The sequence below is a fragment of the Luteimonas sp. RIT-PG2_3 genome (assembly GCF_054902115.1).
Window position 1 is genome coordinate 1 of the sequence record NZ_JBUBPF010000006.1, and the last position, 115,343, is coordinate 115,343.

The window sequence follows — 115,343 nt, forward strand, 5'->3', positions numbered from 1 at the left end:
GTACGGCCACGCCCACGGACGGCTGTCCGCGCCCGACACCCTGCGTTTCGAACGCCAGTTGCCGGGACCGCTCGCGCGCGTCTGGTCGCACCTGCTGGAACCCGAGCTGCGCTGCCGCTGGCTGGCCGGCGGCGACATCGATCCATGCGAGGGCGGCCACGCCAGGCTGGTGTTCCGCAATGCCGACCTGTCCGCCGGGGACGACCACGCGCCCGACAAGTACCGCGAGCACGAGAACGCAGGCATCGTGCAGGGCCGGGTCATTGTCTGCGACCCACCGCGATTACTGGTGATGACCTGGACCGACCACGCCGACGCCCCGAGCGTGTTCGACTCCGAGGTCAGCTTCGAACTCTCCGCGCATGGCGATGCCAACGGCGATGGCGCCCGTGTCCGCCTGGTGTTGAGCCACGCCCGGCTGCATGCGGACGAACTCGGCGGTGTCGCTGCTGGCTGGCACACCCACCTGGGCCTGCTCGACGACCAGCTGCACGGACGTGCGCCACGCCCGTTCTGGCGCACGCATGCGCGGATGGAAGCCGAGTACCTCGCACTGGGAATCGGCGTGACCTGATCGCGCCAACCTCCTGCGCGCCGTGCCGCAGACAGGTGCCGGCAACGCCCCGGCGGATCGGGACATGACGAGGAATCAGGTGGCGGAGCCGGCCGATAAGCCGGGTTCTGTCGTGGACAGTCATTCCTCTAGGCGCATCGTCACCGATACGCTCAAGCAACCTACCCGGACCCGACGCGGGCCACGTCATGAGGTCCCTATTTGGTCTTGCTCCAGGTGGGGTTTGCCGTGCCGGTCTGTTGCCAGACTCGCGGTGCGCTCTTACCGCACCATTTCACCCTTGCCTGTGCCCTGCCACCCCTTTGCCGTCTCCGGAACCACTTGGCCGGCTCCGCCGGCAAGCGCTTGAAGAACGCCGCTGCGATCAGCGGCGGCAAAGGGGTGACAGGGCCATCGGCGGTATCTTTCTGTTGCACTTTCCGTCGGCTCGCGCCGCCCAGGCGTTACCTGGCACCTTGCCCTGTGGAGCCCGGACTTTCCTCGGCACCGGCTCCACGAATGGAACAGGTGACGCGACTGTCTGGCCGACTCCGCCGCGCGCATTGTCGCACGTCCCGACGACGGCCCTGAACGACAGCCGATGCCTGCCGCTGCCGCGGTGCAACAGGCATCGCGTCGCGATGCGTCGACGACGCTGCGGACGGCATGCCGCCGGTCAGTCGGCGTTCGCCTGCCCGCCATACAAGGCCTTGCGGGGCGCGCCGGTCAGTTCCGCCGCCACCTTCGCGGCGGTCGAGGGCGGCAGGTGCTCGGCCAGCTTGGCGTAGACGCGACGGCCCTCGATGACGCGGGCATCGGCATCCTCACCCGCCCCCTGTACCAGCACCACGAACTCGCCCTTGCGCTGGTTGGCATCGGCCAGCACCTGCGCATGCAGCGCGTCGAGGCGGCCGTCGAGCACAGTCTCGAACAGTTTGGTCAGCTCGCGCGCCAGCACCGCCGGGCGATCGCCACCGAACGCCTGCACGGCATCGGCCAGCATCTCGTCGATCCGGTGCGAGGATTCGTAGAAGATCAGCGTCCGTGGTTCGCCGGCCAGTGCCGACAGCCGCTCCCGCCGCGCCGAACCTTTCGCGGGCAGGAACCCTTCGAACACGAAACGGTCGCTGGGCAGCCCGGCCACGCTGAGCGCCGCGATCAGCGCGCTGGCGCCCGGCACCGGGCTGACCCGGATGCCGGCCGCGCGCGCAGCGCGGACCAGCCGGAACCCCGGATCGCTGACCAGCGGCGTGCCGGCATCGCTGACCAGGGCCAGCGAATCCCCCGCGAGCAGCCGGTCCACGACCTTGCGCGCGATCTCGTCCTCGTTATGTTCATGCAGCGCCAGCAGCGACTGTTCGACGCCAAAATGCGCCAGCAGCTGCCGCGTGTGCCGGGTGTCCTCTGCGCAGACGGCAGCGACCCCGCGCAGCACCTGCAGGGCGCGCGGCGTCAGGTCCTGCAGGTTGCCGATCGGGGTCGCGACCACGTGCAACACGCCGGCCGCGGCCGTGGCCGGCTGGGAGGGCGCACGGTCGCCGGCATGTCCGGAGACCTGACCGGGATAGGGGGTTGCCATCGTCACTCCATCTGCAGGGCGGTAGAATCCTAGCCGTTCTCATCTCCACGCACAGGATCGGCGCCATGCAGCGATTGTCGAAAAGGATGTTGGGCACCGCGGTCCTGGGTGCGCTGCTGGCGGGCTGTACCACGGTCCAGCTGTCCGGCCCGACCGAGCAGCCCGCGGTCGAGCAGGTTCAGGTCAACCCGCACTGGCGCTTCGATGACAGCCGCGCCGCCGCCGACCAGGACGGCTACCGCCCGCCCAGCCGCCTGGCCGTGCTGCTGCCGATGACCGGCGCGCTGGCCACCGCCGCCGCCCCGGTGCGCGACGGCCTGCTGGCCGGCTACTACGGCGAGCGCCGCACCCGCCCCGAAATCGTGTTCTACGACACCCTGGGCACCGCCGCCGGCGCCGTGGCCGCGCATGCGCGCGCGGTGTCCGAGGGCGCCGACCAGGTGCTGGGCCCGCTGGGCCGCGACGAAGTCTCGGCGGTGTTCCAGTCGCCGCAGGCGGTGCCGACGCTGGCCCTGAACCGCGGCGCGAGCGCGCCCGCCGAGAACGGCGCGAGCTATTCGCTCGCGCCGGAAGACGAAGGCGACGCCGCCGCGGCCTACCTGCTGTCGCGCAATGCCCGCCGCGTGCTGGTGCTCAGCAATGGCGACGACAACGCGCAGCGCAGCATCGAGGCGCTGCGTGCGCGCCTGCTGGTCGGCGGCGGCGCGATCGTCGGCACCGTGGCCGTGGTCGGCGACAAACCCGCCGACTCGACCCCGGCCTTCCGCAACGCGGCGTCCGGCGAGAATGCGGCAGACGCGGTGTTCCTGGCCATCCGCGGCAACCAGGCCCGCATCGTGGTCTCGCAACTGGCGGCAGCGGGCCTTGGCGGCAAGCTGCGGGTGGCGACCTCGCAGATCGGCCAGGGTATCGGCAAGCCGGAAGAAGACCTGGTGCTCGACGGCATCGCCTTCACCAGCGAACCCTGGGCCTCGGGCACGGCGCATGCGTCGCTGCCGGCCGCCGCGGCACTGGGCCGCGATCTGCCGACCGCACGCGGTCCTGCGACCCGCCTGTTCGCCTTCGGCCACGACGCCTGGCAACTGAGCGCCTACCTGCAGTACCTGGCGACGCATCCCGATGCGCAGCTCAAGGGCGCCACCGGGACGCTGCGGCTCGATGCCGACGGCACCGTGCGCCGCGCACCGGCGTGGGCCACGTTCAGCCGCGGCAACGTGGTCCCGCTGACCGGCGGCTGAGCCGGTCACACCCGGGCACAACGGAATGCGCCCACCCGGCCCGAAAACAGCGGGCAGCCGGACACCCCTCGCGCCTGCCGGCCACCAACGCGGCCGGCACTGCGAAACGCTCGCGCTGGCACTGCTGCGCGACGCCGGCCTTCAAGAGGTCGCCAGCAACGCGCGTTACCGGGGCGGCGAACTCGACCTGGTGATGCTGGACCGCGATGCATCGGGTCGTCGGTTGCTGGTCTTCGTTGAAGTGCGCTATCGCCGCGATCCATCCTTCGGTGGCGGCGCTGCATCGGTCGACGCGCGCAAACGCCGCAAGCTGATCACCGCCGCGCACCTCTATCTCGCAACGCATCCCGCCTGGCGTGACCTGCCTTGCCGCTTCGATGTCGTCGCGGCCAGTGGCGATCCCGACCACCCGACCCTCGACTGGATCCGCGACGCCTTCCGCGTCAGCGATTGACGCGACGCCGGCTCAAGTCAACGCCGGTTCCGATCTGACGCTGCAGGGCCTCACTCAGCCCGGGTCGAGTTCACCCGCCGCGCGTGCGCGTGCAACGTCGTCCTGCGTATCCAGGTCCTGCGCCAGCGCGGCATGCTCGACGACTTCGGTCGTGCGTTCGCGCAGCAACGCGCGCAGGCCATGGTCGCCATACAGATCGCGCGCCAACGCGAAGGTGCCCGGACGCAGCAGTGCGGGAATGCCGGCAATGCCGGCGTAACCACTGAGCACATCGACGCCGGGATGCAGGGCCGCCCGCTGCAGCAGGCGCTGCAGGTGCATGCGGTCCAGCGCTGGCTGGTCGATGCCGACCAGCACTCTGTCCGCATGCGGCCATGCCTCCGTCGCCGCGGCCGCCAGCCGCAACGACGAGGCCATGCCTTGCTGCCAGTCGGCATTGACGACGATCCGCACCGGCACCTGCGCCAGTTCAGCGCGCATGCGCTCGGCCTGCGCCCCCAGCACGACGATCAGCGCGTGCGGCGCGGTCTCCAGCAACTGCCGGACCGCACGCCGCAGCAGGCTCTCGCCGCCGATGCGCAACAGTTGCTTGGGTTCGCCGAGACGATGGCTTCCTCCTGCCGCAAGCACGATGCCGACATGCGCAGCCGTAGGCGTGGACACAAGCGTCGACGCCACCGTCAACGCCGCGACCAGTACTGTTGCAACTGCGCGCAGATCGACAGCGCGATCACTTCCGGCCCCTGCCCGCCGAGATCCAGGCCCACCGGGCCATGCACGCGCGGCAGCAGCGAGGCTTGCACCGGCTCGGGCAACAGACGCAGCAGTTCGTCGCGACGACGCATCGGTCCCAACAGGCCGATCCACGGCACGGGCGTCGCGGCAAGCGCCAGCAGCGCCTCGCGATCGAGTTCGAAATCATGGTGCTGGACGATCGCGATCGTGCCAGCGGCCAGCACGGACGCATCGATGGCGGGCCAGGCGACGGTTGCCGGCGTGACCTCATGCCAGGCATCGGCGAACACCCCGGCGTCCTTCCAGCGCGGACGGCGCTCGACCAGCGCGACATGGGCGCCCAGGGACCGCAGGCCCGGCAGCAGCCATGGCGATTCCGGACCGGCGCCGTAGATCCTGGCCCAACGCGCGGGCGGAATCGAAAGTGCCCATCCGCGGGACGGCTGGCCCGCAGGCCCGGTCATCCCGTCCACATCCGCCGTCGCCGACGACGCCCACGCCAACGGCCAGGCATGCGCATGTTCGCCGCAACGCATGCGCGCGCCGTCTGCCTCGATCGCGACCTCCAATGCCCCGGCCTGCGCGCGCCATGCCGACAACAATGTCTCCAGCGCCGGCATCGTCGCCACCGGTAGCAACGCCACATGCAGCAGGCCACGACAGCCGACGCGCGAACCGAACATCAGGTCACCGTCATCGCGGGTATCGAGCGCGACGATCCGGGCCCGTCGCGTCGCCGCGACCTCGGCCGCCTCCTGCTCAAGCACCGGTTCCAGGCAGCCGCCGCTGATCCAGCCCTGGCGCAGTTCGCCGGGACCGAAACCGAGCAGCGCGCCGGCCTTGGCATAGGTCGAGCCCTCGGTGCCCATGACGATCCCGAGCACCGCCCCATCGCGTTGCGCTGGCGTCGCCCGGCGCAGGGCATCGAACACCGCGCGCGCTCCGCCCGGCGGCAGTGCCGACACGACGCCCTGCGCTGGCGTCATGCCTTCGCCAGCTGATCGCCCACCGGCAATCGGCGGATGCGCTTGCCGGTCGCGGCAAAGATCGCATTGAGCAGCGCCGGCGCCACTGGTGGCACGCCGGGTTCGCCGACGCCACCGATCGGCGAATCGGCGTCATCGGCGCCAACCAGGTGCACGCGGATCTTCGGCGGCGCCTCGTTGATGCGCAGGAACAGGTAGTCATGGAAGTTGGACTGCTCGACACGCCCGGCGCGGAACGTGATCTCGCTCGACAGCGCGATGCTCAGGCCCTGGATCACCGAGCCTTCCAGTTGCGCGCGGATGCGCTCCGGATTGATCTGCGCACCGCAGTCGATCGCGATGTCGACGGCCGGGATGCGCAACTGGCCATCGCTGCCCATCACCACTTCGACGACCGCAGCGGTATAGCTGGCAAAGCTGCCGTGCCCGGCCACGCCGAGGCCATGCCCGGACGGCAACGCGCGTCCCCAGCCGGCGCCGGCGGCGACCGTCTCGACCACGCGGCGCAGGCGCCCGGTGTTGATCGGATAACGCGCCGGGTCTTCGCCATAGTTGGCCGCCTGGCGGGAGACCGGATCGATCTTGGCCGGCGGACCGATGAAGTCGAGCAGGAAGTCCTTCGGATCGCGCCCGGCCGCGTGCGCGAGTTCGGCGACGGCGCACTGGGTCGCGAACGCATGCGGGATGTTGAACACCGAGCGGAACCAGCCGATCCGCGTATGCGCCATCGCCTGCACGTTCTCGACGCGGTAGTTCGGCAACGCGGTACCGAGATCGGTCAAACCCATCGCGAGCTCGAACGCGCCCTGATAGCCGCTGTCGGGCGCGAACAGGCTGCCGATGCTGGGCGCGGCGCTGCGATGCAGCCAGGCCAGCGGCTTGCCGTCGCCGTCGGCCGCGGCCTCGATACGCTGCACGGCCACGGTATGGAAATAATCGTGGGCGATGTCGTCCTCGCGCGTCCAGGTCACCTTGACCGGCTTTCCGCCCAGCGCCTTCGACAGCAGGCCGGCCTCGACGATGAAGTCGGGCTTGGACTTGCGGCCAAAACCACCGCCGAGCAGGGTCTGATGCACGGTCACCTGTTCGGCCGGAACCTCCAGCGCCTGCGCCAGCAGGTCGCGTGCGGTCTGCGGATCCTGCGTGCAGGCCCAGGCCTCGACGCGGCCGTCGACAATGCGCACCGTCGCCACCGGCGGCTCCATGGTCGCGTGCGCGATGTGCGGCAATGCGTACTCCACCGCGATCCGCGTCGGCGCTCGCTGCAGCGCCTGCATGACGTTGCCGGTTTCGTGGATCAGCTTGCCGGGTGCGCGCACCGCGGTCTCGAGCTGGGCGCGATAGGTATCGGAGTCGTAACTGCCGTTGCCGCCATCGTCCCAGTCCAGCACCAGGCGCTTGCGTCCTTCGTTCGCCGCCCAGGTGGAGTCGGCGATCACCGCCACGCCGCCCAGCGGCAGGAAGGCCGACGGCACCGCGGTGCTGTCCAGCGTGCGCACGTCGAGGACGCCACCGAACGCGCGCGCAGCGCGATCGTCGACACTGCGCAGCTTGCCGCCATAGACCGGCGGGCGCGCGACGACCGCATGCACCGTGCCGTCGAGCACCACGTCGATGCCGTAGCCGGCACGACCGGTCACGATGTCGTGGTTGTCGACCAGGCCGATGCTGTCCTTGCCGATGTAGCGGAACTGCGCCGGCGATTTCAGGACCAGCGTCGCCGGATCCGGCACCGGCAACCGCGCCGCCGCCGCCGCGAAATCCCCGTAACCGGCGGAACGACCGGACGCCGGATGCGACAGCGTGTGCAGCTCGGCGCGGACCTCGGACACGGGCACCGCCCAGGCGGCCGCTGCCGCCGCCACCAGCATCTGCCGGGCGGCCGCGCCGGCGCGCCGCAACGGCGCATAGCCATGGCGGATCGAACGCGAGCCGTCGGTGTTCTGGTTGCCGTAACGCGCGTGGTCGCCGTCGGCCTGCTCCACGCGCACGCGCGCCCAGTCGGCGTCCAGCTCGTCGGCGATGATCATCGGCACGCTGGTGCGCACGCCCTGGCCCATTTCGGCGCGATGGTTGGTGATCGTCACCGTGCCGTCGGGCGCGATGCTGAGGAAGACCTGCGGCGTGTCCTTGAGCCCCCCGGGCATGCCGTCGCCGCCGTACTTGCGCGCGTCCTGCGCCATCGCGCGCGGCACACCGCCGACGGCCAGCGTCAGCGCCCCCGCGGCCGCACCGACCAGGAAGCCGCGCCGGCTGACGTTGAAGATCGGCAGGTCGCCAGGCGCGCGGCGTCCGCCGCCATCGCCGCCGCTCACGACTCGGCTCCCGACTGGCCGGCGGCCAGGTGGATCGCCGCACGGATGCGCGGATAGGTGCCACAGCGACACAGGTTGCCGGACATCGCCGCATCGATGTCGTCATCGCTGGGCGTCGGGTTCTCGCGCAGCAACGAGGCCGCCTGCATGATCTGTCCGCCCTGGCAGTAACCGCATTGCGCGACGTTGAGCGCCTGCCAGGCCTGCTGCACCGGATGCGTGCCGTCGGCCGACAGCCCCTCGATGGTGGTGATGCTGCGCCCGGCCAGCGCCGCCACCGGCAGCACGCAGGAGCGGGTGGCGACGTCGTCGACATGCACCGTGCAGGCACCGCACATCGCCATGCCGCAGCCGAACTTGCTGCCGGTCATGCCCAGCACGTCGCGCAGGTACCACAGCAGGGGCATGTCGGGATTGCCGTCGAACGCGTGTTCGCGGCCATTGATGGTCAGTGTCAGCATGCTGGGAGCTCCTTCGGGGCTTGCCTGGCGATGGACGGCGGCGGCATGGATCCCCGTGCCGCGCGTCCCGGTGGTTGCCGCTGACTTTACCTGATCGACCCGGCGCTGGATGCGGCCGGGGACTGCACTTTCGTATCAGGGTGGCGTCCACCGCCGAACCGCGGCTGCGGTCCGGGGACGTCGGCGGGTCGGAGACAATGCCGCTCCCTCCGCCCCGCCGGGAGATCGCGAGGGCAGGACCATGCTCGGAATGGTCGCAGGGGCCTCCTCGCGGTCCGAGATGCGCGGTTCGCCGCCGCCGGCCCGGCATCCCGACAGGCCCGGCGCGCCCATCGCATGCGTGGCCGCCATGGTCAACGCGCCAGTTCCAGCACGAACTCGGCCGGCGGCTGTCCACCCTGCAGATGCTCGACGAAGTAGTCCCACCGCCTGCGCAGGAAGTAGGGATCGACCCGCTTCAAGGCATCCTTGCCCTTGCCGGCATCGACGAAGCCATGGTCGCGATTGGGCAGGATCAGCAAGTCGAAGTCCTTGTTGGCTGCGATCAAGGCGTCCACCAGTTGCATGGTATTGGCGGGATGGACGTTGTCGTCCATGTCGCCATGGGCCAGCAACAGCTTGCCCCGCAGATTGCCCGCCAATGGAGCATTGGCCTGTTCGGCATAGCCCGTATCGTCGACCGGCCATGCATGGAACCGCTCGCCCCATTCGGCCCAGTAGCTGCGCTGGTCGTGGTTTCCCGCGGAGGACACCGCCACCTTGAAGAACGCCGGATACTTCAGCATGGCGCGCGCGGAGGCATAACCGCCGCCGGAGTGGCCGAAGATCCCGACCCGTTCCAGGTCGAGGAATGCGTGCCGCTCCGCCAGTTGGCGCAGCCCGGCGATGTGGTCGTCGAGGCCTCCGGCCGCGCCCATGTTGCGATAGGACAAATCACGGAATGCCTTCGAACGCAACGGCGTTCCACGGCCATCGATGGTCACCACTACGAAGCCGAGTTCGGCAAGCGCCATCTCATCTTCGAACATGCTGACGTCGAACGACTTCGGCGTCTTGATCTTCTGCGGCCCGGGATAGATCGAATCCAGCGCCGGATAGCGCTTGTGCGGGTCGAAATTCGATGGCAGGAACATCGCACCATACAGATCGGTGACGCCATCGCCGGCCTTGACGGTGAACGGCTGCGCCGGCTGCCAGCCGATGGCGCGCAGGGAGGCGACGTCGGCACGCCGCAGCTCGCGGACCAGCGTGCCATCGGCGCGCCGCAGGTTGCTGACCGGAGGCAGATCCAGTCGCGAGTAGGTGTCGACGAAATACCTGCCGCTCGGCGAGAACGCGACCTGATGGTCCGCCGGTTCTGGGCTCAGATGCCGCAGGCCGCGACCATCCAGCCCGATGCGATACAGATGCCGGGCATACGGGTCCTGGCCATGCTCACGGCCGCCGGCAACGAAGTAGACCTGGCGTTGCGCAGTATCGACATGGACGATGCCGCGCACGGCCCAGTCACCGCGTGTCAACTGACGGACCGCATCGCCGTTTCGCGCATCCATCCGATACAGGTGGTTCCAGCCATCGCGCTCCGACGACCACAGCAGGACATCGCCGACGATGCGCGCCTGGCTGCCGCGATTGACATAGGTCTCACTGCGCTCGACGACTGGCGTACGTACCTCGCCGGTGATCGCGTCGACGACATGCAGCGTGATCGACTTGTAGCCACGTTCGTCAACGCTGAAGCAGGCGCGCGAACTGTCTTCGCTCCAGCACGTCGTCATGTCGTAAGGCGCTGCCAGGCCGAAGGCAGGAACATCGGGGCGCAGCATCGTGCCTGCCTGCAGGTCGAACAACACGATCTCGGCCTGCGGAATCCCGGGATCCCCGGCAACAGGGTAGCGATAGCGGTGGGTCAGCGGCGCCCGCCCCTGCACCGTCTGGACCACCGACAGCTCCTGCAATCTGCGGACATCCGTGCGATATCCCAGCAGGAAGCGCGAGTCCGGCGAGAATTCGACTTCGGGCTCCGGCGCCGGCGCAGCGCGCAGCAGGCGTTGGGTCACCGAACCGAGCGTCTCCGCGCCGCCATATCCCCTGAGGGCATCGCCATCGGATGTCAGCGCGCGCGACTGTCCGCTGCTGGTATCGCGCAGCCACAGGTTGTACCCGACGATCGAAACCGCCCAGCGACCATCCGGTGACAGCACTTCGCCATCGCGCGCGCCGGCGGTCGTCGCATCGGCGACGCAACGGTAGTCCTGCAGATCACAACGCCAGTCGGCGGCGTCGACACGGACGCGAATGCCCGCCTCGCCCTCGGCGTAGGCAAACCATGTGAACGGCAGCGCATTGCCCAGATAGGCCTTGCCGGCAACGGCAGACAGTCCGGACGCCAATCTACCGTGGTCGAATGCCGGCTGCTGCAGGTTGCGTTCCGGATCGACAAGCACAAAGGAGCGATTTTTGTCCTCGTCACGCCCGTCGCCTTTGTGCCCGTGCTCGTCCACATACCAGAAGCGATCCCCTTGCGCGATCCAGTTCGGCTGCAGGCGCGTTCGCGACACCAACGTGCGCGCATTCTGCAGCAGCGCCGCGCGCCGGTAGTCTTCCAGCGTCGCGGTTGGCGGGTGCTGAGCGCATACGGGCGTCATCCACGCGCCCGCCACCAGGATCAAGGCCAGCAGGACATTGCGTTGTCGTGCACTGGGGATCATGCCGCGGGTCCGATTGCCATGGATAAACACGTCATGGAGGAGCATGCCAGCGGCCTACCAGCGCAAACCGGTCTTCGCATCGGTTTCCGGCTCGGGCGTGGGCACGTGCGCAGGCATGTGGATGCTGCCGTGCTCGACGATCACGTGGCCGTCCCGGATCACCAGCTCTACCTTGGCCAGGTCTTTCAGGTCGCGATCGGGCTGGCCATCCAGCACGATGACGTCCGCGAGTTTCCCGACCTCCAGCGTGCCCAGTTTGTCGGCCATGCCAAGAATCCGCGCATTGGTCCTGGTGGCGGCTTCGAGCGCTTGCGGGACACTGAAGCCCACCGCCACGAACTGCTCCAGTTCGGTGATGTAGGCCTGAGGCAGGTAGCGGAACCAGTCGCTGACCAGGTCGGTGCCGACACCGAGCTCGACGCCTGCGTGCTTGAGCCGGCGCAGCATCTGCAGGTTCTCCTGCTTGGAGAAACTGAAACGTCGCGACGTCGAGTCGAAGTATCCTCCCGACAGATCAAAGATGTAGATGTAGGGCACCAGCGTCGGCACCGAAGCCGTGCCATTACGTGCCATCAACCGGATCGTCCCGTCGCTGCGCGGCAACGGATGCTCGATGGTATCGGCGCCCGCTTCGACCGCCCATTGGATGTAGAACGTCTCGGCATCCACCGTCACCTTCAGCCCGAGCGTATGCGCCTCGTCGACCGCGGCACGCACTTCGTCCCGCGAATAGTGGCTGGCCAGCTTGATCAGGTCGGCGCCGCGCTTGAACTGCTCGCGCACCGCCTCGCGCCAGTCGTCCGGTCCGGACGCCTCGCGGATCGCGCCGAGCGACGCGTGCCTGCAGTTGGTGTGCAGGGGCTTCTCGGCGCCATGCCCGCCGGTGGCGGTGATCAGTTGCCCGGCGGCGAATACGCGCGGGCCGACGATGCGGTTGTCGGCCACCCAGCGCTTGAGCCGGAACGGCACCGTCCCCGCCGAAGCGACATCGCGGACACTGGTGATGCCCGACGCGGCGTAGTAGCGCAACCGCTCCACCCCGCGCAACGCCGCCGCCCCTTCTTCATCGGCCTCGATGCGCGGCGTGCTCGGCTCGGCATACGTCAGATGGGTATGCAGGTCGATCAGCCCTGGCATCACCGTGCGGCCGGACACGTCGATCACGCGCGCGCCCTCCGGCCAGGCACTGGACCCCGGCGGCAGTATCGCGACGATCCGGTTGCGCTCGATGACCACCGTGGCGTCGCGTGCCGGCTGGCCCGTGCTGTCGAAGACGCGGCCACCACGCAGCACGATCGATCCCTCCGGCCCCTTGGGGCCAGGCGCTACCGGCACCCGTCGCGGATCGTCGGAGACTTCCATCGCAGGCTGTATCCAGCCATCGCGAGGCCAGTGTTCGCGCGGCGCATCTGCGCGCTGCGCGCCCGCGACAACCGGCCACAGCAGCAGCACAACCAGACCGGGACCCAGCAACTTGATGGACATCGAAATACCTCGGTAGCGTAAGGGCGGAAGCGAACTGGCCGGACGGGTCTGATGGACAGGGGCGGCGCCGCGGAGGACCGGGATCAGAAGCTGATCCGGACGCCCGCATAGAGATTGCGCCCGATGCGCGGATACATCGGGTGGGTATAGGTGAACGGCGTCATCGGTGCATGCGCATCGAACAGGTTGTCGACGCCGGCATAGACCTGGTAACCATCGAAACGCAGCCCAACGCGCACGTCATGCTGGATGAAGCTTCCACTGTCCGGATGCGCCTCGGCCATCGAGTAGTCGCCGACGACATCGTTCCAGTTGCGGATGACGCCCCCGAGGTAGCGCACGTTCCAGTCAACGTTGACGTTGCCGCGTTCGTAGCGCGCGTTGACGTTGGAACGCCAGGTCGGATTGGGCGCGATCCTGTCCAGCCGCGTGCGCAACGCGGGATTGAGCGGGACCGGGTCGTAGACCAGCTCGCGCAGGTGCGTGGCATGGGCCTGCAGGGCAAGCCGCCCCAGGTTCGCGGGAAGATCGAACCGGTATGAAGCCCCGAAGTCCCAACCCCGGGCGCGGTAGCGCGCCAGGTTGAACACCTGGGCAACGACCACGTCGAGGTTGCCGCTGACGTCGCGGGTGATGCTGCGGCAGAAGTCGTTGTCCAGATTCGGCGAGTCAACGCAGTTCTCGGCGATCTGCGGAGCACTCAGACTGGTGATGACCCCGTCGATCTCATTGGCGTAGTAGTCCCCGGTCAACACGAGCCCCGGGATCCAGCGCGGCGCCAGCACGATCCCGGCAGTCACGGTGTCGGCCGTTTCCGCCGCCAGGTTAGGATTGCCCTGCAGCACCACGAATTTTCCGCTAGGCGTCTGCACGAAGTCGGCAGCTGCGGTGCCCAGCAACCTCCCGCAGTTGGCCTGGCGATTGCCCGGGGCTGGGCCGGTCGCCACCCGCGAGACGTCGCAGGGATCGGCGATGCTCTGGTTCGATACGTTGGTGCCCGAGAACAGCTCGCTGACATTTGGCGCGCGTACGGCGCGCGCATAGGCACCGCGGAACTTGATGTCGTCCACCGGCATCCAGCTCGCCGACAGGCCGTAACTGCCATCGGTGCCCGTGGTCGTATAGTCCTGGAACCGGTACGACGCGGTGACTTCGAGCGACCGGGCGAAGCGTACATCCCGCAACAGCGGCAGGTTGAGCTCCGCGAAAGCCTCCCAACTCGAATAGTGCCCGATCGTGGCGACCTTCGGTCCAAGATGGAACAGATCGCCCGACATGCCATCCGCGTCCGGAAGTGCTTGGCTCGATTCGCGTCGATACTCCAGCCCGGCGGCAAATGCGACCGGCAGTTCTGCTCCGGATCCCGGCGAATCCCAGCTGAAGAGCGTTCCATCCACGGTCGCCACGGCATTGGCCTGCGTAATGACATCGCGCTGCAACGGTCGCCGGTAGGAGTAGGCCAGCGCCTCGAAACTGGTCGTGCCTACCTGCAGGATGTTGATCGGCACGCAACCATTACCCGGATCGACAAGGGTCGAACGGCAGACGATCCCGCCGCTGAGCGGATCGCGCACCGCATCCACCTGCTGCCGGAACAGCGAATCCATGAAATCGCTGTTACTGAACCTTGAGCGCGTGCGCCCATAGTTGCCATAGACCTCGAAATTCCAGTCGTTGACGAAGACCCCGCGCACGCCGGCAACAGCGCGCTGCATGCGGAACTCCGAACTCAGATCCAGCAGCGCACCGGGCGAGCGAAAAGGTTGCCCGGCCGCATAGGCCGCGCGCATCGCGTCGACGTCCTGCGCCAGGTCGTTGTTGATGCGGGTGACGTCGACGTGGTCGATGCCGTTGGACTGCATCAGCGCCACCAGCGCGTCGGATACGAACGGATTGTCGATGCGCAGCGCGTAACCTCCAGCGCGCACGCTCGAAGGGCCAGCACCTGCGTAGTTCGCGAAGCCGAACTGGCTGCTGCTGTCGATGCCGTAACGCTTGGCCTCCAGAAAGCCCTCGAGTTCCCGCAACACGCCCTGCCCGTCGCGCAGGAACGAGAACGTCAACTGCAGTTCCGCACCGGTCCGCTCCAGGCCATTGCGCGCGGTGCCGAGCTGGTTGCCCAGGTAACAGTCCGGGCAATCGAGCGCGACGTTCTGCAGGCGCCCGCTTCCATCCGTCAGCCGCGTACCCACATCGTAGGGAATCAGTTGGCCGGCATCGTCGAAGCTCAGGCTGTAGGCGGGCATGCCGGCGAGTGGCGTGGTGAGCACTGGGTGCCCGTACTCGCGATAGGTAATGCCGCTGATGCCGTACATCGACACGAAACGCGGTTCTGATGTATCGCCTGGCGTCCGCAGCGGATTGGCGACATAGCTCAATGTGCCGCGCTTCCCGCCCGGCTCCCAGCCCCACTTTCGCTGCGCCCAATACACCGGACGCTCGCGATCATGGCTCAGCGACAGCATCACATTACCGCGATCGTCGGCGAAGCTGCGACCGAGCGTCATTGCCAGGCTGCGGGTCGCGCCGCCACCGTGTGACGTGCTGCCCACTTGCGCCTCGCCGAGAAAGCCGTCGAACCCCTGGCGCGTGATCAGGTTGACCACGCCGGCAATCGCGTCCGCACCATAGACCGCGGACGAGCCGCCGGTGACGATGTCCACGCGTTCGAGCGACGTCTTGGACACGGTGTTGAGATCGACCGCGCTGGTGCCCGACGTACCGGCCACCTGCCGCCGCCCATTGATCAGCACCAGCGTGCGGTTGTCACCCAGCCCCCGCAGGTTGGCGGTCGACACCCCGGAGTTCTTGAACCCCGCGGAAACGGTGGAGACCTGCAGGTCGCCGCCCAGGCTCAGCTGGGGTTGCCGGTTGAGCACATCGACCACATGCGTGGTCGACAGTGAATCGATCTGCCGCTTGTCGATGACCGCCAGCGGGTGATTGGACTCGACGTCGGCACGACGGATCCGAGACCCTGTGACGCTGACCCGCTCGGTCGTGACGACGCCCATCTCATCAACGGAGGAACGACGATCGTCTTCGCCCTCCTGCACCGCGTCGCGCTCGACCACGTAGACATCCGCACCGACCTGTCGGAAGCGCAGGCCGCTCCCGTGCAGCAGCCGCGCGAGTGCATCGGCCGGCGAGCATTCGCAGCGCACGTCGGGCGAGATCAACATCGACGCAGTGGCGAAGTCGTAAAGGATTTCCTTGCCGCTCTGTCGCCCGAATGCCTCCAGCGCCGCCGCCAGGTCCTGCCGGGCGATATCGAACGCGCGCGCCTGCGGCTGCTCCTGCGATTGCGCGGAGGCAGGCATTGCCGGCATGGCGGCGACCGCGACAGCCGCCACGAGAGCCAGCGCCGAGACATGCACCTTTGAAGTCTTGCCCACTGCCATCGCTCCCACCTCTCCGGCCGACCCGCCCGATCATGGGCAGTTGCAGAACAAGATGACGCTCGGCACGCACTCCTCACCCGCGGGCATGAAATCCAGTGGAAACACCTACTCCGGCGCGCGTGCCTGCTTGCGGTTGGAGGCATCCTCCGGTGGATCGCTGCGGACCAGGGCCAGCGTCCCATCCGCCAGTGGCCGCGCCACGACCGGATGATAGGTCGACAGGGCGAGTACGAAGTTGTCGGGACGCGCGGTACTGAACACACCGCTGATGCGCAGACCGGCCAGGCGAGGATCCTCGATGACCAGTTGCCGACGCGAATAGCGGTTGACCTCGGCTACGGCGCTTTCCAGCGGGTCGTTGCGGAAGATCAACCTGCCCTCGCGCCAGCTGATGGCGCGATCGACATCCGCCTGCGACACCCTGATGCCATTGACGGCATCGGCATGCAACTGCTCGCCGGCGCCCAGCGATATCCGCGGCTTCCTAGCCAGCAGGCGATCGAGGCCAATCCGGCGCACGGAGTCGACATCGACCCTGCCTTCGACCATCACAAGGTGCAGGCCGGCGGCGTCGACGCGGACATCGAATGCGGTCCCCACTGCGGTGATGCGTCGATCACCGGCAGTGACCACGAACGGCCGCGCGGCATCGGCCGCGACTTCGAACAAGGCCTGGCCGCGCAGCAGGCGGACGCTGCGTTGCGCTGCGCTGAAATCCACGACGATGGCACTGTCGGTGTTCAAGGCAACCACCGAACCATCGTCGAGTCCGATCTCACGCTGCTCGCCGATACCGGTGGCATGGCGCGATTGCGACACCGCACTGCCGGCCGCAGAAGGCGTCTGCGCCAGCGACGGTAAGCCGGATCGGTCGCCGGGCAGGCGCCCGATCCATGCCCCGATCGCCAGCAGGGCGACCATGGCCACCAACGCCCAACCGGCGCTGCGCCAACGCGGACGCAATGGGTACGCCGCCAGCGCGCTGTCGCGCATGCTTCGGATCTCGGCAGTGCCAGCGACCCGGCCCATGCCCTCGACAACACCCTCGGCAGCCGAGAACGCGGCCCGGTGCGCGGGCTGTTCGAGCCAGCGCGCCAAGTCGCGCTGATCCTTCGCGTCCAGCGTGCCCAGGCGGCGACGTGCCACCCAGCATGCGGCAGCATCATCGATGCCGCCGGGCGGATCGGCACGGGGGCCAGGCCAGACGTCGCGCAGGCTCATGTCGCACTTGCCTGCAATTGGGTGATCGCACGCATCATGTGTTTCTCGACCGCACTCACCGAGATCCCCAGGCGTCGGGCGATCTCGGTTCCGGACAGTCCTTCGTAGCGGTTCAGCAGGAACACCGTGCGCGAGCGCTCGGGCAGTGCCTGCAGCGCCTGGATCGCGCGTGCGAATGCCTCCTCGCCCAGCGCCACCCGTTCCGGCGAGCGTTCGTCACGACCGTGTTCGAACGCGTGATCGGAGGGATCGCGGGCGTCAGTCCGGTGGCGTGCCTCGCGGCGCGCGTGTTCCAGCATCATGTTCGCGGCAATCCGGAACAGATAGCCTTCGCCATTGCCGATTGCGGCGTGCTCCTCGCGCCGGAGCAGGCGCGTGAACAATTCCTGGGTGAAGTCGTCGACATCCGCGCTCGTCGGCAACCGCCTGGCGAAGTAGCGCCGGATCGCCGGCTCATAGCGCGCGACAATGCCCGCCGTGTCTTCCGGCGAACCGATCGGGTCAGGCCAGTCGTCACCTGCAATGCGATTCATGCTGTGCCCAACGCCACGTGCGTCATTGGGGAGGCACCATAAGCCAGGATATCAAGCCTGCGCAAATTCTGCGGGCCGCCGGCCTCGCGTGCCACTCAGCCCACCGGCGAGGTGAAATGCTCGAAGCCTTTGCCCGGAAGCCGCAGGACGCGACCGTCGGCATCGAGCAAGCGCACTTCGCTGCCGGCGACCACGCGGCCGATGCAGGTCGCGGCGACTCCGGCCGATGCCGAGGCGGCCGCGATGTCGGCGCCGCGCTGCGCTGGCGCGGTGAAGCACAGTTCGTAATCGTCGCCGCCGCTGGCCTGCAGGAGATGGCGCGCGGCCGCATCCGGATACGCGGCAATCAATGGTCCGGAGGCGGGCAAAGCCGCGGCATCGATGTCGGCACCGACGCCGCTCGCCCGGCAGACGTGGGCCAGGTCTGCCAGCAGCCCGTCCGACACATCGATCGCTGCATGCGCCTTGCCGCGCAAGGCAAGCCCTGCGCCGATGCGTGGCATCGGGCGATCCAGCCGCGCGCGCAGCCATGGATCCGCGATGGCAGAGGCGCGCCATTGCCACAGGGCCGCGGCAGCATCGCCGAGCGTACCGGTGACCCAGATGTCGTCGCCGACCTGGGCACCGTCACGGCGCAGCGCCTGACCGCGGTCGACCAGGCCATGCGCGGCCACGCTGATCGACAGCGGACCGCGCGTGGTGTCACCACCGACCAGGGCGACGCCATGCAGGGCCGCCAGACCGAGGAAGCCGTCGAGGAAGCCCTCCAGCCAGACCGCATCGGGCTCGGGCAACGACAGCGACAGGGTGCACCACGCCGGCGTGGCGGCCATCGCGGCCAGGTCGGACAGATTGACCGCCAGCGCCTTCCAGCCGATGTCGGCAGGCGCGGTGTCGGCCGGGAAGTGCACGCCGCTGTTGAGGGCGTCCATCGTGACGATCAACTGCTGGCCTTCCGGCACCTGCAGGATCGCGGCATCGTCGCCGATGCCGAACAGTACGTCGCCGCGCGTGGCGGCACGGGCGCGGATACGGGCGATCAGGTCGAATTCCATGTCCCCGCCTCCTCGTCGATGACGACGCCGCAGGCCGCGGCGCGCCGGCGCGCCGTTAGCCCCGGCCTGCCTGTACTTCGATCCCGCGCCACTCGACCGCGGCGCGGTCCAGCACGCCGTTGACGTAGGTGTGGCCATGTTCCGAGCCGAACCGCTTCACGGTCTTCAGCGCCTCGTCGATGATCACGCGGTACGGCACGTCGATCCGGTGCAGCAGTTCGTAGGTGGCGATGCGCAGCATCGCGCGCTCGATCTGGTCGACTTCGTCGATGCCACGGTCCAGGAACGGCTGCAGTGCGGCATCGAGTTCGCCGGAACGCTTGCCGACGCCGTGGACGAGGTCCTCGAAATAGGCGAGGTCGGCGACTTCATGCGCCTGCTCATGCGCGAACTGCGCGATTGCATTCTTCGCGTCGACGCCCGACATCTGCATCGCGTAGACGGCTTGCAGCGCGCGACGGCGCGCGCGCGACCGGCCGACCGGATCCAGGCCGTCCTTGCGCTGCGGGCCACGCGGATGGCCGGCGCTCATGCCAGTTTCTCCAGCAGGTTGGACAGTTCGATCACCACCAGCGCGCACTCCTCACCCTTGTTGCCATGACTGCCGCCGGCACGCTTCTCGGCGTCGACGTAGTCCTCCACCGCCAGCACGCCATTCGCGACCGGCAGCCCATGATCCAGCGATACCCGCATCAGCCCTTCGCTGCAGCCATCGGCGACCTGCTCGTAGTGGCGGGTATCGCCACGCACCACGCAGCCCAGCGCGACGATGCCCTGGTGCGCACCGGCCGCGGCCAGCCGCGCCGCCACCACCGGCAGTTCCCAGGCGCCGGGGACCCGCACCAGGTCCAGCGCGTCCTCGGCGACGCCGTGGTCGATGAACGCCTTGCGCGCGGCCGCGGCCAGCGCATCGGTGATCTTCGGGTTCCAGCGGCTGACGAGGATGGCGTAGCGCGCACCTGCGGGGGCGCGCAGGTCGCCTTCGTAATGGCTCATGGGGGCGGTCGATACCGGTAGGGGTCGGTCAGTTTACCGCGCACGGCCCCTGCCCGGGTCCGCCCCGGTCTGCCAGGGCCGGCGCGGACGCCTAGGCGTGGACGTACTCGACGACCTGCAGCCCGAACCCGGCCAGCCCGATCTGCTTGCGCGGGGTGCCGATGACCCGCAGCTGGCCCAGGCCCAGATCCGACAGGATCTGTGCCCCGGCGCCATTGCGACGCCATTGCCCCGCATCCTTGCCCTTGCCGGCAGCCGATGCGGTACCGGGGCCGGCGCGCAGGCGCTCCAGCAGGGCCTCGCCATCGCGCGGCATCGACAGCACGACCAGCACGCCCTCGCCGGCTTCGGCGATCAGCCGCAGCGCATCGGTGCTGGCAACGCCGAAGTCCTCGCGCCGGCAGTGCAGCAGGTCGGCCAGCGGATTCTCGACATGGACCCTGACCAGGGTCGGCGTCGAGGCATCCGGCGTGCCGCGCACCAGTGCGAAATGCAGGTCGTGGGCGATGCGGTCGCGGTAGGTGATCAACTGGAACGGGCCGAACTCGGTCTCGATATCGCGTTCGTCGACGCGCTCGACGGTGTGCTCATTGGCCAGCCGCCAAGCGATCAGGTCTTCGATCGAGCCCATCTTCAGGCCGTGCTCGCGCGCGAACACTTCCAGTTCGGGGCGCCGTGCCATCGAGCCGTCCGGATTCAGGATCTCGACCAGCACGCCGGCCGGTTCCAGTCCGGCCAGCATCGCCAGGTCGACACCTGCTTCGGTGTGTCCGGCCCGGCTCAGCACGCCGCCGGGGTGCGCCAGCAGCGGGAAGATGTGGCCAGGCTGCGCGAGATCGGACGGCTTGGCGTCCGGGCGCACCGCGGTGCGGATCGTATGCGCGCGGTCGTATGCGGAAATCCCCGTGGTGACGCCTTCCGCGGCCTCGATCGAGACCGTGAACGCGGTCTGGTACTGGGCGGTGTTGTCGCGGACCATCGGTGCCAGTCCCAACTGCCCGCAGCGCTCGCGCGTCAACGGCAGGCAGACCAGGCCACGCGCATGCGTGACCATGAAATTGATGTCCTTCGGCGTGACCAGCTCGGCGGCCATGATCAGGTCGCCCTCGTTCTCGCGGTCCTCGTCGTCGACGATAACGACCATGCGACCGGCGCGGATTTCCTCGAGCAGCTCGGGGACGGGTGCGAAATTCATGCGGCGGCTCCTGCGCCCAGCAGGCGCTCTACGTAACGGGCGACGAGGTCGATCTCCAGGTTCACGGCATCGTCAATGCCGGTCTGTGCGAACGCGGTGTGCGCGACGGTGTGCGGGATCAGCGCGACCTCGAAGCCATCGGCGTGCACGGCATTGACGGTCAGGCTGACGCCATCGACGCAGATCGATCCCTTCTGTGCGATGTATTTGAGCAGCGCCGCCGGCGCCTCGAAGCGCCAGCGCTGCGCGCGCGCATCGGGCTGGACATCGAGCACGCGCCCCATGCCGTCGACGTGCCCGCTGACCAGGTGGCCACCGAGGCGATCGCTTGGGCGCATCGCGCGCTCCAGGTTCAACGCCTGGCCCTCGCGCAGTTGCCCGAGCGTGGTCAGCGACAGCGTCTCGTTGGAGGCGTCGGCTTCGAAATGCGCATCGTCGAACGCGACCACGGTCAGGCAGACGCCGTTGATCGCGATGCTCTCGCCCAGCGCCACATCGGCGAACGGCAGGCTGCCCACGCCGATGTGCAGGCGCACGTCGCCGCCAACGGACTGTCGCGACACCAGGGCGCCGACGCCCTCAATCAGACCAGTGAACATGTCAGTGCCCCTCCTGCACGGAGGTGACGCGCCGTGGATTCCATTGGATATGCATGCAACGTTTCCCGCCTTGAACGCGAAAAACGCCCGCAGGGCGCAGGACGGCACGCGCCTCGCGGCACGCGGCGTCGTCTTCTTTCATCCGGACTATGACCGTCGGCTCCGGCATTGGACCGGATCTGCTGACCTTCCTGGCACGGGGCCGGGAAGCGCTCGCGGGCTCATGCGGCCAGCGGGCTTGCAGCCCTGGCGCGCATCTACCGCCGGTGGGGAATCGCACCCCGCCCCGAAGACGTTCTTGAATGGTGGTGATGCCGGCCGGACGGCCGACCGCGCCAGTTTACACCCCTGCCGGGATCCGGGCGGGCAACGTCCCCGCAAGGCACGCGGACACAGCGTTCCAGCATGGCGCCGGGCACCCCAGAATCAGGTCAGCCACATCAGGCCTGCCAAATCGGGCTCACCCAGTCAGCCCCACCAGATCAGCGGCCTTCAAGCCGATCGCTGTCAGCCCGGCGCTCCCTGGCGGTAGCGTGCCAGCACCTGGTCGATGACCCGCGACGTGCGCAACGCGCTGTCGCCGGTCGACGGGCAGCGTCCGCGCCCCTGCAGTTCGGCGACGATCGTCGCGATCAAGGGCTGCTGGATATGCGGCGGATTCTCGATCAGGTACTCCTGCACGCCCTCGGCGGTCTCAACGGTGATCGGGCCATCGCCGAACGTCGAGAACCGCAGGCGGCCACGGTCGCCGACGATCTCGACGCTGTCGCGATGGCCGTAGCTGCAGAAATTCCAGGCCCCCGTGCCCTGCAGGCCGTTGGCGAAGCGCATCGACATCGTCACCGTGTCCTCGGCGGGATAGGCGCGCGACTGCGATCCGGCATGACCGGAGACCTCGGCGATCTCGCCGAACAGGAAATCGAGCAGGTCCAGCGTATGGCTGCCGACATCGACGAACAGGCCACCGCCCGACAGCTCCGGCCGTACCCGCCACGGCAGCGCGGCCGGGTCCTGGTAGGCCGCCTGCAACGTGTAGTGCAACACCACGTCGACCAGCCGCGGCGTGCCGATCGCGCGCTCGCCGTGCAGCAACGACTGCACTTTCAGGAAACGCGGCAATGCGCGTCGGTAATACGCCACGAACAGCGGCACGCCGGCTTCGCGACTGCCACGCAGCATCGCCTCGCATTCCGCCGTGTCGCGCGCCATCGGCTTTTCGACGTAGACCGGCTTGCCTGCGCGCAGCGCCATCAGCGCGTAATCGGCATGCGATGCCGGCGGCGTGGCGACATAGACCGCGTCGACCTCCGGATCGTCGACCAGCGCCTGCGCGTCGGCATGCCAGCGCGGCACGCCATGCCGGCGCGCATAGTCCTCGGCCTTGGCGGCGTCGCGCCGCATCACCGCCACCAGCGCCGAACCCGGGACCTTCCGGAACGCAGGCCCGCTCTTGACCTCGGTGACGTTGCCGCAGCCGATGATGCCCCAGCGGATCGTGTGTTCAGTCATCGGCAACGCATCCCCGCAGCTTCCGGCCCCATCCGCCGGCACTGTAGCAAACGCATCCGACAACAAAATGACGCGAATGACGCGGCCGCGTCACGGCGACGATGCGCCGCCGGGTTTGCTGCGCGCATGCACGAACAACGGCCAGTGGAGCTCGCGAACGGTCTCCGCCGGTCCCCAGGCGGCGGCAATCGCCTCGGCATGGGCCGCGACCGCGTCGACGCCGGTGATCTCGCGACAGCGCTGGCTGGCAGAAAAACTGGACAGATACCCGAGCAGTCGTGCGAGCGGCCACTGCGCGCGCATCGTGAACTGCGGCACCGCGACCGCCGCGAACGGCCAGTCGAATCCGGCATAGGCGGCATCGATCCAGGCCCGCTGCTCCGGCCAGTACGGCGCGATCTGCGCACGGAAGGCGTCGAACGGTGCGTCGATCACGTCCGGCGGCACCAGGTCCTGGTAGCCGCAGGCGACCAGCAGTCCGCCGGGCCTGAGCACGCGTTCGCATTCGCCAAAGAAGGCGTCGCGGTCGAACCAGTGCAGCGCCTGGGCAACGAAGACCAGGTCCGCGCTGGCATCGCCCAGGCTGCAGGCTTCCGCGGTTTCAACTATGAAATGCACGTTGTCGGGTGCATGCGCCTGCGCGATCTGCGCCGCACTGGGATCGCTGGCATGCACCCGATCGACATGCACGGCCAGCCCGCGCGAGGCCTGCCCGCTACCGCAGCCGGCCTCCCAGGCAAGGTGGCGATGCTGCAGGCGGCTGCCGATCCACGCAAACAACGAGGGCGGGTACTCGGGGCGCGATTCCGCGTAGGCCGCGGCCACCGAGGAAAAATGATCGGGAAAGTTCTGGCCGGACATGCGCGACCGCCGCGATCAGCCCGCGACCGGCGGCGCCGGCTGCAGGCGCAGCCGGGTGTCGTCGCCGATGCGCACGCTGTCGACCACCCGCATCTGCAAGCGCTGCAGCATGTGGTCGATGCCCAGGCCCGCGAACAACGGCCGCGCGCGCTCACCGAGCAGAACTGGGGCGACGTAGAGCAGAATCTCGTCGGCCAGGCCCGCGCGCACGAAGGCACCGGCCAGCGTCGCGCCCGCTTCCACCTGGATATCATTGATGCCACGCGCGGCCAACAGCGACAACGTCGCCTGCAGGTCCAGCTCGCCATCGCGCATCGCGATCGGCGCGCGATCGAGCGTGAACTCGCGCGGTGGTTTGGCATCGCTGGCATGCACGTACAACGTCGGCGCATCGCCTTCGCGCACGCGACCGCGTGCGACTGTCGCCAGGCCGGGATCCAGCACCACCCGCAACGGCGGCACGAACGCCGGCACAGCCTCGCCTTCGGCGGCCTCGAAACGCACCGTCAACGATGGATCGTCGGCCAGCACCGTGCCCGAGCCGGTCAACAGCGCGCCGCTGCGCGCACGCCAGCGCATCACGTCCGCGCGCGAAGCGGCGCCACTGATCCATTTCGATTCGCCGTTGGCCATCGCGGTGCGGCCATCCAGGCTGCAGGCCAGCTTGATCCGGACCCACGGCCGGCCACGTTCGATCCGCGACAGGAAGCCCGCGTTCAAGGCGCGCGACTGCGCTTCCATCAAGCCATGCTCGACCGTGACGCCAGCGGCACGCAGACGCTCGAAGCCGGCGCCATCGACCTGCGGGAACGGATCGCGCATCGCCGCCACGACCCGCGACACACCGGCCGCGACCAGCGCATCCGCGCAGGGTCCGGTGGCGCCAGTGTGCGCGCAGGGCTCCAGCGTCACGTAGGCCGTCGCGCCCCGCGCGCGTTCGCCCGCCGCCTGCAATGCGAACACTTCCGCATGCGGCCCGCCCTTGCGCTGGTGGAAGCCCTCGCCGACGACCTCGCCGTCGACGGCCAGCACGCAGCCGACCATCGGATTGGGGCGCGTGGTGTACGCGCCGCGCTCGGCCAGCGCGAGCGCACGCGACATCATCAGGTGATCGTTCGCGGTGAAATTGTCCGTCATGATTCCACTTCCTTCAGTCCACCGGAAAAGCTGCCACGCATGCGCTTGAACGGCACGTTGCGGACCTGGCTGCGGAACTCCGAGGCGAACGCGTCCATGTCGTCGTAGCCGGCGTACACATCGCGCGCGCCGTCCTTGCGATCCACCAGCAGGCGCACGACGCGCCCCTTGGCCTCGATCGCTTCGACCGCTGCGACCTGGTCGAAGGACTGTTCAACGGACTGCCCGTGGCCATCGTCCACATGCAGCCGTCCGTCCGCGAACCAGACCCGGATGGGCTGCCTGAACGCCCAGAGCTCGCGTTCGACGCCCCGCTCTCGCCACCAGCTCCAGGCCAGCCAGGCGAGCCACGCCGCGCAAACGGTCCAGGCCAGCGGGCTGTGCTGCACGCCCATCAACCAGACCAGTGCCACGGCCGAGCCGGCCTGGAACAACGCGATCCACGGGCCGAAGTACCACCTGGCCCGGACCGCCTTCCTGTCGAAACGATAGACGCGATGCGTCGACGTCAACGCTTCTTGCCCTTCTCGGACGGCTTGCCGAACGGCACGACCTCGCCCGACAGCAGGGGCAACTGGCCTTCGCCCACGCCGGGCAGGTCGCGCTCCAGGCGATCGAGCTCATCGCGGAAATCGGCGACGTCCTCGAACGAGCGGTACACCGAGGCGAAACGCACGAAGCCGACGTGGTCGAGCTTGCGCAATTCGGTAATGACGAACTCGCCGACCCGGCGCGACGAGATTTCGCGCTCGGCGGTCATCCGCAGGTTGTGCACGACCGCGCGCACCGCGGTCTCGATCTGTTCTTCTGCGACCGGTCGCTTGTGCAGCGCCCGGTCCAGGCTGACGCGCAGCTTCTTGGCGTCGAACGGCTCGCGCCGGCCATCGCCCTTGATGATGACCGGCAGCTTGAGCTCGATGGTCTCGAGCGTGCTGAAACGCTCGCCGCAGGCCTCGCACTCGCGGCGACGACGGATCGTCGCGCCGTCTTCCGACGCGCGCGAATCGATGACCTTGGTATCCACGTGCTGGCAGAAGGGGCAATGCATCAGAGCGCCTGCAGGCGGGACTTGCAGCCGTCCGGCTTCCGACGGCCGGAAGCCGGGAATGACACCGGGAATCGCACGAACGGGAGCGCGGAACCGTCGCTGCCGACGATCCCCGCTGCCCGACGCTGGATGCCCGTCTCAGCCATAGACCGGGTACTTGCGGCACTGCGCGGTGACCTTGTCGCGCACGGTCGCCAGCACGGCCTCGTCGGCCGGCGCGTCGAGCACGTCGCAGATCCAGTTGGCCAGGTCCACGCAGTCCTGCTCGCCGTAGCCGCGCGTGGTCACTGCCGGTGTACCGATGCGCAGGCCCGACGTCACGAAGGGCTTCTGCGGATCGTTGGGCACCGCGTTCTTGTTGACGGTGATATGCGCCTTGCCGAGGGCTTCCTCGGCGGCCTTGCCGGTTACGCCCTTGCCGATCATGTCGACCAGCATCAGGTGGTTCTCGGTGCCGCCGGATACGATCTTGTAGCCGCGCGCGATGATCGTCTTCGCCATCGCCTGCGCGTTCTTGACGACCTGCTGCTGGTAGCGCTTGAACTCGGGCTCAAGTGCTTCCTTGAACGCCACCGCCTTGGCCGCGATCACGTGCATCAGCGGCCCCCCCTGGATGCCCGGGAACACGATGCTCTGCAGCTTCTTCTCGATCTCCGCGGCCTCGTCGCCGGCAGCGGCGCGGTTGAGCACGATGATGCCGCCACGCGGCCCGCGCAGCGTCTTGTGCGTCGTCGAGGTCACCACGTGCGCATGCGGCACCGGGCTCGGATAGACGCCGGCGGCGATCAGGCCGGCCACGTGCGCCATGTCCACGAACAGGTAGGCACCGACCTTGTCGGCAATCGCGCGGAAGCGCGCCCAGTCGATCTTCTGCGAATAGGCCGAGAAGCCGGCGACAACCATCTTCGGCTTGTGCTCGATGGCCAGGCGCTCGACCTCGTCATAGTCGATCAGGCCCTGGTCGTCCACACCATACTGGACCGCATTGAACAGCTTGCCCGAGGCATTGACCTTGGCGCCGTGGGTCAGGTGGCCGCCATGCGCCAGCGACATGCCCAGGATCGTGTCGCCCGGCTGCAGCAGCGCGAAGTAGACGGCCTGGTTGGCCTGCGAACCCGAATGCGGCTGCACGTTGGCGTAGTCGGCGCCGAACAGTGTCTTCAGGCGGTCGATGGCCAGTTGCTCGGCGACGTCCACGTACTCGCAACCGCCGTAATAACGCTTGCCCGGATAGCCCTCGGCGTACTTGTTGGTCAGCTGGCTGCCCTGGGCTTCCATGACCAGCGCGCTGGCATAGTTCTCACTGGCGATCAGCTCGACATGATCCTCCTGGCGTTGTTTCTCCGACGCAATCGCGGCGGCCAGTTCAGGGTCATAACCAGCGATACGCGCTTCAAGCGAGAACATGGGGGACTCCAGTTGGGCTGTGGGATGCAGATTGTACCCGTTCAGCGCCCTGGCCCTAGGGCCTGTCCGGCAGGTGTCGATGCCGACGTGGCGCAGACAGCAGGAAGGCGCGCCTGCGCGCGCCTTCCCGACCATTTCCGCGGCGCCCCGCCCCCGGCCGGGGGCATGGTTCGCCCCCGCCGTACCGGCGCCCGGATCACGCTCGCATCAGCGGAAGATGATGTCCGCGATGATGCCAGTCGCGATCGCCACCAGCAGGTAGTCGCCGACGTCGTCGCGCATCCAACGATACCCGCGTGGCGGGTGGCGCAGGCCGTAGTGGTTGTAGTCGTTGACCACGTAGACCGGGCGATGGCCCCGGTGCACGTAGCCCCCGCGTGCCCAACGCGGCGGCGGCGCGGCATAGCGCGGACCGTAGTCGCGGTAAACGACCCGCGGCGGCACATGCACGACCCGGACCGGCGGTGCGTAGTGGCGGTCGTAACGGCCGTAACGATCATGCCGGTCGCGCTGCTCGTAACGGTGCTGGCTGTAGCGGCGCTCGTCACGACGGTCATCGCGGCGGTCATGCCTGCGGTCGTCGCGACGATCGTCGCGGCGGTCGTGGCCTCGGCCCTCGTTGCCGCGGTGGCTGTAGCCATTGCGGTCGCGATCGCCGCGTCGATCATTGTCGGCGAACGCCGGCCCGGCCAGGGTGGCGACGGCCAGTACGACAACGGTTCCCAGGTTGATGGCGTGTCTCATGTGATCCTCCGGCGTTCGGGCTGCGGAACCAGCTTCCGTGGGAGCAATATCCCTCTGCCCGGCTGAACGAAAACGCCCTGCGGACGGCGTGTACAAAACGCGTTAAGACCGCACTCAGCCTGCGGGCCTCCGCGCCCTCCCGGGCACCGCGCCCGGCGAGGCGACAGGCTATAATCGCCTTCATCCCGACACCCAGATCGCCCGTGCAGCCTTGCACGGGCACGGCAGCGCTTACCGGAGCCCCCATGTCCTCGCAATACATCTACACCATGAACGGCGTCAGCAAGGTCGTGCCGCCGAAGCGCCAGATCATCAAGGATATCTCGATCTCGTTCTTCCCCGGCGCCAAGATCGGCCTGCTGGGCTTGAATGGCGCCGGCAAGTCGACGGTCCTGAAGATCATGGCCGGCGTGGACACCGATTACGTCGGCGAGGCCCGCGCGCAGCCCGGCACCAAGGTCGGCTACCTCGCACAGGAGCCGCAGCTCGACCCCGAAAAAACCGTGCGCGAGGCCGTCGAGGAAGGCGTCGGCGAGGTCCTGCAGGCGCAGGCCGCGCTCGACAAGGTCTATGAGGCCTATGCCGAGGAAGGCGCCGATTTCGACAAGCTGGCCGCCGAGCAGCAGCGCTTGGAGGCGATCCTGGCCTCGGGTGACGCGCATACGCTGGAACACCAGCTCGACGTCGCCGCCGACGCGCTGCGCCTGCCGCCGTGGGACGCGGTGATCGGCAAGCTGTCGGGCGGCGAGAAGCGCCGCGTCGCGCTGTGCCGCCTGCTGCTGCAGAAGCCCGACATGCTGCTGCTCGACGAGCCCACCAACCACCTGGACGCCGAGTCGGTGGAGTGGCTGGAGCAGTTCCTCGCGCGCTACACCGGCACCGTCGTCGCGGTCACCCATGACCGCTACTTCCTCGACAACGCCGCCGAGTGGATCCTCGAGCTCGATCGCGGCCGCGGCATTCCGTGGAAGGGCAACTACACCGAGTGGCTGATCCAGAAGGACGCCCGCCTCAAGCAGGAAGACAATCAGGAAAAGGCCCGCCAGAAGGCGATCCAGAAGGAACTGGAATGGTCGCGGCAGAACGCCAAGGGCGGCCGCTCGAAGGGCAAGGCCCGACTGGCGCGCATGGAAGAACTGCAGGCGGTCGATTACCAGAAGCGCCAGGAAACCAACGAGATCTTCATCCCGCCGGGCGAGCGCCTGGGTGCGCGCGTCATGGAGTTCAAGAACGTCTCCAAGAAGTTCGGCGACCGCCTGCTGATCGACGACCTCAGCTTCGTCGTGCCCAATGGCGCGATCGTCGGCATCATCGGTCCCAACGGCGCCGGCAAGTCGACGCTGTTCAAGATGATCACCGGCCACGAGAAGCCGGACTCGGGCGAGATCGAGATGGGGCCGACGGTCAACATCGCCTACGTCGACCAGAGCCGCGACAAGCTCGAAGGCAACCACAACGTGTTCCAGGAAGTGTCCGGCGGCGCCGACATCCTCAACATCAACGGAACCGAGATCCAGTCGCGCGCCTACATCGGCCGCTTCAACTTCAAGGGCCAGGACCAGCAGAAGATGGTCGGCTCGCTGTCGGGCGGTGAACGCGGCCGCCTGCATCTGGCCAAGACGCTGTTGCAGGGCGGCAACGTGCTGCTGCTCGACGAACCGTCGAACGACCTCGACATCGAGACCCTGCGTGCACTCGAAGACGCGCTGCTGGAGTTCCCCGGCAACACCTTCGTGATCTCGCATGACCGCTGGTTCCTGGATCGCATCGCGACCCACATCCTGGCGTTCGAAGGCGACAGCCACGTCGAGTTCTTCCAGGGCAACTACCGCGAGTACGAGGAAGACAAGCGTCGCCGCATGGGCGAGGACGCCGCGCCCAAGCGCCTGCGCTTCAAGGCCCTGAAGTAATGACGATCGAGCACGCCCAGGACCTGGATGGCCTGCGCCGGGCAGGCGCACTGGTCGCCCGGGTGCTGGGCACGATGCAGGGCTGTGCCGCCGATGGCATGACCCTGCGCGAGCTCGATGCGATCGGCGCCGAACTGCTGCGCGATGCCGGCGCACGCCCCGCGCCGGCGCTGACCTACGGCTTCCCGGGCACGACCTGCATCAGCGTCAACAATGTGGTCGCGCACGGTATTCCCGATGGCCGGTTGCTGCGCCGCGGCGACCTGATCAATGTCGATGTCTCGGCCGAACTCGACGGCTACTTCGCCGACACCGGCGCCAGCTTCGTCATCGGCGCGCCGACACCGGCACAGAAGGCCCTGCTCGACGCGACCCGCGAGGCCCGCGACAGCGCCATCGCCGGCCTGCGCGCAGGCGGACGATTGAACCAGATCGGCCGCACCATCGAACGCGTCGCCGCCCGGCGCAGCCTGCGGGTCATCCGCAACCTGGGCAGCCATGGCGTCGGCCGCGCCCTGCACGAAGCGCCCGAGCATATCCCCGGCCACTTCGATGCGCGCGACCTGCGGACGCTGCACGAGGGCATGGTCATCACAGTCGAGCCGTTCCTGGCGACCCATTGCAACCGTGCCGAGGAAGGCGACGACGGCTGGTCGCTATATTGCCGCAAGGGCATGGCCGCGCAGTTCGAACACACGATCGTCGTCACCCGCGACGCGCCGATCATCCTGACCTGAGCCCTGGGAGCCTTTGCGATGACGTTCATTCAGGCCCTGCGCGAGCGCTGGCAACGCGCGGATTCACTGGTATGCGTCGGCCTGGATCCCGAGCCGGCGAAGTTCCCGGCCAGGTTCCGGGAGAGCCCCGACGCGGTGTTCGCGTTCTGCCGCGACATCGCCGATGCCACCGCCGACTACGCCTGCGCGTTCAAGCCGCAGATCGCGCATTTCGCCGCACTCGGCGCCGAGGACGCGCTGCGCCGGCTGATCGCGCACCTGCATGCCCGTCATCCCGGCCTCCCGGTGATCCTGGACAGCAAGCGCGGCGACATCGGCAGCACCGCCCAGCATTACGCCAGCGAAGCCTTCCAGCGTTATGCCGCCGACGCGGTGACGGTCAACCCGTACATGGGGCGCGATTCGGTGCAGCCCTTCCTCGACCATGCCGACAAGGGCGTGGTGATCCTGTGCCGGACCTCGAACCCCGGCGCCAGCGATCTGCAGGACCTCGAGGTCGCGCATGCGACCGGCACGCGCCCGCTGTACCAGCACGTCGCCGAGACCATCGCGCGCGACTGGAACGCGCACGGCAACTGCGCGCTGGTGGTCGGCGCGACCTGGCCCCGGCAACTGCGCGAAGTCCGCGCGATCGTCGGCGACATGCCGTTCCTGGTCCCCGGTGTCGGTGCGCAGGGCGGCGATGTCGAAGCGGTGGTGACGCAGGCGCGGACCGCGGACGGCACCGGCCTAGTCGTCAGTTCGTCGCGCGCGATCCTCTATGCCTCGCAGGGCGACGACTACGCCGAAGCGGCCGCCGCGGCCGCACGCGACCTGCGCGACAGCATCAACCGCTGGCGCTAGGACCTGCGTGCCCTGTGGCGCGCGTGCGCTGCTCGGAATCCCCATGTCCCTGCACTGTGCGTTCTGCGCGCTGACACGCGCCACCTGCTGACCGCGCTCACGACCAAGATTGCGAGTCGGTCGCGCCACAACACGCGCGACGCAATCCTCAGGGCGCTTCGACCTCGAAGACCTGGCGCAGATAGCTCAGGTAACCGGGATCGTCGCACATGGTCTTGCCCGGCGAATCGCTGAGCTTGGCGACCGGCTGGCCGTTGCAGCGGACCATCTTCAGCACGATCTGCAGAGGCTCGGGCCCGAGGTCATTGGTCAGGTGTGTGCCGACGCCGAACGACATCCGGCAGCGGCCCTTGAAGTGCGCATAGAGCTGCATGACCTTGCCGATGTCGAGGCCATCGCTGAAGACGAAGTTCTTGCTGCGTGGATCGACACGATGGGCGGTCAGGTGCGCGATCAGCTTCTCGCCCCACTCCACCGGATCACCGGAGTCGTGGCGCATGCCGTCGAACAGCTTGCAGAAGTACAGGTCGAAGTCGCGCAGGAAGGCGTCGAGCCCGATGACGTCGGTCAGTGCGACGCCGAGGTCGCCGCGATACTCCTGCGCCCAGCTGTCGAAGGCCGCGACCTGGGAGTCGCGCAGGCGCGGGCCGAGTGCCTGGAAGGCCTGCAACCATTCGTGCGCCATCGTGCCCTGTGGCACCAGGCCGTACTTGCGTGCGAAATGCACATTGCTGGTGCCGAAGAACTTGTCGCCCAGTTCGTCGCGCAGATGCGGGATCAGTTCGTCGTGCCAGGCCCGCGAGTAGCGCCGCCGGGTGCCGAAGTCGGTGATGATGCAATCCTCGAACCCCACCGCATCGCGCAGCAGCGCGGCCTTTTCGCGCAGCCGGCGCAGGCCCTCGGCGCTGTCGGCCAGCCCCTGGGTCTCGCGGAAATAGACCTCGTTGACGATCGCCAGCAACGGCACTTCGAACAGGATCGTGTGCAGCCAGGGACCGGACAGCTCCAGCTCGATCTCGCCGGGCACCTGCGCCGACGCGCGCAGCGTCACATGCTTGCGCTGGAACTGGAACAGCGACAGGAACTCGACGAAATCGGGCTTGATGAAGCGCAGGCCGCGCATGTAATCCAGCTCACCGGGGGTCATCCGCAGCGTGCACAGATGATCGATCTCGGCCGAGATCGCATCGATATGGCGCGCCAGGTCGATGCCCGGAGACCGGCAGCGGAACCGGTACTGCGCATGCGCGGCCGGATGCTGGTGCAGCACGGCCTGCATCATCGTGAACTTGTACAGGTCGGTATCCAGCAGCGACTCGATCACCGGCATGGCATCACAATCCTCAGGTTTTCATGCACTGGCGCAATACCGCCAGCGGGAAACGCAGCCAGATCGCCAGCCAGACGCCGACGATGGTCATCCATCCCCGCCCCGGCGCCTCGAAGCGACTGAAATAACGCCACAGGCCACGGTGCTTGTGCCATTCGACGAACAACGGTCGCGACCGGCTCGATACGCCGCGCAGGTGCAGCACGCTGATGTCGTTGGCCACCGCGATCCGCGCACCGGCACCGCGCGCGCGGCGGCACAGGTCCAGGTCCTCGGCATGCAGGCGGTAGCCCTCGTCGAAGCCGCCGATGCGCTCGAACAACGTCCGTTGCATCAGCATCACGGCGCCCGAGATCGCCTGCACCGGCTGCAGGGCCTGCGCGGTGTCGACGGGGATCGACAGGTCGCGTGCCTGCGGCGAGCGCAGCATCCGCGCGAAGTCCGGATCGCGCCGGCGCGCCGCCGGATCGTGGACCCCGTGCTCGTCGACCAGGTCGGTCCCCAGCAGGATCTCGCCGCCAACGGCCTGGGCATGCGCCCGCAACCGCGCCAGTGCATCCGGCGCGGGCATGCAATCGGGATTGACGAACGCGAGCCAGTCGGCATTACTGTCGCGCGCGCCCTGGTTGCAGGCGACCGCGAAGCCGGGGTTGTCGGGATTGCCGATGAAGCGCACGCGCGGATCGGCGACCGCGTGCCGCTGCACGATCGCCAACGTGCCGTCGTCGGACCCGTTGTCGACCACCCGGATCTGCACCACGGCCTCGCTGGCGCGCAGGCATTGCAGGCAGTCGTCGATCGTGGAGACGCTCTGGTAGCTGACCACGACCACCGCGACGCCCACCGTCGTGGACTCAGGCAGGCCTGTCATCGCTGCCGGTCGTGTCGTGCATGCCATCCGTGCTGTCTCCATCGGTGTCCGTGTCCGCCTGCGCAGCATCCTGCGCCCTGGCGTCATGCCCGCCTGCCGCGTCGGTGTCTGCTGCCGCAGCGTCGGCCTGCTGGAACAATTCGCGCTGGCGATGCGGCGCATCGATATCGGCCAGCATCGACGTCAGCAGCGTGCGTGGGTTCTGCAGCGGATCCTGCATCAGGAACGTCGCCAGCCGGGCATGCCAGGTCGGCCAGCGCACCGCCAGCGCATCCATGTCTCCATCGAACGGCCCGCCTTCGCCACAGCGCGCGACGAACGCGGTCTCGCACAGCACGTTGCGCCAGCCCAGCCCCGCCATCCGCAGCGAGAGGTCGATCAGCGCGGCGTACCAGGACGCATAGCTCGACGCATCCAGCCCGCCCGCCTTGCGCCGGGCATTGCCGCGCAGCATCACCGCATGGGCCACCGCCGACGGCAGTTCCGGATGGCGCGGCGGCATCAGCGCACAGGCGCGCCCCAGGGCATCCAGGTCGGCAGGCATGTCGTTGACTTCGCCGATCCTCGGCCAGGCCACTGCTTCACCGGCATTGCACCACGTGGTCGCGGTGGCGATCGCCGCATCGCGCGAGAAGCACGCCGACAGCTGCATGGCCCAGCCCGGCGCGGGAATCGCATCGGGCGCCAGCACGATGACGTCGGCATCGCCGCAGGCGGTCAACATTTCGTCGAGATGCGCCACTTCGCCAATCCTGCGCTGCCGGCGTGTGTAATCGGCCTGCACTTCGGTCCGCGCCAGCCAGCGCTCGATGATCGCCAGCGCGCGCGGCCCGGCCTGCGCGTCGTCGGCCAGCCAGACCCGTGCACGCGCGGGCAGGCTGCCGTCGAGCGCGGCCAGGCAGGCGTCGAGGGCGTCGTCGTCGACCCCGACCGGAAGCAGCACCACGGGCAGCTCAGACATCGGTCGCCCCTGCGATCAACGCGGTCAAGTCAATGGGGCTTCTGTTGCAACGGCTCGAGGGCACGGAAACGACGGCCATATTCGTTGGTCAGGTTGCTGGCCTCGTCGGCATTGCGGACGATCGTCGCGGTGATCAGCACGATGGTTTCGCGACGTCCGGTCTTGGACAACTGCGAGCCGAACAGGCTGCCGAGAATCGGGATCCGGGAGAGGCCCGGAATGCCGGACGAGCCACGCTCGACGCTGTCGTCGATCAAGCCCGCGAGCATGATGGTGTCGCCATCCTGGGTCGCGGCCTCGGTCTTGAGCTTGCGCGTGCTGATGCGGAAGTTGCCGTTGCTGTCGGCGGTGCCGGTCGGCGAGCTGATCTCCTGAACGATGTCCAGGAACACCACGCCGTCGCGGGTCACGCGCGGCCGCACCTTCAGGATCGTGCCGGTTTCCAGGTATTGCACCTGGGTCAGGCTGGTATCGCTGCCGAGGATGGGATTAACGCTGGTCGACGACACCGGGATGCGGTCGCCGACGTTGAACGTGGCCTCGGCGTTGTTGCGCACGAACACCGACGGCGTCTGCAGCAGGCGCACGTCGGTCACACGGTCGAGCGCGCTGATGATCGCGGCGGCATCGTTCTTGACCAGGGTCCAGGCCAGGCCCGGGCCGGACACGCCACCGATGCTGCCGGCCAGCGAACTCCAGCGGCTCGGACCACCATCGCCAGGCGACGGGAACGGCCCCAGGCCGTTGTCGTTCATCGCGCGCTCGAGGAACCAGTTGACGCCGTATTCCAGGTCGCCGTTGAGCTGCACCTGCGCGACCTGCGCTTCGATATGCACCTGCAGCGGCATCACGTCCAGCCGCTCGACGACCTCGCGGATCGACTTCCACGCCGACGAGGTCGTGCGCACCAGCAGGGTATTGGTCTCGTCGACCGCGGAGACGCCGACACGGTCGCCGCCGACTTCAAGGCTGACCGCACCGGATCCGCCCTGCACCGGGTTCAGCGACAGCGAGCCGCTGCCGAGACCACCGGTATTGCCGGTGCCGCTCATGCCGGTGTCGGAGCTCGCACCGTCCGAACGGCTGCCGTCGCCGCCCAATGTGTTCGAGGTCAGCCCCGGCATCAGCGTATTGCTGCCGTCATTGCCGCCGCCGCTGCGGCTGGCGCTACCGAAGACTTCGGCCAGGCGCTGCGCGAGCTCCTTGGCCTTGATGTACTTGAGCTCGTACGAATACAGGCGCGCGTCCTGGCCGGCCCTGTCGATACGCTCCAGCCAGTCCTGGATGTCGTCGAGATAGGCCGGCTGCGAGGTGATGACCAGCACGGCGTTCGCCCCTTCCAGCGGCATGAAGCGGAACATGCCGGCGACCGGTGAATTGCTGCGCTCGCCGAACACCTTTTCCAGGTCCGCGACGACCTTGGTGGCCTTGCCCGATTCCAGCGGGAACACGCCGACCGACATGCCCGACAGCCAGTCGACGTCGAAGATCTGGATCGTGCGCAGGTAGTTTTCCAGCTCGGCGCGCGTTCCCGAAACCGTGATGACATTGCGGCCGCCATCGACGCTGACGATCGCGCCCGGCCGCGCGTACGGTTTCAGCAGCTTTTCCATTTCGGCGGCGGCGATGTACTGCAGCGGCACCACGCGCGACTCGAACCCGCGCGCATTGCTGGCAGACCCCGTGCGCGGCGCGATGGTGCCGGTCGCCAGCGCGGTTTCGGCCGGCACCACGCTGTAGCGGCCGTCGGAGTAGATCAGCCGTGCGTTGTTCCAGCCCAGCACCATCTCCAGCACGCTCAGTGCCTGCGCCGGAGTCACCGGACGCGAGGTCACGTAGGTGACGGTGCCCTGTACTTCCGGTGCGATGACATAGTTCTGCCCCAGCATGTCGCCGAGGATCGCCTTGACCACGGCATGCACCGACTCGCCTTCGAAATTGAACGTCGCCTCGCCACTGGTGCCGCCGATGTTCGACGGCGGCGCGGCGGCGGCCTCGCGATTGATCATGTTGCCGGTGCCGCGCCGGATCTGCACGCGCGGGCCTTCGTCGGTCTCCAGCGTTTCCGTCTTCACGCCATCGGCGCCCGCCGCATTCGAGGAGGCGTCCGTCCTGACCGGTGCCTGGCTGCCGCGATGCAGCTGCGGCACGGGGGCCGAGGCGCAGCCTGCCAGCAGGATGGCCAGCAGGGCCGGCACGGCGGATTGCGCGAACTGTCGATAGGTCATGGGCACGGAGTCTACGGTGTCTTGTTCTGCGGATTGGCCGAAGCGTCCTGGCGCAGCTTCGCCCGGCGTGCTTCGATGCGCTTGCGGATGGCTTCGACCTGCTCTTCGGTGCTGCGCGCCGGATCGACCGACATCGCGGCCTCGGCGTCCTGTCCCGGTGCCGGCACGACCGCGGCGGGCGGTCCGCCATCGGTGGCCGACGGCGGCGGCATCGCCTGTACGGGCATCGGCGTTGCGACCGACGGGGCCGGGCCGCCCTGGCCGGGCGGCATCCCCGCCATCGGTGCCGGACGGCTGATCGCGGTGGGCGCCTGCCCTCCGGTGCCGTCGAAGTTGCGCAACTCGAGCGTGCGCGGACCGTCGGGGCCGTTGAACACCGCGCTGCGCGCCGACACCGAGTCCAGCACCCAGCCCGGAGCCGAATCCGGCGCACCGCCGACCTTGACCCGCGCCGGCAGGCTGCCGTCGGCGGGGGTCAGGATCACCATGTCCAGGCCCGGCGTCTTCAACACGCTGGTCAACACGAAATCGAATCCACCGCCCTGCTCCATCGCCGCGTCGGCATTGATCAGGAAGGGCTGCGGGCGCCGGTCGTTGGTGAACATCGGGCGGGCGCCGATCTCGGCGTACTGCTGCAGTGGCCCCAGGCGCTCGGTCGCGGCGGCCGGCATGGCCGGCAGCGACTGGCGCTGCGAGGGATCGTCCTGCAGGCGGTTGATGCGCCCGCCCATGCCGAACAGCGACAGCGCCCAGACCAATACCGCCCAACCGGCGATGGCCGCGTACAGCCAGGTCTTGGCGGCGGACGCATCAACGCGCATTGGCGGCTCCCGGCCCTGCGGGCGCAGGCGCGGCATTGGGCGCAGCAGCAGACGCCGGCACGGGCCCGGCCTGCAGGTAACCATAGAGGTCGAAGCTCGCATCCAGCCCGCCACCGCTGCTGCCGGCGTTCATGCTGGTATAGCGCTGCGCGAGGATGTTGAGGTTGTCGACGAACAGGCGCGGACGCCCGCTCTCCAGCGAATGCAGGACCGCGGCGAGCTCAGGGTTTCCGCAATTCAGGCGCACTTGCACCGCCGCGCGCGGAAAACGCTCGGGCCGCGGATCGGTCAACGGCGAGCGGTTGGTGATCGCACAACTGCGATTGCCGGGGCTGGCCTCCAGCACCGCGGTCTCCAGCCGCTGCACCAGCGCGGCGGTCGCCAGCTGCACGTTCGATTCGATCATGAAGCCGGGCACGTCGGCGGTGGCCGCACGCGCGGCTTCAAGACGCTTGGCGACCTCGGGGGCCTGCTGCAGTTGCATGCGTGCGCGCAGATCGCGTTGCTGCAGGCCATCGATGCGCGCGTTCACCTCCAGCATCGGCGCGGTCCACCACGGATGCACCAGCACCAGGTAGGCCAGCGCCAGCACGCCGGCAAGGATCGCCAGCGCCAGCCAGCGGTCGCGCCGCAGGTCACGGCCGGCGGACTGCATTGGCGGCCTCCTGGGGAGCGGCCTGCGCGGCAGGCGGTTGCGCGACGGCCAGTTCGGCCACCAGCGTGAAGCGGTCCATCCGCGTCATCGGATCGGGCTGCAGCGCGCCGGCCAATGCCGGCGAACGCCACAACGGCGAGCCTTCCAGGCGGCTCACCAGCGACGAGGCTTCCGAACTGAGTCCGATCATCAGGATGCGATCGCCTTCGATCGAGAATTTTTCCAGGTAGGTCGAATCGGGCAGGCGCCGGGTGATCTCGTCCATGACCTCGACCACGGTCGGACGCGCCGCCCGTACCGACTGCAGGAAGGTGGTGCCTTCGACGAGGTCGATGACCTTGCGCTCCTCGCCGGCGACCACCCGTGCCTTGTCGACCTCGGCCGCGACCTGTCGTTCGAACAGATCCGCCGCCGCGTTGCGATTGGCGAGCATCTGCCACATGCCCGCGGCCAGCGCGAGCACGGCGACCAGCAGCAGCACCAGATGTTTGCGCCGCGCCGGATCGTCGCGGCGTCGCTGGCGCGCCACCGGCAACAGGTTGATGCCCAGGGGCAGGCCGTCATCGCCTGCGACATCGATGCCCGCCAGCGTCGCGGCCAGCGGACCGATCCCGGCCAGCGCCGCTTCCAGCGTCGTCTTCGGCACCACCACCAGTTCGACATCGACCTGGCCATCGCTGCGTCGCGCCAGCACGCGCGCATCGTGCGCGACGTCGGCTGCGGAGAAGGGTGTCTGCCGGTCGATCTCGAATGCGAGCACATCGCGCAGGCGTTCGACCGCCGCCTGCGGCAGCGTCAGCCGGCGGCGCAATCCTGCCTGCGTGGGCAGCACCAGCCAGCGCGGCACGTCGGCAAGCCGTGGCGGCAACTGCGCCGCCAGCAGGTCCTTGGCGATGGCCGGATCTTCGATGCGGACCTGGCCGAGTCCCGTGCGCACCTGGCCGCGCACCAGCGCCAGTTGCAGGGCCTCGTTGCCGGACTGCAGCAACAGGCGCTGCGGCAGCAGGCCGAAGGCATCGCGGGTGGCATCAGGCAGCCAACTGGCCAGCGCGCCAGTCCACCAGCGCCAGAACTCGCCCATGCGGGGACGCAGCGAGCGTTCGATCAGGCGCAGCCGGCGCGACGCCGCCTGCGATGCGGCGCCGGACTCTGCGGGTGATTGTTCGACCGAGGCGTTCATCGCGGCGACGCGCCTTCCTCCCATCTGAGTACCGTGAATGCCGATCCTGGCACTCCACTGGCGCCATTGCGGACCACCGCCCGCAAACGACCTTCCCGACCATCGGGCAGGCGCGCCAGGCACTCAATACTATACGTGCCGCTGCCGGCCCCCAACTGGGCGAACTCGTCCGGCTGCGGAGGACGTTCACGTGTCGACAGGACCTGCGCGGCATCGACGCCCATCGCGGTCAGCACGCCCGCGGTGGCAAAACGCAGGTCGGGAATCGCAAGCCCGGTATGCACGGTCAGGTCCGGTCGCAGGCGCTCGTACAGTTCCGGGGTCATGCCCAGCACCAGCTCCAGCTCGGCCACCGACTCGAAAGGCGCATCCTTGGCGCCGTACGGCAGGCCAGCCGCCGCATACTGCGGATCCTCGGCGCCGCCCTGGATCTGTCCGGCGTCATCGCTGTCGCGCCAGTCGGCGATCGCGGCCGCCAACGCATCAGCCTGCGCCTGCTCGGCGCCGGCGGCACGCAGCAAGGCGGTCAGCAGCGGGATGTCGGCGCCATTGAGGTCGATCTTCCCGGATTCGTCGAAGATCTTCACGCTGACATCGGCGTCGGCATAGCGCCATGAATAAGGGCGACCATCGGCCAGCCAGCGCACGGCCGGATCATCGTCGGACACGCGCGTCATCGCATATTCCAGGCCGGCGCGGGCCGCCTGCTCGGCGACCACGCCCTGGCTCAACACGCGCGCCTGCATGTATTCGATGCGTGCCGACACCGCGAACGCACCAATCAGCGCCGCCAGCAACGCGATCAGCCACAGCACCAGCATCAGCGCGGCGCCACGGCAGCGCTGCCGCGCAGACCCCGTGTGCCCACCACGACGCTGTCCGCGCGCGCGCATCACAGGACCGTCGCCGGCCCGCGCTGCGGCAGGTTCACCAGCATCGGTGGCCAGCGGCCACCCGACGCACTGATGATCTCGATCGACACCTGCAGCGGCAAGGTATCGACGGCTTCCCAGCGATCGCTCCATTCGCCGATCGCGTTCTGCGGGTCCAGGCCGCGATAACGGATGCGCAATTCCAGCAGGTCGCGCACCAGCGGCTCCGGCGGACGCGGCGCGGCTTCCGCGACCACCATGCCCGCGAGCACGGTCGAGAACGAGACCACCAGCCGCGACTGCCCGTCGACGGCCTGCACGCCGATGTCGTGCAGGCTTGGGCCACCACGACCGAGATAGTTCGGCAGGTCGGCGACGAAACGGATGCGATCGGGCTCGCCGACGAAACGCAGGCTGCGACCGGTCTCGGGATCCTTGGCGAAGGTGATCGGCAGCGCCGACGACAACCGGCGACGCAGGAAGCCCTCGACCGCGCGCATGCGCTCACTGCGTTGTGCGATGTCTTCCGCGCGCTGCGCGCTGACGGTCGCGGCACGCAGCGTCGCGAACGCAAGCGCGAGGCCGGCCGCCAGCACTGCGGTCGCCAGCAGCACTTCGATCAACGTGAAGCCACGCTGCGCGCGCGACAACGACGGAGATCGCACCAACGACATGGGGGAAGAACGCAAGCGCGTCGCCATGCGATTCACAGCGACATGCCCCCGGCGTCGGGCTGGACCAAGCGCAGCGTGCGCACCTGCAGCCGTTGCGCAGGCCCGCCCTCGCCCCATTGCAGCGTCAGCTGCAGTTCCAGCAGGCGCGGCGCACCGCCCCCCTCCACGATCTCCGGCGGGCGCTGGTTGTCGACGAACGGCTGGACGTCCAATTGCCAGCGGTAGACGCCGCCATCGAGCTCGCCTTCGCGATGCCCGGGCTGCAACACTTCGGAGACGCCGATATCGGCCAGCAACGACTGCGCATGCAGGGCCGCGCGCCCGCCATCGGCGGACTGCCGCACCTGGCGCACACCGCCCGACAGGGTACCCAGCAGCAGCGTCAACGCCAACGCCAGCACCGCGAACGCGACGATGACCTCGATCAGCGTGTAGCCGCGCTGGCGTACGCCTGGCGGTGATGCAGGCGATGGCGCGACGCGACGCACGCGCGTCATGTCCGCGGGTCCGCGTTGCGCACGCTGACATCGCCGATCAACCAGCCCACCTCGATGTTCCAGGCGGCATCGCGGTAGCGCAGCTGCACGCGCCCGCCGGTCGAGGCGCCATCGCTGAAGAACATGATCGCGCCGGTGCCGGACGCGGGCTGCACTTCCCGGGCACCGGTGAACACCACGTCGATCCGCGACGGGACGCCACCCTTGTCGTCGGTGGTGGTCGTCCAGGCCCCGGCGACGGGATCGATCGCGAAGCCCTGCGGTTGACCGGTCGCGATCGCGCGCGCGCGCGCATGCCGCAACGCGGAGGCGATCTCCTTGGCCGACGACCGCAGCTGCATGCGCTCGATGCCGCCGGTCATCGCGGTGCCGGCAAGCACGCCGATGATGGCGATCAGGGCCATCACCAGCATGATCTCGAGCAGCGAGAATCCACGCTGGGCGCAGCCGCGCACGCGCGCGCGGCCTGAAACCTCCAGGCCTTGCACGTCATCCAGGCAGCCGACGCGATGCATGCGGGCTGCGGAACGGATCGCTCCGTTACTCGTAGCGGATATCGCCATCGACGCTGCTGCCGCCGGCCTTGCGGTCCGCGCCCAGGCTGATCAGGTCGAAGCGCTGGCTCTCGCCGGGTGCGCGGTACTCGATCGGCGTCTTCCAGGGGTCGACGATGTCGTCGGCCTTCGCGTACGGCCCCAGCCAGCCGCTGATGCTGCCCGGCTGGCGCACCAGGTCGTCGAGCGTCGCCGGCAGCGTGCCGGTGTCCATTTCGTACTGGTGCACCTTCTGCGCCAGCGTCTCGATCTGCGCCGAGGCGAGGTTGTACTTGGCCTTGTCGCTGCCGCCGAGGATCTGGCGCGCCGCGAACGTCACGATGCCGCCGATCAGGATGGTGACGATGATGATTTCCATCAGGCTGAAACCCGACTGCAGCGCACGCCGCGAACCCGAGACCAGGCGCTGGCGGACCGCGCGATGCGGGATGGCCACGGTCGGACGGGCCACGGTCGGGCGGGAAGGCGTGCGCACCGGGCGCGACGAGGAAGCACGAAGGATGGCCATCGGATCACCTACAGGGAGTTGGTCAAACCATAGATCGGGATCAGCACCGCGAGGATCACCACGCCGACGATGGCCGCCAGCACGACGGTGATCACCGGCACCAGCGCGGCCAGCATGCGGTCCAGCGCCTGCCCGGTTTCCTGCTCGAAGGTGTCCGCGGTCTTGAGCAGCATTGTATCGAGCGCACCTGACTCCTCGCCCACCTGCACCATCTGCAAGGCCAGCCGGGGAAAGCGCTTGCCCTTGCCCAGCGCCGTCGACAGCCCGACGCCGTTCTTGACGTCGTCGGCCGCGGCTTCGACGTCGGCCGACAGCGCGCGGTTGCCGATGACGGTCCTGCCGATGCCCAGCGCGGTCATCAACGGCACGCCGTTGCGCAGCAGGGTGCCCAGCGTGCGCGCGAGCCGCGCGGTCTCCAGGCGCGCGACCAGCGGCCCGACCAGCTTGCGCTGCAGGATCCAGGCATCGAAACGGGCGCGGAACCCCGGCTGGCGCAGCCGCCGCTCCAGCCACCACAGCGCCAGCACCGGCACGGCCAGGATCACGATCCACCAGTCGCGCACGAACAGGCCCACGCCCAGCACCAGCCGGGTGAACCAGGACAGCTCGGCGTCGAAGCTGTCGTACATCGACGCGAACTCCGGGACGACGTAGCCCATCAGGAACATCAGCGCGCCGCCGACCACCAGCAGCAGGATCGCGGGGTAGATCAGCGCATTGACCACGCGTCCGCGCAGCAGCCGGCTGCGTTCGAGGTATTCGCCGAGCCGCTGCAGGGTCTCTTCGAGACTGCCGCCGGCCTCACCGGCCCGCACCATGTTGATGTAGAGCCGCGAGAACGTGCCGTGCTGGCGTTCGAGCGCCGTCGACAAGGAAATGCCGCTGCGCACCGCGTCGCGGATCTCGGTGACCGTGCGCTTGGCCGCGGCATCCTCGGGCAGTTCGAGCAGGATCGTCAGTGCGCGATCGAGGGGCTGGCCAGCCCCGAGCAAGGTCGCCAGCTGCTGGGTGAACTGCACCAGCCGCTGGCCGGAAAAAGGCTTGGGCTTGAACAGTTGCCGCCAGGTCGATTCACCGCCGGCATCGCCTGCAGGCCGCGCCTCGACCGGCAGGTGCCCCTGCTCCTGCAGGCGCGACACGACTTCGGCCTCGCTGGCGGCCTCCATCTGGCCTTCCAGCGATTCGCCGCGGGTATTGAGTGCCTTGTAGCGGAACAGCGGCATCAGCGCAGCAACGTCCCGTCGTGCAGATGCCTGGAACCGGTCGTGGCATCGGGACCTGCCGCGCGGCAGGCGGAACGCGTCCATCGGCAGCGTACGGACAGACCGGACGCACGCCCCTCGCCCGTCGCCGGTTCAGCGATGGGCCGCGTCACGCATCCTCCGTCACACGCAGCACTTCCTCGATCGTGGTGACGCCCTGCAAGGCCTTGGCGATGCCGTCCTCGTACATCGTGCGCATGCCGCCTTCGCGCGCGAGCTGTTCGAGCTCGCCCATGCCGGCATGGCGCATCACCGCCCGGCGCAGGGTATCGCTCATGACCAGGAACTCGACGATGGTCGTGCGTCCCAGGTAGCCGGTCGGCGCGATGGCCGACGGCCGTGGCCGGAACAGCGAGATCTCGCCCTCGGGCTGGAAGCGGCGCAGGCCGAACTTCTCGATTTCCTCCGGCGACGCCGGATAGCGCTCGGCATGCGTGGGCTCGAGCTTGCGCACCAGGCGCTGGGCGAGGATGCCGTTGACGGTTGAGGTCAGCAGGTAATCCTCGACGCCCATGTCGAGCATACGGGTGATGCCGCCCGCGGCATTGTTGGTATGCAGCGTGCTCAGCACCAGGTGGCCGGTCAGCGCCGACTGGATCGCGATGCGCGCGGTTTCCAGGTCGCGCATTTCGCCGATCATGATGATGTCCGGGTCCTGGCGGACGATGCTGCGCAGCGCGTTGGCGAAGTCCAGCCCGATCTGCGGCTTGGCCTGGATCTGGTTGATGCCCTCGATCTGGTACTCGACCGGATCCTCGACGGTAATGATCTTGACGTTGCTGGTGTTGAGCTTGCTGAGCGCGGTGTAGAGCGTCGTGGTCTTGCCCGAGCCAGTGGGGCCGGTCACCAGCAGGATGCCGTGCGGCTGCTCGAGCACGCGCTGGAACTGGGGCAGGAACTGGTCGGTGAAGCCCAGCCGCTTGAAATCGAAGACCACGGTCTCGCGATCGAGCAGGCGCATCACCACGCTTTCACCATGCGCGGTAGGCACGGTACTGACGCGCAGGTCGAGCTCCTTGCCCTGCACGCGCAGCATGATGCGTCCGTCTTGCGGCAGGCGGCGCTCGGCGATGTTGAGCTTGGCCATGATCTTGACGCGGCTGATCACGGCGGCCGTCAGGTTCGACGGCGGGCTCTCGCCATCCTCGAGCACGCCATCGATGCGATAGCGCACCTTCAGTCGATTCTCGAAGGGTTCGATATGGATGTCGGACGCGCGCAGCTCGACCGCGCGCTGGATCACCAGGTTCACCAACCGGATCACCGGCGCTTCGGAGGCGAGGTCGCGCAGGTGTTCGACATCGTCGAGATCGCCGCTGGTGTCACCATCGGCGGTCTCGATGATCGCGCCCATCGCGCTGCGTCCCTGCCCGTGCCAGCGCTCGATGACGTCGCCGATCTCCGAGCGCACGCCGACCAGCGGCTGCACGCCACGACCGGTCGCGAGCCGGACCGCGTCGAGCGCATAGGCATCGTAGGGATCGGCCATCCACAACTGGATCAGGCCGCCCTGCTCGCCGAGCACGCAGACATGGAACTGCTTGAGGAAGCGCACGCTCAGCGCCTGCGCATCGGGCTGCGATTCCGGTGGCGCCGTCGGCAGGTCCTTGACCGACACCAGCGGCAGGCCCAGCGTCTGCGCGCAGGCCTCGGCATGGTCGCGTTCGGAGACCAGGCCCAACCGCGACAACAGGCCCAGCAGGCTGCCGCCGGTATCGTCCTGCAACCGGCGCGCACGCGCGAGGTCGACGTCCTTCAGCTGGCCCTTGGCCACCAGCGCGGCCACAACGCGATCTTCAGGCGTGCCGGGCGCGGGCGTGGTCGCATTGGCGAGGGTGTCGGCGCTGGCGTTCACAGCCTGGATTCCCTGGAGGAAGGACGACTTTAGCAGCTTGCACGGAGCGCACAGGGAGGGTCCCTCCGGCAGCCCGCCGCCCGCATTCTCCCGCGACCAGGGTGGCCGCAGCATCCGTGCGCACGTCTGTGGCATGCGCCATTCATGTTGCGGGCATCGCATGCGATCGACCGCGAGCGGCGACGGGCCCCGTACGGGATCCCTCGCGATGCACGGCGGACGCGGCCGCCGGCCTCAAGCAGCGGCGATCAGGCCGCCCTTCACGCGCCATGGCGATGCCATGACGCGTGCACAGGCAATGCGCGGCTCAGCCGACCCAGGTGCGGGCGCTGCGGAACATGCGCAGCCACGGCGATTCGCCGCTCCAGTCCTTCGGCGCCCAACTGAAGTTGGCCGCGCGCAGGGTACGTTCGGGATGCGGCATGAGGATCGTGACGCGGCCATCGTCGCTGCAGACGCCGGCGATGGCATCGGTCGAACCGTTCGGATTGGCCGGATAGTGCTGGGTGGCCTGGCCGTCGCCATCGATGTAGCGCACGGCGGCATGCACCGCGGCGCGATCGGCGTCGTTGTTGAACGCGGCACGGCCCTCGCCATGCGCCACCGCGACTGGAATCCGCGACCCCGCCAGCCCACGCAGCAGCACCGATGGCGATTCCACGACTTCCAGGAAGCCCAGTCGCGCTTCGTACTGCTCGCTGCGGTTGCGCAGGAACTGCGGCCAGTGCGCGGCGCCGGGAATCAGTTCCTTGAGCTGCGACAGCATCTGACAACCATTGCAGACGCCCAGCGCGAAGCTGTCGTCGCGCGCGAAGAACGCGGCGAAGTCGGTCCGCAATGCCTCGCGTTCGAGGATCGAGGTCGCCCAGCCACGGCCGGCGCCGAGCACGTCGCCATAGCTGAAGCCGCCGCAGGCGACGAAGCCCTTGAACGCGTCCAGGCGCACGCGGCCGGCAATCAGGTCGCTCATGTGCACGTCGTAGGCCTCGAACCCGGCCTGGTCGAACGCGGCCGCAGTCTCGGTCTGGCTGTTGACGCCCTGCTCGCGCAGGATCGCGACCTTCGGACGCACGCCGGTATGGATGTACGGGGCGGCGATGTCCTCGGCGGGATCGAAGCTGAGCCTGGGACGCAGGCCGGGCGCATCGAAACGGCTGGCCTGCTCACGCTCTTCGTCGGCGCATTCGGGGTTGTCGCGCAACGCCTGCATCGCATGCGTCACCGACCACCACGCGCCGAACAATTCTTCCCAGCGCCAGTCGACCAGGGTGTCGTCGCCGTCGAGCACGCGGATGGCCGGCGCCGAGGTCGGGCGCGCGATGCGCTGCGCGCATTCGATCAACCCATGCCGCGAGACCAGGTCCGCGAACTCGGCACGATCCTCGACCGCGATCTGGACCACGGCGCCGAGTTCTTCCGAGAACAACGCGCGGAACACGTCGTCGGTGCGGTCCTCGCCCCAGCCGTCGAGCAGGATGTCCAGGCCGCTATGCGCGCAGAACGCCATTTCGCACAGCGCCGCGAACGCGCCACCATCGGAACGGTCGTGATAGGCCAGCAACAGGCCGGCCTCGCGCGCATCGGCGATCAGTTCGAAGAATGCCTTGAGCCTTGCGGGGTCGTCGAGATCCGGGCAGGCGCCGCCGAAGGCGTCGAAACACTGCGCCAGGATCGATCCCCCAAGGCGCTGCTTGCCGGCGCCCAGGCCGATCAGCCACAGCTCGGTGTCGGGGTCGCGCGAAATCTGCGGCGTCAGCTGCTGGCGCACGTCGACCACCGGCGCGAACGCGGTGATGATCAGCGACACCGGCGACACCGACTTCTGGGTCGCGCCGTCGGCCTGCCATTGCGCCTGCATCGACAGCGAATCCTTGCCGACCGGGATGCTCAGGTCGAGCTGTGGGCACAGCGCCATGCCGACCGCGCGAACCGCGTCGAACAGCTTGGCGTCCTCACCGTTGTGGCCGGCGGCCGCCATCCAGTTGGCCGACAGCTTGACCCGGTGCAGGGTCTCGACCGGCGCGGCGCACAGGTTGGTGATCGCCTCGCCGACCGCCATGCGGGCAGCCGCGGCGGAATCGATCAGCGCCAGCGGCGTGCGCTCGCCCATGGCCATCACTTCGCCGGTGTACCCTTCGAAGCCCGACAGGGTGATCGCGCAGTCCGCCACCGGCAGCTGCCAGGGGCCGACCATCTGGTCGCGCGCGGTCAGGCCGCCGACGGTGCGGTCGCCGATCGTGACCAGGAAGTTCTTCGCCGCCACGGTCGGATGCGCGAGCACGCGCAGGCCGGCTTCGCGCAGGTCGATCGCACTGCTGTCGAGACCACGCCAGCGCGACGGCGCCGGACGCGAGGTGTCGCGATGCATCTTGGGCGCCTTGCCGAACAGCACGTCCATCGGCAGGTCGATCGCGAAATCGCGCTCGACCGGCGAGGGCTGCCGGGCGATGCGCTCCACCGTGGCGCCATAGCCGACGACCAGGTGCTCCTCGGCCGTGGCGGTGCCGACCACCGCGAACGGGCAGCGTTCGCGCGCGCACAGTGCGGAGAATTCGGCGACCCGGTCCTGCGAGACGCCCAGGACGTAACGCTCCTGGGATTCGTTGCACCACAGCTGCATCGGCGACAGCGATGGATCGTCGCTGGGCACGGCGTCGAGATCGATGATGCCGCCGACGTCGGAGTCGTGCAGCAGTTCGGGGATCGCGTTCGACAGGCCACCCGCGCCAACGTCGTGGATCGACTGGATCGGATTGCGCTCGGCCAATGCGACGCAGGCGTCGATGACTTCCTGGCAGCGGCGCTCCATCTCAGGGTTGTCGCGCTGTACGGACGCGAAATCCAGATCCTCGGCGACATCGCCGGACGCGACCGAACTGGCGGCACCACCGCCCAGCCCGATCAGCATCGCCGGGCCACCGAGCACGATGACCGCATCGCCGGGCGACAGCCTGCGCTTGGCGACCATCGTCCGGTCCATCGCACCGAGGCCGCCGGCCAGCATGATCGGCTTGTCGTAGGCGCGGGTCAGGCGACCACCATCGGCGGCCGTGCCCTCATCGAGCTCGAAACTGCGAAAATAACCCAGCAGGTTGGGACGGCCGAACTCGTTGTTGAACGCTGCGGCGCCCAGCGGGCCGTCGAGCATGATGTCGAGCGCCGGCGCCATCCGCGGATTCAGCGGCCGGGCGTTGCCGCTGGCGTCTTCCCATGGTTGCGGCAGGGTCGGGATGCGCAGGTGCGAGACGCTGAAACCGCACAGGCCGGCCTTGGGCTTGCCGCCGCGACCGGTCGCGCCTTCGTCGCGGATCTCGCCACCGGCGCCGGTACTGGCGCCTGCGAACGGAGAGATCGCGGTCGGATGGTTGTGCGTCTCGACCTTGATGCAGAACGCGCCGTCGAGCTCGGTTTCGGCGCGATACTGGCCGGACACCGGATCGGGACGGAAACGCCGGGTCACGTAGCCTTCTACGACCGCGGCGTTGTCGCTGTAGGCCGACAACGTGTGCTCTGGCGTGTGCGCGTGGGTATTGCGGATCATCCCGAACAGCGAGTGCTGCTGGGATTCGCCATCGATGGTCCACGAGGCATTGAAGATCTTGTGCCGGCAGTGCTCGGAATTGGCCTGCGCGAACATCATCAGTTCGACGTCCGCCGGATCGCGCCCGAGTTCGGCATAGCGCGCCCGCAGGTAGTCGATCTCGTCTTCGGCCAGCGCCAGTCCCAGCCGCGTATTGGCCGCGGCCAGGTCGGCCAGCGCAATGCGCTCGAGCGCGCCACGCACCGGCGGGACGAACAAGGCCGACGCCTCGTCATGCGAGGCCAGCAGCGACTGCGTCATCGGGTCGTGCAGCGCCCGGGTCAGCGCGGCCTGCGCCTGCGCGTCGTCCGGCCAGCCAGCCAGGTCGAGCCGGGTGCCGCGTTCGACACGGCGCACGCCGATCCCGGCGCCGCGCAGCAGTTCGGTGGTCTTGCTGGCCCACGGCGAGATGGTGCCCAGCCGTGGCGCGACGTAGCGCGAGACCGCGTCGTCAGCCCGGGCGGGCGCAGCGGCACCGGCCTGCAGCGTACGCTGCAGCACCGTGGTGTCCGGCTCGACGCCAGGTGCGGGCTCGATCCAGTAGACGTGCCAGGCACCGACCACGCGGACCGCAGGTGAGAGGGATTGCAGACGGGCTTGCAACCGTTCGCGGCGGAACGGTGACAGGGCAGGCATGCCCTCGAGGACGATCATGTCCGAGCGGAACCGGTTTTCGGGGGACGCCATTGTACCCAATGCCCCGCCCAATGACCCGCCTGTCGTGACCTGCCTCCGGGGACCGGCCGGCAGGTCGTCGAAACCTCAGAACCTGTTCACGATCTGTCGCGAGCGCAGTCAGGTGGCGCGTGGCGTGCATGCCAGTGAAGAGCAGGCAGAAAGCGCAATGTACGTGCTGGCACATGAGCAACCGAGCACCGCACGCGCGCCAGATGGCAAGCGCAGCAAGATCGCGACCAGGTTCTCAGCGGCTGCCTGCCGCCGAGTCCGAGGCGGGGGCCTGTTCGGCCAGCCCGCGGAGCGCATCCTCGAGCGCGGCCGGCGGCATGTAACCCGGCATCTGCACGCCCGACTCGGTGACGATCATCGGTGTCCCGGCCAGCCCGACCCGCTGCCCCAGCGCGTACTGGGTCGCGACCGGGTTGTCGCAGGTACGGCTGGGCAGCGCCTTGCCGTTCTTCGCATCGGTCAACGCCTGCTTGCGGTCGGACGCGCACCACACCGCCACCATCTGCCGGTAGTCGTCGCTGTCCAGGCCCATGCGCGGGAAGGCCAGGTATTCGATCGCGATGCCGCGCTTGTTGTACTCGGCGATCTCCGAATGCAGGCGACGGCAGTAACCGCACTCGACATCGGTGAACACCGTCACGGTGTACTTGGGGTTGGCCGGCGCGAACACGATCCGGTCCTCGCGCGGCACCGTCGCCAGCAGCTTGCGCCGCACTTCGGCCAATCCATCCTGGCCAAGGTCCGTGCGCGCGGCCACGTCAAACAGGCTGCCCTGCAGCAGGTACTTGCCGTCGTCGCTGACATACAGCACCTGCCCGGCGACGATCACTTCCTGGAAGCCCGGCAGCGGTGCCTTCGCGATCCGGTCGATGACCACGTTCGGGCTGATCGACAGGATGGCCTTGCGGGCGCGGTCTTCGGGTGTGCCTGGCGCGGTGCTGACCTCGGAGATCGCAGTGGACGGCTGCGCGGCATCCGCACTGTCGGCGACCTTGGTCTCCGCGGGCTGCGCGCAGGCACTGAGACTGATTGCGCCAAGCAGCGCAAGGGCGTATCGCATGGGAACAATCCTGGGTCGAGCCCGGCTTGCGGCCGGCATGGGCGGGAACGCCGCATTGTCGCATAGCGCAACTGGGCCGCCTTTGCGGGGACGAAGCGGGTGCGCTTGGGGTTCAGGGCGTGGGAACTGGCTTAAGGGGTGGTGGTGTGGCGTGGGTTGGGGGCTGGGCGCGTCTTGCCGTTTTTGGTGTTTGGGTGACGGGCGCGCGCGACGTATGTGATGGCCAGGGACGACGGAGACCGATACCGCTGCGATCGGGATTGCCGCGGCCGTCCCTGGCGCAAGACTTCTGACTCCGGATAGCCCTGCCCCGCCATCCATGTCAGGACGTGACCCGGCCTGCGAACCTGTGGTTCGCCAACAGGCCGAGTCACCCACCCCGGCGTAGCACGCCGGGCGTTCGCACAGCCCGCGCGGCATGCCGCGCCCTGGACACCGCGCGGTCGAATGGCGGATGGTCTGGGATCATTCATTCCTGCGCATGCCCGGCCCGGCGTAGCACGCCGGGCGTTCGCGCAGCCCGCGCGGCATGCCGCGCAAACGGGCTGCGCTCACCCCCTGGGATGATGGGTTGCGTGGAGCTGCTTGAGCTTTTCGCGGGCGACCAGCGTGTAGATCTGGGTCGTCGACAACGAGGCATGGCCCAGCAGCATCTGCAGCGCGCGCAGGTCGGCGCCGTGGTTCAGCAGATGGGTGGCAAAGCTGTGGCGCAACCCGTGGGGGCTGACGCGTGCGGGGTCGATGCCGGCCACGGCGGCATAACGTTTGACCAGGCCCCAGAACTGCTGGCGAGTCGGCGCATCCGCACCCGCCGTGACGAACAGCGCCGACAGCGCGCGCTTGCCGACCAGCAGCGGCCGCGACTGCGTCAGATAGCGTTCGAGCCAGTGCTGCGCCTCTTCGCCCAGCGGAACCAGACGCTCCTTGCTGCCCTTGCCGGTGACGCGCAACACGCCCTGACGCAGGTTCAAGGCCGTGGCCGGCAGCTCGACCAGTTCGCTGACGCGCAGGCCGCAGGCATACATCAGCTCCAGCATCGCGCGGTCGCGGATGCCGAGCGGCGTCTCCAGGTCGGGCGCCGACAGCAGCGCGTCGATCTCGCGCTCGGCCAGCGCCTTGGGCAACGATTGCGGCCGGCTGGGCGGCTCCAGCAGAGCACTGGGATCGTCGGCACGCTGGCCGTGCCGGCGCAACCACGCATAGAACGCGCGCAGCGCCGACAGCAGGCGGGCATTGCTGCGCGGCGAATAGCCGCCATGGGTGCGCCAGGCGAAGTAATCGAACAGAGCCGCGCGATCGGCACCCGCGAGACCGCCGCCGGCCCCCTCGCGCCAGCGCGCGAGACCTTCGAGGTCGCGGCGATAGGCATCCAGCGTCTGCCGGGCCAGTCCGGATTCCGCCCACGTCGCGTCCAGGAAGCGATGGATCACGTCGGCATCGGCATCGCGCAGGTGCGGCAGGCGCATGCTGCGCATCCTGCGATCGGCGGGGGTCTGGCTCATGGCCACAGCTTATCCGAGCCACGCGCAGCAGTTATCCTTGCGCGCATGACGCCATCACCCGACACCGAGACCCACACATCGCCCCGACCGTGGATCGGTTGGCGATGGCTGGCCCTGTTCTACGACCTGTGGCCGGTGCTGGCCATGTGGTTCCTGCTGTCGGCCGTGTTCGCAGTGACCTATACCTACTTGGGACACCACGACCCGCGCGAGAACATCGCCCCGTTCAGTGGCCTGCAATGGCTGCTGTGGCTGGGGTGCTGGGTGATTGCCGGGCTCTACGCCACGCTGAGCTGGCGCGGCGGCGGCCAGACCTTGGGCATGCGTCCCTGGCGGATCCGCGTCATCGCCGTCGATCCCGGGGCAACGCCGGGCTGGCGCGCCCTGTGGCTGCGTTACGCGGTCGGCACCTTGTCCGTGCTTGCCGGTGGCGCGGGCTTCTGGTGGGCCTGGTTCGACCGCGATCGCCTGACCTGGCACGACCGTGCCAGCGGCACGCGGGTGATCAGGACGCCGAAGCGCGGCGAGCTTTCGTAGGGCATCTGGATCGGGCGTTCGCAGGCAGCGCGAACTGCGATCGATGCGCTATCGGCAATTGGCTACTGCGCTTGTCCGGCCCGGCGTAGCACGCCGGGCGTTCGCCTCACCTGCGCGGCATGCCGCGCGATGCCGTCGCGCGGTCGGTCGATGGGTTGATTGGGACGATTCGATAACCCGCCCGTCCGGCCCGGCGAAGCACGCCGGGCGTTCGCAGGCGGCGCGAGCCAATGGCTCGCGAGCGCCGCCTGCTCACCCACTCCGCTTGCGGAAGAGGGACCAGGAGACGATCAGCATCAACGTCGGCGGAATCAGGTACGCCAGCCGGTAATCGAACTTGTAGACCGCGGCGAGCTTGACCACCTGGTTCTGCACCAGCCAGAAGCCCAGTGCGAACACGATGCCGATGAACAGGCGCTTGCCCAGCGTGCCGCTGCGCAGGCTGCCGAATGCGAAGGGGATCGCTGCCAGGCAGAGCGCCAGCACGTTCAACGGGTAGAACCAACGGGCCCAGTAATGCTCCTGGAATTCGCTGGCATCAAGCTGGTTGCGTTCGCGGTATTCGATGCCGCTGCGCAGGTCCTTGGCCGACATGTAGCGCGGTCGCCAGACGTTCCTGGCGTTCGCCGCCAGCGCGGCCGCATCGAGCTGCGAGGCCCACTGCTCTTCCATGACTTCGGTCTGGGTCACCGAGCGTTCTTCGAACCAGGTGCGCTTGACGTTGCGCAGCATCCAGCCGGTGCCGGCGCGATGTTCGGCGATCGCGGCATGCGCGATCGATTCCAGCCGTCCCTCGGCGGAGAACTCGAACAGCCGCACATCGTTGAGTTCCAGCCAGTGCTTGTCGCCTTCGTGGCGCTCCTGCCCGTTCTGCGCGTTGAGGAAGGTGTCGCCCTCGCGCGCCCACAGGCCGGAATACTGCGCGACGATCATGTCCTTGGAGCGCGCCATCGACCGCATCGTATCTGCGCTGCGCTGCGCCCAAGGTGCCAAGGTCTCGCCATTGATGATCATCAGCCCGGTCAGCAGCACCAGCGGCGCGGCCACCGACATGCTCAGGCGGCGACGCGACAGGCCCAGCGCGCGCATCACCGTCAACTCGGAGCTGGCCGCGATCTGGCCCAGGCCCATCAACGCGCCGATGACCGCCGCCGTGGGGAACATCGTGTAGGCGCGGCGCGGCAGGCTGTGCGCGATGTAGTTCAGCACGCCGACGAAGCCATAGTCGCCCTGGCCGATGATGCCGATCTCGTCGACGCCGGCCATCACCGCATCCAGTCCGACCAGCACCGCCCAGGCCAGCATCACCGTCACCAGCACGACGCGGGCGATGTAGAGGTCGTGGATTTTCGGGAACGGCATCATGCGTTGCGGTTCCCGATGCGGACGCGCAGCGGCGGTCGCTTCATGCGCCCATCACTGAAATACAGCCACGCACCGAACGCCAGCAGCGGCAGCGTCAGCCACCACATGCCGAGCAGCACCGGGATCTTGCCGCTGACGATCCAGTCGGTGCCCAGCAGCATCAGGTTCATGCCGACGATATAGGCCAGGAAGCCGATGACGATGCGTCCGTAGCGCGCCTGCCGCGGCGGGCTGCGCGCCAGTGGCACCGCCATCAGCGCGAACGCCAGCGCGATCAGCGGCGGCGAGATCCGCGAATGCAGCTGCGCGCGCGCTTCCACGCGATCGTCGCCCAGCAGAGCCAGCGTCGACAGCCGCTCGGCGGACTCGTCGTCCTGCTTGTCCTCGGCATTGGGCAGGCGCAGTTCGTTGTTCACGTAGCGCATCAGGCGGAAATCGCGCCCGCCATCCATCGGCCCCTCGACGCGGAAACCGTCGTCCAGGCTCAGGTAGCGTTCCGCGCCTTCGACCGCCAGCGCGCCGGTCTGCGCGGTGGTGATGTCCATGCGCCCTTCATCCTGGCGATAGACGAACACCCGCCCCATGCGCTCGCCGTCGCCGGACAGCGCATTGACGTAGACCACGCCCCCGCCGCCCGGCAGTTCCACGAAGCGGCCGGCCTCGAGGCCTGCGACCAGCAGACTGCGGCTGCCTTCCTGGATCAGGCGATAGGAGTAATCGCGGGCCCACGGCCCCAGCCACAACGAGCACAGCCCGATGAAACCCACGATCGGCAGCACCAGCATCAGCACCGGGCGCAACAGGCGGCGCGGTCCGATGCCGATCGAGGTCAGTACCGGCATCTCGGAATCCCGATACAGGCGCCCCACCCCCAGTAACAGGCCGAGCATCAGGCCCAGCGGCAGGATCAGCGGCAGGTAGTTCAGCACCTGCAGCCCCAACTGGGACAGCATCAGGCCCGCCGGCACCCGTCCGCTGGCGATATTGCGCAGCACGTCGGCGAACACGCCCCCCAGGCTGACGATCATCAGCACGACCAGGGCAGCGAAGGTCGCCTGGGCGAATTCGCGGAACAGGTAGCGGTCGAGTTTCTGCATCCGGCGGGGTTGCCTTAAACTTGGGGTTTCGTCCAGCGGCGCCGCGACGGCGTCCTACAAGACATGTGAAGGCCGGCTCCCGAAGGGAAGCCGGGCCGTGCTGGACCCGAGATTGTACTGATCACCCTATGGAATCTGGTCGATGTCCCTCGAATTCACCCTGAACCGCGATCTTCCCGCCTACGCCGCCACCGATTGCGTGGTCGTCGGCCTGTTTGCCGACAACAGCCTGACGCCTGCTGCCCAAGCCATCGACACCGCCTCGGGCGGCCAGCTGAGCGCCCTGGCGAGCCGCGGCGACGCCAGCGGGCGCACCGGCAAGACCTCCCTGCTGTACGACCTGCCCGGCGTGACCGCGCCGCGCGTGCTGGTGGTCGGCCTGGGCGACAAGGCCAAGTTCGCGGTGCCGCAGTACCTCAAAGCGGTTGCCGACGCCGTGCGCGCGCTGAAGACCGGTCCGGTCGGTTCCGCGCTGCTGACCCTGTCCGAGCTCACGGTCCCCGGCCGCGATGCCGCCTGGACGGTCCGCCAGGCCATCATCACCGCCGACCATGCCGCCTACCGTTACACCGCCACCTTGGGCCCGAAGAACAAGAAGCGCAACGAAACCGGCCTGAAGGCGCTGTCGATCAGCGCCAGCGACGAAGCCGCCGTGGGCCAGGGCAAGGCGATCGCCGCCGGCGTGCAGTTCACCCGCGAACTGGGCAACCTGCCGCCCAACATCTGCAACCCGGCCTACCTGGCCGAACAGGCGCAGACCTTCGCCGCCCGCTTCGACAACGCCTCCTGCGAGGTGCTGGACCAGCAGCAGATGGAAGCGCTCGGCATGGGCTCGCTGCTGGCGGTCGCCCGCGGCTCGGTCAATGCGCCCAAGCTCATCGTGCTGAAGTGGAGCAACGGAGGCGACGCCAAGCCCTACGTGCTGGTCGGCAAGGGCATCACTTTCGATACCGGCGGCGTCAACCTGAAGACCCAGGGCGGCATCGAGGACATGAAGTACGACATGTGCGGCGCCGCCAGCGTGCTGGGCACGTTCGTGGCCACCGTGGGACTGCAGTTGCCGATCAACCTGGTCGTCATCGTGCCGGCGGTCGAGAACGCGATCGACGGCAACAGCTACCGTCCGTCCGACGTCATCACTAGCATGTCCGGCAAGACCATCGAAGTCGGCAACACAGACGCCGAAGGCCGCCTGATCCTGTGCGACGCGCTGACCTATGCCGAACGCTTCCAGCCGCAGGCGCTCGTCGACGTCGCGACGCTGACCGGCGCCTGCATGGTCGCGCTGGGCCGTCACGCCTCGGGCCTGATGAGCAAGCACGACGACCTCGCCAGCGAGCTGCTGGCGGCTGGCGAAAGCGTGTTCGACCGCGCCTGGCGCCTCCCGCTGTGGGACGAGTACCAGCCGATGCTGGATTCCAACTTCGCCGACGTCTACAACATCGGCGGCCGCTGGGGCGGCGCGATCACCGCCGGCTGCTTCCTGTCGCGCTTCACCGAAGGCCAGCGCTGGGCGCACCTGGACGTTGCCGGCACCGCCAGCGGCGAAGGCAAGCTGGCGTACGCGACCGGCCGTCCGGTCGGCCTGCTGAGCCAGTGGCTGCTCGACCAGGCGAAGGCCTGACCCGTCCGGAGCGCCTTCGGGCGCTCCGCTCCGCCTTCACGGCGCGCACCGCCCTATCGCGCGTCATCCTGGATCCCGCCTTCGCAGCGCCTGCCGCACCGATCACCGCCACGCATCGATCCGCGCGCACGCGCGCTCCTACAGGCCCCACCCACCCATGCCCCGCGCCGACTTCTACCTGATTGCCAAGCCGCGTTTCCTCAACGAACCGCTGCGGCTGGTCTGCGAACTCGCGCGCAAAGCCTACGACGCGAACCTGTTCACGCTGGTGCTGGCGCGCGACACCGCGCAGGCCGAGCAGCTCGACGATTGGCTGTGGGACATGGGCGAAGACGTCTACATCCCGCACCAGATCGCCGGGCGCGACGATGAGGACGAGCTGACGCCGGTGCTGATCGGCGAACCGCAGATGGATATCGCGCTGCGTCCGCTGGTCATCAACCTGCGCGATGCGCCGGTGCCGGCCGGTTTCGAGCGCGTGCTCGAAGTGGTGCCTGCCGACGAATCCGCGCGCGGCCCGCTGCGCGAGCGCTGGAAGCACTACAAGGCGCAGGGCCTGGACGTCAACAAGTACGACATGTAGCCGCGCGCCCTGCTCTATCCGCTTCCCGTTCTACCGCTTCCCACCCTTGCTCTCCCCACTCTCCATTCCAGATTCCCTGCCTCCATGACTCTCGCCCCCAGCTACGATCCCGGCACCTTCGAATCCCGCCTGTACGCCCAGTGGGAGCAGGACGGCGTCTTCAAGCCGCAGGGCGATGGTCTGGCGTATTCGATCCTGCTGCCGCCGCCCAACGTCACCGGCACGCTGCACATGGGCCATGCGTTCCAGCACACCCTGATGGATGCGCTGATTCGCTACCACCGCATGCTCGGCCGTCGCACGCTGTGGCAGATGGGCACCGACCATGCCGGCATCGCGACCGAGATGGTGGTCTCGCGCAACCTCTCCCTCGAAGGCAAGGGCGAGACCCGCGATTCGCTGGGGCGCGATGGCTTCATCGAAAAGGTCTGGGAGTGGAAGGGACAGTCGGGCGACATCATCGAGCGCCAGATGCGCCGGCTGGGCGCGTCCGGCGACTGGTCGCGCAAGACCTTCACCATGGACCCGCTGCCTTCGCAGGCAGTCGTCGAGGCCTTCGTGCGCCTGCACGAGGAAGGCCTGATCTACCGCGGCCAGCGGCTGGTCAACTGGGACCCGGTGCTGAAGACCGCGATCTCCGACCTGGAAGTGGTCAGCGAGGAGGAAGACGGCTCGCTGTGGTCGATCCGCTATCCGCTGTCCGACGGCGCCAGCTATGAGCACGTCGAAGTCGATGCCGACGGCAACGAGACGCTGCGCGAGACCCGCGATTATCTTGTCGTGGCGACCACGCGCCCGGAAACCATGCTCGGCGACACCGCGGCGATGGTGCATCCCGACGACGCGCGTTACGCGCACCTGGTCGGTCGCAGCGTGCGACTGCCGCTGTGCGATCGCGAGATCCCGGTGATCGCCGATGCCTATGTCGATCGCGCATTCGGCACCGGCGTGGTCAAGGTCACCCCCGCGCACGACTTCAACGACTACGCGGTCGGCCAGCGCCATGGCCTGCCGACGATCAACCTGTTCACGCCGGAAGCCGCGATCAACGACAACGCACCCGAGAAGTATCGCGGGCTCGATCGTTTCGATGCGCGCAAGGCCGTGCTCGAGGACCTCGAGGCCGGCGGCTTCCTGGTCGAGACCAGACCGCACAAGCTGCAGGTGCCGCGCGGCGACCGCACCGGCCAGGTCATCGAGCCTTACCTCACCGACCAGTGGTTCGTCGCCATGGAAGGTTTCGCCAAACGCGGCATGGCCCTGGTGGAAAGCGGTGAGGTGAAGTTCGTGCCGCCGAACTGGACCAGTACCTATCGCCACTGGATGGAGAACATCCAGGACTGGTGCATCAGCCGCCAGCTCTGGTGGGGCCACCGTATCCCGGCCTGGTACGACGTCGACGGAAAAACCTACGTTGGGCGTAGCGAGGCTGAAGTTCGCGCCAAATACTCAGTCAGCGCTGACTTGCCTTTGACCCAGGACAGCGACGTGCTGGAGACCTGGTTCTCGTCGGGCCTGTGGCCGATCAACACGATGGGCTGGCCGGACGAGGCGCAGATGCGCGAGCGCGGCTTCGACCCGTTCGTGCCGTCCGACGTGCTGGTGACCGGCTTCGACATCATCTTCTTCTGGGTCGCCCGCATGATCATGCTGACCGACCACCTGACCGGGCAGATCCCGTTCCGCGACGTCTACATGACCGGTCTCGTCCGCGACAAGGACGGCCAGAAGATGTCCAAGTCCAAGGGCAACGTGCTCGATCCCCTCGACATCATCGACGGCATCTCGATCGAGGACCTGGTCGCCAAGCGCACCTCCGGACTGATGAAGCCCAAGGATGCGCCGAAGATCGAAAAGGCAACGCGCAAGGAATTCCCCGACGGCATCATCGCCCACGGCGCGGATCCGCTGCGCTTCACGATGGCCGCGCTGGCCGGCCCGGGCCGCGACATCAAGTTCGATCTCGGCCGTGCCGAGGGCTACAAGAACTTCTGCAACAAGCTGTGGAACGCCAGCCGCTTCGTGCTGATGAACACCGAAGGCTTCAGCGCCCAGGGCGCCCCGGAACCGAAGACCGACGCCGAGAAGTGGATCCTGCTGCGCCTGGCCCGGACCGCGGAAGAAGCCCGCGCGCATTTCACCAGCTACCGCTTCGACCTGTTGGCGCAAACCCTGTACGAGTTCGCATGGAACGAGTTCTGCGACTGGTTCGTCGAACTGGCCAAACCCGCACTCACCGGCGACGAAGCGGCGGCGGCAGACAGCACCCGGCACACCCTGCTGTACGTGCTGGAATCGCTGCTGCGCCTGCTGCACCCGCTGGTGCCGTTCGTGACCGAGGCGCTCTGGCAGCAGGTTGCGCCTCGCCTCGGCATCTCCACCACCAGCATCTCGCTGCGGCCCTACCCGACGACCGCCGAGATCGCGGCCGAAGCCCATGTGCAGGCCGGCGCCGACGTCGAATGGTTGAAGCAGATGGTCACGGTGGTGCGCCGCATCCGCAGCGAACTGGGTGTGTCTCCGGGCAAGCAGATCGCTCTGCTGGTGCAGGGCGGCAACGTCGACGACCAGGCGCGCCTGGCGCGGTTCTCGTCGCAGTTGCGGTTCCTCAACCGGCTCGAGCGCATCGATGTCGTCGACAGCGATCCGCCGCCCGCCGCGGCCGGACTGGTCGGCGACCTCAAGCTGTTCGTCCCGCTGGAAGGCCTGGTCGACCTGGATGCCGAACGCACGCGCCTGGACAAGGAACTCAAGCGCGTGGAGGGTGAACTGGCCAAGTGCAACGGCAAGCTGGCCAGCGAGACCTTCGTGCAGAACGCACCGGCCGCCGTGGTCGAACAGGAACGCCAGCGCCTGCTCGACTGGACGGCGCAGCGCGACGCGCTGGCCGCGCAACGCAAGCGCCTGTAAGGCCTGCCGCAGGCGCAACGCCTGCCATCCCGCAACGATCTGGCTGCCGGCCACCACGCTGGCAGCGTTCCAGTCCGCGGCACGCCGGCCAGACATGGCCGGCCACGCAACGGCAAACGCGCCGGCGCGTCAGCGGTGCGCGTAACTCAGCACCCGCGACACCTGCCAGCGGCCATCGGCATAGCGCCAGACATGGCTGAAATCGGCACTGCCTGCCAGCGCTTCGGGGCCATCGCCCTGACGCTCATGGAAGCGGTGCGTGCCGACCTCGATCGCACCGTACCCCGGGACCGGATAGACGCGCAGGGAGTCCACGACCAGTTCGCGACGCGAGCGCCAGCTGTCGGGTTGCGCACGCGATCGGCAACCCTCCGCCACGCTGTGGACGAAGGCCTGCCCCGAGCGCGCGGTGAAGCCGCCCTTGTCGTGATAGAACTCGAGGTCATCGGTGACCAGCGCACGCAAGGCAGCCAGGTCGCAGGTCTCGAACACCGCGGCGAACAAGGCCTCGTCGTGCTGCCGGATCACGTCGCGGAGCTGCTCGGGCGTGAATGCCGCGATCGGATCGACGGCCGTCTCGTCGGCGAGCGCCGCGACACCACTGCCGAGCCCCGCCAGCAAGACCAGCGACAGCACCCCCCGCTTCAGGGCACCCGATGTCCGCGAGCGTGGCTCTGGCAGGCCTGATCCTGGAGCGCTTGATGCTGGAGAGCAGGATGTTGAAGGGCGCAGGCGCATCGGTCCTCTCCAGTGACAGGATTCAGAGCGGAGGCATCGTGACGACATCGTCGTCGATCAGTTCCATCGCCATCACGATGGCGTCTTCGCGCCCCTCGTGGGCCGGGTAATAACGTGGCCTGCGACCGATTTCGTTGAAGCCTTCATCGTGATACAGCGTGATCGCATACGGATTGGATGGCCTCACTTCGAGGAAGACGCGCTGCGCACGATGGCCGCGCGCGACCCGGACCAGGGTCCGCAACAGATGCCGGCCATGACCGCGCCCCTGCGCCTGCGGTTCGACGCAGACGTTGAGCACGTGGGCCTCGTCGGCAGCAATGCTGAGGATGCCGTAGCCGATGATGCGATCGCGATCGATCAGCACCCAGGCCGGATACTCGGCTTTCAGGCAGTCGCTGAAGATGCCATGCGTCCACGGGAAGGGATAGGCGCGCAGCTCGATCTGCATGATCTCATCGAGATCGGCCTCACGCATCGGACGCAGTTCCGCAGGCCGGGTGCCCGCATCCACGGCCAGCGCGCTCACGACAGCCGCCGCCCCCTCAGGCTGCGCAACCGGGGCCACAGCGCGCGCCGCGCCGCCGCGTCGGCCAGTGGCGATGTCGAAGAGATCCAGCCTTGGCACAGGGCCACGGCCTCAGATGCGGACGCATCGGTGCCGGCCGCCTTCAGCAAGGCACGCAGCAGGGCAGACTCGCTGGCGCCAGCGCGGCCGCCTGCAGGTTGCGCGCGGACCTGCCGGGCCTCGCCGCGCCCGGCGTCGCCACGTCCGCTGTCGCCATGCCGGGGTTCATCCTGCGCAGTCTCTAACGGCTGCGCGTCGACGGCCATCGCGGGGGCAGATCCCTGCGCCTGATAAAGCGTGTAGCCCAATGCCGCGATGACCTCGCGCTGCAATGGATCCCAGCTCACGACGCGGCACCCGTCCTGGCATCCTTGCGGCGCCAGAACCACTGGACCGGTCCGGACGCGGCGTACAGCAGTGCGGCCACCAGCAGCGTCTTGGGGGGATCCACCCACATCGCGATCAGGATGGCCAGCGCGATCAGCAGCGCCACGAAAGGCACGCGATCGGCTTTCGGTCCCGTGCCGCTGCCCTTGAAGCTGGTGTAGCGCACCCGACTGACCATCAACAGGCCCGCCAGCACGGTGACGCCCAGCGCCAGGTAGCGCAGTTCCTCGCCGCTCCATCCCAGCTCGTGGCTGGTCCAGACGAAGCTCGACATCAAGCCGGCTGCCGCCGGACTGGCGAGGCCGATGAACCAGCGCTTGTCGACCTGCCCGACCTGGCTGTTGAAGCGTGCCAGCCGCAGCGCCGCGCAGGCGGCATACAGGAACGCCGCCAGCCAGCCGATCTTGCCCAGCGTGTTGCCGTCGAGCTTCATCGACATCAGCGCCCAGTGGTACATCACCAGGGCCGGCGCCATGCCGAAGCTGATCAGGTCGGCCAGCGAGTCGTACTGCACGCCGAACTCGGTCTGGGTATTGGTCAGCCGGGCGACCCGTCCATCGATGCCGTCGAGGATGCCGGCGACGAAGATCGCGATGCAGGCGGCCGTGAACCGCCCCTGCGACGCCGCGATGATCGCGAAGAAACCGGCGAACAATCCGCCCGTGGTGAACAGGTTGGGCAGCAGGTAGATGCCCCGGCCGCGGGCCGGTGGCGTGTTGACGTCATTGCTCATGAAACGAGTGTAGCGCGAGCACGGCGCCTGCGTTCATCTCCGGCGCATCCGCCGCGTCACGCCTGCCCGCCCGGGCCGAACCGGCCGCCACTTCAGCGGCAAGTCACGTTTCCCGGCGCCCACGCTTGCGTCCCGCGACGCCCGGTGCTGCAATCGTGCTCCCATCGATCCCCGGATCCGCCATGTCGCGTCCCCTGACCATCGTTATGTCCGCGACCGCCGTCGCGGTGCTGATGCTGTCGAGCACCGCGCTGGCCTGGTCCCCGCAGTCGGCCGAGCTCTACCAGTGGAAGGACGCCCAGGGCGTGACCCACTACTCGCAGACGCCACCCGACAAGGGCGAGCGCTACCAGCAACGGCAGATCAACAACCCGCAGAGCAGTCCCATCCAGCAACAGGCGAGCCAGGGTGCCAGCCCGGCCAACGGCAGCGGGACACCGGCATCCCCGGGGCAGGAATCGGCGCAGTGCAAGTCGGCGCGCAGCAATATCGTGGCGCTGTCGTCGAGCAACCCGGTCCGCGGGACCGACGCAGACGGTACGCCGGGCGAGGTCCTGTCCGACGCGCAGCGTGCCAGCCAGCTCGAACTGGCCCAGGCCGCGGTCAAGGCGTACTGCACCTCCGCCGCCAACTGAGCATCGGGAGCGCCACAGCGCTTCCGCAGGTCCACGAGCACGCCCCCGGTTTCCGGCCCTCCGGTTTCCGGCGATGCTCCCACGCGCAGGTGCGCGACAAGACCCGACAGTCACCACGGCCCCTGTCCGCTGGTTGCTGCATGGCACAATGGCCGCTCCACCCCAATGAAGCCGCGACGATGCGTCTGTCCCAGTTCCACCTCCGCACCGAAAAGGAAACCCCGGCAGAAGCCGAAGTCATCAGCCACAAGCTGATGCTCAAGGCCGGCATGCTGCGCAAACTGGCCGCGGGCCTGTACACCTGGTCGCCACTGGGCCTGCGCGTGCTGCGCAAGGTCGAGACCATCGTGCGCGAGGAAATGAATGCCGCGGGCGCGATCGAGCTGCTGATGCCTTCCGTACAGCCCAGGGAGCTGTGGGAAGAAACCGGCCGCTGGGAAAAGTTCGGCGGACAGCTGCTGAAGATCAAGGACCGCAAGGATGCGTGGTACTGCTACGGCCCCACGCACGAGGAAGTGATCACCGATTTCGCGCGCAGCGAACTGGCGAGCTACAAGCAGCTGCCGGTGAACTTCTACCAGATCCAGACCAAGTTCCGCGACGAGATCCGCCCGCGTTTCGGCGTGATGCGCGCGCGCGAGTTCCTGATGAAGGACGCCTATTCGTTCGACATCGATGAAGCCGGCATGGCCGCGTCGTACCAGAACATGCATGCCGCCTACACGCGCATCTTCACCCGCCTGGGCTTGACGTTCCGCGCGGTGCAGGCCGATTCCGGCGCGATCGGCGGCGATGCTTCGCAGGAGTTCCATGTGCTGGCCGACTCGGGCGAGGACGCGATCGCGTTCTCCACCGGTTCCGATTACGCCGCCAACGTCGAAGCCGCGCGCTCGGCCGCGCCTGCGCCGCGTCCGGCTGCGCAGGAAGCGTTGCGCAAGGTCGACACACCGACGCAGAAGACCTGCGAGGATGTCGCCGCCCTGCTCGGCATCGCGCTGCAGCGCACCGCGAAATCCATCGCGATCATGGCCGGCGAGCAGTTCGTGTTGGCGCTGGTCCGTGGCGACCATTCGGTCAACGAGATCAAGCTGGCCAAGGTCGAAGGCCTGGCCGATTACCGCATGGCGAGCGAAGCCGAGATTCTCGCGTTCCTCGGCAGCGAACCGGGCTTTCTCGGCCCGTTGTCGCCTGCGCGCCCGATCCGCGTCGTTGCCGATCGCGACGTGGCCGCCATGGCCGACATCGTCGTCGGCGCCAATGAAGCCGGCTTCCATCTGGCCGGCGTCAACTGGGGCCGCGACCTGCCCGAGCCCGACGTGGTAGCCGACATCCGCAATGTCGTGGAAGGCGACGCTGCGGACGACGGTGGCCAGATCCGGCTCGTCCGCGGCATCGAGGTCGGCCATGTCTTCCAGCTCGGCCGCAAGTACGCCGAAGCCATGGACTGCAAGGTCCTGGACGAGAATGGCAAGACCGTCGTTCCGTTCATGGGCTGCTATGGCATCGGCGTGTCCCGCATCGTCGCTTCGGCGATCGAACAGAATCACGATGGCTCGGGGATTATCTGGCCCGAGACGATGGCGCCGTGGCGCGTCGCGGTCTGCGTGATCAATCCGAAGAACAGCGTCGACGTGTCGGCAGCGGCCGAAGCGCTGTACCAGGCGCTCAATGCCGCCGGCATCGAAACCGTGCTCGACGACCGCGGCCTCCGCCCTGGCTCGATGTTTGCCGACATCGAATTGATCGGCATCCCCCATCGCGTCGTGGTCTCGGAACGCGGCCTGGCGGCAGGCACGTTCGAGTATCGCGCGCGCAGGGCGGAGGCGTCCGAAAACCTGGATCACGCGGGCTTGATGTCCACGTTGAAGGCCTGAATCGCCTGCCGTTAAATCGGCGTGAATCGCCCCGATCCGCAACCCGCGTCGGGGTCGATAATCGGCGCTCGATTTTGCCGGGATAAGTCGACAATCTAGTCATCCATTTGAATCTTCTGGCATTTCCGGATTATGATCGGCGCCTGACAAGGATCGGTCATCCCTCAAAATCGAAACCTTGGAGTACTGAATGGCCATTGATGTGAACGCGTTGTCGGCAAAAGAACTCGATGCCCTGATCGACCAGGCCAAGCGCCGCAAGACCACGCTGAAGAAGCGCAAGCCGATCGCAACCGTCCGCAACAAGATCCTCAGCCTGGCGACGGCCGAAGGTTATTCGATCGCCGAACTGTTCGGCGCCGGTCCGACCAGGAGTGCGGGTGCGCCGCGCAAGGCAGCAACCAAGAAGACCGCGAGCAAGGGTCGCAAGCTCGGCAAGGTGCCGCCGAAGTACCGCAACCCCGGCAAGCCCACCGAAACCTGGAGCGGTCGTGGCAAGCAGCCGCTGTGGCTGGCTGCGCTGGTCAAGAAGGGCAAGAAAGTCGAAGAGTTCCTGATCAAGAAGGCCTGATCAGGAGCGGGCCGAGCAGCAGCACCCGCGACCGTTGTCGCCAAGCTGCTGCAATCGGGTTGCTGCTACAGGGTTCCTGCAGGACGGCCTGCTTCAAGATGACCCGCTGCAATCTCTTCAGAACGCCGGCCTCGTGCCGGCGTTCTGGTCTCCGGTGCCTACGGACATTCCGCCGCGGGTGCGGTCAGAGATTGCGCCGCGCCGGCAGCAGCAGGTTGCCGATCAGCAGGCCGGCGATCAGGGCCAGCAGGATATTCATCACCGCGATCGCCGCCTCCTGCCCCGCCTGCATGTCCTGTTGTTGGATCGAACTGAGCAGGCTGCGCATGCTGGTGCTGCCCGGGACCAGCATGATAATGCCGGGCACGCGGATCACCGCGCCGGGCCGGTTGAACCAGCGCGCATAACCATTGCCGGCGACCGTCGTGATCAGCGCCGACATGAACACGCCGACCACGCTGCCCCATTGCTCGCCGGCCACGCGCGCCACCGAATAACCGGTCATCGCCGCCAGCATCACCAGCAGGTAGTCGCGGCGATCGGCGCGGAACAGCACCGCGAACGCATAGGCCGCGCTGACCATCGCCAGCCATTCCACCCAGTCCGGCTGCGGGCGCGATGCGCGCACCTGCGGTTCGACGCCAAGCAGTTGCGCCAGCGTCAGCGCAATCATCACACCCACGGTCAGCTTCAACAGCGTACTCATCGCGCCCGAAATGCGTGCCGTCCCGGAGACCAGGTGCTGGCTGGTGATCTCGCTGAACGCGTTGGTCAGCGCCATGCCGGGCATCAGCACGATCAGCGACGCGATGATCACGGTATTGAGGTTCAACGGCGCCACGAAGGCCGCGACCGCCACGGTCACCGTCGCCGCCATCGCCGCGGCAATCGCCTCGCCGGCCTCCTTCAGCCGCGGGCGACGCTGGGCAAACAGGTCGAGCACGCCGACCAGCAGGCCGATCACCCCGGCCGTCGCGATCTCCAGCCAGGGCAGGCGCAGCAGGCCGGCGACGCTGGCGCCCGCCAGCCCGAACGCCAGCACCTGCTGCAACTTGCCGCGCCAGCGCGGCTTGCGCTCCAGAGCCCGCAATGCGGCATAGCCATCGGACAGTCCCAGCGTTCCCGCCACCACGTCCTCGGCGATCCGGTCGGCCGCGCACAGCTTGTGCAGGTCGGTATCGCCCGGCGGTACGCGGATGACCCGCGTGGTGTCGCTGTCGCCCGGCGGACGCTCTGGGTCGCTGAAGGTCAGAATCATGCCCGTGGGATTGCACCAGGGCTCGCAGTCGATCCCCAGCCTCCCCGCGACCGAAATGATCGCCCCTTCCAGCCGTTGCGCGGTCGTACCGTAGGCGTGCAGGTGCTCGGCCAGCTCGACGACGAACGCGATCCGGGCGGCATAGCTGGTGGTCACGGGCATGCTGGAAGCCATGCCGACAGGATCGCATGCGGACGCCGCGACCGACAGTCAGGCGCCCCATCCGGGCCCCGTCGACGTACTGCATGCAGCGGTTGCCTGTATCCTCGCAGCACCCGATGACAGGCCCTTCCGCGACGGCATGACAGTTCCCGCAAGCCAGGCCCCGACCGCCGACGCCGACCCCCAGGATGGCTCTCGACTCGTGCTGCGTGGACGCTGGACCCTGCAACATGCAGGGGCGATCGAGGCCCTGCTGCGCAAGGCACCCGCCGACATCACCCTGGTCGATGCCGATGGCGTCGACCGGCTGGACACCGTCGGCGTGCTGCAACTGCTGCGCTACGCAGACCGCCTGAAGCTCGACTACGCGGCGTTCCGTTTCAATGAGCAGCACCACGCACTGGTGGCGGCGATCGAGGATGTCGCCGACGACCGGCCCAAGGCCAAGCGCGAATATGGTTTTGCGGCCGCGCTGGCGCGACTGGGCTATGCGGTCCACGACAACTGGAAGGAGGTTGTCGCGCTGGCGAGCTTCTTCGGCGAGACCCTGGTGAAGCTGCTGCGCACGATCAAGGAGCCACGACGCCTGCGGCTGACGTCGACGATCCACCATATGGAGCAGGTCGGCCTTGACGCCGTCCCGCTGGTGGCCGTGCTGTGCTTCCTGGTGGGCGCGGTGATCGCCTTCCTGGGCTCGACGATCCTCGCGGACTTCGGCGCGACGATCTTCGTCGTCGAACTGGTCAGCATCGCGTTCCTGCGCGAGTTCGGCGTGCTGCTGACCGCGATCCTGCTCGCCGGTCGTACCGCGAGCGCGTTCACGGCCCAGATCGGCGCGATGGTCAGCCGCGAGGAAGTCGACGCGATCCGCACGCTGGGCCTGGACCCGATCGACCTGCTGGTGATTCCGCGCGTGCTGGCAATGCTGGTGATGTTGCCGCTGCTGACCTTCATCGCAATGCTGGCCGGCCTGCTCGGCGGCCTGACGGTCGGCGCCTACAGCCTCGACATCCCGCCACAGGCCTATCTGGCGCGCATGCATGAAGAAATGGAACTGCGGCATTTCCTGATCGGCATGTCGAAGGCGCCGATCTTCGCGATGGTCATCGCCCTGATCGGCTGCCTGGAAGGCCTGCAGGTCAAGGGCACCGCGCAATCGGTCGGCGAACGCACGACATCGAGCGTGGTGCAGACGATCTCGCTGGTCATCATCATCGATGCCTTCGCCGCCATCTGGTTCATGGAGATGGGCTGGTGACGGCCGATCGCGCGCCCAGCCCGGCACAGGCTTGCGAAGACGCCCCGGCGGATGCCCCGATGATCCGCGTGCGAGGCCTGGTCAACCGTTTCGGCAGCCAGGTCGTGCACGACGGCCTGGACCTGGATGTCAGGCGCGGCGAGATCCTGGGGGTGGTGGGCGGCTCCGGTACCGGCAAGTCGGTGCTGATGCGCTCGATCCTAGGGCTGCGCCGCCCGGATGCCGGCAGCATCGAGGTGCTGGGCGTCGATGCCGCCTCCGATGACAACGAAGACCGCCTGCATATCGAACGCAACACCGGCGTGCTGTTCCAGGACGGCGCACTGTTCTCGTCCTTGACCGTCGGCGAGAACGTCCAGGTACCGCTGAAGGAACATCATCGCGACCTGTCCACGTCGCTGCAGTACGAACTGGCGCTGCTGAAGGTCAAGCTGGCCGGATTGCCTGCCGACGCGATCAACAAACTGCCGTCGCAGTTGTCGGGCGGTATGCGCAAGCGCGCAGGCCTGGCGCGTGCGCTGGCACTGGATCCGCCGTTGCTGTTCCTCGACGAGCCCACGGCCGGCCTCGATCCGATCGGTGCAGCCGCGTTCGACCACCTGACCCGGACCCTGCAGCAGGCACTGGGCCTGACGGTATTCCTGATCACGCACGACCTCGACACCCTGTACGCTATCTGCGACCGCGTCGCGGTGCTGGCCGATCGCAAGGTCATCGCGGTGGCGCCGCTGGCGGAGATCGAACAGCTCGACCACCCCTGGGTGCAGGACTACTTCCACGGCCCGCGTGGTCGCGCGGCCCGCGCCGGCAAAACCAGCTTCACTGAGGATTCCTGAGCATGGAAACCAAGGCCAATTACGTGCTGATCGGCGCGTTCACGATCGCCACCACACTGTTCCTGTTGCTGTTCGCCCTCTGGGCGGCCAAGTATTCGTCGGACCGCAGCTGGCATGAATACGACGTGGTGTTCCACGAGCCTGTGACCGGCCTCACCGAAGGCAGCAGCGTGCAGTACAACGGTATCGGCATCGGCACCGTCGACCACCTGATGCTCGCACCCGATGATCCCCGTGCGGTGGTCGCACGCCTCAAGCTGCAGGCCACGGCGCCGATCAAGACCGACACCCGCGCCAAGCTGTCGATGACCAGCCTGACCGGCCCGCCGATCATCCAGCTCACCGGCGGCAGCCCCGACGCTCCCGCCCTGGTTGCCCGCGACGATGGCGAGATCCCGATCATCAGGACCGAAGCCTCGGCACTGCAGAACATCGCCGACACCGCCAACCGGCTGGTCGAACGGATGGATCGCGTCCTCAGCGAACAGAACGTCGGGCGCATCGCCAATACGCTCGAGCACATCGAGCAGATGACCGGCACGGTTGCCGCCCAGCGCGAAGACATCGGCGCGATGATCGCCAACGCCCGCGACGCCAGCGCGCAACTCGAGGCCACGCTGACCACGACCAACCGCGCGATGTCCGAATTCGACCGCGCCCTGGTGCAGAAGCTGCCCGGCCTGGTCGAACGCCTCGAAAGCACATTGGCGCGACTGGACTCGGCCGCCAGCGGCGCCGACAGCATCCTCAACGAGAACCGCGCCGCCATCAACAGCTTCGCCAACGATGGCCTCGCCCAGCTCGGCCCGACATTGGGAGAACTGCGCTCGCTGGTCCGCGACGTCCGCCGCATCAGCGACCGCTTCGATTCCAACCCCGCGCGCTACCTGCTCGGACGCGACGCGCCCAAGGAGTTTGAACCGGAATGAACATGACGCCCCAGCCCCCGGAACACCCCACGAGGCGGGCCATCCAGGCCGCGACCCTCCGCGGCGCCCAACGGCGCGCAACCTCACGACTGCAGTTGTGCCTGCTCCCGCTGCTGCTGGCCGGCGCCCTCTCGGGCTGCGCCTCCCTGCTGGGCGGCGGAGACGAACGCGAGCGCTCGACGATCTTCGCCCTAGACCCGCGCGTCACGCCCGATCCCGCATGGCCCAGCGTCGACTGGCAACTGAGCATCGCCACGCCGACCGCGCCCAGGATGATCGACAGCTTCCGCATCCTGGTCCGCCCAAACGCCGACGAACTCCAGGTCTACAAGGGTGCCAACTGGGCCAAGACGCCGCCCGACATGCTGCAGGACACGATCCTGCGTGCCCTCGAGGACTCGGGAAAGATCAAGGCAGTCGCCAGGCAGGGCTCAGGGATCAAGGCCGAGTACAAGCTATTGATCGATATCCGGAGGTTCGAGGCGGATTACACGGCACAGGGAGCGGCCACTGCGCAGATCGAGTTCACCGCAAAACTCGTTTACAACGCAGACCAGACAGTAGTTGCGTCGCGGACGTTCGACCAGACCGAATCCGCAGCCGACATGTCTGCTGTTGCACTGTCCGATGCGTTCTCCAGGGCCCTCACAACGACCACCATCCAGATCGCTCAATGGCTCCTCGCCACACGCCCGGCAATCCCTGACGCGATGGGCTAGACCACTCAAAGACCTGTTCATTTCAAGCGCAGAGGCCTGAATCGCGGAATGGAGTTTTTGTCCAATTGGCGCCAGGGCCTGACTTCTGCTCAATTGCTTAAACGGTCAGGCCGAATGCGTCCGCAAAACTCCCAGGGCAAGGGAAGAACAGCACGACACACGACGGAACTCGCAGCGGTGCAGCACGGCCATCAAGCTTGCGGCCGGCGCAATCCCGGCCGCGATTTGCGATGCAGGGTATTAGACCTCAGTGCTTCACAGTCCAGGCCGCAGTTACGACCGTCGTCAAGCTGGCACGGTTGGCGTACTTGCCGGACCACCACACAATGTTCTCGCCAGTGACCGAATTGCGCCAGAACAGGTCGTCGAAGGCATCACCATTGTAGTCACCAACCGCCACCAGCTTCCATTGGGTCGAAACCGCCGGCTCCGTATAGTTTCCGGTGAAGCTCCCCGAAGGCCATACGATGTGCTCCCCGGTGCTGGTATTGCGCCAGAAGATATCCGCCTTCTTGTCGCCATTGAAATCACCGACTGCGGCGACAGTCCAAGCCTGATTGGGAACCGTCGCTTCCACCTTGTTCCCACTGCTGGAGTACGTACCCGACCACCAGATGATATTGGCCCCCGTCACCGAGTTACGCCAGAAGATATCAGCCTGTCCGTCGCCGTTGAAGTCGCCTACTCCAACCACCTTCCACGCAGTCCCGACAGCAGTCGCCGCGCTATTGCCCGCATACACTCCAGCCCACCAGATAATGTTCGCCCCGGTACTGGAATTGCGCCAGAAAATATCAACCTTGCCGTCACCATTGAAATCGCCGGCACCGACCACCTGCCAATCAAGATTCCTGACGGGCTCCATCGCCTTGCGTAGCGCATATTTTCCCGACGGCCACACGATATTGTCGCCAGTCGCCGAATTGCGCCAAAAGATATCGGACTTGCCATCTCCATCGAAATCGCCCGACGCTACCGGCTGCCACGCGGAAGAGGCGATCGTACCCTCGTCGTAACGGAGGCTGTAGTTTGCGGAGGGCCATATCATCGCTGCTCCGGTACTGCTGTTCCGCCAGAATACATCCGCTTTGCCGTCGCCATCGAAATCGTTCTTGATGTCGTGCTTCAACGCGACCTTGGTAGCTCGGAATGCGGCGACCAATGGCATTGTGATATTCATGCTGCGGGCATTGTCTGCAGAATTGGCAACTCCGGTCGTGCGCCCGGAATAGAACACGGCCGGATTGGCGAAATAAGAAGCCGGCTTCTGAGCGCTATTGTCCAGCGGATAGGCCATGATCGTGTAAAAACCGGTGGTTGAGGCTTCCCGGTATCCATAAGAATAGGGATGCATGCCAGCAGTCTCGGCATCGCCACTGTTGTGGACTTGCCCCATGTTGTGGCCAAGCTCATGCGCCAGCGTATCGTTGGCGCATTCGTAATTGTTTCCGTCGTTTTCATCCCTATCGATACCGACGCCGACGACCGAATAACCAAAGGCCGCATCCTTCGCCGTCGTGATCGCCGCGCCTTTGGAACCCAAAAGCCACGCAATACCACAGCCCTTCTGCTCGGGTGAGCGGTGCGGGCGGATCAGGGTAACCAGATCACCACCGTACTCTTCACGAGCCGCACGCAGCGCATTAAATGCGGCATCTACGGGAATAGCCTGCTTCGTGACTTCGTTGTAACCGGTCAGATTGCGCAACGTTTCCTGATTGGTCGAAACCTCGCCATAGTTGACCAGCAGCGCGTGGACCAACCGAACGCGGTAGTTGATTCCACTCCGTTGATAAGCAGCGTTCGCTTCCGCAACCATCTGATTGATCTGGGTCGTCGGCGAAAGAAGACCACTGGTGTAACCCGCGACAAGATCGACCACGATCGTGGCCGCTTTGGGTGTAATGGTGGCTTCGGCGGAAGCCAAGGTTCTGGATGAATCCGATCCCACCTGAGCAAGCGTGACGCCACTCGGCGGTGTCAGAAAATCGGTTTCCCCACCAACCGGCGCCCCACTCCGGCCAGAGAGCTTGCTCGAATCCGTCTGCACCAGCCACGCACCGCTGCGATCGGTATTGATGCGGTAGACCTCATCACCGGCACCAACCCGACCGAATACGGCATCCTGGCCAAACGTCAGAACCGACGGGTTCCCGCCCTCATCCTGCCCCAACCATGTCCAACTACCGTCCGCATGCTCCTCATGACTGGAATACCCCAATCGGATCGGCTCCCCATTGGGCCCTTGCAGCACCATCTCACCCTTGGCGATCGCATTGAAGGCATGCGCTTCACTAATCTTAACTGGATGGGATGTATAGGCTCCTGCGGTAGTTGCCTTACGGCCGCGGTCATACGCAATCAGCACACCTTGGTCGGGCAGCGACGCAAAACTCTGAGCCGGATCACGTGGCAGATGGAACGATGCCACGGGCAATGGCACGGCCTCGGAAGATCCTGCGCCAGAAGATGGACGACCCGGGTCCCAATCGGCGGTGCAGCCGGCCAAGGCGGCGACAAGGGCGGTCCCGAGCAAGTACTTGCGCATGTGGCGATCTCGAATGAAGACAGGTTGGGGGAGATCCTCCCCCAGGATCCGACGGGGGATTCTGGCAGCATCCGTGCACGCCTGCATTGCCACAACATAAACCGGCGATTCAGGCCATGGCAAGAATCACACCGGCGCTGTGAACGCCACGCCAGTTTTTTCCCGGAGTTCCTCGACCGTGACGCCCGGCGCCGCTTCCAGCAGGACCAGCCCGTCCGCGGTAACATCCAATACCGCCAGTTCGGTGATGATCCTGTCGACGACCCCGACACCGGTCAGCGGCAGGGTGCATTCAGGCAGGATCTTGTGACTCCCGTCCTTGGCCGTGTGCTCCATCAGCACCACGACCCGCTTGACGCCGGCCACCAAGTCCATCGCCCCGCCCATGCCCTTGACCATCTTGCCGGGCACCATCCAGTTGGCGAGGTCGCCCTTGGCGGTGACCTGCATCGCGCCCAGGATCGCCAGGTCGATATGCCCGCCGCGGATCATCGCGAAGGAATCGTGGCTGCCGAAGTAACTGGCGCCCTGGCGGGCGGTCACGGTCTGCTTGCCGGCGTTGATCAGGTCGGCGTCGACCTCGTCCTCGGTCGGGAACGGGCCGATCCCGAGCAGCCCGTTCTCGGACTGCAGCCAGACATCCACGCCGTCGGGGATATGGTTGGCGACCAGGGTCGGCAGGCCGATCCCCAAGTTCACGTAGGCGCCGTCGGTCAGCTCGCGGGCGGCGCGGGCGGCCATTTCGTCACGGGTCCAGGCCATTACTTGGCTCCTGCGCGCACGGTGCGCTGCTCGATGCGTTTTTCGGGGGAGGCGTTCAGGACGATTCGGTCCACATAGATGCCGGGCAGGTGGACCTGGTCCGGGTCGATGGCGCCGACCTCGACAATCTCTTCAACCTCTGCGACGCAGACCTTACCGGCCATCGCGCAGGCAGGATTAAAGTTGCGAGCGGTCTTGCGGAACACCAGGTTGCCGGCCTTGTCGGCCTTCCAGGCCTTGACCAGCGAGACATCGGCCACCAGCGCGGTCTCGAGCACATAGTGCTTGCCGTCGAACTCGCGGGTCTCCTTGCCCTCGGCGACGATCGTGCCGTAGCCGGTCGCCGTGAAGAAAGCCGGGATGCCTGCCCCGCCGGCACGCAGGCGCTCGGCCAGGGTGCCCTGCGGATTGAACTCCAGCTCAAGCTCGCCGCCCAGGTACTGGCGCTCGAACTCCTTGTTCTCGCCAACGTACGACGAAATCATCTTCTTGATCTGGCGCGTCTCCAGCAGCTGGCCGAGGCCGAAGCCATCGACGCCGGCGTTGTTGGAAATGGCGGTCAGGTGTTTCGCGCCGGAGTCGCGCAACGCCGCGATCAGTGCCTCGGGGATGCCGCACAGGCCAAAGCCACCGACCGCCAGCGTCTGGCCATCGGCCACCAGGTCGGCCAGGGCCGCGGTCGCATCGGGGTACAACTTGGAAGCCGCCATGATCGCCTCGCATCAATGCCAACCCTGGATTCTACCTGTGCGCGCCGACGGCCGACATGTACCTTCAGCCAATCCCAATCGGCGGTTCGTAATCTTAGATGCGTCGGAACCGTCACTCGCGCCCCCCGGCGCGGCCCGTTAGAATCGACGGGTTCCGAGCCAGCCGCCGCGGCCGGTCTTCCCACAAGTCAGCAAGGATTCCCAGCACGATGAAGATCCTCGTCGCCTACAAGCGCGTGGTGGACTTCAATGTCCGCATCCAGGTCAAGCCGGATGGTTCCGGCGTGGTCACCGATGGCGTCAAGCTCTCGCCCAATCCCTTCGATGAAATCGCGCTCGAAGAAGCCCTGCGCCTGCGCGACAGGGGCATCGCGACCGAGGTCGTCGTCGCCACCATCGCGCCTGCCGATGCCCAGGCCCACCTGCGCAATGGCCTGGCGATGGGTGCAAACCGCGCCATCCACGTCGTGGTCGATGCGCCCATCCAGCCCCTGACCGCCGCCCGCACGCTGTTGAAGCTGATCGAGAAGGAACAGCCCGACCTCGTGATCCTGGGCAAGCAGGCGATCGACGACGACGCCAGCCAGACCGGCCAGATGCTGGCGACGCTCTGGGGCCGTCCGCAGGCCACGTTCGCGTCCAAGCTCGACATTGCCGACGGCAAGGCCACCGTCGTGCGCGAAGTCGATGCTGGCCTGGAAACGCTTGAAGTCGACCTTCCGGCCGTGGTCACCAGCGACCTGCGCCTGAACGAGCCGCGCTTCATCAAGCTGCCCGACATCATGAAGGCCAAGAGCAAGCCGCTCGACACCATCGCGTTCGCCGATCTGGGCGTCGAGAGCAGCGACACGCTGAAGACTACGCACTACGCCGCGCCGGCCAAGCGCAGCAAGGGCGTCATGGTCAAGGATGCTGCCGAGCTGGTCGCCGCGCTCAAGGCCAAAGGCCTGCTCTAACCCCCTTCTCCCGCCTGCGCGGGAGGGTCAGGTTCTTGCGCGCCCACCCGGCTGCCCCCCCCGCCCACCCTCATGCTTGCGACACGACTGGAGTCACCCGACATGTCAAAAGTCCTCGTCATCGCCGAACACCTCAACGGCAAGCTCAATGCCGCCACCGCCAAGACCGTCAGCGCCGCCCAGGCCCTGAATCCGGCCTCCATCGACATCGTCGTGCTGGCTGACGACCCGGCCAGCGTCGCCGCCGAGGCCGCCCAGATCGCCGGCGTCGCCAAAGTCCTGACCGTCGCCAACCCGGCCAACGCCGCCGCCATCGCGCAGGTGCTGGCGCCGCAGATCGCCAAGCTGGCCGACGGCTACAGCCATGTGTTCGCGCCATCGACCACGTTCGGCAAGGACCTGGCCCCCTGCGTTGCCGCGCTGCTGGGCGTCGGCCAGGTGTCCGACGTCATGGCCGTCGATGGCAGCCATGCGTTCAAGCGCCCGATCTATGCGGGCAACGCGATCATCGACGTCGAGGTCGCGGCCGACAAGATCGTCGTCGCCACCGTGCGCACGGCCTCGTGGCCTGAAGCAGCAAAGGGCGGCAGCGCCGCGATCGAAGCCGCGTCGGCCGACGTCGCCCTGCCCACCCATACCCGCCACATCGGCCTGGCCGCCGGCAAGTCCGACCGCCCCGACCTGCAGAGCGCCAAGAAGGTGGTCTCGGGCGGGCGCGGCGTGGGCTCGCAGGAGAACTTCGAGATCATCTACAAGTTCGCCGACCGCCTGGGCGCTGCCGTGGGCGCCTCGCGCGCCGCGGTCGACGCCGGTTACGTGCCCAACGAACTGCAGGTCGGCCAGACCGGCAAGATCATTGCCCCGGACCTGTACGTCGCCATCGGTATCAGCGGCGCGATCCAGCACCTGACCGGCATCAAGGATGCCGGCACCATCGTCGCGATCAACAAGGACGCGGAAGCGCCGATCTTCGAGATCGCCGACATCGGGCTGGTGGGGGATCTGTTCAAGTTGTTGCCGGAGCTGGAAGCAGCGCTGGGTTGAAGCCGAACAGGCTCGTGCATGGCGGCGACCGCCACATCGGCGCCGTCATATTGCTGACAGATGTGATATCGACCGAAACCGCCGTCTGGGCAGCTGAGCGCCAAAGCGCGTCAGATCCGCGCGCTCCTGTCAGCGAGTCAACTTCCAAAGCCAGTCGAAGTTGAACAATGGCTTGAGCCAGTGCGAGAGCGCGCACGCGGCCAACGTCAACACCAACCCACCCAAGGCAAGCAGCAGCAATGTCGATGACGTCGACCATTGCCCGATCGGATTGAACCATCCCTGGTGAATGCCCGCGCGCACGACGAATCCGTGCAGCAGATAAGCACCGATGCTCGACTGCCCCAGCCATACCATCCACCGGTTATGGACTGGCATCAGGCGCAACAATGCCCAAGCACCGACCATGCCTGTCATCAACAGGCCGCCCCTGAGAGCAATGCCCGACCCAGCGGCAACCTTCAACTCCTGGTATCCAACGCTTCCGTAGAGCCACATGGGCGACAATGACTTCACGTACCAAGCGACTACCGCCACGGACAGCAAGGCAGCCATCGCCAGCCATCTCGAGCCGCCCGTCGAAAGTCTCACGCCGTACAGGTGCCCGCAAACGAAGAACGGCAGGAAGACCAGCGTTCGACTGAACGAAAACGGATACGCGATGTCGGACACCATTCCCGCAAGAAGCGCGACAAGGCAGGAGATCGCAAGCGGCCATCGGGTCGCGAGCAGGACCGGCAACATGACGCGCCAGCAAGCCAGGCTGAACAAGTACCACAACAGCCAGTAAGGCGTGGTCAGCCGAAAACTGAATGCCTGGCCCTGCCACTTCGCCTCCGTGTACAGGTAGATGGCCTGGAACAGGATGTAGGGGAGCAGGAGCGCACCCAGCCACTTCCGCGCCTGGGCACGATCGAACACTGGCGAAGCGACCGCACCCGAAACAAGGGCGAGCGCGGGGATGTGGAACAGATAGAGGAAGTAGTACGCCGCCTTGAGCACGTCCGAGACATGCCGGACCTGCTCTAGCAGATGGCCGATGACAACCAGCAGGACCAGCACGAACTTGGCCGCGTCGAGGTTATGCAATCTCATGGAACATCCTCATTTCCGCCACGTCCCAGCGACGCGCATACGCTCAGCCGATCGACAGTGCCCAGTGGCGCGCAGATGGCGCGGCGCAGTAACTCAACCGCATGCAGGCCCACCGATCACGATGCGCGACAATTCTTCGCCAGAAGCCCCGTCGCGCAGCCGAAAGATAGTGCCCGGCTTGGTCCAGGCTCCGGTTTCCACGCTGCCTGTTGCGCCTCCGGAACTGAACAGCACGGGTTCACTATCGGGGCCTGCAAAGATCTGGACATTCGTTACGTTCGGATGCTGCTGACTCACGTCCCACGAAATTTTTGCAACTTCGGGAGAACACGTGGCCAACGTCTCCCGATCGCTGGAAAGCAGTGTGGACGTCACCGGGGGGGACACCTTTGCTGCTGTTTCGGTGCTAGATTCCGGCTGAGTCCCCGCATCGTCGCTGGGGGCGGGGCCGCAAGCCGCGACAACAAGCACGGCGGAGACAAGCAAGAACACGCGAGCAATCATGAGTGGCTTTCCTAGAGTAGGGATGGGTGCGAGCGTAGCAGGTCGGGACAGGGATCTTCAGGCATTCTGGACGGAATGACGAGTGCCCTAGGGACGCTTGGGCGAAGCGCCCCAACCTCTCTAAAGCCAGTCTTTGCCCGGACATCGCTCCGTGGTCAGTGTTTTTCGCCCCAACACCACCCCGTTCATGGCTTTCAGCGTGACCGTGAAGCCATCATGCGCCCACGCACCCGTCTTCTGGCTTCCACGGCTCTCGCCAGAGAGCCAAAGCCTCGGCTTGGTCGCAACATTGTGAACTTCCAACACCACCCGCTTGAGCCCCAGCCTAGAAGCGTCCCAATGGACATCCACGGCAACGGGCAGCTCGCAAGCACTGACCGTGGAAGGGGTCATGCTCAACTCGACGTCATCCACGCGCGCACACGACACAGCCCCCAGCAGGAACGCGACGAAAACGAGCAGGCCAACAGAGTGACTGGCACGCAAGTTAATGGACATACTCCCCCAGTCGCTGGGTCAAGTTGGCATTGGCGGCGGCATCCAGCCCAGCGCGCAACTCCGCTGCATGCGCACCGTCGCGACGTATCGCCTCGGCGACGGAACTGGAAAACCTGAAATATTTTCCGCCGTCCAAGCCAGCGCGAAACACCAGCTCTGCCGGCAACTGCCATGACTCGCTGACGGGACGCAATTCCACAGGCGGCAAGCGACGATCCCGAACAATCACCCAAGGCACCTGCTGGCGTTCCGCGCTCTCCTGATTGGCAAACCCGAGCGCGCCATAGGCATGCGACAAGGCTGGCAGATGGTCTCCAAAGAAAAGCAGGACGAAAGGTCTTTTATTCTGCTCCAACCTGCCCACAAGCCGCGCCATTTCCGCATCCGCATTGCGCAGGTGGTACAGGTAGTTACGAAGCTCTAGTTCCGCACTGCCATCCAATCCGGCCGGCAAGTCAATCGCCTTCCAGGCTTCAGGATCCGCTATGCCAGACTGTTCGGGGTCGGCCGTGTAAGGCCCATGGTTCTCGATGCTGATAGCAACGACGAACCTCGGCTCGCTGCTCGATTCGATCTCTTCCAGGATGAAATCGGTCATCGAATGATCGGAGTACCAGTTTCCATCACGCTTCGCGCGCCCACGAAACTGCCTCGAAGTGATGAACTTGTCGATCCCCATCGCCTTGTACGTGTTGGTTCGATTCCAGAACGAGCCCGCATTGCCGTGGATGGCCACCGTCCCGTACCCATTCGCACGCAAGACAGCGGGCAACCCTGGAATCGATTTCCGACTCAGGCTGACGTAAGGGTAGTAGGCACCGGGGAAAGCCGACACGGGCATGCCGGTCAACACTTCGAACTCCGTCCTGACAGTGCCACCACCGTAAGTGGGAACCGCCATCATCCCCCCGCCGCCCTCTCCCATCAGGCGCCTGACATGGGGAATGCTGTCACTGACCCCCGCCATGCCAGACATCCCAATGGGATCCATGAAGGATTCGCTCAATACCACCACGACGTGAGGCAACAGCTCGTCCCCTGCATTGCCAACAACCGCTGCACTTTCGGCGGGCAGCAGCTCGATGCCACGTCGCAATGCAGCGGCGTCAACGTCAAATGTCATATTCGACGTCTTCAAATGGCTGTAGATGATGCTTCCGGTCAGACCACTTCGAAGTACTGCCGTCGTCAGGTTCAACGGCGAAGGACGAATATTGCGCTCGCTGTATATCGACGTCCATGGCTGTATCGCGGCATACAGTGCCAACAGCAACAGGATCGACACAACACCCCCAAGCCCCCTGAGTACAAGCCCCACTCTGGAAGTTGGGCCTACCCATCTCCTCTCGAGGACAAACAGGACAACGAACAAGGAAATGCCACCCAGCAAGGCAAGGATCGTTGTGCCAAGCTTGGGAATGTAAAGCGAGAACAGCTCGATCGACGCACGATCCATGCTGGTCAGGAAGTAGAGATCCTGCAATGCGACGGGATCTCCCAGGATCGCCATCTTGAGCCGTGAAGCGATGCAGGCCAGCGCATGAAGCGCCGCCACGACGAGAATCGAGAAGAGCGCGCGCCGGGTCACAGCAGTCAAGGCCGTAGCCACGACCAAGCCAAGCAAGCTGTTCCTCAACAGGGAATGCAACCCCCAGTACGCCCATGGCTCCACGGTGATCGACCATCGGTCCACCCACCATGCACCCAGGATGTAGCCGATCCAACAGGACACGCACACCAGCAAATAGGCGCAACGAAAAAAAAGTGTCCTGCGCTTCTGCGACACTCCGGAAGGGCTGGCTGAGTCTGGCGATTCGCTCATGTTGGCCTTACGAGAGCAGGAACGGGCGTACCCGTCGAACTGATGCGGCACGACCATCGAGACTGCGGGACCAGGCACGCCAGACGCGCCAAGATACTAACACCCCTGCGGGCGCAAGCAAAAAGCGAACACGATGGACGCCAGATCGGCTTCGCCAGCATGACAGGAGCCTGAACACAAAGGTCAGCTCTCGAAGTGCGGAACGCCCCGCAAAAAGCTGACCCTCCGTATCACAACGATGGCACTATTGCCAACGCAATGGCCATGCGCGGCCACTAGCGCAGTATCGGGTCAGCACCGTCAGAGTCAACTGCCCGGCCCGAACAAAACCCCGCCTTGGCCATGAATACGGCCCCCGCTGCCGAGATCGGAGCGATAGATTTAGCAAACAGTTGCCCGCCACCTTCCTGGCGCAAGGGGTATACCCTCAAGTCGCCCCGTCTCGTGTCTCCCACAATCGAAACCGGGCTTGATGACCATTCGATTACGGCGCCCCCCCAACTTGGGTCGCCCGGTGCTGGCGGAGCGCCACTTTGCCACAAGTGCGGAGAGCGCCCCACCCGACCCAAGGCGACCTCCACGGAAAACCAGACCGGAACGGACCGAACAGACTCGAAGAAAACCAACTTCTCACAGGTTTTGATTCCACTTATGATGCCCCTTACCCCCAAGAGCTGGAAATGGTCATGACCGATTTCAGGTTCGAAGCATGGAAAGACAGGGAAGGCAGCGAATCTCTACGCGACGCCTGGATCGCATCCAATGAGCAATCGCAGCACCCCGATGGTTTCAGATTGGATGGCACTTGCGGCCTGTGCGGTGAAGCCACCAGATTCTCCTTTCCGGATGGCGTCGAAAGCAGCAATGCCGACCCTCGCGAGAACCTCATCTGCGCCCAATGCCGACAGTGCTCGCGCATCAGGGCAGGACTCGAGCTACTGCGTACCGCGACTGATACGGGCACCGCTCAAACACGCGTTTACATCACCGAACAGGTGACCCCAACTTACGCATGGCTGCAGAACAATCTGGCGGCATCGATTCTGGGAAGCGAATTCGAACCAAGCTGGTGGCGCAGAAGAAAGCTTGCGATGAAGCTCAAGCAACTCGGGGGAAAGGGCACCGTCCACTACCAGGACGTCACGCAACTGAGCCTGGGAACGGCCTCGCTGGATGCGATCGTGACATTCGACGTGCTCGAACACGTCCCCGATTATCTCGCTGCGATCAAGGAGTTCGCACGCGTCCTCAAGCCAGGAAGGACTTGCGTTGCGACATTCCCTTTCACGGACGGTCCGGACACCATCACTCGCGCAAGAATGACCTCTTCAGGCGAGATCGAGCACCTTCTGGAGCCCGAGTACCACGGCGACCCCATCAGTGGAGGCGTCCTTTGTTACTACCACTTTGGCTGGGACATCCTGGACCGCTTCCGGGAGGCGGGCTTCAGCCGGGTCGAGATGATCATGCCCTGGGGACACCAACGCGGCTATTTCTATGGCCTGTGGACCCTTGTCGCCACCCGCTAACGTTCAAGGGCGCAAACCAGACGCGGAAAGGCCTGCGGCCCCCGGGGCATCATCCATCTTCGCAGGCTATGTCCTCAGGCGGCATGACCCGAGAGAAAAACTCGAGCACGGGCCGCAAGTCTCCTCCAGGGCAGAACAACCCCAAGGGAATCCCCGCGCCCGCTGCGGCCTGCAGGTCGGTCAGGCTGTCACCGACAAGCACCGAAGCCGACATGTCCAGGCACCAGTCCATTTCCGCCTGTTTCAGCATGCCGACACCCGGCTTCCGGCAAGAGCACTCGACCCGCAGAGATCCCATGCCGGCACTCGGATGATGGGGGCAGTAGTACGTGGCAGACAACGGGCACGCCCTCTGTTCGAACTCACGATGCAGCCAATTGGTATAGGCGACGAAATCTTCCTCGCTGTAATAGCCCCGGACGATGCCAGCCTGGTTCGTCACTACGATCAAGAGATAGCCGGCATCGTGCGCCGTACGCGCCAGCTCAAAAATCCCCGGCACCCAGCGCGTCTGCCCTGGTGTATGCACATAGCCGAGATTGATGTTGATGATGCCATCTCGATCCAGGAAGAGCGCGCGTCGCCGAACCTGCTCCGCACCTCCCCCCTGGGCATCCAACCGAACGCCCGTGCCCAGGATGGCAGGCCGAACAAGCGTATTCATGCACCGACCCGGGCGAAAAGTCCCTGCGCCCGCAAGTAGTCCTCGGGGACGCCAATATCGATGAAATCACTGGTCAGGCCATCGCCGGATACGCGCCCATCGCGAGCCCAGGGCCTCAGCACTCGATCTTCGAAAGAGAATGCCAGCTCGCCGGGCAGCGCCGCGATGCCTGCCCCGGTGAGGAAGTAGCTGCCCGCATTGATCCAACCATCCCCGCCAACGCCCTTCTCGACGAAACCGGTCACCAGGCCATCCTCCACTTCGACGGCGCCGTAGCGCGCGACATCGTCGACATGGGCAAGCGCCATGCCAAGCAGTGCATCTTTCGCCGCTGTCGCCAACTCCAGCCGGCCAGGCTGGTAGACCAGGTAAGTATCGCCATTGGCCAGGTGGACACCGTGCCCCCCGGCCAGCGAGGTCGCTCGCCGGATCGCCCCGCCCGTACCCAGCGGAGCGGGCTCGTCGGAGTACACCACCTCCATGCCAGCCCAGCTATCGCCAATCGCCTCATGCACCTGCGCGCCACCATGCCCCGTGGCCAGGATGATCCTGCGCATGCCTGCCCGCGCATAGCCATCCAGGAGATAACCCAGGAATGGACGCCCGGCGACGGGCGCCAAAGGCTTGGGCACGTTTGGCACTGTCGCCCGCAACCGCGTCCCCAGCCCCCCAACCAGGACGATGACGTCGGTCGCGATCATCGCGGAAACATCTCGCTCTCGATCAATCCGCAGAGCAGGTGCCCGATGAACTCGTGCCCCTCCTGGATACGAGGCGTCTCGTCCGAAGGGACGCGGAAGCATATGTCGCAACGCGACTGCATATCGCCGCCACCGATCCCGGTGAAGCCGATCACCTTGACGCCTTTGGCTTCCGCGGCATCAATCGCTCGCAGGATGTTCTTGGACCTGCCTGACGTTGAAATTGCAACCAGGACATCGCCTTCCTGGCCAAGCGCTTCGACCTGACGGGCGAACGTGTAGTCATACCCGTAGTCATTGCCGATCGCCGTGATGATCGATGTATCGGTGGTCAGAGCGATCGCGGGCAAACCCGGGCGGTCATAGTAGAACCTGCTCACGAGCTCGCCAGCCCAATGCTGGGCATCTGCAGCACTGCCGCCGTTTCCGGCGAACAAGATCTTTCCTCCGGAGCGCAGAGCGTCAACACATAGGTTCACGGCATTGACTATATCTGCGGACAACTCCGCATCAACTGCCATAGCATTGAAGTTCGCGAGCAGCTTATCAAACTCACGAGAAATGAAGTCTTTCATATAATCTTCCAAGAACTCGCACCATTCTGAGTAAAGCTGGCGTCGTAGACCGCGCCATCCATAGATTCAAGCGCGCGAACAAGCTTTACTCGATCACAAGGCTCGCAAAGGAACATCATAAACCCCCCGCCGCCTGCACCCGATACCTTTGTCGCGACCGCACCATTTCGCTTGGCGACTTCTTCAATGCTATCAATCATCGCATTACTTATGCTGGCCGCACTCTGTTTCTTAGCCAACCATCCAGCCTGCATCACCTCGCCAAAGCGTCGCAGATCACCTCTCAACACAGCCTCTTTCATTCGCGTTGCCTCTTCTTTCAGTCGATGCATCGCATCCAGGGAGTCACTGCGGCCCTCCTGGATATTCCTCGATTGCTCATCGATAATCTGCGCCGAAGAACGTGACACCCCTGTAAAATATAGGACTAGACTTGATTCCAATTCCGCCCACACCCAGTCTTTTATGCGAAGAGGGTTCACAATAACCCTGTCGTCAGAGTAAAACTCCATGAAATTAAAGCCACCAAAGGCCGCGGCATACTGATCCTGCTTGCCTCCGGACAAACCAAGATCCTTGCGCTCGATGTCATATGCAAGATGCGCTATTTCATACTCGCCCATCGGCAGGTCAAAGTACTCAGCAAAGGCCGCTACTAGAGCCACAACCATTGTTGACGATGAGCCCAACCCAGAACCAGGCGGCGCGTCAGAACTCGTACGAATCCTAATGGCCGGTGAACGCCCCCCTAGGTGCTGGGAAACGATTCGGCGATAAACTCCTTTCATGAGTTGCAAAGGACCAGGAGCTAGATCAGAGCTCTCTGGCCTCATACTCTGCGAGATATCCGCATCAAGCGAATGAAATAGAACGAATCCATCTGGCGAAGCGTCGATCGTCGCGTATGCGTACTTATTGATAGTGACATTCATTACAAAGCCGCCATACCGGTCACAGAATGGCGAGACATCCGATCCACCCCCTGCGAGTCCCAGCCTCAATGGTGCCCTAGACCGTACGATCATGTCGTAACACCTCAACATCAAGAATTCGACGCCAGTACGCAATCATGTCGCTGAGCGTAACTCCAATATCTATTTTTTGCGTCCATCCAGTACAGGAAACTAGGCGAGAGGAGTCCCCAAAAATCACCTTCTCATCGCTGGGCCGAAGAAGAGCCGAATCCGTTTCAACGGTAATAGGAACGCGAGCCATTGAAACCACCCGCTCCACCAACTCCCGAATCTGATACGTTTTCGATCCACTGACATTGTAGACACCGCCCGCCTCGCCATTCATGGCAAGCAATTCCAATGCAGCAGCCAAGTCACGCACATCAGTAATCGCGCGCCAAGTCTCCTGATTGCCAACTTTCAAAATCGCAGGAATCTGTCCTGCCTCGATCCTAGCCACTCGCTGAGTGAGATCCGCACAAACATCTCCTGATTTACGCGCCCCCGTGGTGTTGAATATGCGCGCACAAACGCTTCGTATTCTCCAGTTTGACCAATATTGAAGCGCCAGCATCTCGGTGGCAACTTTGCTGATCCCGTATGGATGCAGAGGGCGCAAGGGGTGCTCCTCTCTTACCGGAATATCGGTCGCGGCCACCTCTCCGTACTGTGCGCTGGAGCAAGCCACGACGACAACTGGATCGATCCCGGCAGCGCGAACTGATTCGAATACGTTGGCGGTTCCCAGCACATTGGTATCGAGGGTCTCCAACGGGGACGCCCACGACAGGGCAGGATAACTCTGAGCAGAAAGAAGATAGATCACATCAGGACGAAATCCCGCAATCACGGAATCCGTCTGCTCACGGTACCTTATATCGACGCGAACCAAGCGATCTTGAAATGAAGCCCAATCCCTGGCATCGATCGTAGGGTTGTAACTCGTCCCCAACACATCATGCCCCGCCGAGATGGCGCGCTCCGTCAAGTAACTTCCTACAAAACCAGTGGCACCTAGAACGAGTACTTTCATTTTCTTGCCCTCAGATCCTTTCCTTGAACCGCTCTATTTTCACGCGCCTGGAGTGGACATCGGCGTACTCGCTCGGATCCACGTCAATCGACACAACATTCCAGAGGGCCTTTTCCGAAAATCTAGCCCTGGCAAATTCCTGCGCAGCAGCCGAAACACGCGACCACTCGACATCATCCCGCAGCAACTTCAACACTTCGTCAGCGAAGCCTTTTGGCGAATCACTCACCGCAAGGAAATGCAATGCAGTATCCAGGCCTTGCGCGCCAGCACCCGATGTCACAATCGGGACACCGAAGCGCATCGCCTCCACAACCTTTCCCTTCATGCCACCGCCATAGCGCAGAGGCGCCACCACTACTCGACTACTCATGTAGAAATTTGCAAGCTCTTCGTCGCTCACGAAGCCAGCAACACGAACCGCCGGGCCAGCCAGCTCACGAACGGCCTCCGTCGGATTAGAACCGACCAAATGCAGCCTTAGGTTCGGCTCCGCAGCAAGAATGATCGGCAGAACCTCGTGGACAAACCAGACCGCTGCATCGCCATTGGGCCCATGACTGAAGCCTGCCACAAAGAGAAGATCCGACCGATCAGCCAAGTTTCCTTCCGGCTCTTCGGGAAAACTGTCGAACGCATAGACGGGAATCGTGAACGTCTTGGTCGACGTCAACTCCTTGGAACGCAACCAATCCTCAACAAAGCGAACCTCGAGATCTGAAGGGTAGTAGATGGTATCCACCAAACTCCACACCTTTTCCTCTAGGGCTTTCATTTTCTTCATCTCCAGATGAAGACCTTCATCCCACCCATTCACATCAATCTGTGCAGACAATCGAGCATGATGGATGTCATGCCCGTAATAAATCAGGGGGGCGTCCGTGAATCGCCTCAGAGAATCGACAAACTGCACGGAAATATGCGGTCGACTCAGCAAGACATAGTCGATGCAAGCACCGTTTTCTCGAATCCATTTATCGAAATTGCCGCCGTACTCGGGACCATACATGACCTCGACTCCCGCTTCCTGCAAACGGGGCGTGTACACAGGATCGAACCAAAGATTTTCTGGCCACAACTTGACTGACATCCCCATCTTCTGGAAGAGCGACATGAACTGACACATCGTCCTAGAGCCCGCATCACGATCACCTTGCGGAACGTAGTGATCAATCACCAAAATAGTTTTCTTGAGTTGTGACCTATCCCGAGCAAGAAAAGGAAGCTCTGCATTAACGAATTGTTCTCGCTCAAGAACGGACCGCCAGCGCTCGAGGAACTTCGCCTGATTGGTCACCTGATGCGCTTTTACTCCACTCCCGGTATCTGTGCCGTGTGACACGCCCTCATGATGAACGACGACGGAGCGGGGCTGAAGATAAACCTTGCCCCCCCGTTGACGAATACGGAATGCCAGGTCGGTGTCTTCGCAATAAGCAGGAAGGAAGTGCGTATCAAAGCCTCCCATATCCTCTAGTAAAGCACGCGGAACCATGATGGCTGCACCGGATACGTAGTCAACCTCATGCAGATAGTTGTATCGCGACTCCGAAGGATCTCCCAACCTACCAAAGTTCCAAGCGCTCGCGTCCGACCAGACAATACCCCCGGCCTCCTGCAACCTTCCGTCTGGATAGATCAACTTGGAACCCACTAGGCCAGCATCATCATTGGCACGAAACACATCAACCAATGCATCAAGCCATCCTTCAGTAACTTCGGTATCGTTATTTAGATAGCAAACGAATTCACCACGCGCCAACTGAAGGGCGCTGTTGCACGACAACAGGAACCCCAAGTTCTTCGCGTTCTTGTGAAATCTCAGCCCGGGAACTCGCGCCAAAAGGTCAATACCGGTATCGCCGGACGCATCCTCGACGACTATCACCTCAAAACTCGCCTCAGCCCCCCACTTGGAAACGGATCTCACGCACGCGAGGCTGTAATTTAAATTCCCGTAAGTCGGAATAATTATGGAAACAACAGGATCTTTCACGATATCAAACGACACCTCCGAGAGCGCCCGATCGCCATCGGCCTCAACCGCCACAAGCGAGAGATTCTCCACAGGAAGAACATCCCCTCTGGACTTTCGCATCAACCAGTTCTTCACCGGCACCCGAAGAGCCCTTGATATCGATAACCGGGACCAGGCGGAGTTTCGAAGAGAAGCAACGACCGCCCCCCACTCTCCGCGAGCCATTCTTCCCATAAAACGCAAGGGGCGTGTCCACAACCAAGAACGCGACTTAAGAATCTCGACCAGCGTTCGCTCAAGATCGCGATTGACCTGCTGAGCCCTTTTTAAATCCTGTCTTTTCTCGAGAATCTCCGACTCGTACCCAGACAATCTTGATTTCAGAGAATCGGTCTCGAGAGCCGCCGCCTCTTCTAGAGCAGCCATGCGCCTCCTTCCCAGGAAGCGCTCCTCTTCACTTTCCCTCTGAAGGGCAACCACACTTTCATGCAGCGACGCTAGCTGGCTCGACAGCTCTTCTGCCAAGCCATTCCTAGCTTCAAGAACAAGCTGCTGCTCTGAATAGCTCTTTCCAAGCGCTGCCAGTTCTTCATTCAAGCTGGCCGCCCACACCCCTCTTTCTTCATGTTGCTTGGAAAGCTCGCCGTATCGATGACGGACAGTCGCCAGCTGTTCATTCAAATCGATCGCCCATACCCCTCTCTCTTCATGCTGCTTGGAAAGCTCGCCGTATCGATGACGGACAGTCGCTAGCTGTTCATTCAAATCGATCGCCCATACCCCTCTCTCTTCATGCTGCTTGGAAAGCTCATCATATCGATGACGGACAGCCGCCAGCTCAGCATCCAATGCTTGCCCCCATTCAACAATTGATTGCCGCTCTTGTCGCAAGACTTCATGGCGGTCTCGAATCTCTTCGAACTGTTTTTCAGCGGAAAGAGCCCAGTTAACGCACTCCTGAGCGTGGAGCTGTTCTTTATGGACAACTTCGCCCAAACGATTAATCTCCCTGTCAAGAGACTGGGCCCAGCGAGCAACTTCGCGATGCCGCTGATAGAGGTCTTCACACTCGGAGTGAAGCACGGAAGGCTCCATCTTCGGTAGAAATACTTCCTCGCTCGAGGCAAGCGCAATGTAATACACAGGATCAACAAGCCTCGGCGAGCGCTTCTCGACGGAGATCCCAGTATCCGATAATGGACGCATCGTTTCGTACTGAATACCAAGGTCAGCGCCTGAGATAGTCGAAGCGACTGCCAAACGGTGCCCGAACATCTTTACAGCAGGAAACCTTTTCACGAGAAGAGCTGTTAGCTCTTCCAACTCAAGCTCTTTTAGATGAAACTCATTGTGATGCCCCGACTGTTCCGAATATACTTCTTTGTTAGGCGAGGAAATAACAAGAAATCCGTCGGGCCTCAGCACTCGCTTGATTTCATCGAGCATTTGCTCCTGCTCGATCAGATGCTCAATCGTCTCGAAAGAGACCACCACATCGAAACTCCCCGCTGCAGCTGGAATTTCAGCAGCAGACCCTCTAACAAAACTCAAATTCCCCCTTCCGCCGTACTTTTCCAAGGCATGCGCGACAGCCTCGCCACTGATGTCCACGCCGAGGACAGATCTCGCGGTTTCGGCCAACATCGAGCTTCCGTACCCTTCCCCGCTGGCAATGTCCAGCACATCCAAGCCTGCGACAGCGGGAAGACACCACGCATAACGATGCAGGTGCTCTTGCCTGATCTCGCCATGCTCCGTTGGCACGAACCTTTCACCGGTGAATTCCATCATGACTCGACAACCCCTGCCTCGATGGCGAGCATGGGAAGTCCGACCAGCCCGTGTCGCATCGTTTCATCCATTGCCCTGAATTCAAGCGCATCGTGAATCCAGTGCTGCTGTGTATGTTCGGCCTGATCGCCTGATGCCACTGCGACATCTACCATATAAGACCCTGAAGGCATGATCGGCATGCGGAATGTAAATGCCGCCCGCAATCGCGCGCCCGCCTTTCCCGAGAGAGGCGATTTCCTGTAGGCAAAAAATGTGTTGTCGCCGAACAAGCGCTGCCCCAAACGATCTTTCACGTAGAACCCGACGATGAGATCCTGGAGGTCCTCGATCAATCGAACATCGACGGACAGCCTGACGACTTCACCACCTTCGAGAACCGAGATTCGCTGCCCAGCCTGGTCACACAGCTGGACGTGCTCGATACGGGCCCCTCGTGCACCGAACTCCATCCCCAGCATCTCGGCGTCGAACTCGAAAATCGCCATGCGATTGAGCACGCCCGCCTCCTTGAAGTCGTCGGCACGAAAATCCGGCGCGTCCGCCCGGACGGCACGTTGGCCCGCTTTCACTTCGACGCGCCCGCCGGCATCTTGCCTGGACACGACGTGCTGCTCCGTCATGTAGGCCTCCATGACATCCTGCGAGGCTCCCTGCAAGCGAAGCACGCCATTCTCCAGCCACACCGCTCGCTCGCACAAATTCACCACGGCAGCGGCATCATGGCTCACGAACAACAGGGTTCCTGTTTCCTTGAATTTCCTCAGGAAGCGCATGCACTTCTGGGAGAAAAAGGCGTCGCCAACGGCCAGCGCTTCGTCGATGATCAGGATTTCCGCATCCACGTGCGCCATCACGGCGAATGCAAGCCGGACTGCCATCCCGCTTGAGTAGCTGCGCACGGGCTGATCGATGAATTCCCCGATCTCGGCAAACGCCAGGATGCTCTCCATCCTTGCTTCTATCTGGTCTCGCCGCATGCCCAGGATCGCGGCATTCAGGTACACGTTCTCCCTGCCGGTGAACTCGGGATTGAAACCGCTCCCGAGCTCAAGCAAGGCTGCCACGCGCCCTTTGACGCCAACGGTTCCAGTCGTTGGCGTCAATGTTCCGGCAATCATTTGCAACAGCGTCGACTTGCCGGAGCCATTCCGGCCAATGATGCCGACCGTCTCGCCACGCCGGACATCCAACGAGACATCACGAAGTGCCCAGAAATCGCGGTAGAACGACTTCCTCTTGCCCATCAGCGACTGCCATAACCGATGCGATGGACGCTCGTACATGTGGTAAGACTTTCCGCAACCCGCGACCGAGATCACGACGTCGGCCTCCATCGGCGAAGAATCAGAGCACATCGGCAAACCCCTTGCGGAGCTTCTGGAAGAGCGCGTGCCCCGCAATCGCCACGGCGACCGCTATCAGGCTATACACTCCAAGCGCCGACCAGTCGGGCATTCGCCCCCAGATGACCACTTCGCGCACCTGGTTGATGATCAAGGTAAGCGGATTGAGCTCGAAAACGATCCGATAACTCTCGGGAACGGCCTCGACGGGGATGATGGCGGAAGACAGGAACAACGCGGCGGCCGCGACTACGCCAGCGATCTGACCGATGTCGCGCAAGAAAACACCCAGCGCTGAGAGGATCCAGACGATCCCTACGTTGAGGATCAGCAACGGCAGCAGGACGATCGGCAACAGGAATGATGTCGCATGCAACCCACCGCCCCAGAACCATTGCATCAACAACAACACCACGATGTTCATGCAGAGATGAAAGGCTGCGGAAAACACCATGCTCCAACCCAGCACATCCAGGGGAAAGACCACGCGTTTGACGTATGACGCATTGCCCACGATCAGCTGGGGAGCCCGCGTCAGGCACTCCGCGAAGAAGCCGTGCGTCGTCAATCCTGCAAAAAGCACGAGGGCGAAAGCAGTCGTCGATCCTGACGTCCCTGGCCAGCGACTCTTCATGATGAAGCCAAATGCCAGGGTATAGACCAACAGCATCAGGAACGGACTGATCAGGGACCACAACAGCCCGAAACTTGCACCACGATAGCGCCCCAAAACCTCACGACGCGTTAGTTCGAATGCAAGTGATCGATGCATTCCGAAGGCCGATAGCAGACTCAAGTCATTATTCCTTGGCAAGCGACTTCTTGATATCGACCAGCAGATCCCCCAAATCCTCCACCCCCACGCTCAACCGCACCAGGTTGTCGGAAATCCCCAACACCTCCCGTCGCTCAATCGGGATCGATGCATGCGTCATCACTGCAGGATGATTGACCAGGCTTTCGACACCACCGAGTGATTCGGCCAGGGTGAACAGTTCGGTGCGTTCGCAGAAGCGCTTGGCCGCTTCGAACCCGCCCTTGATGCGGATCGAGATGATGCCGCCGAAGCCGTCCATCTGGCGCTTGGCCAGCGCGTGGTGCGGGTGTGTGGGCAGCCCGGGATAGATGACGTCTTCGATCGCGGGGTGCGTCTGCAGGAATTCGGCCAGCGCCTGGGCGTTTTCGCAGTGCGCTTTCATGCGCAGGTGCAGCGTCTTCAGGCCGCGGAGTGCGAGGAAGCTGTCAAACGGCCCCTGGACCGCGCCGATCGAGTTCTGCAGGAAGGCCAACTGCTCACCGAGCTCGCTGTTGTCGCCGACCACCAGCATGCCGCCGACCATGTCGGAGTGGCCGTTGAGGTACTTGGTCGCCGAGTGCATGACGACGTCGGCACCATGCTCCAGCGGCCGCTGCACGATTGGCGAGGCGAAGGTGTTGTCGACGACGACGAGCAATCCGCGCTTGTGCGCGATGTCGGCGACGGCGCGGATGTCGACGATCTTCAGCATCGGGTTCGTCGGGGTCTCGATCCAGACCAGCTTGGTCTTCGACGTGAACGAGGCTTCGAACGCAGCCAGGTCGGTCAGATCGACGAAGCTGAAGTGGAGACCAGCACTGCGCCGGCGTACGCGTTCGAACAACCGGTAGCTGCCGCCGTAGATGTCGTCCATTGCGACGACGTGATCGCCGCTGTCGAGCAGTTCCAGCAGGGTCGACGTCGCGGCCATGCCGGAAGCGAAAGCGAAGCCGCGGGATCCGCCCTCGAGTCCGGCCACGCATCGCTCGTAGGCGAAGCGCGTGGGGTTGTGCGTGCGCGAATACTCGAAGCCCTGGTGCACGCCAGGGCTGGCCTGGGCATACGTCGAGGTCGCGTAGATCGGTGGCATCACCGCGCCCGTGCTCGGGTCGGGAGATTGGCCGGCGTGGATGGCCTTGGTCCCGAGCCCCCACTGCGCCGTGTCGGCCGCGTTACGGTCGTCGGTCATGGGTTAGAAATCCATTCAAACAGGGCATGGATTCTAGCACCGGGCCAACGTCGCCCCGCCGCTTCCGACGACCCGCAGGCCGACTGTTCAGCGGCGGCTGGCCACGGCCCGGGCGGCAACTATCTGCCGCCTGAATAATTGTCGCCAGCGCATCCGTTATGCGGCCCACATCACAGGATCTTCACTGGACCCTGCGGCGCAGCCAATTCAGCAGGTCGATCCGGGTAATCAGACCGAGGAAGCGCGGACCGTCGACGATGATCGCGACATGGCCGCGATCGAAGACCGGCAGCAGGGACTCCACCGGGGATTTGACATCGAGGATGTCGAGTTTGCGGACCATCGCGGTTGCGACCGGGTCGCGGAACAGGGTTTCATCGCCATAGACGTGCAACAGCACGTCGCTCTCGTCGAGGATGCCGACGATCTGGTCGCCCTCCATCACTGGCAGCTGGGAGATCTCGTAAAGCTTCATGCGCTGGTAGGCGGTGACCAGCAGGTCGGTCGGCGCCAGCACCACGGTATCGCGCTGGGAATACGGTCGCAGGATCAGGTCACGCAGGTCGCCATGCTGCTCGCGCTCGATGAAGCCGTTGTCGAGCATCCAGTAATCGTTGTAGAGCTTACTGAGGTACTTGTTGCCGGTGTCGCAGACGAAGACCAGCACCTTCTTCGGCGTGGTCTGCGCGTGGCAGTATTTCAGTGCAGCGGCCAACAAGGTGCCGGTCGAGGAGCCGCCGAAAATGCCTTCGGCACGCAGCAGTTCGCGCGCTGCGAGGAAGCTCTCCTGGTCGCTGATGGCGTAGGCCTGCTTGACGCGGCTGAAGTCGGAGATCGACGGCAGGAAATCCTCGCCGATGCCCTCGACCAGCCAGCTGCCGGACTTCTCGCTGAGCGTGCCTTCGTTGATGTATTCGGCCAGGATCGAGCCAACCGGATCGGCCAGCACCATCTCGATGCCGGGGGCATGCTCGGCGAAGCAGCGCGACAGGCCGGTCATCGTGCCCGAGCTGCCACAGCCGAAGACGATCGCGTCCAGCCCCCCGACCTCGGCCATCTGCCGCAGGATCTCGGGGCCGGTGCCGAACTCGTGCGCGGCCGGGTTGTCCGGGTTGCCGAACTGGTTGATGAAATAGGCGCCAGGGGTCTCGCTGGCGATACGCTCGGCCAGGTCCTGGTAGTACTCGGGATGCCCCTTGGCGACGTCGGAGCGGGTCAACACGACCTCGGCCCCCATGGCCTTGAGGTTGAAGATCTTTTCGCGGCTCATCTTGTCAGGTACGACAAGGACCAGCTTGTAGCCCTTCTGCTGCGCCACCAGCGCCAGGCCGATACCGGTGTTGCCGGCCGTGCCTTCGACCAGGGTCGCGCCGGGTTGGATGTCGCCGCGCCGCTCGGCGGCTTCGATCATGCTCAGGCCGATGCGGTCCTTGATGGAGCCGCCGGGATTCTGGCTTTCCAGCTTGAAGTACAGCTCGCAAACGCCGGCATCGAGGCGCTGGGCCTTGACGATGGGCGTATCGGCCACGAGTTCGAGGACGGAGTTGCGGATGGGCATGCTGGCAGTCGCGGGCTTGGAAAGTGGCGCGATTATCGCATTGCCACGCTGACGGGACATGCACCGGCACATACGCCCCCGAAACAGCACGCTGGCGGCGGTGACCGACGAGGATGGCCACCGCCGCCAGCGACTAGAACACCTGATCAGCGGCTCCGGCAGGAGTACTGGAAAGGCTCGCTTCGTTCAGTGAGGCGCCGATGGCGTTCACTGACGCTGTCGCTTGTCGAAACAAGACGGGTTGAACTGCACTGCCCGGCGGGTGCCGTAGCAGCCTGGAACAGAAGCAGTTTGGAACAGAACTCGTTGGAACAGAAACGGGAATTGTCGGAGATAAGGGGGAGTGGAGTCCCGCCGGCCGCCCGCTCACAGGGCCGCCGGCAGCCCTGCAGCGGTCAGTGCTGGAGGGTGTCGTAAAGCCGGGTCAGGCGATCCTTGGCCGCAAGCTTTTCACGCTTCATCTGGGTCAGGGTGACGTCGTCGATGGGCAGGACGCCCAGGTCCGCATCCATCACCTTCTTGTTGAGTTCCTTGTGCCGTTGGTACAGCTGCTTGAATTCGCTGTTGCCCTTGATCAGCACGTCCAGTTCCGCCTGTGATTGCCCTTCAAACATGGATTCCTCCTGGCTGAAATGCGAACGCCCCGGCCATTTACGGCACGGGGCGCTTTTCGTGTGACACCAGACCGCGAACACCCGACCCTTCACCCACCCGATCCGCCCGGATCTGTGATCCGTAGGCGGTCCGGCTTGGCAGGTCAGAAGTTTCTGTCATGGGTCTGGCTCTGGTCTCCAGGACGGCTTGCGAAAGAATGTCTGCCGCCTGGATAACCGACCCTACTCTTCCCGATCACGGCCGGCAAGGGCATCCCGCAAAGTCCTGATCTGACGCCGATGGAGGGATTCAGCTTGACGTATTCAGGATCTGGATTGCGCAGATCGATGCTTGGCCAGGCACGAAAAAACGTGCGCAACGCATTGAATTAATTAAATTTTAATAACAGCGCTGACGCTCGACGATGGCCAGCCGTGCGTCCGGCGATCGCTCAGCGCTTGTTGCCGCTGTCGTTCTCCAGGCTCTTCATCAAGGCCTCTTCCTGGCGCTTGAGTTCGGCCGCCCGTTGGCGGGCAGCGCGCAGCTTGGCGGCCTGGTCGCCGGCCACGCCCTGCAGCACGGTCTCGGCCTCCTGACGGGCGGCGGCTTCCTCTTCGGCTGCCTGGCGCAGACGCTGGGCCTCCTCAGCCTGGATCTGCGCCTGGACGCGCAGGCGCTCGGCTTCCTGGCGCGCGCGCGAAGCTTCACGACGACTGGCTTCGACCAGCAGCTCGCTGCGTTCGCGATCGAGTCGGTCGATTTCGCGCCGGGTGACCTGGGTCTGGACGGCGATTTCGGCCGCTTCGACCCGCCATTCGGCGACCTGCAGCGCATCGGGGCGCGCCTTGCTGCGCGCCTGCACCAGGGCATCGATGGCCTGCCGCGCCTGCAGCCGCTCATAGGAGGCCAGGGCATTCAGGCTGGCGTCGGCCTCGATGACCTGAAGCCGCTGCGACAGGCGGGCCGCGTCGGGGTTGGGGGCATCGGCCGCAGAGGCCATCGGCGCGCCGGCCAAAACCAGGGCGGCCAGCAGGCCCGAGGCCACGGCACGCGGGACGATCAGGCGGGGAAATCTCGAACGGGTGGTCATGGCGAAGCGTCTCCCTGGAGGCGGCGGCGCAGATCGTTGATCTCGTTGCGGCGCTGCGCAAGCTCGGTATTGGCGGCCGCGTCGCGGCTGCGCGCATTGGCAAGGTCGGCGGCGGCGGCGGCGCGATTGGCCAGCCCCCGTGCCTCCTCCTGCTTCCCAGCCGCCATTGCCGACTGTGCCTGCGACAACAGCGCCTGTGCGCGGCTGAGTTCGTCACCGGCGTACTGGTCGGCGTCGGCATCGACCGCACGCGCTAGCGACTGCTGCGCGGCGTTCAATTCCGAGGTCGGCGGCGGCAGCGTCGCGCAAGCCGTGAGCGCCAGCACGCATCCGAACACCGATGCCTGCAGCAGCGAACCAAATTGTGCGAAGCTTGCTCTCATTGGGGGTCCGTGCGGGTTGTGGGTTGCCCGGACATTGTCATCAGCCGCGGCCCGGATCGCAATGATCGCGCGCCGTCATTGGGGGTTTGTACATGGACATCGGCTATTTCCTGAAGCTGATGACGGAAAAGAATGCGTCCGACATGTTCCTCACCACGGGTGCGCCGGTCTATATCAAGGTCGAGGGCAAGCTGTATCCGCTGGGCAACACCGGGCTCCCCCCCGGCATGGTCAAGAAGATCGCCTATTCGTTGATGGACGAAGGCCAGGTCTCGCAGTTCGAGCGCGACCTGGAACTCAACATGGCGCTGTCGCTGCAGGACTCCGGCCGCTTCCGCGTCAACGTGTTCAGGCAGCGCGGCGAAGTGGGCATGGTGATCCGCGCGATCCGCAGCGCCATCCCGACCATCGAGGAACTGCAGCTGCCGCAGGTGCTCAAGGAGATCATCATGGCCCCGCGTGGGCTGGTGCTGATCGTGGGCTCCACCGGATCGGGCAAGTCGACCACGCTGGCATCGATGATCGACCACCGCAACAGCAACACGCCCGGGCACATCCTCACCATCGAGGATCCGATCGAGTACCTGCACCGGCACAAGAAATCCATCGTCAACCAGCGCGAGGTCGGGCTCGACACCCATGCCTTCCACAATGCGCTGAAGAACGCGATGCGCGAGGCGCCGGACGTCATCCTGATCGGCGAAATCCTCGATGCGACGACGATGGAGGCAGCGATCGCCTTCGCCGAGACCGGTCACCTGTGCCTGGCGACACTGCACTCCAACAATGCCGACCAGACGATCGAGCGCATCCTCAATTTCTTCCCCGAGGCCGCGCACAAGAACGTGCTGATGAACCTGGCGCTGAACCTCCGCGCGGTGGTGTCGCAGCGCCTCGTGGTCGGCATGGACAACCGCCGGATGCCGGCGACCGAAGTCCTGCTCAATACGCCGATGATCCGCGACCTGCTGCGCCGCGGCCAGGTGCACGAAATGAAGCAGGCGATGGAGGAGTCGCTGGAAGGTGGCATGGAAACCTTCGACCAGTGCCTGTTCCGCCTGTACAAGGAAGGCCGCATCGAGCGCGAGACCGCGCTGCGCGCCGCCGACTCACGCGATGGCCTGGACCTGAAGTTCCGGCTGTCCGAAGGCGGCAGCGGCGAGCACGATCCCTATGCCGAGGTGTTTTCCTGACAGCCCGGCCTCATCGCACGGACGCTCGAGCCTGCTGACGCGCGACCGGCGCAAGCGGCGATACGAAGCCCGCGAGCGGGATCAGGCCGCGGCGTCGGGCTGGCGTTCCGGACGCGCCGCATCGAATGCAGGCAAGGCCAGACAGGCCCGCTCGATCCGCGCGATCGCCGGATAGACCGCCATGTCCACGCCGAACCTGCGGGCGTTGTAGACCTGCGGCACCACGCAGCAGTCGGCCAACGTGGGTGACGACCCGATACAGAAGTCGCCTGCCTGCCCGTGTTGCAGCAGCGCTTCGAGCGCATTGAAGCCCTCCACGACCCAATGCCTGACCCAGACGTCGCGCTCGGGCTGCGGGACGTTCCAGTCGCGCTCGAGGAATTGCAGCACGCGCAGGTTGTTCAACGGGTGCACGTCGCAGGCAACGAGTTGCGCCATCGCGCGCACGCGCTGCCGGGCGACCGCATCCCCGGGCAGCAATGCCGGCGTCGGCCACTGCTCGTCGATGTATTCCAGGATCGCCAGCGACTGGCGCAACGACTGCCCGCGATGCTGCAGCACCGGCACGAGTTTCTGCGGATTGGTGGTGGCGTACGCAGGCGTGTGCTGCTCGCCGCCATCGCGCACCAGGTGGACGGGAACGATGTCGTACGCGAGCCCCTTCAGGTTGAGCCCGATGCGCACGCGATAGGCGGCGCTGGAACGCCAATAGGAATACAGGCTCAACGACTCGGTCACGGTGCGCTCCCCCTGAGCGGCTTTGCGGCTGTGCGGCAGCGGCGGCGATAGCAGCCGCGCGCACGTGAACACGATAGCCCGATCCGCAGGGACACGGCACACCGCTGGTCACCGCCAGCACGACGTCCAGCCATCAAGGGGTCGCTTGCTGCTCGATCCGCTGCTCGATGGCGCCAAAGATCGACTGTCCATCGCTGTCGAGCATCTCGATCCGCACGGTATCGCCGAAGGACATGAACGGCGTCAGCGCCTTGCCGTGCTCGAGCGTTTCGACGGTCCTGCGCTCGGCAAAACACGATGCGCCCTTGCTGGTGTCTTCATTGGCGATGGTGCCGGAGCCGACGATCGCGCCCGCGCCGAGCGGCCGCGTCTTTGCGGCATGCGCCACCAGTTGCGCGAAGTTGAACTGCATGTCGACCCCCGCTTCCGGGGCGCCGAACCATGCGCCATTGATATGGGTCAGCAGCGGCAGGTGCAGCTTGCTGTCGCGCCACGCATCGCCCAGCTCATCGGGCGTCACGAACACGGGACTCAAGGCAGACCGCGGCTTCGATTGCAGGAAGCCGAAGCCTTTCGCCAGCTCACCCGGGATCAGGTTGCGCAGCGAGACGTCGTTGACCAGGCCGACGAGCTGGATATGCGCGGCCGCCTGCGCGGGCGTCACCGCCATCGGTACGTCATCGGTGACGACGACGATTTCGGCTTCCAGGTCGATGCCGTAGTCCTCGCTGACCACGCGCACCGGATCGCGCGGCCCATGGAAGCCGGCGCTGGTGGCCTGGTACATCAGCGGATCGGTGTAGAAGCTGTCGGGCACCTCGGCGCCACGGGCGCGGCGGACGCGCTCGACATGCGGGAGGTAGGCGCTGCCATCGACGAACTCATAGGCGCGCGGTAGCGGTGAGGCGAGGTCGGAAAAGACCAGTGCGAACGCGCCGTCGGCCTCGCCGGCATTGAGCGCATCGGACAAGGCATTCAGGCGTGGCGCGAGGTTGGACCAGTCCTCCAGCGCGCGCTGCAACGTCGGCGCGATGCCGTCGGCACGCACGGCACGGGTCAGGTCACGGGAAACCACGATCAGGGTGCCGTCGCGCCCCCCTTCTTTCAGCGAACCCAGCTTCATCTGCCACTCCGGATCGCCCCTGCGGGCATACAGTTGCAAGTGTAACCAAATCAGCCAGCCGCCGTCGCCATCAGCCTTCGCTCTGGAAACCGCCGCTCCGGTATGTGACCACCAGGGTATCGCGATGGCCAGCCTCGTCGACCGGCTGGATCGGCGTGGACTCATGGATCACGCGGGCGTCGTCGAGGAACAGCAACGACCACGGCTCGGTCAGGGTGAACCGCTGGCCGTCGGGACCGTCAGCCTGGAAGACCCGCGTCTCCCCGCCCTTGATGCGTTCGCGCCCGATGAGGATCACCGCCACGAAATCGACGCCATCGCGATGCGCGCCTTCCGGCGTCGGCCGACCGATGCCATCGCTGGTGTCGATCCGGAACTGGTGGGCCTCGACATACCAAGGTTGGGCGCGGCTCAGCGCGGTGCACAGGCCGCCCAGCACCTGCAGCAGCGCCGTCCATGCGGGCTGCGACACCGTGTCCGGCCGAATCGGCTCGAACATGCGCTGCATGCCGCCATGCAGGGCGTTGTAGTCCTGCGACTGCCAATGCGCGCGATGCGGCACCTGCTGCACACCATCGGGCGCGGCGATGAAACAAGAATGCCGCCGGCTGCGATAGCGGCCGCCATCGCGCAGATAGGTATCGAGCGGAAGGTCGTCCCAGTCGTTGCGGAAGCGCTCGAAGGCGTCCAGCTCGACGCCGCACAACGCGGCCAGGGTCTGCGGCGCGACAATCGCGTAACCGCGGGCGCGCACATCGCGCAGGACCGACTCGGCCAGCGCGGGATCGGAAGGAAGTTCGGGAATCGTTTGCGGCAGGCTCATGATGCGGGCGCCCTCTGGTCACATGACAGATGTCGATGGTGGGCAGGCACCGATCTGGCTGTGACTGGACCGCTCCCGCAAACGCAAAAAACCCGCCATTGGCGGGTTTCGCGTCGTCGGGCCGCCAATCTGGCAACCGGACGCCTGTATGGCAGCCCCGGAAGGATTCGAACCTCCGAATGCCTGAGTCAGAGTCAGGTGCCTTACCGCTTGGCGACGGGGCTATGGAGCAATTGTAACCCGGAGGCAGCGATGCCTCCGGTAAAACCTGCAAGAAAAATCAGCGCTTCGAGAACTGCGTCGCGCGACGTGCCTTGTGCAGGCCGACCTTCTTGCGCTCGACTTCACGCGCGTCGCGGGTCATGAACCCGGCCTTGCGCAGTTCGGTCTTCAACGTTTCGTCGTACTCGACCAGCGCGCGGGCGATGCCCAGGCGGATCGCACCGGCCTGGCCGGTGGTGCCGCCGCCGGAAGCGGTGACGAGGATGTCGAAGCTCTCGGTGTTCTTGGTCAGCTCCAGCGGCTGGCGCACGATCATGCGCGCGGTCTCACGGCCAAAGAACTCGTCCAGCGGACGGTCGTTGACGGTGATGTTGCCGGTGCCCTTGCGCAGGAACACGCGGGCGGTGGAGGACTTGCGACGGCCGGTGCCGTAATTCTGGGAAATGGCCATGATCAGATATCCAGGACTTGCGGCTGCTGTGCGGCGTGCGGATGCTCGGCGCCCTTGTAGACCTTGAGCTTGCGGTACATTGCGCGGCCCAGCGTGTTCTTCGGCAGCATGCCCTTGACGGCGATCTCGATGACGCGCTCGGGATGGCGCTCAAGCGCCTGGCCCAGGGTCTCGGTCTTCAGGTTGCCGATGTGACCGGTGAAGCGGTGATACTTCTTGTCGGTCAGCTTCTTGCCGGTCACCACGATCTTCTCGGCATTGATCACGACGATGTAATCGCCGGTGTCGATGTGAGGGGTGAAAACGGGCTTGTGCTTGCCGCGGAGGCGGAGGGCGAGCTCGGAGCTCAGACGACCCAGCGTCTTGCCGGTGGCGTCGACGAGGTACCAGTCGCGCTGGACGGTCTCGTTCTTGGCGGTGAAAGTCTTCATGACGAAACTCTGGTACTCGTGAGTAGGTCGGGCTGGTTCCGGCCGGCGGTGCCGTCGGAAGGTTGCCTCGCGATGTAGGTGCGGGACGAAAGACGCGGAACTATACAGGTCCTTCCGCAGTGCCGCAAGTCCGGGCCAGCCCCGCCGGCGCCGGGCTGGCATCGCCGGCGCTTTGGCGCGACCATGCCCCATCCGCTGCGATCCGTCGGGCCTGCCCCGCTCCGCAGCCGTCCCAAGGAGTTCCTGCCCGATGGCGACCCCACGCCAGTACCACCCGCTCGACCATGTCCTGCTGGAGACCCAGCGCGCGCTGGAAACCGTGTTCGGCAACCCGCCGGCCACGCGCCCCAACCCGGCCCGCGACACCCCGGACGTCGAACTCAATGCCACCGAGCGCCGCCACGCCGCCGGACTGATGCGGATCAACCATGTCGGCGAAATCTGCGCGCAGGGGCTGTACTTCGGGCAGGCCGCGGTCGCCCGCGAGCCTGAAACGCGCGCCCACCTGCTGGAGGCGGCGCAGGAAGAAACCGACCACCTGGCCTGGTGCGCCGAACGACTGCGCGAGCTCGACAGCCGGCCCAGCCTGTTCAACCCGTTGTGGTATGCCGGTAGTTATGCCTTGGGCACGCTGGCCGGGCTGCGCGGCGACGGCTGGAACCTGGGTTTCGTGGTCGAGACCGAGCGCCAGGTCGAAGCCCATCTCGACGAACACCTGCAGACCCTGCCGGAAGCCGACCAGCGCAGCCGCGACATCCTGCGCAAGATGAAGGAAGACGAGGCCCGCCATGCCGACCATGCCGAACAGGCCGGGGCCCGGATCCTGCCGCAGCCGATCCCGTCGCTGATGGCGACGGCCTCCAAACTGATGAAAGCGGTCGCGTACCGGCTCTAAAGCCGGGAATCGGGAATCGCAAAAGCGGCTCTCCGATACGGAAACGGCCCCGCACGATGCGAGGCCGTTTCTGTTTGAAGCGATGGTGGGGATGCAAGGATCGCTTTTCCGATTCCCGATTCCCGGCCCTCCGTCAATCGACCAGGTTGCGCCCGTGGTAGAGCTCTTCGATCTCGCGGCGCAGGCGCGCCTCGATCTTCATGCGCTCCTTGAACGACAGGTTGCGGGCCTTTTCCTCGAACAGGTACTGGTCGAGGTCGAAGTCCTTCAGGTGCATCTTCGTGTGGAAGATGTTTTCCTGGTAGACGTTGACGTCCAGCATCTCGTAACGCGACTGGATGTTCTTGGCCAGGTAGTCCTGGATCGAGTTGATCTTGTGGTCGATGTAGTGCTTCTTGCCCTTGATGTCGCGGGTAAAGCCGCGCACGCGGTAATCGGCCACGACGATGTCGGACTCGAAGCTCTCGATCAGGTAGTTCAGCGCCTTCAGCGGCGAGATCACGCCGCAGGTCGCGACGTCGATGTCGGCGCGGAAGGTCGCGATACCGTTGTCCGGATGCGTCTCCGGATAGGTATGGACGGTGATGTGCGACTTGTCCAAGTGCGCGACCACGGCGTCGGAGATGACTTCCTTGCCGGCCGCCTTCTTGTCGATCACCGGCTCTTCGGAGATCAGGATCGTCACCGAGGCACCCTGCGGATCGTAATCCTGGCGCGCGATGTTGAGGATGTTGGCACCGATGATCTCGGCCACATCCGTCAGGATCTGGGTCAGGCGATCGGCGTTGTACTCCTCGTCGATATAGGCGATGTAGCGCTGTCGCTCCTCTTCCGAGACGGCATAGCAGACATCGTAGATATTGAAGGACAGAGCCTTGGTGAGGTTGTTGAAGCCCTGTAGCTTCAGGCGAGGCAGCGGTTTGACCACGATGGTGGATCCAGATCCGGCGGGCGAAGTGACAAATTATGCGGCAAACCACTGCAGAACGGTGACAGGGGATTTGCTACCGGTGCCACAACGTCCTAATCTCGGCGCTTCCCCCGTTCATACTCTTCATGAACCAGACGCCCGTGGCCCTGATCAGCAATTTTCGTCGTCCCGCGCACCCGATGGCGCCTTCCCCGGCGACTATCGAGCGCTTCCTGGCCCACTGCCACCGCCGCCGCTACCCACCCAGGACCGAGGTCTTCCGGCCGGGCGACCCGGCAGGCACCCTCTATTACGTCATCGGCGGCTCGGTCAGCATCATCACCGAGGAAGAGGACGGCCGCGAACTGATCCTGGGTTACTTCGGTTCCGGGGAGTTCGTCGGCGAGATGGGCCTGTTCATCGAGTCTGACGTGCGCGAGGTCATCCTGCGCACCCGGACCCAGTGCGAACTGGCCGAGATCAGCTATGAGCGCCTGTACCAGCTGTTCGAGGGCTCGCTGACCAACGACGCCACCTCGATCATGTACGCGATCGGCGCCCAGCTGTCGCGACGCCTGCTCGACACCAGCCGCAAGGCCGGCCGGCTGGCCTTCCTGGACGTTACCGACCGCATCACCCGGACACTGCACGACCTGACCCGCGAGCCGGAGGCCATGAGCCACCCGCAGGGCACCCAGCTGCGGGTCTCCCGACAGGAGCTGGCGCGACTGGTCGGCTGCTCGCGCGAGATGGCCGGGCGCGTGCTGAAGAAGCTGCAGATCGACGGCAAGCTGCACGCCCGCGGCAAGACCATCGTGCTGTACGGCACCCGATGAGCGTCGCGCATTTCGCTCCGCGCGGCGATCTGCCCGACGCCGACCTGCGCAGCGCGACACCGATGGACGCCGACGACGTCGCGGCACTGCTGTCGCAACTGGGCTACCCCTGCGATGTCTTCGATGCCGCCAACCGTATCCGCAGCATCATCGACAACGACCGCCAGGCACTGGTGGTGGCACGCAGCGAAGGCCGCGTCTGCGGCCTGGTTGCACTGGATTTCATGTACTACCTGCCGCTGGACACCATCACCTGTCGCATCACGGCGCTGGTCGTGACCGCGCAGTCGCAGGGCCAGGGCCTGGGCCGGCAACTGCTGCGCGAAGCCGAGCGCCGCGCACGCGTCGCCGGCGCCGCCCGGCTGGAGCTGACCAGCGGCTCGCAGCGCTCGGATGCGCATGCGTTCTACAAGGCCTGCGGCTACAGCGACGGCACCGTGCGCTTCATCAAGCGCCTCGGCGAGGCCTGAGCACGCCTGTTTCGCACGCGCCAGCGTCATCGGTCCCACCTACGCTGTACGTCCCTTCGCCGCCGCCCACGCGCGGCCCGTCCTCGCCCTGCCCTGCCCTGCCTGCGGAGTCCCTGTCGATGCAATGTCCCAAATGCCACGGAACCATGGACATGGTGGTCCACCAGGGCTTCCAGGCCCATCGCTGCCAGCAATGCCAGGGCATGTGGTTCGCGATGGGGGAAGCCGAGCACCTGAAGGATGCCGCCGAGACCATCGATACCGGCGATGCGTCCCAGGGTGAGCGCTGCAACCAGGTCGACCGCATCCAGTGCCCGGTCTGCGTGGGCGCCCGCGACCTGGTGCGCATGGTCGACGCCCGCCAGCCGCATATCTGGTACGAGAGCTGCAAGTACTGCTACGGCCGCTTCTACGATGCCGGCGAGTTCCGCGACTTCGCCGAGTACGACTTCGGCGACTGGCTGAAGGACCGCAAGGTCAGCGCGCGCTTCTGACCCGGCCGAGGGGTTGGGGGGCCGGCTTGGCTGGTGCCTAGACTGGTGCGCCGCCGCGGTCGCGGCAGCCCCAGTTGAGGATCGGTGTCCCGGGCGGCAGCAGGCGCCGAAACAGGTCGACATTGGAGGCCTTGGGATTGACGACGACCGGCGCCTTCGCGGCCTTCAGCAACGGCAGGTCGGCCGACGAGTCGGAATAGGCGATGTCGATCTCGCCGTAACCGCGCTCGCGCAGCATCCGCATCTTCTCTTCAGCATGACAGTGCCGGGTCGCCCCGACCGCGCCGAACTTGGGTCCGACGGCGGTGCCGATGACGGGGACGCTCTCGTGCGCCACGAACGCGAGGATCTCGCGGGCCAGTTCCGGTGGCGCGCCGGTGGCCACGACGACGCGGTCGCCGGCCTCGCGGTGCTGGTGCAGGACCTCCAACGCCGTCGGCAGCAGGCGTGGCCGGATCTGTTCGGCATGCGTGGACACGTAGCGGTCGATCAGTGCGTCCAGCGAGCCGCGGCTGTGCAGGCCCACGGTGCCGATCCAGACAAAGGCCGAGATGCCACGACGACGCGTCGGCAGAAACGCGATCATCAGCCCGAACAGCGGCGCCACCAGCACCGCCAGCGCGGTGCGCCACCAGCTGCGGCGGATCAGCCAGGTGAACAGGTGCGTCCCCGAGTCGCCGTCGTACAGGGTGTGATCGAAATCGAAGACCACGGTCCTGGCACCAGGGGCAGCGCCCTGCGCCGCCTGCAGCGGATCAGGCGCGACGGATGATCGCTCGCCGGCAGCCGACTCGACTGCGGCAGGCTCGATTGCGGCAGACCCGGTCGACGATGGCGCGACCAGGGTCGGCGAGATCAGGGTCGGTGAGATCAGGGCGGCCGCAGGCGCCACCAGCGACACCACCGCTGCCCCGGACTCCGCTGCCGATGCCGCGTCCACCTCGGCCGCCTGGACGGGCGGTGCCGAGAACATCCGCTTCAGGGCCGCGCCCGGATCGGACTCGCGCATGAAGGCTTCACCGACCAGGAAGGCGTCGATGCCGGCGGCGCGCATCAGCGCGACATCGGCTGCGGTATGGATGCCACTCTCGGTCACCAGCCGGCGATCGCGCGGCACCGCGTTGCGCAGGCCCAGCGTATTGTCGAGCGACACCTCGAACGTGCGCAGGCTGCGGTTGTTGATGCCCAGCAACGGCGCCGGCACCTGGATCGCGCGCTCGAGCTCGTCGATGTCGTGCACTTCCACCAGCACGTCCAGCCCGATCCGCAGCGCCAGCTCCGACAGTTCGGCTAGCGCGCGGTCTTCGAGCGCGGCCACGATCAGCAGGATGCAGTCGGCACCCAGTACGCGCGCCTCGTAGACCTGGTAGGGGTCGATCGTGAAATCCTTGCGCAGCACCGGCAGCGAGCATGCGGCGCGCGCCTGCTGCAGATAGGCGTCGGCGCCCTGGAAGAAATCGACGTCGGTCAGCACCGACAGGCAGGCCGCGCCACCGGCCTCGTAGCTGCGCGCGATGTGGGCGGGATGGAAATCCGGACGGATCACGCCCTTGGACGGACTGGCCTTCTTGACCTCGGCGATCACCGCGGCATCGCCGGCGGCAATCCGGCGCTCGATGGAAGCGGCGAACCCGCGCGTCGGGCCTGCATTGCGCGCACGCGCGACCAGCTCATCCAGCGGTACGGCCTGGCGACGCTCGGCGACTTCCTGCTCTTTGCGCTGCAGGATCGTGCGCAGGACATCACTCATCGGGAACAGCTCCATCGGGGGGCGGAAGGTCCGGCAATGGATCGCCGGGCCGCCAATTGTCGCCCAGCATGCGCTCGAGCATCCACTCGACGCGTGCGCGTGCGGCCTGGTCGAAGGTCGGCAACACCAGCAGGTCGCCGTCGCGGCCCCATGCCAGCAGGCTGCGCGAGGCATCGACCTCGTCTGGGCAATGGCCGATGGCCCCGGCAGCGAGCCCTCGCTGCAACAGCTCGTCGTGCATGATCCGCGCGACTTCACCCACCTCGCGGCCACGCAGGTAGCTCTCGACATCCTTCAGCAGCACCCGCTCCGGCGCGAACGTGGCGGCCGTCGCGGCGACCGCACGCAGGTCGGCCTCTTCGCGGTTGCCGGCATGGCCGACCACGATGCCCAGCCTGCCGTCGCGACGATCCGCGCCCACGGCCTGCAGCAGGCCGCGCAGGCCATCGGGGTTGTGGGCGTAGTCGACGACGACCTCCATCGCAGCGAAGCGCCAGCGCTGCAGCCGGCCGGGATTGTCCTGCCGCGCGTCACCGAACCGGCGCAACACGCTGGCAATGACCGGAGGCGTGACGCCCAGTCCACTCGCGGTGGCCGCGGCGGCGGCGGCATTGGCGATGTTGTAGCCGGCCTGGCCGCCCAGCGTCAGCGGCATGTCGGCGACGGCGCCAAGATCGTGAGCGACGCCTTCGACATGCAGCCACAGGTGGCCATCATCGACGCCGGCGGTGGTGCCGCCCTCGGCGCGGTGCGCCTGCAGGCGCGGATGCGCGCCATCGAGCGCGAACCAGGCCAGCCGCTGCCCCGCGAACGCCGGCGCCTGCCGCTGCAGCACCGGATCGTCGGCATTGAGCACCAGCAGGCCCGCATCCGCGACGGCGCGCGCGACCGTCAGTTTGACGCCGGCAAGATCGTCGAGATCGTGGATACCGTACTCGCCGAAATGATCGACGCTGATATTGGTGACGACGGCAGCGTCGGCACGCCCGAGCGCCAGACCGCGACGCAGCATGCCGCCGCGGGCGGTCTCGAGGATCGCGGCCTCGGCCAGCGGCTGCCGCAATGCGGTGCGCGCGCCGGTCGGGCCGGAAAAGTCTCCGGCCTCCAGCGCCTGGCCGTCGAAGAACACGCCGTCGGTACAGCTGTGCGACGTCGCCCAGCCCTGCGCCCGCGTCATCGCCGCCAGCAGCCTCACCGTCGTGGTCTTGCCGTTGGAGCCGGTGACCAGCGCGGCCGGGATCGCGCGCAGCGTCGCCCACGGCACGTCGTCGACCGCCGGCAAGGCATCGACCGGCCAAGCCTGGCTGTGCACGCCCATGCCCAGCGAGACCATGTCGTCATCGGCCAGCAGCACGACGCCGTGCTGGTCGGCGGCCCGCTGCAGGGCCGATAGCGCAGGATTGGCCTCGTCCGCCGCCAGCGCCTGCAACTGCTGCAGCGCCTGCTCGCGCGGCCATGCCGCGGCGTGCTGGCGGGGTGGCGGGTCGTCAGCGGTGTCGCCGACCGCCTCGGCGGTCGCGATCAGGCCGAGCGCGTCGTACCAGGCCCACTCGTTGACCTCGGTCGCCGTGTACAACTGGTCCTGGGGTGCCTGGAAGGCCAGCGACGCGCCGCTGCGATGCACGCGCGCGACGATCGGGCCATCGGGCCAGTCCAGCCGCGCGCGCGCGGTTTCGATGTTGACCCGCCAGCGCGCGAGCGCGGCGTTCTCGACCAGCAAGCCCCCGGCGGTTTCCAGCGCCGCACCGGTGCCGGAAAAATACACGTTGAATCCGGTCAGCCGGCGCGATTCCTCGAACGGCTCGGCCGGCGGCGGTTGCGATGAAGAAGGCATCGGCACCTCAATCGTTGTCTTCGCGTTCGAACACCAGGCCGCGCTCGTCGCGGATGACGCCTTCCATCGCGGCGACCGCGGCTTCGTCGGCGCTCAGCGCGGCATCCAGCGACGGCGGTTCGAGCTTGCGCGCGGCGCGCGGGGTCACGCCTTCCGGCGTGAACTTGATGATCTGCTTCCAGGAGCGCGCCAGCGCATCGGCGAACACCAGCAACAGGTCGCCGCTGCGTCCCATCCGCAGGCCGGCTTCGATCGCCTGCTGCTCGTCGGCGATGATGTCGATCGCCGACGCATCGACGCCACGCTGCTGCAGGGCGCGCGCGATGATGCGTGGTACTTCGTCGCCATCGCGGCCGCGCAGCGCGTCGTCGCGGCGGACGATGTAGTGGTCGAAACGCCCCGCCACCGCGGCGGCGATCGCATGCAGGTCCTCGTCGCGGCGATCGCCCGGGCCGGCCACGACCACGATGCGACGGCCGACGACATCCAGGCGCTGGGCCAGGTCGGCCATGACGCCCACGGCATGCGCGTTGTGTGCGTAGTCCATCAGCACCTTGAACGGATGCTCGTCGAACACGTTCATGCGCCCGGGCGCCTGGAAGAACGTGGTGTCGAACGTGCGCAGGCCCTGGCGGATGGCGTCGAGCCGGATCCCCAGCGAGAACGCCATGGCCGCGGCGAACATCGCGTTCTGCACGTTGTGCAGCGCGCGGCCCTCCATCGTCGCCGGGATCAAGTGCGTCCACATCAACGGGATATGGCTGCCCTTGTCGTACAGCGTGATCATGTGGCCATTGACGCCGGCCTCCAGCGCGCAGGCGCGACCGCCGGCACGGATATGCTCGCGCACCAGGGCATGCGACGGATTCATCGTCACGTAGCAGATAGTCTTGGCATCGGTGTAGCCGGACATCTTCAGCACGTTGGCATCGTCGGCATTGAGCACGGCGCAATCGCGCGCGACCTCGACGACGATGCGCTTGATCTCGGCCAGTTGCTCCAGCGTGTCGATCCCTTTCAGGCCCAGGTGGTCGGCGGCGACGTTCAACACCGCGCCCACATCCACTTCGGGAACGCCCATGCCCGCGCGCAGCAGTCCACCGCGTGCGGTTTCCAGCACGGCCATGTCGATATGCGGATCCGACAGCACCATCCGGGCCGAGACCGGTCCGGTCATGTCGCCCTCGACGGTGCGCTGGCCGTCGATGTAGACGCCATCGGTCGTGGTCAGGCCCGGCGTGTAGCCGGCCATCTTGCTGACGTGCGCCAGCATGCGCGCGGTGGTGGTCTTGCCGTTGGTGCCGGTGATCGCGGCGATCGGCACGCGCGACGGCGTGCCCGGTGGGAACAGCATGTCGATGACCGGGCCGGCAGCGTCGCGCGGCGTGCCTTCGCTGGGCGCGACGTGCATGCGGAAGCCCGGTGCGGCGTTGACCTCGCAGATCGCGCCGCCGATCGCCTTGTAGCTCTCGGCGATGTTGGGCGTGATGAAATCGACGCCGCCGACGTCCAGGCCGATCGCGCGCACCGCGCGCACCGCCATATCGCGGTTGTCGGGATGGATGATGTCGGTGACATCGGTCGCGGTGCCGCCGGTCGACAGGTTGGCCGTCGAACGCAGGAACACCACCTCGCCTTGGGCCGGGACCGACTCGGCGCGGTAGCCCACGCGCTCCATCATCAGACCGGCCTGGGCATCGAGCTCGAGCCGAGTCAGCACTTTCTCATGGCCGACGCCGCGACGCGGATCCTGGTTGACGACCTCGACCAGTTGCGCGATCGAGCTGGCGCCATCACCGACGACATGCCCCGGCGTGCGCCGGGTCGCGGCGATCAGCTCGCCATTGACGACCAGCAGGCGGTGGTCGTCGCCGGGCTGGAAGGTCTCGACGATGACCGAGCGCGAATGCGCCTGCGCGGCGACGAAGGCCTCGCGGATCTCGTCGTCGCCGGTGATGTTGATGGTGATGCCACGGCCGTGGTTGCCGTTGTAGGGTTTGAGCACGACCGGGCCAGCCAACCGGCGCGCGGCCTTCAGGGCATCGACCTGGCTGGTGACCAGTTGCTGGCGCGGCACCGGCAGGCCGAGCGACGCGAGGATCTTGTTGGTCTCCTCCTTGTCGCTGGCCAGCTCGACCGCGATGTAGGGCGTCTTGCCGGTGATCGTGGCCTGGATGCGCTGCTGGTACTTGCCATGCCCGAACTGGATCAGCGACTGCTGGTTCAGGCGCAGCCACGGGATGCCGCGCTCGACGCCTGCACGCACCAGCGAGGCGGTCGACGGCCCCAGTGCACGCTTTTGCGCATAGCGGATGAAGTCGTCGCGCGCCGAGTCCCATTCCCAGTCCGCGGGCACGCTGCCGGCAGGCTGGATGTCGGCCGGCAGCAGCGAACACAGCAGCCGGATCGCGAGTTCGCCGGCGGCGATGCCTTCCTCGCGCTGCACGTACTCGTAGACCACCGAGTACACGCCGGGTCGGTCCTCGCCGATGCTGCGGGTGCGCCCGAACGTCACGTCTTCGCCGGCGATGTTCTGCAGCTCGATCGCGACATGCTCCATGACATGGCCCAGCCACGTGCCCTCGCCTTCGCGCATGCGGCGGATGAATCCGCCGGGTTCGCGATACGAGCAGCCATGCGTGGCCAGGCCCGGCAATGCCGCCACCAGGCCATCGACGAAGGCGAACCCGAGCCGGCCCGTGGGCCAGGCTTCGAGCGCCTCCAGATCCAGCACCAGCCGGATGACCGGGAAGTGCGCGTACTGCGAAGGACCTACATAGACGGAACGTTCCAGTATGCGCATCGTGATCTCCCTGATCAGGTCTTGGTCGTCGCCAGGCGGCCGGCGGCGGCGCGGCGGGTATGCAGATTGAACGTGGCACCGGCGACCAGGATGTGCATGCGCAATCCGAGCAGGCACACCGGATCGTCCTCGCCGGCACGGTCCATCGACGAGAACGTCAGTTCGCTGGCATCGACGATCGTCACCGAGCCGCTGCCCTCGACTTCCAGCGTGTCGTCGGGACCGATGAAGGCCGCGGTGTCCTCATCGAGGCCGATGCCGATCGCGAACGGGTTGTAGGCCAGTGCCGCCACCAGGCGGCCGAGGCGATCGCGCTGGCGGAAATGCTGGTCGATGATGAAGCGGTTGGTCAGGCCCAGCCCGGGCGCAAGCCGCACGCTGCCGGCCCGTGGCGAGGACCCCTCGTGGCCGAACGCGATCATGTGCTCGCTGAGGATGCTGGCACCGGCACTGGTGCCGCCCACGACCACGCCGCGCGCGTTGAGCTGGCGCACCAGCTTGGCCACCGGTGTGCCGCCCAGCAGCGTCGACAGGCGCAACTGGTTGCCACCGGTGAAGAACACGCCGGTCGCACGCTCGATGACGTCGAGGCGGTTCTGCTCGCTGCAATCGCGACGGGTGTCGAAATCCAGCACGGTGACCTTGCCGGCGCCGAGGCCCGGGAACAGTTCCGCATACTGGGTGCCCGTCTCGATCAGGCGGCTGGCGGTCGGGATCACGACGATCTCGGCATCCGCGCCACCACACAATTCGACGAACCGCTTGAGCACCTTGGGATTGGTCTGCTTGTCCTCTGCGCCGCCAATCGGGATGATCCAGCCCCGCGCTTCTCCGTCGGGGGTTTTGCTAGGCATTCATCGGCTCCTTGGCCGTGGGACGACGATCACAAAAGTACCACGGGGCGGAAGCCGCACCGCAAGCACCGCCGTCCTGCTGCGCGGCAGCGCCGGAGGGAGCTGTCGCCCCCGGATGCGGCCGCACCGGCCAGGTCGCTGAAATCGCTGGATGGGCGAGCGCGGATGATCGCGCCAGCGCCATGACGCCCGCGTCAGCATCGGCCCCGGAACGGACCTGCCTTGCTGTCAGGCCGACAGCTGGCGCGTGGTGTCGACGTAACTGTGCAGCTTGGCCAATGCGGCCCCGGACGCGACCGCGGCGCGCGCGCGCGCAATGCCGTCGGCGATCGAGTCGGCGACGCCGGCCACGTACAGAGCGGCGCCCGCATTCAGCGCGACGATTTCCAGCGGCAGTCCCGGCGTGTTGCCCAGCGCCGCCAGCAGGATCTCGCGCGACTGTTCGGCATTGTCGACCTTGAGGTTGCGGCTGGCCGCCATCGCGATGCCGAAGTCCTCGGGATGGATCTCGTACTCGCGCACCTTGCCGTCGCGCAGTTCGCCGACCAGCGTCGCCGCGCCCAGCGAAATCTCGTCCATGCCGTCGCGCCCCCAGACCACCAGCGCTCGCTCGGCGCCCAGTGCCTGCAGCACGCGCACCTGGATGCCGACCAGGTCGGGATGGAACACGCCCATCAGAATGCTGGGCGCATTGGCGGGATTGGTCAGCGGCCCGAGGATGTTGAAGATCGTGCGCACGCCCATCTCGCGCCGCACCGGGGCGACCGCCTTCATCGCCGGATGGTGCACCGGCGCGTACATGAAGCCGATGCCGCAGGCGGCGATGCTGCGGGCGACCTGCTCGGGCTGCAGCTCGATGCTCGCTCCCAAGGCCTCGAGTACGTCCGCGCTACCGGACTTGGACGACACGCTGCGGTTGCCGTGCTTGGCAACGCGCGCACCGGCGGCCGCGGCGACGAACATGCTGGCAGTCGAGATGTTGAACGTGTGCGAGCCGTCGCCACCGGTGCCGACGATGTCGACCAGGTGCGAGCGGTCGGCCACGTCCACCGAGCGCGAGAACTCGCGCATCACCGTGGCGGCCGCGGCGATCTCGTCGACGGTTTCCTTCTTGACCCGCAAGCCGGTCAGGAACGCCGCCGTCATCACCGGCGAGACTTCGCCACGCATGATCTGGCGGAACAGCTCCACCATCTCGTCGTGGAAGATTTCGCGGTGTTCGATAGTGCGTTGCAGGGCTTCTTGGATCGTGATCGGCATGACGGCAAACCTGTGGTGGCGGCCTGGGCCGCGATGATTCCCTGGCGGGGCGCGCATACGGCCGCGTCGGCCAGCGCGGTCAGCGCGGTCAGCCGCGCGGATGATCCAGGAAGTTCTTCAGCAGCGCGTGGCCATGCTCGGTCAGGATCGACTCGGGATGGAACTGCACGCCCTGCACGGGATGTTCGCGATGGCGCAGCCCCATGATTTCCTCGAACGAGCCATCCTCGTTCTCGGTCCATGCGGTGATCTCCAGGCTCGCGGGCAGCGACGAACGCTCGACCACCAGCGAATGGTAGCGGGTGGCCTCATAACCATCCGGCAGGCCGGCGAACACGCCCCGCCCTTCGTGCCGGATCGCCGAGGTCTTGCCGTGCATGATGCGGCCGGCCCGGATGACGTTGCCGCCATAGGCCTGGCCGATGCCCTGGTGGCCCAGGCAGACCCCCAGGATCGGCGTGGTCGCGCCCAGGGTCTCGATCAGTTCCAGCGACACGCCGGCTTCGTTGGGCGTGCACGGCCCTGGCGAGATCACGATGCGCT

At 66.1% G+C, this 115,343-nt stretch carries 101 protein-coding genes, 1 tRNA gene, 1 other RNA gene, 3 pseudogenes and 1 riboswitch (1 of these 107 running past the window's edge); of the genes and pseudogenes, 25 read left to right on the plus strand and 81 right to left on the minus strand.

From position 1 onward, the window contains the following. On the plus strand, positions 1-574 hold a 574-nt coding region (locus tag ACYX7E_RS11135; protein ID WP_462080651.1), incomplete at its 5' end, for an SRPBCC family protein. Positions 575-654: 80 nt separating this feature from the next. On the opposite strand, the gene rnpB is transcribed toward ACYX7E_RS11135, so the two are convergent. Both rnpB and rsmI read right to left on the minus strand, forming a co-directional pair. Further along, positions 655-1,106, minus strand: an RNA gene (gene rnpB / locus ACYX7E_RS11140) — RNase P RNA component class A. A gap of 123 nt (positions 1,107-1,229) precedes the next feature. Continuing rightward, positions 1,230-2,132, minus strand: a complete 903-nt coding sequence (rsmI, locus tag ACYX7E_RS11145) for a 16S rRNA (cytidine(1402)-2'-O)-methyltransferase (protein WP_462080652.1) — start codon at positions 2,130-2,132, stop codon at positions 1,230-1,232. Between the two features lie 65 nt (positions 2,133-2,197). Between rsmI and ACYX7E_RS11150 the strand changes: the two genes are divergently transcribed. Together ACYX7E_RS11150 and ACYX7E_RS11155 are read left to right on the plus strand one after the other, a co-directional pair. After that, positions 2,198-3,370: a penicillin-binding protein activator gene (locus tag ACYX7E_RS11150; RefSeq protein WP_462080653.1), complete on the plus strand. Its 1,173-nt coding sequence runs from the start codon at positions 2,198-2,200 to the stop codon at positions 3,368-3,370. A 25-nt stretch (positions 3,371-3,395) separates the two neighbouring features. Beyond that, a complete protein-coding gene (locus ACYX7E_RS11155; protein ID WP_462080654.1) occupies positions 3,396-3,824 on the plus strand; it encodes a YraN family protein in 429 nt (142 codons plus the stop codon). A gap of 54 nt (positions 3,825-3,878) precedes the next feature. Here ACYX7E_RS11155 and ACYX7E_RS11160 read toward each other — a convergent pair whose 3' ends face one another. The 21 genes from ACYX7E_RS11160 to ACYX7E_RS11260 all read right to left on the minus strand — a co-directional run bounded on the left by ACYX7E_RS11160 (position 3,879) and on the right by ACYX7E_RS11260 (position 28,223). Further along, on the minus strand, positions 3,879-4,502 hold the full coding sequence (locus ACYX7E_RS11160; protein WP_462080655.1) for a nucleotidyltransferase family protein: 624 nt from the start codon (positions 4,500-4,502) through the stop codon (positions 3,879-3,881). A 2-nt stretch (positions 4,503-4,504) separates the two neighbouring features. Continuing rightward, the gene (locus ACYX7E_RS11165; RefSeq protein ID WP_462080656.1) at positions 4,505-5,545 is read right to left on the minus strand and encodes an XdhC family protein; all 1,041 of its coding nucleotides are present in this window, start codon (positions 5,543-5,545) and stop codon (positions 4,505-4,507) included. Beyond that, positions 5,542-7,860 carry a xanthine dehydrogenase family protein molybdopterin-binding subunit gene (locus ACYX7E_RS11170; RefSeq protein WP_462080657.1) on the minus strand — a complete coding sequence of 773 codons (2,319 nt, stop codon included), beginning with the start codon at positions 7,858-7,860 and terminating at the stop codon, positions 5,542-5,544. The genes ACYX7E_RS11165 and ACYX7E_RS11170 overlap by 4 nt, the downstream gene beginning before the upstream one ends. Further along, positions 7,857-8,321: a (2Fe-2S)-binding protein gene (locus ACYX7E_RS11175; RefSeq protein ID WP_462080658.1), complete on the minus strand. Its 465-nt coding sequence runs from the start codon at positions 8,319-8,321 to the stop codon at positions 7,857-7,859. Before ACYX7E_RS11175 ends, ACYX7E_RS11170 begins: the two co-directional genes overlap by 4 nt. Before the next feature lie 353 nt (positions 8,322-8,674). After that, the gene (locus tag ACYX7E_RS11180; protein ID WP_462080659.1) at positions 8,675-11,032 is read right to left on the minus strand and encodes a S9 family peptidase; all 2,358 of its coding nucleotides are present in this window, start codon (positions 11,030-11,032) and stop codon (positions 8,675-8,677) included. A 54-nt stretch (positions 11,033-11,086) separates the two neighbouring features. After that, positions 11,087-12,517: an amidohydrolase family protein gene (locus ACYX7E_RS11185; RefSeq protein WP_462080660.1), complete on the minus strand. Its 1,431-nt coding sequence runs from the start codon at positions 12,515-12,517 to the stop codon at positions 11,087-11,089. An 83-nt stretch (positions 12,518-12,600) separates the two neighbouring features. Further along, on the minus strand, positions 12,601-15,912 hold the full coding sequence (locus ACYX7E_RS11190; RefSeq protein ID WP_462080661.1) for a TonB-dependent receptor: 3,312 nt from the start codon (positions 15,910-15,912) through the stop codon (positions 12,601-12,603). 111 nt (positions 15,913-16,023) lie between these two features. Further along, entirely contained in the window at positions 16,024-17,139 is a 1,116-nt protein-coding gene (locus ACYX7E_RS11195) for a FecR family protein (protein ID WP_462080662.1), read from the minus strand. Continuing rightward, the gene (locus ACYX7E_RS11200) at positions 17,136-17,672 is read right to left on the minus strand and encodes an RNA polymerase sigma factor (RefSeq protein ID WP_462080663.1); all 537 of its coding nucleotides are present in this window, start codon (positions 17,670-17,672) and stop codon (positions 17,136-17,138) included. The genes ACYX7E_RS11195 and ACYX7E_RS11200 overlap by 4 nt, the downstream gene beginning before the upstream one ends. Positions 17,673-17,767: 95 nt before the next feature. Further along, a complete protein-coding gene (thiL, locus tag ACYX7E_RS11205) occupies positions 17,768-18,727 on the minus strand; it encodes a thiamine-phosphate kinase (RefSeq protein ID WP_462080664.1) in 960 nt (319 codons plus the stop codon). 55 nt (positions 18,728-18,782) lie between these two features. Beyond that, positions 18,783-19,259, minus strand: coding sequence for a transcription antitermination factor NusB (gene nusB / locus ACYX7E_RS11210; RefSeq protein WP_462080665.1), 477 nt, complete (start codon positions 19,257-19,259; stop codon positions 18,783-18,785). Then, positions 19,256-19,723 (minus strand): 6,7-dimethyl-8-ribityllumazine synthase, encoded by a 468-nt coding sequence (ribH, locus tag ACYX7E_RS11215; protein WP_462080666.1) that lies wholly within the window; start codon positions 19,721-19,723, stop codon positions 19,256-19,258. The genes nusB and ribH overlap by 4 nt, the downstream gene beginning before the upstream one ends. Before the next feature lie 91 nt (positions 19,724-19,814). Then, positions 19,815-20,918 (minus strand): 3,4-dihydroxy-2-butanone-4-phosphate synthase, encoded by a 1,104-nt coding sequence (gene ribB, locus ACYX7E_RS11220; protein WP_462080667.1) that lies wholly within the window; start codon positions 20,916-20,918, stop codon positions 19,815-19,817. After that, a complete protein-coding gene (locus ACYX7E_RS11225) occupies positions 20,915-21,517 on the minus strand; it encodes a riboflavin synthase (RefSeq protein WP_462080668.1) in 603 nt (200 codons plus the stop codon). The genes ribB and ACYX7E_RS11225 overlap by 4 nt, the downstream gene beginning before the upstream one ends. A 126-nt stretch (positions 21,518-21,643) precedes the next feature. Next, positions 21,644-21,815: riboswitch (FMN riboswitch) on the minus strand. Between the two features lie 209 nt (positions 21,816-22,024). After that, positions 22,025-23,026 (minus strand): Gfo/Idh/MocA family protein, encoded by a 1,002-nt coding sequence (locus ACYX7E_RS11230; protein ID WP_462080669.1) that lies wholly within the window; start codon positions 23,024-23,026, stop codon positions 22,025-22,027. Positions 23,027-23,116: 90 nt separating this feature from the next. Next, positions 23,117-23,887: a class I SAM-dependent methyltransferase gene (locus ACYX7E_RS11235; protein ID WP_462080670.1), complete on the minus strand. Its 771-nt coding sequence runs from the start codon at positions 23,885-23,887 to the stop codon at positions 23,117-23,119. A gap of 15 nt (positions 23,888-23,902) precedes the next feature. Next, positions 23,903-25,024, minus strand: coding sequence for a bifunctional diaminohydroxyphosphoribosylaminopyrimidine deaminase/5-amino-6-(5-phosphoribosylamino)uracil reductase RibD (gene ribD / locus ACYX7E_RS11240; RefSeq protein ID WP_462080671.1), 1,122 nt, complete (start codon positions 25,022-25,024; stop codon positions 23,903-23,905). Beyond that, positions 25,021-25,536 (minus strand): hypothetical protein, encoded by a 516-nt coding sequence (locus ACYX7E_RS11245; protein WP_462080672.1) that lies wholly within the window; start codon positions 25,534-25,536, stop codon positions 25,021-25,023. The genes ribD and ACYX7E_RS11245 overlap by 4 nt, the downstream gene beginning before the upstream one ends. Next, positions 25,533-26,072 (minus strand): transcriptional regulator NrdR, encoded by a 540-nt coding sequence (gene nrdR / locus ACYX7E_RS11250; protein WP_462080673.1) that lies wholly within the window; start codon positions 26,070-26,072, stop codon positions 25,533-25,535. Before nrdR ends, ACYX7E_RS11245 begins: the two co-directional genes overlap by 4 nt. A 138-nt stretch (positions 26,073-26,210) precedes the next feature. Then, complete coding sequence (glyA, locus tag ACYX7E_RS11255; protein WP_462080674.1) at positions 26,211-27,479, minus strand: serine hydroxymethyltransferase; 1,269 nt, start codon at positions 27,477-27,479, stop codon at positions 26,211-26,213. 207 nt (positions 27,480-27,686) lie between these two features. Then, positions 27,687-28,223, minus strand: coding sequence for an RcnB family protein (locus ACYX7E_RS11260; protein WP_462080675.1), 537 nt, complete (start codon positions 28,221-28,223; stop codon positions 27,687-27,689). Positions 28,224-28,468: 245 nt separating this feature from the next. Between ACYX7E_RS11260 and ettA the strand changes: the two genes are divergently transcribed. Genes ettA through pyrF form a run of 3 tightly spaced genes read left to right on the plus strand, consistent with a single transcriptional unit; the run spans position 28,469 to position 31,713 of the window. Next, positions 28,469-30,133 carry an energy-dependent translational throttle protein EttA gene (gene ettA / locus ACYX7E_RS11265; protein ID WP_462080676.1) on the plus strand — a complete coding sequence of 555 codons (1,665 nt, stop codon included), beginning with the start codon at positions 28,469-28,471 and terminating at the stop codon, positions 30,131-30,133. Then, positions 30,133-30,870 (plus strand): type I methionyl aminopeptidase, encoded by a 738-nt coding sequence (map, locus tag ACYX7E_RS11270; protein WP_462080677.1) that lies wholly within the window; start codon positions 30,133-30,135, stop codon positions 30,868-30,870. The genes ettA and map overlap by 1 nt, the downstream gene beginning before the upstream one ends. A gap of 18 nt (positions 30,871-30,888) precedes the next feature. Further along, positions 30,889-31,713, plus strand: a complete 825-nt coding sequence (gene pyrF / locus ACYX7E_RS11275) for an orotidine-5'-phosphate decarboxylase (protein ID WP_462080678.1) — start codon at positions 30,889-30,891, stop codon at positions 31,711-31,713. 148 nt (positions 31,714-31,861) lie between these two features. On the opposite strand, the gene pncB is transcribed toward pyrF, so the two are convergent. From pncB to xerD, 17 genes and pseudogenes are all read right to left on the minus strand, one after another. Continuing rightward, entirely contained in the window at positions 31,862-33,043 is a 1,182-nt protein-coding gene (gene pncB, locus ACYX7E_RS11280) for a nicotinate phosphoribosyltransferase (RefSeq protein WP_462080679.1), read from the minus strand. A gap of 13 nt (positions 33,044-33,056) precedes the next feature. Next, positions 33,057-33,914, minus strand: a complete 858-nt coding sequence (locus ACYX7E_RS11285; protein WP_462080680.1) for a glycosyltransferase family 2 protein — start codon at positions 33,912-33,914, stop codon at positions 33,057-33,059. A gap of 133 nt (positions 33,915-34,047) precedes the next feature. Beyond that, positions 34,048-34,875: pseudogene (locus ACYX7E_RS11290) on the minus strand (glycosyltransferase family 2 protein); the annotation flags it as partial. Positions 34,876-34,904: 29 nt separating this feature from the next. Continuing rightward, positions 34,905-37,103, minus strand: coding sequence for a type II secretion system secretin GspD (gene gspD, locus ACYX7E_RS11295; protein ID WP_462080681.1), 2,199 nt, complete (start codon positions 37,101-37,103; stop codon positions 34,905-34,907). 11 nt (positions 37,104-37,114) lie between these two features. Beyond that, positions 37,115-37,924 carry a type II secretion system protein XpsN gene (locus ACYX7E_RS11300; RefSeq protein ID WP_462080682.1) on the minus strand — a complete coding sequence of 270 codons (810 nt, stop codon included), beginning with the start codon at positions 37,922-37,924 and terminating at the stop codon, positions 37,115-37,117. Next, complete coding sequence (gene gspM, locus ACYX7E_RS11305; protein WP_462080683.1) at positions 37,914-38,579, minus strand: type II secretion system protein GspM; 666 nt, start codon at positions 38,577-38,579, stop codon at positions 37,914-37,916. Before gspM ends, ACYX7E_RS11300 begins: the two co-directional genes overlap by 11 nt. Next, positions 38,560-39,759, minus strand: coding sequence for a PilN domain-containing protein (locus tag ACYX7E_RS11310; protein WP_462080684.1), 1,200 nt, complete (start codon positions 39,757-39,759; stop codon positions 38,560-38,562). Before ACYX7E_RS11310 ends, gspM begins: the two co-directional genes overlap by 20 nt. Further along, positions 39,756-40,652 carry a type II secretion system minor pseudopilin gene (locus tag ACYX7E_RS11315; RefSeq protein WP_462080685.1) on the minus strand — a complete coding sequence of 299 codons (897 nt, stop codon included), beginning with the start codon at positions 40,650-40,652 and terminating at the stop codon, positions 39,756-39,758. The genes ACYX7E_RS11310 and ACYX7E_RS11315 overlap by 4 nt, the downstream gene beginning before the upstream one ends. Further along, on the minus strand, positions 40,652-41,281 hold the full coding sequence (locus ACYX7E_RS11320) for a prepilin-type N-terminal cleavage/methylation domain-containing protein (protein ID WP_462080848.1): 630 nt from the start codon (positions 41,279-41,281) through the stop codon (positions 40,652-40,654). Before ACYX7E_RS11320 ends, ACYX7E_RS11315 begins: the two co-directional genes overlap by 1 nt. 56 nt (positions 41,282-41,337) lie before the next feature. After that, positions 41,338-41,802, minus strand: coding sequence for a type II secretion system protein XpsI (xpsI, locus tag ACYX7E_RS11325; RefSeq protein ID WP_462080686.1), 465 nt, complete (start codon positions 41,800-41,802; stop codon positions 41,338-41,340). Beyond that, positions 41,799-42,317: a type II secretion system protein XpsH gene (xpsH, locus tag ACYX7E_RS11330; protein ID WP_462080687.1), complete on the minus strand. Its 519-nt coding sequence runs from the start codon at positions 42,315-42,317 to the stop codon at positions 41,799-41,801. The genes xpsI and xpsH overlap by 4 nt, the downstream gene beginning before the upstream one ends. Before the next feature lie 25 nt (positions 42,318-42,342). Beyond that, positions 42,343-42,714, minus strand: coding sequence for a type II secretion system protein GspG (locus tag ACYX7E_RS11335; RefSeq protein WP_462080849.1), 372 nt, complete (start codon positions 42,712-42,714; stop codon positions 42,343-42,345). A 158-nt stretch (positions 42,715-42,872) separates the two neighbouring features. Next, on the minus strand, positions 42,873-44,087 hold the full coding sequence (gene xpsF / locus ACYX7E_RS11340; protein WP_462080688.1) for a type II secretion system protein XpsF: 1,215 nt from the start codon (positions 44,085-44,087) through the stop codon (positions 42,873-42,875). 148 nt (positions 44,088-44,235) lie between these two features. Then, a complete protein-coding gene (gene gspE / locus ACYX7E_RS11345) occupies positions 44,236-45,981 on the minus strand; it encodes a type II secretion system ATPase GspE (protein WP_462080689.1) in 1,746 nt (581 codons plus the stop codon). 307 nt (positions 45,982-46,288) lie between these two features. Then, positions 46,289-50,248, minus strand: coding sequence for a phosphoribosylformylglycinamidine synthase (purL, locus tag ACYX7E_RS11350; protein WP_462080690.1), 3,960 nt, complete (start codon positions 50,246-50,248; stop codon positions 46,289-46,291). Positions 50,249-50,483: 235 nt separating this feature from the next. Beyond that, positions 50,484-51,308 (minus strand): DsbC family protein, encoded by an 825-nt coding sequence (locus ACYX7E_RS11355; RefSeq protein ID WP_462080691.1) that lies wholly within the window; start codon positions 51,306-51,308, stop codon positions 50,484-50,486. Between the two features lie 551 nt (positions 51,309-51,859). After that, on the minus strand, positions 51,860-52,810 hold the full coding sequence (xerD, locus tag ACYX7E_RS11360) for a site-specific tyrosine recombinase XerD (protein ID WP_462080692.1): 951 nt from the start codon (positions 52,808-52,810) through the stop codon (positions 51,860-51,862). A 45-nt stretch (positions 52,811-52,855) separates the two neighbouring features. Here xerD and ACYX7E_RS11365 point away from each other — a divergent pair, with 45 nt between their 5' ends. Next, a complete protein-coding gene (locus ACYX7E_RS11365) occupies positions 52,856-53,347 on the plus strand; it encodes an RDD family protein (RefSeq protein ID WP_462080693.1) in 492 nt (163 codons plus the stop codon). 252 nt (positions 53,348-53,599) lie between these two features. Here ACYX7E_RS11365 and lptG read toward each other — a convergent pair whose 3' ends face one another. Both lptG and lptF read right to left on the minus strand, forming a co-directional pair. Next, positions 53,600-54,712, minus strand: coding sequence for an LPS export ABC transporter permease LptG (gene lptG / locus ACYX7E_RS11370; RefSeq protein ID WP_462080694.1), 1,113 nt, complete (start codon positions 54,710-54,712; stop codon positions 53,600-53,602). Beyond that, positions 54,709-55,809, minus strand: a complete 1,101-nt coding sequence (gene lptF, locus ACYX7E_RS11375) for an LPS export ABC transporter permease LptF (protein WP_462080695.1) — start codon at positions 55,807-55,809, stop codon at positions 54,709-54,711. The genes lptG and lptF overlap by 4 nt, the downstream gene beginning before the upstream one ends. Positions 55,810-55,951: 142 nt before the next feature. Here lptF and ACYX7E_RS11380 point away from each other — a divergent pair, with 142 nt between their 5' ends. The 3 genes from ACYX7E_RS11380 to ACYX7E_RS11390 all read left to right on the plus strand — a co-directional run bounded on the left by ACYX7E_RS11380 (position 55,952) and on the right by ACYX7E_RS11390 (position 60,926). After that, positions 55,952-57,433 (plus strand): leucyl aminopeptidase, encoded by a 1,482-nt coding sequence (locus ACYX7E_RS11380; protein WP_462080696.1) that lies wholly within the window; start codon positions 55,952-55,954, stop codon positions 57,431-57,433. 157 nt (positions 57,434-57,590) lie between these two features. Then, the gene (locus ACYX7E_RS11385) at positions 57,591-58,016 is read left to right on the plus strand and encodes a DNA polymerase III subunit chi (protein ID WP_462080697.1); all 426 of its coding nucleotides are present in this window, start codon (positions 57,591-57,593) and stop codon (positions 58,014-58,016) included. Between the two features lie 84 nt (positions 58,017-58,100). After that, a complete protein-coding gene (locus ACYX7E_RS11390) occupies positions 58,101-60,926 on the plus strand; it encodes a valine--tRNA ligase (protein WP_462080698.1) in 2,826 nt (941 codons plus the stop codon). A gap of 129 nt (positions 60,927-61,055) precedes the next feature. Here ACYX7E_RS11390 and ACYX7E_RS11395 read toward each other — a convergent pair whose 3' ends face one another. The 4 genes from ACYX7E_RS11395 to pssA form a co-directional block, all read right to left on the minus strand. Further along, a complete protein-coding gene (locus ACYX7E_RS11395) occupies positions 61,056-61,562 on the minus strand; it encodes a nuclear transport factor 2 family protein (protein WP_462080699.1) in 507 nt (168 codons plus the stop codon). A gap of 124 nt (positions 61,563-61,686) precedes the next feature. Further along, complete coding sequence (gene rimI / locus ACYX7E_RS11400; protein ID WP_462080850.1) at positions 61,687-62,142, minus strand: ribosomal protein S18-alanine N-acetyltransferase; 456 nt, start codon at positions 62,140-62,142, stop codon at positions 61,687-61,689. A 47-nt stretch (positions 62,143-62,189) separates the two neighbouring features. Next, positions 62,190-62,579 (minus strand): hypothetical protein, encoded by a 390-nt coding sequence (locus ACYX7E_RS11405; protein ID WP_462080700.1) that lies wholly within the window; start codon positions 62,577-62,579, stop codon positions 62,190-62,192. Next, positions 62,576-63,352 (minus strand): CDP-diacylglycerol--serine O-phosphatidyltransferase, encoded by a 777-nt coding sequence (pssA, locus tag ACYX7E_RS11410; protein WP_462080701.1) that lies wholly within the window; start codon positions 63,350-63,352, stop codon positions 62,576-62,578. The genes ACYX7E_RS11405 and pssA overlap by 4 nt, the downstream gene beginning before the upstream one ends. 182 nt (positions 63,353-63,534) lie before the next feature. On the opposite strand from pssA, the gene ACYX7E_RS11415 reads away from it, so the two are divergent. The 3 genes and pseudogenes from ACYX7E_RS11415 to ACYX7E_RS11425 form a co-directional block, all read left to right on the plus strand. Then, entirely contained in the window at positions 63,535-63,987 is a 453-nt protein-coding gene (locus tag ACYX7E_RS11415) for a DUF4124 domain-containing protein (protein ID WP_462080702.1), read from the plus strand. Between the two features lie 179 nt (positions 63,988-64,166). Beyond that, positions 64,167-65,861, plus strand: a complete 1,695-nt coding sequence (locus ACYX7E_RS11420; RefSeq protein WP_462080703.1) for a proline--tRNA ligase — start codon at positions 64,167-64,169, stop codon at positions 65,859-65,861. 190 nt (positions 65,862-66,051) lie between these two features. After that, positions 66,052-66,426, plus strand: a pseudogene (locus ACYX7E_RS11425) (H-NS histone family protein); the annotation flags it as partial. 190 nt (positions 66,427-66,616) lie between these two features. Here ACYX7E_RS11425 and ACYX7E_RS11430 read toward each other — a convergent pair. Next, positions 66,617-67,852, minus strand: coding sequence for a threonine/serine exporter family protein (locus ACYX7E_RS11430; protein ID WP_462080704.1), 1,236 nt, complete (start codon positions 67,850-67,852; stop codon positions 66,617-66,619). Between ACYX7E_RS11430 and ACYX7E_RS11435 the strand changes: the two genes are divergently transcribed. Genes ACYX7E_RS11435 through ACYX7E_RS11450 form a run of 4 tightly spaced genes read left to right on the plus strand, consistent with a single transcriptional unit; the run spans position 67,851 to position 71,594 of the window. After that, positions 67,851-69,110, plus strand: coding sequence for an MlaE family ABC transporter permease (locus ACYX7E_RS11435; RefSeq protein ID WP_462080705.1), 1,260 nt, complete (start codon positions 67,851-67,853; stop codon positions 69,108-69,110). The genes ACYX7E_RS11430 and ACYX7E_RS11435 overlap by 2 nt on opposite strands. 59 nt (positions 69,111-69,169) lie before the next feature. Next, positions 69,170-69,946, plus strand: a complete 777-nt coding sequence (locus tag ACYX7E_RS11440) for an ABC transporter ATP-binding protein (protein ID WP_462080706.1) — start codon at positions 69,170-69,172, stop codon at positions 69,944-69,946. Between the two features lie 2 nt (positions 69,947-69,948). Further along, complete coding sequence (locus ACYX7E_RS11445) at positions 69,949-70,875, plus strand: MlaD family protein (protein ID WP_462080707.1); 927 nt, start codon at positions 69,949-69,951, stop codon at positions 70,873-70,875. Continuing rightward, positions 70,872-71,594 carry an ABC-type transport auxiliary lipoprotein family protein gene (locus ACYX7E_RS11450; RefSeq protein WP_462080708.1) on the plus strand — a complete coding sequence of 241 codons (723 nt, stop codon included), beginning with the start codon at positions 70,872-70,874 and terminating at the stop codon, positions 71,592-71,594. The genes ACYX7E_RS11445 and ACYX7E_RS11450 overlap by 4 nt, the downstream gene beginning before the upstream one ends. Positions 71,595-71,841: 247 nt before the next feature. On the opposite strand, the gene ACYX7E_RS11455 is transcribed toward ACYX7E_RS11450, so the two are convergent. The 3 genes from ACYX7E_RS11455 to ACYX7E_RS11465 all read right to left on the minus strand — a co-directional run bounded on the left by ACYX7E_RS11455 (position 71,842) and on the right by ACYX7E_RS11465 (position 75,614). Further along, positions 71,842-74,142 (minus strand): FG-GAP-like repeat-containing protein, encoded by a 2,301-nt coding sequence (locus tag ACYX7E_RS11455; protein ID WP_462080709.1) that lies wholly within the window; start codon positions 74,140-74,142, stop codon positions 71,842-71,844. Between the two features lie 126 nt (positions 74,143-74,268). Beyond that, on the minus strand, positions 74,269-74,904 hold the full coding sequence (locus ACYX7E_RS11460) for a CoA transferase subunit B (RefSeq protein WP_462080710.1): 636 nt from the start codon (positions 74,902-74,904) through the stop codon (positions 74,269-74,271). Further along, the gene (locus tag ACYX7E_RS11465; RefSeq protein ID WP_462080711.1) at positions 74,904-75,614 is read right to left on the minus strand and encodes a CoA transferase subunit A; all 711 of its coding nucleotides are present in this window, start codon (positions 75,612-75,614) and stop codon (positions 74,904-74,906) included. The genes ACYX7E_RS11460 and ACYX7E_RS11465 overlap by 1 nt, the downstream gene beginning before the upstream one ends. Positions 75,615-75,823: 209 nt before the next feature. Here ACYX7E_RS11465 and ACYX7E_RS11470 point away from each other — a divergent pair, with 209 nt between their 5' ends. Then, positions 75,824-76,570 (plus strand): electron transfer flavoprotein subunit beta/FixA family protein, encoded by a 747-nt coding sequence (locus ACYX7E_RS11470; protein WP_462080712.1) that lies wholly within the window; start codon positions 75,824-75,826, stop codon positions 76,568-76,570. A 102-nt stretch (positions 76,571-76,672) separates the two neighbouring features. Continuing rightward, entirely contained in the window at positions 76,673-77,614 is a 942-nt protein-coding gene (locus ACYX7E_RS11475; protein WP_462080713.1) for an electron transfer flavoprotein subunit alpha/FixB family protein, read from the plus strand. A 129-nt stretch (positions 77,615-77,743) separates the two neighbouring features. Here the strand turns inward: ACYX7E_RS11475 and ACYX7E_RS11480 are convergent, their stop codons facing one another. The 4 genes from ACYX7E_RS11480 to ACYX7E_RS11495 all read right to left on the minus strand — a co-directional run bounded on the left by ACYX7E_RS11480 (position 77,744) and on the right by ACYX7E_RS11495 (position 81,533). Continuing rightward, positions 77,744-78,709, minus strand: coding sequence for an acyltransferase family protein (locus ACYX7E_RS11480; RefSeq protein ID WP_462080714.1), 966 nt, complete (start codon positions 78,707-78,709; stop codon positions 77,744-77,746). Positions 78,710-78,802: 93 nt separating this feature from the next. After that, positions 78,803-79,213 (minus strand): hypothetical protein, encoded by a 411-nt coding sequence (locus ACYX7E_RS11485; RefSeq protein ID WP_462080715.1) that lies wholly within the window; start codon positions 79,211-79,213, stop codon positions 78,803-78,805. Positions 79,214-79,333: 120 nt separating this feature from the next. Then, entirely contained in the window at positions 79,334-79,606 is a 273-nt protein-coding gene (locus tag ACYX7E_RS11490; protein ID WP_462080716.1) for a hypothetical protein, read from the minus strand. Positions 79,607-79,700: 94 nt separating this feature from the next. Beyond that, positions 79,701-81,533 carry an LTA synthase family protein gene (locus tag ACYX7E_RS11495; protein WP_462080717.1) on the minus strand — a complete coding sequence of 611 codons (1,833 nt, stop codon included), beginning with the start codon at positions 81,531-81,533 and terminating at the stop codon, positions 79,701-79,703. 686 nt (positions 81,534-82,219) lie between these two features. Between ACYX7E_RS11495 and ACYX7E_RS11500 the strand changes: the two genes are divergently transcribed. Further along, positions 82,220-83,062, plus strand: coding sequence for a methyltransferase domain-containing protein (locus tag ACYX7E_RS11500; RefSeq protein WP_462080718.1), 843 nt, complete (start codon positions 82,220-82,222; stop codon positions 83,060-83,062). Positions 83,063-83,111: 49 nt separating this feature from the next. On the opposite strand, the gene ACYX7E_RS11505 is transcribed toward ACYX7E_RS11500, so the two are convergent. The 13 genes from ACYX7E_RS11505 to ACYX7E_RS11565 form a co-directional block, all read right to left on the minus strand. Continuing rightward, positions 83,112-83,726, minus strand: a complete 615-nt coding sequence (locus ACYX7E_RS11505; protein ID WP_462080719.1) for a D-glycero-alpha-D-manno-heptose-1,7-bisphosphate 7-phosphatase — start codon at positions 83,724-83,726, stop codon at positions 83,112-83,114. Beyond that, positions 83,723-84,427 (minus strand): sugar phosphate nucleotidyltransferase, encoded by a 705-nt coding sequence (locus ACYX7E_RS11510; RefSeq protein ID WP_462080720.1) that lies wholly within the window; start codon positions 84,425-84,427, stop codon positions 83,723-83,725. Before ACYX7E_RS11510 ends, ACYX7E_RS11505 begins: the two co-directional genes overlap by 4 nt. Further along, positions 84,424-85,002, minus strand: a complete 579-nt coding sequence (locus ACYX7E_RS11515; RefSeq protein ID WP_462080721.1) for a D-sedoheptulose-7-phosphate isomerase — start codon at positions 85,000-85,002, stop codon at positions 84,424-84,426. The genes ACYX7E_RS11510 and ACYX7E_RS11515 overlap by 4 nt, the downstream gene beginning before the upstream one ends. Then, positions 84,999-85,934, minus strand: coding sequence for a GHMP family kinase ATP-binding protein (locus tag ACYX7E_RS11520; RefSeq protein WP_462080722.1), 936 nt, complete (start codon positions 85,932-85,934; stop codon positions 84,999-85,001). Before ACYX7E_RS11520 ends, ACYX7E_RS11515 begins: the two co-directional genes overlap by 4 nt. A gap of 76 nt (positions 85,935-86,010) precedes the next feature. Beyond that, positions 86,011-86,988: a GDP-mannose 4,6-dehydratase gene (locus tag ACYX7E_RS11525; protein ID WP_462080723.1), complete on the minus strand. Its 978-nt coding sequence runs from the start codon at positions 86,986-86,988 to the stop codon at positions 86,011-86,013. A gap of 10 nt (positions 86,989-86,998) precedes the next feature. Continuing rightward, complete coding sequence (locus ACYX7E_RS11530) at positions 86,999-90,754, minus strand: methyltransferase domain-containing protein (protein ID WP_462080724.1); 3,756 nt, start codon at positions 90,752-90,754, stop codon at positions 86,999-87,001. Further along, the gene (locus ACYX7E_RS11535) at positions 90,754-92,094 is read right to left on the minus strand and encodes an ABC transporter ATP-binding protein (RefSeq protein ID WP_462080725.1); all 1,341 of its coding nucleotides are present in this window, start codon (positions 92,092-92,094) and stop codon (positions 90,754-90,756) included. The genes ACYX7E_RS11530 and ACYX7E_RS11535 overlap by 1 nt, the downstream gene beginning before the upstream one ends. 10 nt (positions 92,095-92,104) lie before the next feature. Further along, on the minus strand, positions 92,105-92,899 hold the full coding sequence (locus tag ACYX7E_RS11540; protein WP_462080726.1) for an ABC transporter permease: 795 nt from the start codon (positions 92,897-92,899) through the stop codon (positions 92,105-92,107). Between the two features lie 4 nt (positions 92,900-92,903). Beyond that, entirely contained in the window at positions 92,904-94,088 is a 1,185-nt protein-coding gene (locus ACYX7E_RS11545) for a cystathionine gamma-synthase (RefSeq protein ID WP_462080727.1), read from the minus strand. A 181-nt stretch (positions 94,089-94,269) separates the two neighbouring features. Beyond that, the gene (locus ACYX7E_RS11550) at positions 94,270-95,646 is read right to left on the minus strand and encodes a pyridoxal-phosphate dependent enzyme (protein ID WP_462080728.1); all 1,377 of its coding nucleotides are present in this window, start codon (positions 95,644-95,646) and stop codon (positions 94,270-94,272) included. A gap of 395 nt (positions 95,647-96,041) precedes the next feature. Continuing rightward, entirely contained in the window at positions 96,042-96,260 is a 219-nt protein-coding gene (locus tag ACYX7E_RS11555; protein ID WP_462080729.1) for a YdcH family protein, read from the minus strand. A gap of 431 nt (positions 96,261-96,691) precedes the next feature. Next, complete coding sequence (locus ACYX7E_RS11560) at positions 96,692-97,330, minus strand: hypothetical protein (protein ID WP_462080730.1); 639 nt, start codon at positions 97,328-97,330, stop codon at positions 96,692-96,694. Further along, positions 97,327-97,713 (minus strand): DUF4398 domain-containing protein, encoded by a 387-nt coding sequence (locus ACYX7E_RS11565; RefSeq protein ID WP_462080731.1) that lies wholly within the window; start codon positions 97,711-97,713, stop codon positions 97,327-97,329. The genes ACYX7E_RS11560 and ACYX7E_RS11565 overlap by 4 nt, the downstream gene beginning before the upstream one ends. A gap of 92 nt (positions 97,714-97,805) precedes the next feature. Here ACYX7E_RS11565 and ACYX7E_RS11570 point away from each other — a divergent pair, with 92 nt between their 5' ends. Continuing rightward, positions 97,806-98,906 (plus strand): PilT/PilU family type 4a pilus ATPase, encoded by a 1,101-nt coding sequence (locus ACYX7E_RS11570; RefSeq protein ID WP_462080732.1) that lies wholly within the window; start codon positions 97,806-97,808, stop codon positions 98,904-98,906. An 81-nt stretch (positions 98,907-98,987) separates the two neighbouring features. Here ACYX7E_RS11570 and maiA read toward each other — a convergent pair whose 3' ends face one another. The 6 genes from maiA to rplM all read right to left on the minus strand — a co-directional run bounded on the left by maiA (position 98,988) and on the right by rplM (position 102,694). Then, complete coding sequence (maiA, locus tag ACYX7E_RS11575; RefSeq protein WP_462080733.1) at positions 98,988-99,644, minus strand: maleylacetoacetate isomerase; 657 nt, start codon at positions 99,642-99,644, stop codon at positions 98,988-98,990. Between the two features lie 133 nt (positions 99,645-99,777). Continuing rightward, complete coding sequence (locus ACYX7E_RS11580; protein ID WP_462080734.1) at positions 99,778-100,767, minus strand: fumarylacetoacetate hydrolase family protein; 990 nt, start codon at positions 100,765-100,767, stop codon at positions 99,778-99,780. A 70-nt stretch (positions 100,768-100,837) separates the two neighbouring features. Continuing rightward, positions 100,838-101,590 carry a 2OG-Fe dioxygenase family protein gene (locus tag ACYX7E_RS11585; protein WP_462080735.1) on the minus strand — a complete coding sequence of 251 codons (753 nt, stop codon included), beginning with the start codon at positions 101,588-101,590 and terminating at the stop codon, positions 100,838-100,840. Positions 101,591-101,739: 149 nt separating this feature from the next. Beyond that, positions 101,740-101,814: transfer RNA gene (locus ACYX7E_RS11590), tRNA-Gln, on the minus strand. Between the two features lie 56 nt (positions 101,815-101,870). Continuing rightward, positions 101,871-102,263: a 30S ribosomal protein S9 gene (gene rpsI, locus ACYX7E_RS11595; protein ID WP_462080736.1), complete on the minus strand. Its 393-nt coding sequence runs from the start codon at positions 102,261-102,263 to the stop codon at positions 101,871-101,873. A 2-nt stretch (positions 102,264-102,265) separates the two neighbouring features. Beyond that, complete coding sequence (rplM, locus tag ACYX7E_RS11600) at positions 102,266-102,694, minus strand: 50S ribosomal protein L13 (RefSeq protein ID WP_462080737.1); 429 nt, start codon at positions 102,692-102,694, stop codon at positions 102,266-102,268. A 250-nt stretch (positions 102,695-102,944) separates the two neighbouring features. On the opposite strand from rplM, the gene coq7 reads away from it, so the two are divergent. Further along, complete coding sequence (gene coq7 / locus ACYX7E_RS11605) at positions 102,945-103,589, plus strand: 2-polyprenyl-3-methyl-6-methoxy-1,4-benzoquinone monooxygenase (RefSeq protein WP_462080738.1); 645 nt, start codon at positions 102,945-102,947, stop codon at positions 103,587-103,589. Positions 103,590-103,722: 133 nt separating this feature from the next. Here the strand turns inward: coq7 and speD are convergent, their stop codons facing one another. Beyond that, complete coding sequence (speD, locus tag ACYX7E_RS11610) at positions 103,723-104,517, minus strand: adenosylmethionine decarboxylase (RefSeq protein ID WP_462080739.1); 795 nt, start codon at positions 104,515-104,517, stop codon at positions 103,723-103,725. A 182-nt stretch (positions 104,518-104,699) separates the two neighbouring features. Between speD and crp the strand changes: the two genes are divergently transcribed. The 3 genes from crp (at position 104,700) to ACYX7E_RS11625 (ending at position 106,299) form a co-directional block, all read left to right on the plus strand. Further along, on the plus strand, positions 104,700-105,335 hold the full coding sequence (gene crp, locus ACYX7E_RS11615) for a cAMP-activated global transcriptional regulator CRP (RefSeq protein WP_462080851.1): 636 nt from the start codon (positions 104,700-104,702) through the stop codon (positions 105,333-105,335). After that, positions 105,332-105,805: a GNAT family N-acetyltransferase gene (locus tag ACYX7E_RS11620; RefSeq protein ID WP_462080740.1), complete on the plus strand. Its 474-nt coding sequence runs from the start codon at positions 105,332-105,334 to the stop codon at positions 105,803-105,805. Before crp ends, ACYX7E_RS11620 begins: the two co-directional genes overlap by 4 nt. A gap of 119 nt (positions 105,806-105,924) precedes the next feature. Continuing rightward, positions 105,925-106,299, plus strand: a complete 375-nt coding sequence (locus ACYX7E_RS11625) for a TFIIB-type zinc ribbon-containing protein (protein WP_462080741.1) — start codon at positions 105,925-105,927, stop codon at positions 106,297-106,299. Between the two features lie 37 nt (positions 106,300-106,336). Here ACYX7E_RS11625 and ACYX7E_RS11630 read toward each other — a convergent pair whose 3' ends face one another. The 7 genes and pseudogenes from ACYX7E_RS11630 to ACYX7E_RS11660 form a co-directional block, all read right to left on the minus strand. Further along, positions 106,337-107,050 (minus strand): haloacid dehalogenase-like hydrolase, encoded by a 714-nt coding sequence (locus ACYX7E_RS11630; RefSeq protein WP_462080852.1) that lies wholly within the window; start codon positions 107,048-107,050, stop codon positions 106,337-106,339. A gap of 210 nt (positions 107,051-107,260) precedes the next feature. Continuing rightward, positions 107,261-108,049, minus strand: a pseudogene (gene trpC / locus ACYX7E_RS11635) (indole-3-glycerol phosphate synthase TrpC); the annotation flags it as partial. Beyond that, a complete protein-coding gene (locus tag ACYX7E_RS11640; RefSeq protein WP_462080742.1) occupies positions 108,042-109,883 on the minus strand; it encodes a Mur ligase family protein in 1,842 nt (613 codons plus the stop codon). The gene ACYX7E_RS11640 and the pseudogene trpC, both read right to left, overlap by 8 nt. Before the next feature lie 7 nt (positions 109,884-109,890). Then, positions 109,891-112,686, minus strand: a complete 2,796-nt coding sequence (gene cphA / locus ACYX7E_RS11645; RefSeq protein WP_462080743.1) for a cyanophycin synthetase — start codon at positions 112,684-112,686, stop codon at positions 109,891-109,893. Between the two features lie 14 nt (positions 112,687-112,700). Continuing rightward, on the minus strand, positions 112,701-113,540 hold the full coding sequence (locus ACYX7E_RS11650; RefSeq protein WP_462080744.1) for a cyanophycinase: 840 nt from the start codon (positions 113,538-113,540) through the stop codon (positions 112,701-112,703). Between the two features lie 228 nt (positions 113,541-113,768). Then, complete coding sequence (gene trpD / locus ACYX7E_RS11655; protein ID WP_462080745.1) at positions 113,769-114,800, minus strand: anthranilate phosphoribosyltransferase; 1,032 nt, start codon at positions 114,798-114,800, stop codon at positions 113,769-113,771. An 88-nt stretch (positions 114,801-114,888) separates the two neighbouring features. Next, positions 114,889-115,343, minus strand: partial view of an anthranilate synthase component II gene (locus ACYX7E_RS11660; protein WP_462080746.1) — the 3' portion only. Its footprint extends 133 nt past the window's final position; 455 of the gene's 588 nt are visible here — the last part of the coding sequence; the start codon falls outside the window, past its right edge — the gene reads right to left on this strand; the stop codon is at positions 114,889-114,891.

Coding starts and splice junctions, on each gene's coding strand:
- rsmI (WP_462080652.1), bottom strand. CDS start 2,132: ATGGCAACCCCCTATCCCGGTCAGGTCTCCGGACATGCCGGCGACCGT.
- ACYX7E_RS11150 (WP_462080653.1), top strand. CDS start 2,198: ATGCAGCGATTGTCGAAAAGGATGTTGGGCACCGCGGTCCTGGGTGCG.
- ACYX7E_RS11155 (WP_462080654.1), top strand. CDS start 3,396: ATGCGCCCACCCGGCCCGAAAACAGCGGGCAGCCGGACACCCCTCGCG.
- ACYX7E_RS11165 (WP_462080656.1), bottom strand. CDS start 5,545: ATGACGCCAGCGCAGGGCGTCGTGTCGGCACTGCCGCCGGGCGGAGCG.
- ACYX7E_RS11175 (WP_462080658.1), bottom strand. CDS start 8,321: ATGCTGACACTGACCATCAATGGCCGCGAACACGCGTTCGACGGCAAT.
- ACYX7E_RS11180 (WP_462080659.1), bottom strand. CDS start 11,032: ATGATCCCCAGTGCACGACAACGCAATGTCCTGCTGGCCTTGATCCTG.
- ACYX7E_RS11185 (WP_462080660.1), bottom strand. CDS start 12,517: ATGTCCATCAAGTTGCTGGGTCCCGGTCTGGTTGTGCTGCTGCTGTGG.
- ACYX7E_RS11195 (WP_462080662.1), bottom strand. CDS start 17,139: ATGAGCCTGCGCGACGTCTGGCCTGGCCCCCGTGCCGATCCGCCCGGC.
- ACYX7E_RS11200 (WP_462080663.1), bottom strand. CDS start 17,672: ATGAATCGCATTGCAGGTGACGACTGGCCTGACCCGATCGGTTCGCCG.
- thiL (WP_462080664.1), bottom strand. CDS start 18,727: ATGGAATTCGACCTGATCGCCCGTATCCGCGCCCGTGCCGCCACGCGC.
- nusB (WP_462080665.1), bottom strand. CDS start 19,259: ATGAGCGCCGGCCATCCGCGTGGCCCGCAGCGCAAGGACGGCCTGGAT.
- ribH (WP_462080666.1), bottom strand. CDS start 19,723: ATGAGCCATTACGAAGGCGACCTGCGCGCCCCCGCAGGTGCGCGCTAC.
- ribB (WP_462080667.1), bottom strand. CDS start 20,918: ATGAATTTCGCACCCGTCCCCGAGCTGCTCGAGGAAATCCGCGCCGGT.
- ACYX7E_RS11225 (WP_462080668.1), bottom strand. CDS start 21,517: ATGTTCACTGGTCTGATTGAGGGCGTCGGCGCCCTGGTGTCGCGACAG.
- ACYX7E_RS11230 (WP_462080669.1), bottom strand. CDS start 23,026: ATGACTGAACACACGATCCGCTGGGGCATCATCGGCTGCGGCAACGTC.
- ACYX7E_RS11235 (WP_462080670.1), bottom strand. CDS start 23,887: ATGTCCGGCCAGAACTTTCCCGATCATTTTTCCTCGGTGGCCGCGGCC.
- ribD (WP_462080671.1), bottom strand. CDS start 25,024: ATGACGGACAATTTCACCGCGAACGATCACCTGATGATGTCGCGTGCG.
- nrdR (WP_462080673.1), bottom strand. CDS start 26,072: ATGCATTGCCCCTTCTGCCAGCACGTGGATACCAAGGTCATCGATTCG.
- glyA (WP_462080674.1), bottom strand. CDS start 27,479: ATGTTCTCGCTTGAAGCGCGTATCGCTGGTTATGACCCTGAACTGGCC.
- ACYX7E_RS11260 (WP_462080675.1), bottom strand. CDS start 28,223: ATGAGACACGCCATCAACCTGGGAACCGTTGTCGTACTGGCCGTCGCC.
- ettA (WP_462080676.1), top strand. CDS start 28,469: ATGTCCTCGCAATACATCTACACCATGAACGGCGTCAGCAAGGTCGTG.
- map (WP_462080677.1), top strand. CDS start 30,133: ATGACGATCGAGCACGCCCAGGACCTGGATGGCCTGCGCCGGGCAGGC.
- pyrF (WP_462080678.1), top strand. CDS start 30,889: ATGACGTTCATTCAGGCCCTGCGCGAGCGCTGGCAACGCGCGGATTCA.
- pncB (WP_462080679.1), bottom strand. CDS start 33,043: ATGCCGGTGATCGAGTCGCTGCTGGATACCGACCTGTACAAGTTCACG.
- ACYX7E_RS11285 (WP_462080680.1), bottom strand. CDS start 33,914: ATGACAGGCCTGCCTGAGTCCACGACGGTGGGCGTCGCGGTGGTCGTG.
- gspD (WP_462080681.1), bottom strand. CDS start 37,103: ATGACCTATCGACAGTTCGCGCAATCCGCCGTGCCGGCCCTGCTGGCC.
- ACYX7E_RS11300 (WP_462080682.1), bottom strand. CDS start 37,924: ATGCGCGTTGATGCGTCCGCCGCCAAGACCTGGCTGTACGCGGCCATC.
- gspM (WP_462080683.1), bottom strand. CDS start 38,579: ATGCAGTCCGCCGGCCGTGACCTGCGGCGCGACCGCTGGCTGGCGCTG.
- ACYX7E_RS11310 (WP_462080684.1), bottom strand. CDS start 39,759: ATGAACGCCTCGGTCGAACAATCACCCGCAGAGTCCGGCGCCGCATCG.
- ACYX7E_RS11315 (WP_462080685.1), bottom strand. CDS start 40,652: ATGCGCGCGCGCGGACAGCGTCGTGGTGGGCACACGGGGTCTGCGCGG.
- xpsI (WP_462080686.1), bottom strand. CDS start 41,802: ATGACGCGCGTGCGTCGCGTCGCGCCATCGCCTGCATCACCGCCAGGC.
- xpsH (WP_462080687.1), bottom strand. CDS start 42,317: ATGCATCGCGTCGGCTGCCTGGATGACGTGCAAGGCCTGGAGGTTTCA.
- ACYX7E_RS11335 (WP_462080849.1), bottom strand. CDS start 42,714: ATGGAAATCATCATCGTCACCATCCTGATCGGCGGCATCGTGACGTTC.
- xpsF (WP_462080688.1), bottom strand. CDS start 44,087: ATGCCGCTGTTCCGCTACAAGGCACTCAATACCCGCGGCGAATCGCTG.
- purL (WP_462080690.1), bottom strand. CDS start 50,248: ATGGCGTCCCCCGAAAACCGGTTCCGCTCGGACATGATCGTCCTCGAG.
- ACYX7E_RS11355 (WP_462080691.1), bottom strand. CDS start 51,308: ATGCGATACGCCCTTGCGCTGCTTGGCGCAATCAGTCTCAGTGCCTGC.
- xerD (WP_462080692.1), bottom strand. CDS start 52,810: ATGAGCCAGACCCCCGCCGATCGCAGGATGCGCAGCATGCGCCTGCCG.
- ACYX7E_RS11365 (WP_462080693.1), top strand. CDS start 52,856: ATGACGCCATCACCCGACACCGAGACCCACACATCGCCCCGACCGTGG.
- lptG (WP_462080694.1), bottom strand. CDS start 54,712: ATGATGCCGTTCCCGAAAATCCACGACCTCTACATCGCCCGCGTCGTG.
- lptF (WP_462080695.1), bottom strand. CDS start 55,809: ATGCAGAAACTCGACCGCTACCTGTTCCGCGAATTCGCCCAGGCGACC.
- ACYX7E_RS11380 (WP_462080696.1), top strand. CDS start 55,952: ATGTCCCTCGAATTCACCCTGAACCGCGATCTTCCCGCCTACGCCGCC.
- ACYX7E_RS11385 (WP_462080697.1), top strand. CDS start 57,591: ATGCCCCGCGCCGACTTCTACCTGATTGCCAAGCCGCGTTTCCTCAAC.
- ACYX7E_RS11390 (WP_462080698.1), top strand. CDS start 58,101: ATGACTCTCGCCCCCAGCTACGATCCCGGCACCTTCGAATCCCGCCTG.
- rimI (WP_462080850.1), bottom strand. CDS start 62,142: ATGCGTGAGGCCGATCTCGATGAGATCATGCAGATCGAGCTGCGCGCC.
- pssA (WP_462080701.1), bottom strand. CDS start 63,352: ATGAGCAATGACGTCAACACGCCACCGGCCCGCGGCCGGGGCATCTAC.
- ACYX7E_RS11415 (WP_462080702.1), top strand. CDS start 63,535: ATGTCGCGTCCCCTGACCATCGTTATGTCCGCGACCGCCGTCGCGGTG.
- ACYX7E_RS11420 (WP_462080703.1), top strand. CDS start 64,167: ATGCGTCTGTCCCAGTTCCACCTCCGCACCGAAAAGGAAACCCCGGCA.
- ACYX7E_RS11435 (WP_462080705.1), top strand. CDS start 67,851: ATGCTGGAAGCCATGCCGACAGGATCGCATGCGGACGCCGCGACCGAC.
- ACYX7E_RS11430 (WP_462080704.1), bottom strand. CDS start 67,852: ATGCCCGTGACCACCAGCTATGCCGCCCGGATCGCGTTCGTCGTCGAG.
- ACYX7E_RS11440 (WP_462080706.1), top strand. CDS start 69,170: ATGATCCGCGTGCGAGGCCTGGTCAACCGTTTCGGCAGCCAGGTCGTG.
- ACYX7E_RS11445 (WP_462080707.1), top strand. CDS start 69,949: ATGGAAACCAAGGCCAATTACGTGCTGATCGGCGCGTTCACGATCGCC.
- ACYX7E_RS11450 (WP_462080708.1), top strand. CDS start 70,872: ATGAACATGACGCCCCAGCCCCCGGAACACCCCACGAGGCGGGCCATC.
- ACYX7E_RS11455 (WP_462080709.1), bottom strand. CDS start 74,142: ATGCGCAAGTACTTGCTCGGGACCGCCCTTGTCGCCGCCTTGGCCGGC.
- ACYX7E_RS11460 (WP_462080710.1), bottom strand. CDS start 74,904: ATGGCCTGGACCCGTGACGAAATGGCCGCCCGCGCCGCCCGCGAGCTG.
- ACYX7E_RS11465 (WP_462080711.1), bottom strand. CDS start 75,614: ATGGCGGCTTCCAAGTTGTACCCCGATGCGACCGCGGCCCTGGCCGAC.
- ACYX7E_RS11470 (WP_462080712.1), top strand. CDS start 75,824: ATGAAGATCCTCGTCGCCTACAAGCGCGTGGTGGACTTCAATGTCCGC.
- ACYX7E_RS11475 (WP_462080713.1), top strand. CDS start 76,673: ATGTCAAAAGTCCTCGTCATCGCCGAACACCTCAACGGCAAGCTCAAT.
- ACYX7E_RS11480 (WP_462080714.1), bottom strand. CDS start 78,709: ATGAGATTGCATAACCTCGACGCGGCCAAGTTCGTGCTGGTCCTGCTG.
- ACYX7E_RS11485 (WP_462080715.1), bottom strand. CDS start 79,213: ATGATTGCTCGCGTGTTCTTGCTTGTCTCCGCCGTGCTTGTTGTCGCG.
- ACYX7E_RS11490 (WP_462080716.1), bottom strand. CDS start 79,606: ATGACCCCTTCCACGGTCAGTGCTTGCGAGCTGCCCGTTGCCGTGGAT.
- ACYX7E_RS11495 (WP_462080717.1), bottom strand. CDS start 81,533: ATGAGCGAATCGCCAGACTCAGCCAGCCCTTCCGGAGTGTCGCAGAAG.
- ACYX7E_RS11500 (WP_462080718.1), top strand. CDS start 82,220: ATGACCGATTTCAGGTTCGAAGCATGGAAAGACAGGGAAGGCAGCGAA.
- ACYX7E_RS11505 (WP_462080719.1), bottom strand. CDS start 83,726: ATGAATACGCTTGTTCGGCCTGCCATCCTGGGCACGGGCGTTCGGTTG.
- ACYX7E_RS11510 (WP_462080720.1), bottom strand. CDS start 84,427: ATGATCGCGACCGACGTCATCGTCCTGGTTGGGGGGCTGGGGACGCGG.
- ACYX7E_RS11515 (WP_462080721.1), bottom strand. CDS start 85,002: ATGAAAGACTTCATTTCTCGTGAGTTTGATAAGCTGCTCGCGAACTTC.
- ACYX7E_RS11520 (WP_462080722.1), bottom strand. CDS start 85,934: ATGAATGTCACTATCAATAAGTACGCATACGCGACGATCGACGCTTCG.
- ACYX7E_RS11525 (WP_462080723.1), bottom strand. CDS start 86,988: ATGAAAGTACTCGTTCTAGGTGCCACTGGTTTTGTAGGAAGTTACTTG.
- ACYX7E_RS11530 (WP_462080724.1), bottom strand. CDS start 90,754: ATGGAATTCACCGGTGAAAGGTTCGTGCCAACGGAGCATGGCGAGATC.
- ACYX7E_RS11535 (WP_462080725.1), bottom strand. CDS start 92,094: ATGGAGGCCGACGTCGTGATCTCGGTCGCGGGTTGCGGAAAGTCTTAC.
- ACYX7E_RS11545 (WP_462080727.1), bottom strand. CDS start 94,088: ATGACCGACGACCGTAACGCGGCCGACACGGCGCAGTGGGGGCTCGGG.
- ACYX7E_RS11550 (WP_462080728.1), bottom strand. CDS start 95,646: ATGCCCATCCGCAACTCCGTCCTCGAACTCGTGGCCGATACGCCCATC.
- ACYX7E_RS11555 (WP_462080729.1), bottom strand. CDS start 96,260: ATGTTTGAAGGGCAATCACAGGCGGAACTGGACGTGCTGATCAAGGGC.
- ACYX7E_RS11560 (WP_462080730.1), bottom strand. CDS start 97,330: ATGACCACCCGTTCGAGATTTCCCCGCCTGATCGTCCCGCGTGCCGTG.
- ACYX7E_RS11565 (WP_462080731.1), bottom strand. CDS start 97,713: ATGAGAGCAAGCTTCGCACAATTTGGTTCGCTGCTGCAGGCATCGGTG.
- ACYX7E_RS11570 (WP_462080732.1), top strand. CDS start 97,806: ATGGACATCGGCTATTTCCTGAAGCTGATGACGGAAAAGAATGCGTCC.
- ACYX7E_RS11580 (WP_462080734.1), bottom strand. CDS start 100,767: ATGAAGCTGGGTTCGCTGAAAGAAGGGGGGCGCGACGGCACCCTGATC.
- ACYX7E_RS11585 (WP_462080735.1), bottom strand. CDS start 101,590: ATGAGCCTGCCGCAAACGATTCCCGAACTTCCTTCCGATCCCGCGCTG.
- rpsI (WP_462080736.1), bottom strand. CDS start 102,263: ATGGCCATTTCCCAGAATTACGGCACCGGCCGTCGCAAGTCCTCCACC.
- rplM (WP_462080737.1), bottom strand. CDS start 102,694: ATGAAGACTTTCACCGCCAAGAACGAGACCGTCCAGCGCGACTGGTAC.
- coq7 (WP_462080738.1), top strand. CDS start 102,945: ATGGCGACCCCACGCCAGTACCACCCGCTCGACCATGTCCTGCTGGAG.
- crp (WP_462080851.1), top strand. CDS start 104,700: ATGGCGCCTTCCCCGGCGACTATCGAGCGCTTCCTGGCCCACTGCCAC.
- ACYX7E_RS11620 (WP_462080740.1), top strand. CDS start 105,332: ATGAGCGTCGCGCATTTCGCTCCGCGCGGCGATCTGCCCGACGCCGAC.
- ACYX7E_RS11625 (WP_462080741.1), top strand. CDS start 105,925: ATGCAATGTCCCAAATGCCACGGAACCATGGACATGGTGGTCCACCAG.
- ACYX7E_RS11640 (WP_462080742.1), bottom strand. CDS start 109,883: ATGCCTTCTTCATCGCAACCGCCGCCGGCCGAGCCGTTCGAGGAATCG.
- cphA (WP_462080743.1), bottom strand. CDS start 112,686: ATGCGCATACTGGAACGTTCCGTCTATGTAGGTCCTTCGCAGTACGCG.
- ACYX7E_RS11650 (WP_462080744.1), bottom strand. CDS start 113,540: ATGCCTAGCAAAACCCCCGACGGAGAAGCGCGGGGCTGGATCATCCCG.
- trpD (WP_462080745.1), bottom strand. CDS start 114,800: ATGCCGATCACGATCCAAGAAGCCCTGCAACGCACTATCGAACACCGC.